At 47.8% G+C, this 88,956-nt stretch carries 88 protein-coding genes, 2 tRNA genes and 2 pseudogenes (1 of these 92 cut by a window edge); 58 read left to right on the top strand and 34 right to left on the bottom strand.

Features of this window, described 5'->3' with window-relative positions:
- Window positions 1-11 precede the first annotated feature (11 nt).
- From AOG36_RS06240 to AOG36_RS06180, 13 genes and pseudogenes are all read left to right on the top strand, one after another.
- Window positions 12-1,070, top strand: coding sequence for an NAD(P)-dependent alcohol dehydrogenase (locus tag AOG36_RS06240; protein WP_053825687.1), 1,059 nt, complete (start codon window positions 12-14; stop codon window positions 1,068-1,070).
- A 311-nt stretch (window positions 1,071-1,381) separates the two neighbouring features.
- Window positions 1,382-1,870: a hypothetical protein gene (locus AOG36_RS06235; protein ID WP_015106967.1), complete on the top strand. Its 489-nt coding sequence runs from the start codon at window positions 1,382-1,384 to the stop codon at window positions 1,868-1,870.
- A 191-nt stretch (window positions 1,871-2,061) separates the two neighbouring features.
- Window positions 2,062-2,571 carry an NAD(P)H-dependent oxidoreductase gene (locus tag AOG36_RS06230; protein ID WP_015106969.1) on the top strand — a complete coding sequence of 170 codons (510 nt, stop codon included), beginning with the start codon at window positions 2,062-2,064 and terminating at the stop codon, window positions 2,569-2,571.
- Window positions 2,568-3,224, top strand: coding sequence for a sugar O-acetyltransferase (locus AOG36_RS06225; protein ID WP_015106970.1), 657 nt, complete (start codon window positions 2,568-2,570; stop codon window positions 3,222-3,224). The genes AOG36_RS06230 and AOG36_RS06225 overlap by 4 nt, the downstream gene beginning before the upstream one ends.
- Entirely contained in the window at window positions 3,208-4,350 is a 1,143-nt protein-coding gene (locus tag AOG36_RS06220) for a cupin domain-containing carboxymuconolactone decarboxylase family protein (RefSeq protein WP_015106971.1), read from the top strand. Before AOG36_RS06225 ends, AOG36_RS06220 begins: the two co-directional genes overlap by 17 nt.
- 209 nt (window positions 4,351-4,559) lie before the next feature.
- Window positions 4,560-5,447, top strand: a complete 888-nt coding sequence (locus AOG36_RS06215) for a DNA-methyltransferase (protein ID WP_015106972.1) — start codon at window positions 4,560-4,562, stop codon at window positions 5,445-5,447.
- Entirely contained in the window at window positions 5,444-6,055 is a 612-nt protein-coding gene (locus AOG36_RS06210) for a BglII/BstYI family type II restriction endonuclease (protein ID WP_015106973.1), read from the top strand. The genes AOG36_RS06215 and AOG36_RS06210 overlap by 4 nt, the downstream gene beginning before the upstream one ends.
- Window positions 6,056-6,193: 138 nt before the next feature.
- Entirely contained in the window at window positions 6,194-7,138 is a 945-nt protein-coding gene (dcm, locus tag AOG36_RS06205; RefSeq protein WP_015106974.1) for a DNA (cytosine-5-)-methyltransferase, read from the top strand.
- Entirely contained in the window at window positions 7,135-8,268 is a 1,134-nt protein-coding gene (locus AOG36_RS06200) for a phospholipase D-like domain-containing protein (RefSeq protein WP_015106975.1), read from the top strand. Before dcm ends, AOG36_RS06200 begins: the two co-directional genes overlap by 4 nt.
- 23 nt (window positions 8,269-8,291) lie before the next feature.
- Window positions 8,292-8,714, top strand: a complete 423-nt coding sequence (locus AOG36_RS06195) for a MerR family transcriptional regulator (protein ID WP_053825684.1) — start codon at window positions 8,292-8,294, stop codon at window positions 8,712-8,714.
- A gap of 114 nt (window positions 8,715-8,828) precedes the next feature.
- Window positions 8,829-9,813: pseudogene (locus AOG36_RS06190) on the top strand (aldo/keto reductase).
- A gap of 66 nt (window positions 9,814-9,879) precedes the next feature.
- A complete protein-coding gene (locus AOG36_RS06185) occupies window positions 9,880-10,521 on the top strand; it encodes a hypothetical protein (protein ID WP_015106978.1) in 642 nt (213 codons plus the stop codon).
- Between the two features lie 13 nt (window positions 10,522-10,534).
- Window positions 10,535-11,443, top strand: coding sequence for a PDC sensor domain-containing protein (locus AOG36_RS06180; protein WP_015106979.1), 909 nt, complete (start codon window positions 10,535-10,537; stop codon window positions 11,441-11,443).
- 167 nt (window positions 11,444-11,610) lie between these two features.
- Here the strand turns inward: AOG36_RS06180 and AOG36_RS06175 are convergent, their stop codons facing one another.
- The 5 genes from AOG36_RS06175 to AOG36_RS06155 all read right to left on the bottom strand — a co-directional run bounded on the left by AOG36_RS06175 (window position 11,611) and on the right by AOG36_RS06155 (window position 15,573).
- Window positions 11,611-12,363, bottom strand: a complete 753-nt coding sequence (locus AOG36_RS06175; protein WP_202903438.1) for a glycosyltransferase family 2 protein — start codon at window positions 12,361-12,363, stop codon at window positions 11,611-11,613.
- Window positions 12,356-12,979: a PIN domain-containing protein gene (locus AOG36_RS06170; protein WP_053825683.1), complete on the bottom strand. Its 624-nt coding sequence runs from the start codon at window positions 12,977-12,979 to the stop codon at window positions 12,356-12,358. The genes AOG36_RS06175 and AOG36_RS06170 overlap by 8 nt, the downstream gene beginning before the upstream one ends.
- A 3-nt stretch (window positions 12,980-12,982) precedes the next feature.
- Window positions 12,983-13,162, bottom strand: a complete 180-nt coding sequence (locus tag AOG36_RS06165; protein WP_015106982.1) for a hypothetical protein — start codon at window positions 13,160-13,162, stop codon at window positions 12,983-12,985.
- Window positions 13,163-13,273: 111 nt separating this feature from the next.
- Complete coding sequence (locus AOG36_RS06160; protein WP_015106983.1) at window positions 13,274-14,296, bottom strand: glycosyltransferase family 4 protein; 1,023 nt, start codon at window positions 14,294-14,296, stop codon at window positions 13,274-13,276.
- Complete coding sequence (locus AOG36_RS06155) at window positions 14,290-15,573, bottom strand: glycosyltransferase (protein ID WP_015106984.1); 1,284 nt, start codon at window positions 15,571-15,573, stop codon at window positions 14,290-14,292. Before AOG36_RS06155 ends, AOG36_RS06160 begins: the two co-directional genes overlap by 7 nt.
- Window positions 15,574-15,720: 147 nt before the next feature.
- Between AOG36_RS06155 and AOG36_RS09090 the strand changes: the two genes are divergently transcribed.
- Together AOG36_RS09090 and AOG36_RS09085 are read left to right on the top strand one after the other, a co-directional pair.
- Window positions 15,721-16,083: a glycosyltransferase gene (locus AOG36_RS09090; protein WP_053825682.1), complete on the top strand. Its 363-nt coding sequence runs from the start codon at window positions 15,721-15,723 to the stop codon at window positions 16,081-16,083.
- An 82-nt stretch (window positions 16,084-16,165) separates the two neighbouring features.
- The gene (locus tag AOG36_RS09085; RefSeq protein ID WP_231630251.1) at window positions 16,166-16,501 is read left to right on the top strand and encodes a glycosyltransferase family protein; all 336 of its coding nucleotides are present in this window, start codon (window positions 16,166-16,168) and stop codon (window positions 16,499-16,501) included.
- Between the two features lie 226 nt (window positions 16,502-16,727).
- On the opposite strand, the gene AOG36_RS06140 is transcribed toward AOG36_RS09085, so the two are convergent.
- The 3 genes from AOG36_RS06140 to AOG36_RS06130 all read right to left on the bottom strand — a co-directional run bounded on the left by AOG36_RS06140 (window position 16,728) and on the right by AOG36_RS06130 (window position 18,464).
- Window positions 16,728-16,985: a hypothetical protein gene (locus tag AOG36_RS06140; protein WP_053825680.1), complete on the bottom strand. Its 258-nt coding sequence runs from the start codon at window positions 16,983-16,985 to the stop codon at window positions 16,728-16,730.
- 201 nt (window positions 16,986-17,186) lie between these two features.
- Window positions 17,187-17,678, bottom strand: a complete 492-nt coding sequence (locus tag AOG36_RS06135) for a KdsC family phosphatase (protein WP_129593204.1) — start codon at window positions 17,676-17,678, stop codon at window positions 17,187-17,189.
- 390 nt (window positions 17,679-18,068) lie between these two features.
- Window positions 18,069-18,464, bottom strand: a complete 396-nt coding sequence (locus AOG36_RS06130) for a tetratricopeptide repeat protein (RefSeq protein ID WP_015106988.1) — start codon at window positions 18,462-18,464, stop codon at window positions 18,069-18,071.
- A gap of 263 nt (window positions 18,465-18,727) precedes the next feature.
- On the opposite strand from AOG36_RS06130, the gene gad reads away from it, so the two are divergent.
- Window positions 18,728-20,176, top strand: coding sequence for a glutamate decarboxylase (gene gad / locus AOG36_RS06125; protein ID WP_015106990.1), 1,449 nt, complete (start codon window positions 18,728-18,730; stop codon window positions 20,174-20,176).
- Between the two features lie 101 nt (window positions 20,177-20,277).
- Here the strand turns inward: gad and AOG36_RS06120 are convergent, their stop codons facing one another.
- The 7 genes from AOG36_RS06120 to AOG36_RS06090 form a co-directional block, all read right to left on the bottom strand.
- The gene (locus tag AOG36_RS06120) at window positions 20,278-20,826 is read right to left on the bottom strand and encodes a YtfJ family protein (RefSeq protein WP_015106991.1); all 549 of its coding nucleotides are present in this window, start codon (window positions 20,824-20,826) and stop codon (window positions 20,278-20,280) included.
- A 937-nt stretch (window positions 20,827-21,763) separates the two neighbouring features.
- On the bottom strand, window positions 21,764-22,540 hold the full coding sequence (gene dapB, locus AOG36_RS06115; protein WP_015106993.1) for a 4-hydroxy-tetrahydrodipicolinate reductase: 777 nt from the start codon (window positions 22,538-22,540) through the stop codon (window positions 21,764-21,766).
- Window positions 22,537-23,475 carry a thioredoxin-disulfide reductase gene (gene trxB / locus AOG36_RS06110; protein ID WP_053825735.1) on the bottom strand — a complete coding sequence of 313 codons (939 nt, stop codon included), beginning with the start codon at window positions 23,473-23,475 and terminating at the stop codon, window positions 22,537-22,539. The genes dapB and trxB overlap by 4 nt, the downstream gene beginning before the upstream one ends.
- Window positions 23,476-23,482: 7 nt before the next feature.
- The gene (gene trxA, locus AOG36_RS06105; RefSeq protein WP_053825679.1) at window positions 23,483-23,800 is read right to left on the bottom strand and encodes a thioredoxin; all 318 of its coding nucleotides are present in this window, start codon (window positions 23,798-23,800) and stop codon (window positions 23,483-23,485) included.
- 65 nt (window positions 23,801-23,865) lie between these two features.
- On the bottom strand, window positions 23,866-24,201 hold the full coding sequence (locus AOG36_RS06100; protein WP_053825678.1) for a YraN family protein: 336 nt from the start codon (window positions 24,199-24,201) through the stop codon (window positions 23,866-23,868).
- On the bottom strand, window positions 24,198-25,340 hold the full coding sequence (locus tag AOG36_RS06095) for a homoserine dehydrogenase (RefSeq protein ID WP_015106996.1): 1,143 nt from the start codon (window positions 25,338-25,340) through the stop codon (window positions 24,198-24,200). Before AOG36_RS06095 ends, AOG36_RS06100 begins: the two co-directional genes overlap by 4 nt.
- Before the next feature lie 6 nt (window positions 25,341-25,346).
- Window positions 25,347-26,585 (bottom strand): cation:proton antiporter domain-containing protein, encoded by a 1,239-nt coding sequence (locus AOG36_RS06090; protein ID WP_053825676.1) that lies wholly within the window; start codon window positions 26,583-26,585, stop codon window positions 25,347-25,349.
- Between the two features lie 96 nt (window positions 26,586-26,681).
- On the opposite strand from AOG36_RS06090, the gene AOG36_RS06085 reads away from it, so the two are divergent.
- From AOG36_RS06085 to AOG36_RS06055, 7 genes are all read left to right on the top strand, one after another.
- The gene (locus AOG36_RS06085) at window positions 26,682-26,993 is read left to right on the top strand and encodes a hypothetical protein (RefSeq protein WP_015106999.1); all 312 of its coding nucleotides are present in this window, start codon (window positions 26,682-26,684) and stop codon (window positions 26,991-26,993) included.
- A complete protein-coding gene (locus tag AOG36_RS06080; protein ID WP_015107000.1) occupies window positions 26,984-27,280 on the top strand; it encodes a CiaD-like domain-containing protein in 297 nt (98 codons plus the stop codon). The genes AOG36_RS06085 and AOG36_RS06080 overlap by 10 nt, the downstream gene beginning before the upstream one ends.
- A 61-nt stretch (window positions 27,281-27,341) precedes the next feature.
- The gene (arsR, locus tag AOG36_RS06075) at window positions 27,342-28,025 is read left to right on the top strand and encodes an acid response regulator transcription factor ArsR (protein ID WP_053825675.1); all 684 of its coding nucleotides are present in this window, start codon (window positions 27,342-27,344) and stop codon (window positions 28,023-28,025) included.
- Window positions 28,026-29,294, top strand: a complete 1,269-nt coding sequence (locus AOG36_RS06070; protein WP_015107002.1) for an ArsS family sensor histidine kinase — start codon at window positions 28,026-28,028, stop codon at window positions 29,292-29,294.
- Window positions 29,294-30,493, top strand: a complete 1,200-nt coding sequence (locus AOG36_RS06065; protein ID WP_053825674.1) for an amidophosphoribosyltransferase — start codon at window positions 29,294-29,296, stop codon at window positions 30,491-30,493. The genes AOG36_RS06070 and AOG36_RS06065 overlap by 1 nt, the downstream gene beginning before the upstream one ends.
- Window positions 30,486-31,454, top strand: a complete 969-nt coding sequence (gene hemB, locus AOG36_RS06060) for a porphobilinogen synthase (RefSeq protein WP_015107004.1) — start codon at window positions 30,486-30,488, stop codon at window positions 31,452-31,454. Before AOG36_RS06065 ends, hemB begins: the two co-directional genes overlap by 8 nt.
- A complete protein-coding gene (locus AOG36_RS06055; protein WP_015107005.1) occupies window positions 31,454-32,176 on the top strand; it encodes a YebC/PmpR family DNA-binding transcriptional regulator in 723 nt (240 codons plus the stop codon). Before hemB ends, AOG36_RS06055 begins: the two co-directional genes overlap by 1 nt.
- Here the strand turns inward: AOG36_RS06055 and ruvX are convergent.
- Genes ruvX through ilvC form a run of 5 tightly spaced genes read right to left on the bottom strand, consistent with a single transcriptional unit; the run spans window position 32,158 to window position 35,409 of the window.
- The gene (ruvX, locus tag AOG36_RS06050; protein WP_015107006.1) at window positions 32,158-32,550 is read right to left on the bottom strand and encodes a Holliday junction resolvase RuvX; all 393 of its coding nucleotides are present in this window, start codon (window positions 32,548-32,550) and stop codon (window positions 32,158-32,160) included. The genes AOG36_RS06055 and ruvX overlap by 19 nt on opposite strands.
- Window positions 32,547-33,362 (bottom strand): DNA-processing protein DprA, encoded by an 816-nt coding sequence (dprA, locus tag AOG36_RS06045; RefSeq protein ID WP_015107007.1) that lies wholly within the window; start codon window positions 33,360-33,362, stop codon window positions 32,547-32,549. Before dprA ends, ruvX begins: the two co-directional genes overlap by 4 nt.
- Window positions 33,363-33,611: a cell division topological specificity factor MinE gene (gene minE, locus AOG36_RS06040; RefSeq protein ID WP_015107008.1), complete on the bottom strand. Its 249-nt coding sequence runs from the start codon at window positions 33,609-33,611 to the stop codon at window positions 33,363-33,365. It lies immediately after the preceding gene.
- Window positions 33,608-34,408, bottom strand: coding sequence for a septum site-determining protein MinD (gene minD, locus AOG36_RS06035; protein ID WP_015107009.1), 801 nt, complete (start codon window positions 34,406-34,408; stop codon window positions 33,608-33,610). Before minD ends, minE begins: the two co-directional genes overlap by 4 nt.
- Before the next feature lie 8 nt (window positions 34,409-34,416).
- Complete coding sequence (gene ilvC / locus AOG36_RS06030; protein WP_053825673.1) at window positions 34,417-35,409, bottom strand: ketol-acid reductoisomerase; 993 nt, start codon at window positions 35,407-35,409, stop codon at window positions 34,417-34,419.
- A gap of 73 nt (window positions 35,410-35,482) precedes the next feature.
- Between ilvC and AOG36_RS06025 the strand changes: the two genes are divergently transcribed.
- The 6 genes and pseudogenes from AOG36_RS06025 to AOG36_RS06000 all read left to right on the top strand — a co-directional run bounded on the left by AOG36_RS06025 (window position 35,483) and on the right by AOG36_RS06000 (window position 47,970).
- Entirely contained in the window at window positions 35,483-38,098 is a 2,616-nt protein-coding gene (locus AOG36_RS06025; RefSeq protein WP_053825672.1) for a phosphoenolpyruvate carboxylase, read from the top strand.
- Between the two features lie 9 nt (window positions 38,099-38,107).
- Window positions 38,108-40,225, top strand: coding sequence for a hypothetical protein (locus tag AOG36_RS06020; protein ID WP_015107012.1), 2,118 nt, complete (start codon window positions 38,108-38,110; stop codon window positions 40,223-40,225).
- A 189-nt stretch (window positions 40,226-40,414) separates the two neighbouring features.
- Complete coding sequence (locus AOG36_RS09420; protein ID WP_015107013.1) at window positions 40,415-42,919, top strand: TonB-dependent receptor family protein; 2,505 nt, start codon at window positions 40,415-40,417, stop codon at window positions 42,917-42,919.
- Between the two features lie 311 nt (window positions 42,920-43,230).
- Window positions 43,231-45,960 (top strand): YeeR family protein, encoded by a 2,730-nt coding sequence (locus AOG36_RS06010; protein ID WP_156294636.1) that lies wholly within the window; start codon window positions 43,231-43,233, stop codon window positions 45,958-45,960.
- A gap of 102 nt (window positions 45,961-46,062) precedes the next feature.
- Window positions 46,063-46,851, top strand: a complete 789-nt coding sequence (flgG, locus tag AOG36_RS06005; RefSeq protein WP_015107017.1) for a flagellar basal-body rod protein FlgG — start codon at window positions 46,063-46,065, stop codon at window positions 46,849-46,851.
- Window positions 46,852-46,938: 87 nt separating this feature from the next.
- Window positions 46,939-47,970 (top strand): annotated as a pseudogene (locus AOG36_RS06000) (lipid A deacylase LpxR family protein).
- Between the two features lie 65 nt (window positions 47,971-48,035).
- Here AOG36_RS06000 and dxs read toward each other — a convergent pair.
- The 5 genes from dxs to AOG36_RS05975 are packed head-to-tail and all read right to left on the bottom strand — an operon-like array spanning window position 48,036 to window position 54,078.
- Window positions 48,036-49,856, bottom strand: coding sequence for a 1-deoxy-D-xylulose-5-phosphate synthase (gene dxs / locus AOG36_RS05995; protein WP_015107019.1), 1,821 nt, complete (start codon window positions 49,854-49,856; stop codon window positions 48,036-48,038).
- A 9-nt stretch (window positions 49,857-49,865) separates the two neighbouring features.
- Complete coding sequence (gene fliH, locus AOG36_RS05990) at window positions 49,866-50,666, bottom strand: flagellar assembly protein FliH (RefSeq protein ID WP_082344320.1); 801 nt, start codon at window positions 50,664-50,666, stop codon at window positions 49,866-49,868.
- Window positions 50,653-51,684, bottom strand: coding sequence for a flagellar motor switch protein FliG (gene fliG / locus AOG36_RS05985; RefSeq protein WP_104690785.1), 1,032 nt, complete (start codon window positions 51,682-51,684; stop codon window positions 50,653-50,655). The genes fliH and fliG overlap by 14 nt, the downstream gene beginning before the upstream one ends.
- Window positions 51,681-53,381, bottom strand: coding sequence for a flagellar basal-body MS-ring/collar protein FliF (gene fliF / locus AOG36_RS05980; RefSeq protein ID WP_015107022.1), 1,701 nt, complete (start codon window positions 53,379-53,381; stop codon window positions 51,681-51,683). The genes fliG and fliF overlap by 4 nt, the downstream gene beginning before the upstream one ends.
- 28 nt (window positions 53,382-53,409) lie before the next feature.
- Window positions 53,410-54,078: a phosphatase PAP2 family protein gene (locus AOG36_RS05975; protein WP_053825670.1), complete on the bottom strand. Its 669-nt coding sequence runs from the start codon at window positions 54,076-54,078 to the stop codon at window positions 53,410-53,412.
- Window positions 54,079-54,250: 172 nt separating this feature from the next.
- Between AOG36_RS05975 and napA the strand changes: the two genes are divergently transcribed.
- The 4 genes from napA to AOG36_RS05955 are packed head-to-tail and all read left to right on the top strand — an operon-like array spanning window position 54,251 to window position 60,248.
- Entirely contained in the window at window positions 54,251-57,073 is a 2,823-nt protein-coding gene (napA, locus tag AOG36_RS05970; RefSeq protein WP_015107024.1) for a periplasmic nitrate reductase subunit alpha, read from the top strand.
- On the top strand, window positions 57,074-57,823 hold the full coding sequence (gene napG, locus AOG36_RS05965; RefSeq protein ID WP_015107025.1) for a ferredoxin-type protein NapG: 750 nt from the start codon (window positions 57,074-57,076) through the stop codon (window positions 57,821-57,823). It abuts the gene before it with no gap.
- A complete protein-coding gene (gene napH / locus AOG36_RS05960) occupies window positions 57,823-58,617 on the top strand; it encodes a quinol dehydrogenase ferredoxin subunit NapH (protein WP_015107026.1) in 795 nt (264 codons plus the stop codon). Before napG ends, napH begins: the two co-directional genes overlap by 1 nt.
- Window positions 58,618-58,646: 29 nt before the next feature.
- On the top strand, window positions 58,647-60,248 hold the full coding sequence (locus AOG36_RS05955) for a CitMHS family transporter (protein ID WP_231850643.1): 1,602 nt from the start codon (window positions 58,647-58,649) through the stop codon (window positions 60,246-60,248).
- Between the two features lies 1 nt (window position 60,249).
- On the opposite strand, the gene AOG36_RS05950 is transcribed toward AOG36_RS05955, so the two are convergent.
- The 6 genes from AOG36_RS05950 to AOG36_RS05925 all read right to left on the bottom strand — a co-directional run bounded on the left by AOG36_RS05950 (window position 60,250) and on the right by AOG36_RS05925 (window position 65,423).
- On the bottom strand, window positions 60,250-60,813 hold the full coding sequence (locus tag AOG36_RS05950) for a hypothetical protein (protein WP_015107029.1): 564 nt from the start codon (window positions 60,811-60,813) through the stop codon (window positions 60,250-60,252).
- 75 nt (window positions 60,814-60,888) lie between these two features.
- Window positions 60,889-61,380, bottom strand: a complete 492-nt coding sequence (locus tag AOG36_RS05945; RefSeq protein ID WP_015107030.1) for a flavodoxin — start codon at window positions 61,378-61,380, stop codon at window positions 60,889-60,891.
- Window positions 61,381-61,451: 71 nt separating this feature from the next.
- Entirely contained in the window at window positions 61,452-61,988 is a 537-nt protein-coding gene (locus AOG36_RS05940) for a DUF2393 family protein (protein WP_015107031.1), read from the bottom strand.
- The gene (locus tag AOG36_RS05935; protein ID WP_015107032.1) at window positions 61,985-63,085 is read right to left on the bottom strand and encodes a prohibitin family protein; all 1,101 of its coding nucleotides are present in this window, start codon (window positions 63,083-63,085) and stop codon (window positions 61,985-61,987) included. The genes AOG36_RS05940 and AOG36_RS05935 overlap by 4 nt, the downstream gene beginning before the upstream one ends.
- 9 nt (window positions 63,086-63,094) lie before the next feature.
- The gene (locus tag AOG36_RS05930) at window positions 63,095-64,000 is read right to left on the bottom strand and encodes a branched-chain amino acid transaminase (RefSeq protein WP_015107033.1); all 906 of its coding nucleotides are present in this window, start codon (window positions 63,998-64,000) and stop codon (window positions 63,095-63,097) included.
- 25 nt (window positions 64,001-64,025) lie between these two features.
- Entirely contained in the window at window positions 64,026-65,423 is a 1,398-nt protein-coding gene (locus AOG36_RS05925) for a DEAD/DEAH box helicase (protein ID WP_015107034.1), read from the bottom strand.
- 84 nt (window positions 65,424-65,507) lie between these two features.
- Between AOG36_RS05925 and AOG36_RS05920 the strand changes: the two genes are divergently transcribed.
- The 12 genes from AOG36_RS05920 (at window position 65,508) to AOG36_RS05865 (ending at window position 75,412) form a co-directional block, all read left to right on the top strand.
- The gene (locus tag AOG36_RS05920) at window positions 65,508-66,239 is read left to right on the top strand and encodes a cytochrome c biogenesis protein CcdA (RefSeq protein WP_015107035.1); all 732 of its coding nucleotides are present in this window, start codon (window positions 65,508-65,510) and stop codon (window positions 66,237-66,239) included.
- Window positions 66,240-66,249: 10 nt separating this feature from the next.
- Window positions 66,250-67,497 (top strand): amidohydrolase family protein, encoded by a 1,248-nt coding sequence (locus AOG36_RS05915; protein WP_015107036.1) that lies wholly within the window; start codon window positions 66,250-66,252, stop codon window positions 67,495-67,497.
- Window positions 67,487-68,731: an aminofutalosine deaminase family hydrolase gene (gene mqnF, locus AOG36_RS05910; RefSeq protein ID WP_015107037.1), complete on the top strand. Its 1,245-nt coding sequence runs from the start codon at window positions 67,487-67,489 to the stop codon at window positions 68,729-68,731. The genes AOG36_RS05915 and mqnF overlap by 11 nt, the downstream gene beginning before the upstream one ends.
- A 34-nt stretch (window positions 68,732-68,765) precedes the next feature.
- Window positions 68,766-69,008 (top strand): HP0268 family nuclease, encoded by a 243-nt coding sequence (locus tag AOG36_RS05905; protein ID WP_015107038.1) that lies wholly within the window; start codon window positions 68,766-68,768, stop codon window positions 69,006-69,008.
- Window positions 69,009-69,016: 8 nt separating this feature from the next.
- Window positions 69,017-70,303, top strand: a complete 1,287-nt coding sequence (gene miaB, locus AOG36_RS05900) for a tRNA (N6-isopentenyl adenosine(37)-C2)-methylthiotransferase MiaB (protein WP_015107039.1) — start codon at window positions 69,017-69,019, stop codon at window positions 70,301-70,303.
- Window positions 70,304-70,306: 3 nt separating this feature from the next.
- The gene (locus AOG36_RS05895; protein ID WP_370696097.1) at window positions 70,307-70,930 is read left to right on the top strand and encodes a lysophospholipid acyltransferase family protein; all 624 of its coding nucleotides are present in this window, start codon (window positions 70,307-70,309) and stop codon (window positions 70,928-70,930) included.
- Window positions 70,930-71,943: a DUF8341 domain-containing protein gene (locus AOG36_RS05890; RefSeq protein ID WP_015107041.1), complete on the top strand. Its 1,014-nt coding sequence runs from the start codon at window positions 70,930-70,932 to the stop codon at window positions 71,941-71,943. Before AOG36_RS05895 ends, AOG36_RS05890 begins: the two co-directional genes overlap by 1 nt.
- The gene (locus AOG36_RS05885; protein WP_015107042.1) at window positions 71,927-72,454 is read left to right on the top strand and encodes a PilN family protein; all 528 of its coding nucleotides are present in this window, start codon (window positions 71,927-71,929) and stop codon (window positions 72,452-72,454) included. The genes AOG36_RS05890 and AOG36_RS05885 overlap by 17 nt, the downstream gene beginning before the upstream one ends.
- The gene (locus tag AOG36_RS05880; RefSeq protein ID WP_015107043.1) at window positions 72,451-73,029 is read left to right on the top strand and encodes a hypothetical protein; all 579 of its coding nucleotides are present in this window, start codon (window positions 72,451-72,453) and stop codon (window positions 73,027-73,029) included. Before AOG36_RS05885 ends, AOG36_RS05880 begins: the two co-directional genes overlap by 4 nt.
- Window positions 73,029-73,400: a YkgJ family cysteine cluster protein gene (locus AOG36_RS05875; protein ID WP_015107044.1), complete on the top strand. Its 372-nt coding sequence runs from the start codon at window positions 73,029-73,031 to the stop codon at window positions 73,398-73,400. The genes AOG36_RS05880 and AOG36_RS05875 overlap by 1 nt, the downstream gene beginning before the upstream one ends.
- Window positions 73,401-73,523: 123 nt before the next feature.
- Entirely contained in the window at window positions 73,524-74,753 is a 1,230-nt protein-coding gene (locus AOG36_RS05870; RefSeq protein WP_370696099.1) for a tetratricopeptide repeat protein, read from the top strand.
- Window positions 74,744-75,412, top strand: coding sequence for a beta/alpha barrel domain-containing protein (locus AOG36_RS05865; protein ID WP_015107046.1), 669 nt, complete (start codon window positions 74,744-74,746; stop codon window positions 75,410-75,412). The genes AOG36_RS05870 and AOG36_RS05865 overlap by 10 nt, the downstream gene beginning before the upstream one ends.
- Here AOG36_RS05865 and AOG36_RS05860 read toward each other — a convergent pair.
- Window positions 75,409-77,052, bottom strand: a complete 1,644-nt coding sequence (locus tag AOG36_RS05860; protein ID WP_053825669.1) for an alpha-keto acid decarboxylase family protein — start codon at window positions 77,050-77,052, stop codon at window positions 75,409-75,411. The genes AOG36_RS05865 and AOG36_RS05860 overlap by 4 nt on opposite strands.
- 155 nt (window positions 77,053-77,207) lie before the next feature.
- Here AOG36_RS05860 and AOG36_RS05855 point away from each other — a divergent pair, with 155 nt between their 5' ends.
- Entirely contained in the window at window positions 77,208-78,770 is a 1,563-nt protein-coding gene (locus AOG36_RS05855; protein WP_015107048.1) for a flagellin A, read from the top strand.
- A 10-nt stretch (window positions 78,771-78,780) separates the two neighbouring features.
- Here AOG36_RS05855 and hemW read toward each other — a convergent pair whose 3' ends face one another.
- Window positions 78,781-79,845, bottom strand: coding sequence for a radical SAM family heme chaperone HemW (hemW, locus tag AOG36_RS05850; protein ID WP_015107049.1), 1,065 nt, complete (start codon window positions 79,843-79,845; stop codon window positions 78,781-78,783).
- A gap of 61 nt (window positions 79,846-79,906) precedes the next feature.
- Here hemW and AOG36_RS05845 point away from each other — a divergent pair, with 61 nt between their 5' ends.
- The 10 genes from AOG36_RS05845 (at window position 79,907) to AOG36_RS05800 (ending at window position 87,254) form a co-directional block, all read left to right on the top strand.
- Window positions 79,907-80,209, top strand: a complete 303-nt coding sequence (locus AOG36_RS05845) for a c-type cytochrome (protein ID WP_015107050.1) — start codon at window positions 79,907-79,909, stop codon at window positions 80,207-80,209.
- 100 nt (window positions 80,210-80,309) lie between these two features.
- The gene (locus AOG36_RS05840) at window positions 80,310-80,780 is read left to right on the top strand and encodes an RNA pyrophosphohydrolase (RefSeq protein WP_015107051.1); all 471 of its coding nucleotides are present in this window, start codon (window positions 80,310-80,312) and stop codon (window positions 80,778-80,780) included.
- The gene (locus AOG36_RS05835; RefSeq protein ID WP_015107052.1) at window positions 80,781-81,983 is read left to right on the top strand and encodes an aspartate kinase; all 1,203 of its coding nucleotides are present in this window, start codon (window positions 80,781-80,783) and stop codon (window positions 81,981-81,983) included. It begins immediately after the preceding gene.
- Window positions 81,983-82,501, top strand: a complete 519-nt coding sequence (locus tag AOG36_RS05830; RefSeq protein WP_053830376.1) for a HobA family DNA replication regulator — start codon at window positions 81,983-81,985, stop codon at window positions 82,499-82,501. Before AOG36_RS05835 ends, AOG36_RS05830 begins: the two co-directional genes overlap by 1 nt.
- Entirely contained in the window at window positions 82,494-83,120 is a 627-nt protein-coding gene (locus AOG36_RS05825) for a DNA polymerase III subunit delta' (protein ID WP_015107054.1), read from the top strand. The genes AOG36_RS05830 and AOG36_RS05825 overlap by 8 nt, the downstream gene beginning before the upstream one ends.
- Window positions 83,120-84,259: a dihydropteroate synthase gene (gene folP / locus AOG36_RS05820; protein ID WP_015107055.1), complete on the top strand. Its 1,140-nt coding sequence runs from the start codon at window positions 83,120-83,122 to the stop codon at window positions 84,257-84,259. Before AOG36_RS05825 ends, folP begins: the two co-directional genes overlap by 1 nt.
- A 114-nt stretch (window positions 84,260-84,373) precedes the next feature.
- A complete protein-coding gene (locus tag AOG36_RS05815; RefSeq protein WP_015107056.1) occupies window positions 84,374-85,615 on the top strand; it encodes an aromatic amino acid transport family protein in 1,242 nt (413 codons plus the stop codon).
- Between the two features lie 22 nt (window positions 85,616-85,637).
- Window positions 85,638-87,023 (top strand): L-serine ammonia-lyase, encoded by a 1,386-nt coding sequence (locus AOG36_RS05810; RefSeq protein ID WP_173380416.1) that lies wholly within the window; start codon window positions 85,638-85,640, stop codon window positions 87,021-87,023.
- 63 nt (window positions 87,024-87,086) lie between these two features.
- Window positions 87,087-87,161, top strand: a tRNA-Gln gene (locus AOG36_RS05805).
- A gap of 16 nt (window positions 87,162-87,177) precedes the next feature.
- Window positions 87,178-87,254 (top strand) — tRNA-Met (locus AOG36_RS05800).
- Here the strand turns inward: AOG36_RS05800 and AOG36_RS05795 are convergent.
- Window positions 87,255-87,563: a thioredoxin family protein gene (locus tag AOG36_RS05795; RefSeq protein WP_053825728.1), complete on the bottom strand. Its 309-nt coding sequence runs from the start codon at window positions 87,561-87,563 to the stop codon at window positions 87,255-87,257.
- Window positions 87,564-87,682: 119 nt separating this feature from the next.
- Between AOG36_RS05795 and kdsB the strand changes: the two genes are divergently transcribed.
- Both kdsB and AOG36_RS05785 read left to right on the top strand, forming a co-directional pair.
- The gene (gene kdsB, locus AOG36_RS05790; protein ID WP_015107059.1) at window positions 87,683-88,381 is read left to right on the top strand and encodes a 3-deoxy-manno-octulosonate cytidylyltransferase; all 699 of its coding nucleotides are present in this window, start codon (window positions 87,683-87,685) and stop codon (window positions 88,379-88,381) included.
- On the top strand, window positions 88,375-88,956 hold the 5' portion of the coding sequence (locus AOG36_RS05785) for a CpaF/VirB11 family protein (RefSeq protein WP_015107060.1). 345 nt of this gene lie beyond the right edge of the window; 582 of the gene's 927 nt are visible here — the first part of the coding sequence; the start codon lies at window positions 88,375-88,377; its stop codon lies off the right edge, out of view. The genes kdsB and AOG36_RS05785 overlap by 7 nt, the downstream gene beginning before the upstream one ends.

Raw genomic sequence — 88,956 nt, 5'->3', positions numbered from 1 at the left:
AAAGGATTCTCATGTCTGCACGCATTGAAGCTAAGGGTTTTGCGATCCATTCTAAAGATGGAAAGTTTGCTGAGCATCACTTCACCCGCCATGCTTTGGGAGAGAAAGATGTGTTGATTGATATTCATTATTGTGGGATTTGCCACAGCGACATCCACTCCGCTTATAGTGAGTGGCATGACGGCATTTACCCCATGATCCCCGGGCATGAAATTGCGGGGGTCGTTCAAGAAGTAGGCGCACAAGTGCATAAATTTAAAGTGGGCGATCATGTGGGCGTGGGTTGTTTTGTCAATTCTTGCAAAGAGTGTATCCCCTGCCACGATCACCAAGAACAATTCTGTAAAAAAGCGGTGTTCACCTACGATTGTAAAGACCACTTCCACAACGATGAACCCCACATGGGGGGGTATTCTAATTGCATTGTGGTGGATGAAGACTATGTGATCCGTGTTCCCCACGATGCCCCCTTAGAAAAAGTCGCTCCCCTGCTTTGTGCCGGGATCACCACCTACTCGCCTTTGAAATTTTCCAACATCAAAAAGGGCTCAAAGGTGGGCATTGCCGGCTTTGGTGGGCTGGGGCATATGGGTTTAAAATACGCCTTGGCGATGGGCGCAGAAGTGAGTGTGATCGGGCGCAGCAATGCCAAAAAAGAAATGGCGTTAAACATGGGCGCAAAACACTACTACAGCGATGTGAAGGATGCTAAGGGGGCAAATTTAGATCTCATCATCTCCACCATCCCCACGCATTACAGCATAAAGGACTACCTAGATGTGCTTGCTTATGGGGGAGAACTCTCCATCGTGGGCTTGCCCCCAAGGGACAACCCCCCTGCAATCAGCGCCTCTAGTTTGGTGTGGCATGCGAACAAAAAAATCTATGGCTCACTCATTGGGGGGATTAAAGAAACCCAAGAGATGCTAGACTTTTCCGTCTTGCACAACATCTACCCCGAAATTGAGATTGTTATGGGTAAAGATATTGACAGAGTGTATTACGATCTCACCCACTCCAATGCGCAATTTCGCCATGTCATTGACATGAAAAAGTCGTTTGCCTCTTGAGATGGGTTGGCGCGGGTTACAAGATAAATTTGGGTGATCAAGGTGTTGTGGTTTAGGCTTGGATGTAGTTTAATCATCCCCCTTGATAAACACTAGATGTTAGGTTTTATCATCTAAAGTATCCAAAGATTTTAAGGAGTTCCTGTGTTTTTGCGATCTTTAATCCTAGCCTCAGCCCTCACTTTAGGCGCACAAGCCTAGACCTTTGTAGGTGCCAGCCACGCCCCAAGCCACATACAGGGGGATAATTTTTATGTGAGCTCCAAGGCGCATGTCCAAGAGGTGCGCTTTAAAACTAATACGGCTTAGAAGTGGCTGCAAAATTATTCACCCCCAAGGCGATGTACAAGGGTAAAAGATACCCCTCCCTGATTCACCCCATGGGAGTGCTTAAAGAGCAGACAAGCCAGCTTTATGCCACGAAGTTAGCCACAAGGAGCTTTGTGGCTCTAAGCTTTAAAATCAACCCATGTATTAAAGCCATCACCACGGTGAGCATGTATGACATGGGCGATGCCATAAGGCATGGGGTGCGTCATTCTGTCAGCAAGGCAGAGCGAGAGGCGTTTTTAAAAGAGGTGGCTATTGAGCACTACAAACAGTTTAGCACGCATAAAATCACCCGCTATGCAGTCGGCGCACCCACCAAGATTGATACCCATTCAAGCCCCATTGCTAAAGAGTTTTACGGCTTTTACCGCACCAAGAGGGGTGCATACACCACACAGGGCCAAGACCCTAAGCCCACCAGCCACCAGTTCTCTAGCGATGTCAAGTGCATCAACTTCTACCCCTTTTAAGGATACAGCATTTCGCCCCGCCCCATTTGATGCCTCTAGGCGTAAGGCGCACTCTAGGGGGTTTAGCCAAAGGTCTACGCCAAGGCCACAGTCTAAAGAGCTTAGGGTGCTTGGCTGTGGATTTACGAGCGCGCCCACTCATCCCCAAGATCACGCAATTTTTCAAAAAAATCTTAAAGTCAAGGATTAACATGTCTGTTTTAGTTGTTTTAGCCCACCCGAACTTAGCACACTCAAGAGTGAATAAAGCTTTAAGGGAAGCCTTAAGCTCTACAGGCGTGGAGGTGAGCGATCTATACGCCCTCTACCCCGATTTTAAAATCAATGTGGCAAGTGAACAGGATAAATTAGTCAAGGCTAAGCACATTGTTTTGCAATTTCCCATGTTTTGGTACTCCTGCCCTGCCCTGCTTAAGCAATACTTTGACGATGTACTGACCTATGGTTTTGCCTATGGTTCTAAGGGCAAAGCACTAGAGGGCAAGGGTTTGGGTCTAGCCATTAGTTTGGGCGCGCGTGAGGGGGATTTTCAAGGCAAATTTAGTTTAGAAAGTGTCTTAACCCCCTTTAGAGCCATCAGCCACTTCATCGGCACCAAGTATGCAGCACCATTTTTAACCTACGACACCGGCAACTTGAGCGACACCGCCCTACAAGCCCAAGCTAGAGGCTATCAAGAGTGGGTTAAGGGGCTGGCGTGAGAGATATTTTTGAGCGGGATTTAAGAGGGGAGATGGTGAGTATGGATGATCCCGAATTTCCTAAGCTTTATGGCGTGATCACCAACGCCCAAAAACTCATACACAAGCTCAACACACAAGAATTAAGCCCTGAAGAGATACGCGCCTTGATGGGAGAGCTGACGGGCAAACCCTTTGATGCCACAAACACGATTTTACCGCCCTTTTATGTGGATTTTGGGCGCAATATCAACTTTGGTAAGCACTTTTTTATGAACTCTGCTTGTAGTTTTATGGATCGGGGAGGGATTGACATCGGCGATCATGTTTTCATCGCTCCCAAGGTGTGTTTAACCACGATTAACCACGACTCCAATCCCTACAACAGACGCACGACTTTTTGTAAGCCCATTGTGATTCAAGATCGGGTGTGGATCGGCATCAACGCCACGATTTGCCCCGGGGTTACCATCGGGGAAAATTCCATCGTGGGGGCGGGGGCGGTTGTTACCAAAGATGTCCCACCTAATGTCATTGTAGGGGGCAATCCAGCTAGAGTGCTTAAGCGCATAGAGGTGCAGCATGCGCAAGGCTTTGGCTTATTTATTTTTCTCTCTTGCCCTACTCGGGGCACACACGCAGCACAAAGGACAGAGCATGCAAGAAGTGCATAGACAAGCGGAGTTTCAAGAATTTCAAGGCACAAGCGACAAATTCAGCGGAAATGTGCGTATCCAAATCTTGTTTGGACCTAATCAATGGCGCAATTTTGGCGGGGGGATCGTGCATTTTAGTCCCAAAGCTAGAAGTGCATGGCACACCCACCCTGCAGGGCAAACCTTGTTAGTTACAGAGGGCACAATTTACACGGGCACAGCCGATGGAAAAGTGAGCGTGGCGCACAAAGGCGATGTGATCTCTTGTCCGCCGGGAGTCAAGCACTGGCATGGAGCGGGGACACATACAAGCGGGGCGCATTTAGCCCTAACGGGGGATAAAAACGGAGAAAATGTCAAGTGGCTAGAAAAAGTCAGCGACACAGAGTACAACAAGGCAACAAACTCCCTAAAGCCTGCCAAGAGTGCCTTTAATCCCTTTGCAAATAGCCCTTTGAAGAGCGACTCGCACATGTATCACACCTTCAACCATTTTGCCATGCAAGAGGCTTTTAAGACTTCGGGCTTGGGCGTGCCCGAATACAGCCAAATTTTATTAGCATCCTTAGTGGCTCTAGGCTCTGTGCCCGCTTATGCGGACATGCTAGAGAGTGCGCTAGAGCATCAAGTCAGCCCAGTGGCCGTTCAAGAAATTTTATACCAAGCGATTCCCTATGTGGGCTTTGCACGGGTGCAAGACTTCTTAGAAACCACAAACCATGTTTTCCAAACTAGAGGGATTCACCTAGATTCACAAAAAGGGCTTTTACATACACAGAGGGCGCAAAGGGGTTTGGCGATCCAAAAAGAGATTTTCGGGCAAGTGATAGACCACATGAACGCTAACGCTCCTAAAGATGAGGCGCATATTTATCAATTTTTATCTGCGAACTGCTTTGGCGACTACTACACACGCAAAGGGCTAGATTTACACTTTAGAGAGTTGCTGACCTTTGTCTATTTGCTCTCTTTAGGCGGAGCTGATAGCCAGCTAAAAGCCCATGTACAGGGCAATATCAACATGGGAAATAACCGCCACAAGCTCATTAGTGTCGTTACAGCCCTAATCCCTGTTATTGGTTACCCTAAAGCTCTAAACGCCCTAAAAGCCATAGATACGGCTATCCCAGAACATAAAGAATAAGCCCCAAAAGACAAGCACCCTTAAGTTACCATGCCAAAAAGACAACACATGGATATGGAGTACCCATTATGCTATTGTTTCATTAATATTAATATTGGAGTGTTTTGTTCTACCCTAGAACCACCACAATAAAGCTAACTTATTAAGCTTAATGATGGTGTCTATGTGTATTATTGTCTAATGGCACCACACCGGCTATAAGGATAAAAGTGATTCTCAACGGCTCTATCTTGGATATTTTGGCACAAGTAGAAGACTCTAGCTTTGATCTCATCATCACTTCACCACCTTACAATGTGGGTAAGGACTATGAAAAGACTAAGAGTTTAAACGCCTATTTAAGAGAGTTTGAACCCGTATTAAAAGAGCTAAAAAGGGTGCTTAAAGAGAGCGGGAGTGTGGCGTGGCAAGTGGGTAATTTTGTCAAAGATAAAGAAATCTATCCCTTAGACATTTATTTTTATCCCTTATTTAAAGATTTGGGCTTTAAATTGAGAAACCGCATCATTTGGAAATTTGGGCATGGCTTGCACTCTAAACTGAGGTTTAGTGGCCGCTATGAAAGCATTTTGTGGTTTAGCAAGAGCGATACCTACACTTTTAATTTAGACAGCGTGCGTGTCCCCGCCAAATACCCCGGAAAACGCCACTTTAAGGGAGCTAAAAAAGGACAACTCTCAGGCAACCCAAGGGGCAAGAATCCGGCAGATGTGTGGGAGATTGTGGCTAAAGATTGGGAGTGCCAAATTTGGGACATTGTCAATGTCAAGAGTAACCATGTAGAAAAAACCGCCCACCCTTGCCAATTCCCCATAGAATTGGTCGATCGCCTCGTTTTAGCTTTAAGCAATCCAGGGGAGCGGGTTTTAGATCCCTTTGGAGGTGTGGGCACAACTTTAATCAGTGCGCTTAAAAATAGTAGAAAAGCCCTCTGTGTAGAAAAAGAAGAGCTGTATTGCCAAATCGCTAGAGAGAGGGTGTTGGATTTTTTTAAGGGAACGCTTAAATGGCGTGAAATGGGTCAAGAAATTTACACCCCCAAGAACGACAGCGTGGCACGCATACCAGAGGAGTGGCGTGGATTGGGGGTGTATTGAAAATTGCCTATTTGCACTCCCATTTAAATGGCTGGGAGTTTTTACAAGTCCATCACCCTAATTTGTGGCAAGAGATACAGAGCGTTATCCTTAATATCAATGCTTATGTGTGCCAAACAAAAATCTCACAAGAAAAAGGCAGACAAGGCAATTGCTTATTTTCTCCCGTAGAAATCAACAAGGCTTTTAAGGTTTCTTTAAATGCTTTGGGTTGGCTAGAAAATAGGCAAACCTATTACCTCACGCCCCACCAATCTCTAGCCTTTGAAACCATGTATCTAAACCCTGAAATGCAAAAGCAAGCCATAGAGGCACAGGGGCAAACGGCTTATTTATCTTACAACCAAACCGACTTTTTAAAATCCCGCATTGCCATAGAAGTGCAGTTTGGCAAATACGCTTTTGTCGCTTACGATCTCTTTGTCAAGCACATGGCTTTTTATGTCGCTAATGCTATTGATGTAGGTGTTGAGATCATCCCCACTAAAGCGATGTGCGCGCAAATGTCAAGCGGGATCGCCTATTATGAAAGTGAGGTCTATAACCTGTATCGACAAGGACGCAACACCCCAGCCGTGCCCTTGGTGTTAATAGGGATTGAGCCTTAATTTTCTAAAAACATAATCTATTTAAAAAAGGCAGCACATGGATCAAGAGTGGCACATTGTGTGGGTCTAGGGGATTAAAGCCCTTTAGCCCCCCATTGTGCTAAAATGCCTGTTTGATTTAACATATTTGGGGTTTTCTTGCTTACCTTTATCGATCTTTTTGCGGGCGTGGGGGGCTTTCACGCCGCTTTTTTGAAATGGGCTTCTTGTGTCTTTGCCAGTGAAAACAACCCAGCTGCACAGGCGACCTATAAACTCAATTTCCCCAAAACCCCCCTATTTGGCGACATCACCACCCAAGAGATCCAAGCACAAATCCCCCTAAATTTTGACATTCTATGTGGGGGCTTTCCATGCCAAGCTTTTAGCATTGCCGGGCACCAAAAGGGCTTTGCCGACACTAGGGGGACTCTCTTTTTTGAGATCGCCAAGATCGCCCACAGACACCACCCTAAAGTGCTTTTTCTAGAAAATGTGAAAAATCTAAAGACCCACGACAAGGGGCAAACCTTTAGCATTATCCTTAAAACCTTGCAAGATTTGGGCTATGCCCCCTACACCGCTATTTTAAACTCCGCCACACACGCCAATGTTGCTCAAAATCGCGAGCGGCTTTTTATTGTGGCGTTTGACATAAAGCAAGTGCCAAACCATGCCAAATTTAGCTTCCCCACCCCCATCAAGCTCACTAAAAATATCCACGCCTGCCTAGAAAGTGGGCAACAAGATCCTATCTTTTACTACACAGAAAAAAGCCCTTATTATGCGTGGCTGGCTAAAGAAGTGCTCAAAAGCGACACGCTTTATCAGATCCGCCGTGTATATGTGCGGGAGAATAAATCCAATCTCTGCCCCACACTCACAGCAAACATGGGTACGGGCGGGCATAATGTGCCTATCATTAAAGACGCTTTTGGTATCCGCAAATTAACCCCTAGAGAGTGCTTTAACTTTCAAGGCTACCCCAAGAGTTTTAAGCTCCCCAATTTGGCTAGCTCCAAACTCTACATGCAAGCGGGCAATTCGATCACCTTGCCCTTAGTGCAGAAAATCGCTAAAGAGATTGTAAGGGTTTTGGAGTGAGTTTCTTTGAACAAGACCAAGAGCAAGGTTTAAACTACGCCCAATGTTTAAGTGTCGTTGCCGGGTTATCTAAACTCTTTAGCGAAAGTGAAATTCCTTTTTTGCACTACCGCGTGGTAGAAAATCTCTTTTGCCAATGTTTTCACGCCCAAAATTTGAGCCGATCGGACACCGCTTATGACGCTAAAATAGGGGACTTGGGCGTGGGGCTTAAAACCTTTACTTGCCACACAAACGCTAAGATTGAAAAAATCGCCGAGTTTAATAAAAACGCCCCACATTTAAGAGAAACCAAAGACCCCAAAACCCTAGCCCACACCCTAGCTAAGTTGCGTAATGAACGCATAAAGCTAGCCCAAGATTTATACGGGATCAAACACGCCCTTTATCACATTGTCGCTAGGGACAATCATAAATTGCTCTTGTTTGAAACCGACTATCAAGAAATCAACCTTGAGCAAATCCACTGCATTAAAAACACCCCTAAAAGCCTACACTTTGAAGACGGGCAACACGAATACAGCTTTAACTACTCTAAAAGTGTGTTGCAACGAAAATTTTATGTCCCCAAAGATTGCCCCAGCGTCAAGGTGCAAATTTTAGACAACCCTTTAGATTTGCTTTTGCCAAATCTCCCACAAATAAGCACAACAAAACCTAAAATAGCAGGCATAGATTATGTGATTTTACCCCTATACAGCCCTAAAACCCACGCCGTGCCCGAGCATAGTGGCTTAAACCACTGGAATGCCAACGGGCGGGCTCGAAAGTGTGGCGAAGTTTATTTACCTGTGCCTGCACAAATCCACCGCCTAAGCCCCACATTTTTCCCCACCAAAGACACCCCCTTTATCCTAAAAACCCCATTGGGCGAAGCCTTGCAAGCTAAACTTTGCCAAGATGGGGCAAAAGCCTTAATGAGCAATCCTAACGATGCCCTAGCCCATTGGCTCTTAAGGGTGGTTTTACGCTTGCAAGAAGGCGAACTTGCCACTTATGCAAAAATGCAAAATTTGGGCTTTGATTGTGTGGCGATTGAAAAAATACAAGAAGGGGAGTATGCCATTGACATTAGGGCTGTGGGGAGCTATGAGCGGTTTTTACAAGATTGTAGGGCTAAACACCCCTAGACACCAACAAGAAAGGCACATGCATGGCATTTACCATTATCGAAGTTGAAAGACAAACGGGCATCCCTTCGCGTAAAATCCGCTTCTGGTGCGATAAGGGGCTATTCCCCTTTGTGCAAAGCGATTTAAACGGGGTGCGTTACTTCTCTAAAAGCGACATGGCTTGGGTGGAGTGGGTGCAGTGTTTGCGTGCATGTGGCATGCCCCTAGCCACGATTAAAAACTATATCACCCTAGCCCAACAAGGCATGAAAAGTGCCCCACAACGCAAGGCAATTTTAGAGCAACAACTGCAAGCCCTGCACGCCCAATTAAAAACTCTGCAAAAGGCCAAGCAGAAAATCGCATACAAAATCACGCTTTACACGCAGATGATCGCCGAACAAAAGGACTTTTTAAACCCCCAACACCCCGATTATACAGGCACATGTAACAAGAACCCTTGACAAACCATAGGGGTAAAATCTTTGTGTAAGGGGCACAATTTCATTGTACCTCCCTTGACAAACACCAAGTGTCAGGTTTTATAATTCTAGCACCTTTACAAACAAGGAGCAAAAATGCAATACAGAGCTTTAGGACAATTCAAAGTCAGCCCATTAGCTTTAGGATGCATGGGCATGAGTTTTGGTTATGGCGAAGTGCATGACAAAAAAGAAATGATTAAACTCATACACAAAGCCTTTGAGCTAGGCATTAACTTTTTTGACACCGCTTAAAGCCTATGGGGAATACAATGAAGAGCTTCTAGGCGAAGCCATTCAAAGCATTAGGAACAGAGTTGTCCTAGCCAGCAAATTTGGGATTTACAAAGAGCAAGCACAAGGGTGGGCTTTAAAAACCGACTCCAGCCCTAAACGCATACGATTAGCCCTAGAGGGGAGCTTAAAACGCCTAAAAGTGGAGTGCCTAGACCTTTACTACCAGCACCGCGTGGATACCAACACCCCCATAGAGCAAGTCGCAAGCACCATGCAAGAGCTCATTAAAGAGGGCAAGATCAAAGCATGGGGCATGAGCGAAGCGGGGCTAGAGAGCCTGCAAAAAGCCCACGCCATTTGCCCGCTCACAGCATTGCAAAGCGAATATTCTTTGTGGCATAGAGAGCCCGAAAAAGAGATTTTGGGCTTTTGTGAAGCAAATAACATTGCTTATGTCGCCTTTTCGCCTTTGGCTAAGGGGCTGTTTGGGGGCAAAATGGATAAAAACGCCACTTTTTCTAAAGAGGACTTTAGAAATATCGTGCCCAAATTTAGCCAGCAAAACCTAGCCCAAAATTACGCCTTAGTGGAGTTCTTGCAAACCACCGCCAAGAATAAAAACGCCACGCCCGCACAAATCGCCCTTTCGTGGATTTTACACATGCAACGCATTGTGATCCCGCTATTTGGCACGACCAAAGAAACGAGATTAATCGAAAATGTCGGGGCTCTAAGCGTGCAATGGCAGGCGGGCGAGCTAGAAGCCTTCAACGAACAGCTAGAAAAAATCCATATTGCCGGGGAGCGCTACCCCACACATCTCAATGAAAAGGTGGGCAAATAAGCCTGAAATGCCCCCACGATTAACCCGACTTAGGCTATAATAGCCTCATTTTTCAAAGGGGTTTTTATGTGGCGCTGGTTATTTTTAGCAGGGTTCTTTTTGGGCTGTAATAGCGTGTTCTCGCCCTTTAGCCTAAATTTGAGCTACCCACTCACCCCAAGTAAGCCCAACCCCGCCCTAAAGCCCCTATTCTTAAACCCCCCAGATGTGGTGTTTAACGCCGAGTTTGTGCCTAGATACGACCAAGCGCAATTTAAAAAAGCCCTACAAAAGGCCACCGCGGGGATTTTACAGCATTTGGGCTATTCTTTGAGTCCACAGGGCTACAACACTCAGTTAAAAGCCCAAATCAGCATCCATTTCGAAAACACCCCCAAGGACCTAAAAGCCATCGCCAAAATGCTCAAAGCAAGCCACAACAACTCGCTAGACCCATCTAGAGTATTGCAAATGCTAGAGGCTAGGGCGGATCTTAGTTTGCGTCTATGTGCTAAAGACAGCCCCAAGTGTCTAAGCCATGTCAGCGTGCAGATACAACAACCGATTTTGCGCGCCAACCCGCTAGATAGCGACCCCAATGAGCGCAGCGGGCCCAATGCCAATTACAACCACGCCCTGAATTTAGCCCTAAATAAAATCTTTAAAAAGAGCATGCAGGCGTTGCAAAACGATTTAAGGGGGGGGCAAACCTTTATCCTAAACCCATAGCCCAGGAGATGCCATGCTATCCAAAGATGTAACCGAATACGCCAAAGTCAAGAGTGAACTTTACGCCTATGTGTCCTATCTGCTGACCCAAAACATTAAAAACTACCTTAAAGAACCGACTCTAAAATATATACAGCTGGCAATGGAGCGCATCAAACAAGAGGTCCGCATTAAAGAGGACATTTTTATTTTAGATGTCAATGGTAACTTGATCGATGGAGAGGGCAATGTCAAAAACTCTTTTGCGCAAAACTCTTTGGAGCGGGGCTACTTTTATGAGGCCATCGCTGAGCGCCGCTGCATCTTAACCAACCCCTACCCCACCCGCAGCAATCGGGGGCTTGTGGTTACAGCCGCCTACCCCATTTACAACGACCAAGAAGAGTTGTTTTATGTGGTGTGTATGCACATCCCTTTAAGGGTTGCTGTGGCTTTAAGCTCGTCTTCCAAACATTATAGTGCCTTTGCCGATGGTAGCGTGATCATGTACTTTAGCATTTCTATTACGCTCGCTCTGGTGTCCTTGCTCTTGTTCGTTAAAAGTCTATCTAGTCTATACCGCGCCTTAACCCACTTTGGCAGCTTTGATGTCAAAGAGGTGTTCCACCCCATTGTGCTTTTGACTTTGGCTCTAGCCACCGTGGATTTAGTCAAAGCGATTTTTGAAGAGGAAGTGCTGGGCAAGAACAGCGGGGATAGCCACCATGCCATCCACCGCACGATGATCCGCTTTTTAGGCTCGATCATCATCGCCTTAGCCATTGAGGCGTTGATGTTGGTGTTTAAATTCAGCATCAGCGCGCCCAACAAGATCATTTACGCTGTGTATTTAGCCGGTGCGGTCTCAGCCCTGCTTGTCAGCCTAGCCATTTATGTCAAATTCGCCTACGGGGCGGCTAACGAGTCCAATGGTAGGGATTAGACCACTTAAGTGGCACACGCCTTTAAAGGCCCAGCAGACCAACCCTCTAAATTTTGCCCCCAGTCAGCTAAGGTTTGCAGAGCTTGGTCTTAAAGGGGTTGTTAAGCTAGACTAGATAGCCCCCACAAAACAAGCATGGAGCGCACTTTAAGCCTTAAACTTTTCCCCTAGCCCTTAAATCTAGCGCACAGCAGCCCTAGGATTTTATATGGATACCTAAGAAGCATGGTGGCCATATTGGCTTTTATGCCATTCTCCCTACACGCCCTTAGATTTTCTTGATTGGCTAGCCATAAACTCTTTAGCCCCCTAGTGCTCACCCCCCCCACGCCCATTTTCACCCACACATGCGGCACATACACCGCCTTTAAGCCCGCCACAACCAAAGTCCTTAGCAGAAACTCATAATCGGCGGCGATTTTATAATCGATTTTATAGCCCCCAAAACGATCATACACTGCCTTACGCACAAATAAAGTTGGGTGTGCCGGGACCTTGCCGTAAAAAAACCCCCTCTTGCTAAAATGCCCGCTCACATAGCAGCGCACCACCCTACCTCCCTTGACATACACCAGGTCAGCATAGACCATGTCCGCCTGTGGGTGGTTTTTAAATGCCTCGAGCACTTGGCTTAAGACTCCCGTATGCGCATAACAATCATCGCTATTAAGGATGCCGATAATCTCGCCTTTAGCGCGCGCAATGCCCTTATTCATTGCATCATAAAGCCCCAAATCTGGTGAGCTAAAGACTTGCAAATGGGGGTAGGCTTTTAAAACCTCTAGTGTGTTGTCTATGCTGCCCCCATCTAAAATCAAATGCTCCATTGGGGGCGCGCTTTGGGCGGCCACACTCTCCACACATGTTTTAATCGTCTGCCCCCCATTTAATACGGGGGTGATGAGAGAAAGATTAATAATGCCCCCCCTTAAGCCCCTCAAAGGGGTTGTTTATGGGGGTGTAGGGCTTGTGGGCTTTGGGCTTGGACTGGGGAATGCTCTCAATCACCTGGGCCACGCTAAGCATCCGCACGCCGTCGCACGCCCCCTTAAGCTCATCGGGGAAGGGGGGGAACTTCTCCATGCGCCCGATAAAGACCTTAAAGACATGCTGGCCTCTAGCAAACTCCAAAGCAGGCACAAAGCCGCTATCGCGGCTAAAGAGCAAGATATGCCCGTGTTGATTGGTTTGGTAGAAATTATCCACCAAATGCGCCATGTCCAGCCCCAAGAGCAAATCCACCTGTTTTTGGCGCACGAACATTTGCTTACGCATGCTCTGTATTTTAACCTTATCCGCCTCTGCAATGCAGGGCACATATTCAAAAAGAATCTTCGCCTTACCCACCCGCACTTCTTTTGGCATGTCTGTAAAGAGCGTCAAATTACGGTTGAACTCTTGGACATTGTTAGAGCGGCGGATTTTGCCCTCATAGTCTTTAGGATAGTCGTACTTGTAGGCCTCAATCTGCGCCTTTAAGTCGTCTCTAGCCCGAGCGGTTGCCTTCACAAAGGGCTCGGATACATAGATATACATGCGCTAAAGCACTTCATCGGGCTGGATAAAGGCTTTAAAAAACGCCATGAGCTGGTGCATGTTGTTGTAATTAAAATAAGGGGGCTTAAAATCGGGGCAGAATTTTTGCAAAAATTCAAAATCCCCCCGTAAACACTCCCAATCCACAAACACAATCAATTTTATTTTTTCTGTAAAAGGCATAGTCTCTCCTAAAAAATGAAAATACTAGATATATCACTTTCCATCGCTCTAACTTGTATGCGGGATTAATGCGCCATGGCTCCTTGTATAGAGATATAAATTAAAAAACCATCACAAATACGCCCCTACTTGCTTAGAATCTTTGGCCTCTAAATCCCACGCAAGAGCCCCTCTCAAAAGCGTAGGGTAATGCTCTTTAAAGCCCTCTAAAAGCCCTCTAAAAGCCTCTTTATTTGTAGGATCGAACACAAAGCCATTGACTCCATTTTGCACCAAAACCTGCGCCCCGCACGCTTGACTTACCAAGACGGGCAAGCCCACCGCTAAGCCTTCCTCCACCACCAAGCCCCAAGTCTCGGCAATGCTAGGCAACACCAGTGCGTCATGCGCGCACAGCAGGCCGGCCATTTGGCTATTTTCCACCGCCCCTAAAAACGCCACATTGGCACTTGCCATGCCTTTTAATTTGGCCTCTAACTCCCCTATGCCCACAAGACTCAAGTCTAAATGGGGCAACTCTTTAAAGACGCTTAGCAAAAACTCTAAATTTTTCACCGCGCTCAAGCGGGCAATACAGATAAACTTTTTAGCGTAGGGGCGAGGCTCTCTTTTAAGCTTAGGCGGATTGATGATCCCCACCCCATGCGTGGTTTTCACCACACCTTTAAAGTGTAGGGCTTCTAAGAGTTTGGCGTGCCACTCTCCGCATACAAAGGCAAGCCCCACCCGCTTTAAAAACAGCCTCTTTAAGCTAGCCTTAAACCCCTTAATTTGGCTCTCTTTTAGGCTGGATTCCACGACTAGGGCGTTTTTAAATTTAGGGCTAAAAGCCCACGCGGCCCAAAACTCCACACAATCCCACCCCCCAAGCAACAAGCGTTTATAGGGGTGTTGTTTTAAGATTTGACAAAGTTTGAGTACATTAGAAAAAGTGGGGCGCGCCTGCAAAGCCCCTTTAAAAAGTACTTTATAGCCAAACTTGGCACTTTCTAGGGCGTTAAAATCCTTGGCGCGCACCTCTTTAGTGTCCGTGGCTAAGAACACTACAAAGATTTTTAAGGATTGGGCGAGCTCGTTGTAAAGATTGACCTTGTAAAATACGGGCAGGGGGGTTAGGATGAGATAATCTAGCACACCCCCCCCTTCAAGCTCTCATACAGCGCGATCATCTGCCTAGCCACCACCCCCTCGCTAAAATGCTCCAGCACAAACGCCCGCGCCCTCGTGCTTAAATCTGCGCCATTTTCTAGCACCCACTCTAAGCCCGCGCCCAAATCCTTGGTTTCAAAGGGCTTAGCCAAGTAGCCATTCTCTTGGTGTTGGATCAAATCCACCAAGCCTCCCACTTTAAACGCCATCACAGGGATACCACACGCCAAACCCTCCATCGCCATGTTGCTTAAATTCTCTTGACGGCTAGGTACCACAAGCGCGTCTATAGAGTTATAGAAAGCCACGAGACTAGCCGTGTCGTGCAATGCGCCCAAATGGTGGGTTTTAAAGGGCAAATAAGCCGGCTTTGTTGACCCTACCACCACCAATTCTAACTCCAAAGAGCAAGAAAGCAGAGCCTGCAAAAGCAAATCGTAACCCTTAATAGGATTGTTGACATCCATTGCCCCAAAACCCACAAGCTTTTTAGAAGTGTTTAAACCCAATAATTGCCGACAAAATGCCTTGTCTAGGGGCTTGTAGCTACTTGTGTCTATGGGGTTGGGGATGTTGTAATGGGGCTTGTCTTTTAAGAGCACGCTTTGGCTGGCAAGGTTAGAGAGCCACGCGCTCACCCCAACGATGTTTAAATTAGGGGTTTTGGCATACGCCCGTTGTTTCATCTTAAAACCCCAAGTGGCCAAATCGCGCTCAAAGGGGCTGTTTAAAATACAAGAGCGGTTATAGGCGTGCTCGCTCTCATCGCAGTAGTAGTGATCCCCGCCTGTAAAAGCCCACATGTCGTGTAAACTCCACACCAGAGGGGCCTTGATTTTAGGCAAGTCCCTTAGTGCCAGTGCCCCCCGCCCAATCCAGTGCAAATGCACGATGTCCGGTTTTAACTCTTGAATGGCACTTAAAGGCAGGCTAAAGGGCAAGTAGCCCAAATTGAACACCCCCTTTTTGCGCTTAGGATAGAGCAAAATCGGGGCTTTGTCCAAATAGGGGCGCACAAACGCCCACGCTTTGGCAAGATTACTTTGTGGGCTTAAGATATGTGGCTCTAGCCCCCTATGTCGCCCATCTTGCACCCACACGAAACTCTCTACCCCTTCTTTCAGCAAAGCACTATGCAGACGCAAACACGCCCTCGCCGCCCCCCCTGTGAGTGTGGCGTTGATGTGTAAGACCTTCATGGGAACTCCCATGTGCTTTTGATCTGCCGACTTTTCATTTTTGACCTTTTGGATTTGCTTCATTGTAGCGGGTTTTTATTGGTTGTACTATTATGCTAAAATGGCAAGCTAATTTCATCGAAAGGTTTTAATGCATACCCCCCCCACTTAGACCCCACACCCCTTGCCACCTACACCCTATGCCCCAACGATGTACACGGCGGGTTAAGGGTGCAAGGGCACTTCAAACAGAAAAGCCAAGATAAACCCCTTGTGAGTGTGCTCATGGCAACCTTAAACAGCCAAGAGTTCCTAGAGCAAACCCTAACGAGCATTTTTGTCCAAGACTACCCGCATTTAGAAATCATTGTGATCGATGGCGGCTCAAACGATCAAACTTTAGAGACTTTAAAACGCCACAGCGATCGCATCGACTATTTTTTGAGTCAAAAAGATAGCGGCATTGCTGAAGCCTTCAATAAGGGGGTGCGCTTGGCTTTGGGCGATTACATCAACTTCCAAGGCGATGGGGATGGGTATTTGAACCACAAAGCTTTAAGCCAGGCTTTGGAGGGCGTTAAGGGGGATTGGTGAGCGCGCGCGTTGAGCGTGTGGCGCACACGGGCGAAGTGCTCTACACTTCACCCTATCTCAAAGACTTTAATAAAAAATTCTGTTGCACAAAATGATCCAGCACCAAGGCTTGCTCATCCATCGAAACTATTTTAAAACCTATGGTCTCTTTGATGAAAGCTTGGTTTATAGCATGGATTACGAACATTTGTTGCGCTCTTACCACAACTTCCCCTCTTTTTTAGCAAAAGATGTGGTGTTGGCTAGGTGGCGTGATGATGGGCTGGGATCGCATAAAGAATGTGAAATCTTTGCCGAGTGGGCACACATCAAGGAAAAGAACAAAGTTACCCCCTCTTTGGTGCTTAAGGCCATCGATTTGTGGATCAGATTTAAATTTAACCTGAAAAAACTTTTAGGCTGGCAGGGCAAGCACTAAGCCCAAAGCCGCGCGATTTGGTGTTCCCTCAAACGCCAAATCCCATGCAAAGGCATGTTTTAGGTGAGCATGATGTGGGGCAAGTAAGCTAGAGAATCTCGATGGGTGTTAAAGAGTGTGCCCCGCCTTATGGTGACCGCACTTCTTAAACCCAAGACTTAAATGACTTCAACTTCTTTTAAGCCTGCATCGCCCACGCGCCCAAAGGGATACAAAGTGCTTGGTCTTAAACCCCTAAAAGCTCCTTTAAAAGTGCGTTGCCTATTTGATCTCTTCTAAAACGGCGTTTTATGGGCGAGTCTAGCCAGTCTAGGATGGGTCTTGGTGTGGCTGGGGTTCTTTGAACGAAATGGGCGTTATGCACCTTAAAAACGGGAGCGGCATTGGTGTAAGTACAGACAAAGTCATCAACTAGGCTGAAGTGCACAGCGTTTTGTAGGAGCTTGTCTTGCTCTAAAAGATCGCAAATCTCATCCAAGTCCACAAAGTCGTACCCCTTTTGTTTAAGCCGAGTTCAAAAGCTGTCTAAAAATGCCACACTGGGGTCATGCCCACCTGAAACTTGGGGGATTTCGTGCAGCATCAAGATCGCCCCATCCCCCTTATAGTAATTTTTAGCTAGGGGGGTTGTTGGACATCATCATGGCCAAAGATTTGAGACTTTCTTTTAAAGCTTGGAGCATGGTTAACTCCTTAGCTCTCTAGGGTTGTTTAGCCATAAATCAATGAGCGCGCGCACACCACCCTCGCCCCCATTTTTAGGCGAGATGACAATGCCGGGCAAGGCTTTTAAATGGGGATGGGCATTAGCCACGCAGCCCTTAAAGCCCACGCACTCCAATACAGGGATATCATTGAGGTCATCGCCTACATAGGCGACATTTTCTAGGCTGATATTTTCTCTGGTACAAATTTCTTTCAACGCCTCTAGCTTGCCCTGTGGTCTACACCCCTGGTACAGATAATCCATTTTCAACCTCTTGGCGCGGTGCTCGACTATGGGTGTGACTTCGCCCGTTAAAATGCCTGTTTTGATCCCCTCCTCCCTTAAGAGTTCAAAGCCGATCCCATCGGCCACGCTAAACTTTTTAAATTGTTGCCCGCTTTCTAAATAATACATCCCTCCGTCCGTCAAAGTCCCATCACAATCGCATAAAAAGACCTTTAAAACCGCCATCTTTGTCCTTGTTTTATTTGGATAAAGGCCTATTTTAGCACGGCTTGGGGCAAATCCCCTCAAAGTCCACGCCCCTTGAATAGAAAGCATGCGATGCCCTTTATCTATGAATAAAGCAGAGGAGTAGATTTATAGATGATTAGAAGCGCAAAACAAGGGCGTGCCATGGACCTTCTGTGGGGTGGATTTTGCCTTCTCCTTGCGCGCAATCATTTTAAACAAAGAAACACCAAAACCTATCCATTGGTGGGTTTGGCAACCAAGGGCACACCCACCCTCACTTGAACAGCATGTTTTATAAAAAACGACAACACGCACGGGCATCTCAATATAATGACTCAGCGGGCAGACACACCAAATTAGATAGAGGTCAGAGCAGAAAGAGTTGCCCTATGATGCTTTCCTAAGGCGATAGCTATGGCTTCTTAACAATCTTTCTAATGCGATCTTGGCCACGAAATCCCCCATCTCTGCTCCCTTTTCAAAACATCTTTTGGCTCTGACGATGTCTTGTGGTCTTTCATACCCGTATTGGTAAATGAGTCCCAAGGCGTGGTAGGCTCTAATCTCTCCATGCTTGATGGCTTTTAAAAAATAGTCAAACGCTCTTGTTCTATCTTGGACCACCCCGTCACCCTTAAAATACAACAACCCTAAGCGGTAGTACTTACGACCACACATGCCGCTCTCAGCTTTGGAGTGGAACTCTTTTGCCTTCTGGTAGTTTTTATTCTTGAGAGCCGCCTTAACCATGTCAAAATACGAACTAAAACCACATAGGCACATGCCGATCTCCTGGTTCTTACAAACTGGGTTGCTATTTTATCATTTTTTTTGTATTTGTACGCCTATTCGGGCGGTTTATTCATCGTTGATTCTATCCTTGCAGAGGATGTGGGAGCTTGTGGCGCGCCCGCAATGCACCCTATAAATAGGAATTTTTAGGGTGCAACTCGGATAACCTCCAAAACACAAAGCCCCAAACAAACTACATAATCCACTCCCATTTACCCACTTGTGCTATACAAGCTTATTTCACGGAGGTTTGTATGCTACACAAGAAAAGCCACATCGACAGAGATGAAGAGAAATTTGTTTTCAAAGCGGACAGCTCATCCACGCCCATTTTTGGCAGCATAGAAAGCGATGTCTTGTTGCCCCGCGAGAAAATCGGGCAAAAGATGATGGACCCGCGCATCGCCTACCAGCTGGTCTCCGATGAGATGATGCACGATGGCAACCCCCGCTATAACCTTTGTACCTTTGTGCAAACCTACATGGAGGAGGAGGCTAAAAAAATCATGCTCGACTCCATGGCAACCAACGCCATTGACAAGGCCGAGTACCCTCAAACCACAGAGATTGAAAAACGATGTGTGAATATCATCGCTAACCTATGGAGTGCCAACACTGATGAGGACTACATGGGTACCTCCACCGTGGGCTCGTCTGAGGCGTGTATGCTGGGCGGGATGGCGATGAAATTCCGCTGGCGCAAGAGGGCACAAGCTTTAGGTATCGACATTACAGCCAAAAAGCCTAATCTTATCGTGAGCTCTGGTTACCAAGTGGTGTGGGAGAAGTTTTGCGTGTATTGGGACATTGAGCTGCGCGAAGTGCCCCTAAGCGATTTTAACAACCTCACCCTAGACCCTAAAAAAGCAATTGCTCTTTGTGATGAGTACACGATTGGCATTGTGCCTATCATGGGCATCACCTACACAGGCGGTTTTGACGACATCGTGGCCTTAGACCAACTCTTAAGCGAGTACAACCAGCGCGCCAAATTGAGCGTGCCCATCCATGTGGATGCGGCCTCTGGGGGGCTGTATCTACCCTTCATGCAACCCGATCTAGCGTGGGATTTCCGTTTAAAAAATGTTGTGTCTATCTCTACTTCGGGGCATAAATACGGGCTCATTTATCCGGGAATTGGCTGGGTGCTGTGGCGGGATAAAGAGTATTTGCCCGAAGAATTGGTATTTAAAGTGGCGTATTTGGGCGACTTTGAGCCCACTTTTCAAATCAACTTTTCCCGCTCGGGTTCACAAATTTGGGCACAGTATTACTGCTTTGTACGCTGGGGCTTTGAGGGGTATAAAGCAGTGCATGCCAAAACCCGCGATGTGGGGCTGTTCTTGGCAAGGGGGATCAAGTCTTTAGGGCTATTTGACATCATCAACGAGGGGCAAAATATCCCCATTGTGTGCTGGAGTTTGAGCAAAAAGACGGTGCAAGAAAAACAATGGGATTTATATGATTTAGCCGAGCACCTGCGCTTTAATGGCTGGCAAGTGCCCGCCTATCCTTTGCCGGCGAACTTTCAGGAGGTGTCGGTGATGCGTGTAGTCGTTAGGGCGGATCAGAGCATGGAACAAATGTCTTTGTTCTTAAAGGATCTAAAGCAGGCGATTAAAGAGCTAGACAACACACGCACCAAGCGCATCAAGCGCACAGCAGAAGATGGCAAGGTCGTACCTGTGGGGTATACGCATTAAAACTTTAAAAACGAGAGCCCACCACTTTGGGCCAACCCAAAATTGCGTGCCTGCGTGCCAAGGGGTGGCGGGATTTAAGGGCATGTGCCCTGCTAAAGCCCCTATTCTTGTTGCAACTTTTTCGCTAAATCCAGCACTTGTTGTATTTGGGCATCTGTGAGCTTGCCCTCGTGCACGAAGTGTACCTTGCCCGCCTTATCCAAAACTACAATCAAACTCTCTTGCTTTTTTAAATCCCACGCCTTTTGCACCACGCCGTCAATATCCATCACTACTTGGCTGTCTGGGTGCTCTTTTTTTGCCTTTTTGGTTTCCCCCTTAACAAAAAGCCCTGTACCCATGATAGCATCGTCTATGTTGATAATATTAGTGGTTTGGTATTTGTGTGCATCAAAGTGCGCTGCCACGATTTTATCCATGAGAGGTTGGTTTTCGGCCTTTACGCTTTTGCGCCCCGCTATGTGCTGCAAAATCCGCACCTTGCCCACTAGGCTTTTGCTGTCCCACTTCTTGTAGTCGATGGAGTTGCCATGCAAGATAAGCTCACCCTTGTCCTCCACCACCACCTCCTTTAATGGCTGGTTTAAAGCGATATTCGTGGCTTGCACCATGCCAACAACCAACAACAGACTTGAAAATATCTTTTTCATGTTACACCTTAGATTAGATCTGTGAATTATACTAGATTTATGTAAATCCTCACCCCATTTCTAATTCTTGAATAAGATAGATTCTTGAATAAGATAGAATGGTTAAACGGAAACTTGCGCAAACAATCTTTCGAATCTAGATTTTATGTGTGGTTGTTATCGTGAGAAGAAAATATAAAAACCACCATGGCTTTGACCGATGCTTTCTAGAAGAGGTTGCTGGTTTAGAATTTTCTACCCTATGCACATTACACGGTACTTCTTGAGTTTTTTAATAACGACCTCTTGTCCAAATACACATCTCGCTATTGTAGTTTCTAGTTTCTCTTTGGAAGCTGCGCTTGTTATCTGATTAATTTTTATTGAAGGGTTTAGGTATTTTATATTTTAACCCAATTCCCTAGCTATGAGCTTTTCACTCCAATGTGGAGCTGAGTTTACACACCTGCTTATAAACCATCCTACCAAACTTTATCCAATTCTATAAAGCTAGACTTCTTGCAGTATCCTTATTCCATTCGACTCTGAGTAAAGCTTGTACTTTTGTCTCTTGTATCTTCAAGCTAAGTTTACAACTTTTAACATGAGGTCTTTTGAGGAAGGGAGTGCTCATTTACTAGAAACTCTGTATATTAAAGGCAGCGTTTGTTTGGCTAAATTTGGGGCTTATGTGGCAAAAATAAACTATGGATTTTATAGAGTTATTTTGCTGCTTCTGATGTTTCCCCCAGCTTAAAAGTAGTCATTGCCTACGCACACTTGTTTGTACTTTTTTCTAAGCAAGAGGGTGTGTGTGGCGGTGCTTTAGATTTGGTGTTTAGTGGCCAGCACCACATAAAATCAGCGCACAAACGGACTAAAGCCCCCATGCACACAACCTACCTTAAAAAGTTATCGTGGGGGATATCTGTGGGCTAGGGAGTACAATGCACGCTCTTTAAGAGCGGTAAATGTCTTGGATGTTATAAAGCCCAGGTTTTTGGACGGAAAGCCACTTGGCCGCTTCGAGCGCGCCCTTGGCAAAAATATTGCGGTCTGTGGCGGTGTGGCTGAGCTCCAAATACTCCCCGTCTAAATAAAAGCCCACGGTGTGTCGCCCCACCACATCGCCTGCTCTTAGACTCGTAAAGCCGATTTCGCCCTCTTTGCGTGCCCCCTCTCTGTGTTCTTGGCACACCTCTTTGAAATCCACCCCACGAGCGTAGGCGCAAGTTTGCCCTAAAGTTAGGGCCGTCCCGCTGGGCGCGTCTTTTTTAAAGCGGTGGTGGATCTCGGTAATCTCAATGTCAGCGTGCTCTAAGTTTTTTGCCACCGCCCCAACCACTTCATTGAGTACCGCCACGCCTAAGGACATGTTGGATGCATATAAAACAGGGACTTTTTGGCTCAGCTCTGCCAAAACCTGCCACTGCTCTTGCAAGCCCGTTGTGCCGCACACAAGGGGCAGAGGGGTTTGAAGCAGTGCAGATAAGAGTGTGTCCAAAGCCTTGGGTGAGGAAAAGTCGATCACAAGCTGGCAGTGGGCGAGAAACTGCTCCACATCGTTGGTTACAAAGGTCTCTTGGGGCAGGATTTGGGCGAGTTGTAGGCTTAAATTTTGGCGTAAAAAGATACTGGATAGGGCTAGGTGAGGGTGCTTTTGTATCTCTTTGGCGAGTAAGCCTCCGACCTTGCCACTTGCTCCCGAGATGCCTACTTGCAACGCTTGTGTCAAGAATGTCCCTCCAAATAAGCAAGGGCCGAGAGCGCGGCGGTGGCCCCATCTCCGGCCGCACAGACCACCTGTTTGGCCGCCTGTGTGCGCACATCTCCAGCGGCAAAGAGCCCTTTTATGTTTGTCTTCATCGCCAAATCCACCACAACTGCCCCATAAGGGTCGCAAGCACAGAGCATGCTCTTGTCGTCTTGTTTTAACACATCGTTATTGATCTCATAGCCCACAAAGATGAAAATCCCGGGCACAGATAGCTCTTTTAGCACGCCTGTATGGGTGTTTTTAAACACAACGGTGTTAACCCCGCTTGAATCACCCTTGATTTCTTCAACCACGGCTGGGGTGAGAAACTCGATTTTGGGGTTGTTCTTGGCTTTTTCTAGGGTAATGGGGGCGGCACGGAAAGTGTCGCGGCGGTGGATGAGATAGACTTTAGCGCAGATTTTGGCCAAATAAAGGGCTTCCTCTAGGGCAGTGTCTCCCCCGCCCAAAACCGCCACCTCCTTATTCTTGTAAAAGAAGCCATCGCAGGTTGCGCAGGTGCTCACCCCATTGCCCCAAAATTCGTTTTCACCCTTCACACCCGCCCTTTTAGGCCGGCCGCCTGTGGCTAAAACCACGCTCCTTGCGTGAAAGACTTTATTCTCATCAGTAAGAATCGCAAAATGCGCCCCGCTGGGCTTGATTTGGGTTACTAAAGCCATTTCATGTTTTAAGCCAAAGCGAAAGCACTGCTCCTGCCAAGGTTGCATGAAGTCTAGCCCGCTCACAATCTCACGCACCCCGGGGTAGTTCTCGATCTCACTGCTGAAAGTGATCTGTCCTCCAGGCGCGCCCTTCTCAAACAACACCACCTCCTTAAGCCCCCCTCTTGTGGCGTAAAGTCCCGCGCTCAACCCCGCCGGACCCCCGCCAACGATCGCCAAGTCTAACAAAGATGCATTAGAGGAGTTTGTCAATGTTGTCTTTCAAGGATTGTTTGGAGAGTGCCCCCACGGTTTGGTTGAGTATTTTGCCGTCCTTCATGTAAAAGACGGTGGGGATGCTGCGGATGCCATGGCGGGCAGCCAATTCTTCTTGTTCGTCTGTATTCACTTTACACACCTTAGCCCGACCGGCGTATTCACTCGCCAACTCATCAATGACGGGTGAGAGCATTTTACAAGGCCCACACCAAGGTGCCCAAAAATCTACGACCACTGCTCCGCTCTGAGTTTCCACATCAAAATTTTCATTTGTTAATTCAATATAACTAGACATCTGTTCTCCTAAACTTTTAATTTAGGCTGGCATTATAACATGGATTGTAAATCCTGCCTTTAAACTCAAAGTCCTATGTTTTGAATCCACGCAATGTGGCAATTTGGTAACTCTCCTTGTAGAGTGAGCGCGTCTATGCAAAAGGGCAGATCGCTGGGGTTTTCTTGCAAATATACTCCAATGGTGGCTTGGATTTTCTGCAATTTATGCGGTGTGATGGCATAGATCGGCTCTCCTTTACGCCGGCTTTTCACCTCTATAAAGTGCAACACCCCCTCCTTGGTGGCGATAATGTCGATCTCGCCAAAGGGGCTATAAAAGTTGCGGCAAAGGATGGCGCACCCCTGCTTTTGTAAATACACGCAGGCCAAATCCTCGGCTAGCTGCCCCCTCGCGTTCACGCTAAAATGGGATAAATCTGCGCCTGTGAGCCTAGGCCCTCTTGCAAATGGGCTAAGTTTGTGGGCGGTGTGGTGTAAATGTACTCTTGCTCTGCACAAAAGTGCAAAGTGGCGGGGATGTTTTGGGGCATGGGCTGCTCTAGGCGGACATAGTGGGGGGTGGGGGGGGTTGGGGCGGTGGCGATTCTGAGTAATTTCGTTGGCTGTGGGGGGTGTTTTTGTCTGCAAAAGTCCACAATGTCGCTCACCACAGCACTGGCTGTGGCAAGGCCTCCTGCCCCTGCACCATAATAAAAGGTCTCTCCCACACTATCGCCCACAAAAACCGCCCCGTTCATCACGCCCTCAACTTGGGCGAGCATGTGTTTTTGTGGCAACAAAACAGGCCCCACGCTCAAAGCCAAACCCCTCTGTGTTTGGCGGGCTTGGGCTAAAAGTTTTAGGCGATAACCTAGGCGTTTGGCATAGATTAAATCAGCGTTGGTGATCCTATCAATGCCACGCACTTCTACATCCTCAGGCGCAATCTGCCCCCCAAAGGCTAGGGACGCTAAGATGAGCAGTTTATGCGCGCTGTCTTGTCCACTGGTGTCTAGGTGGGTATTTGCTTCGGCGTAGCCCAGCTCTTGGGCTTGTTTTAGGGCATTTTCAAAACTTTGGCCTAAATCCATTTGTTCTAAGATGAAATTACAAGTTCCATTCACCACACCTTGTATGCTAATGATTGCATTGGACACCAGCCCCTCCTTTAAGGCTTTGATTAAAGGGATGCCTCCGCCCACACTCGCCTCAAAGCCGATGGGGCTGTGGATGAGCTCTTGATGCTTGGCAAGCATCGCCTTGTTTGCGCTGACAAAGCCCTTGCCTTGCTCTAGGGCCTTTGTGGCAAGTTCGTAGGCCAGATCCACCTGCCCGCTCAGTTCTACGATGAGATCGATCTGTGGGTCGTCTAAAAGGGTGTTGATGTCCGTGCTTAAGGCAAAATCTATAGAGCGTTTTTTATTTAAATTCCGAACCACTCCCCTTTGCACCACGAGTTTGTACCCGCACCTTTGCGCCAAGAGGGTGGCGTGTTTGTTTAAAATCTCCACCACACTTAAGCCCACACAGCCCAAGCCTACAATCCCAATTCGAACCATTCTTGATCAAGCCTTATTTCTGCTAAATTTATCGATAAAAAAGTCTACAATCGCGTCTAAGTATTTTAAAATAAAGGGGGTGATGAGCATAGAGAAAATGATCATCAGCACCAAGAATTGTTGGATTTCATCCCCACTCACATGGATGATGTCTTGGTCGCGTAAGAAGGCCAAAATGCCCTCATGTTTTTGCAGGATCAGAAGTTTGTGCTTGCTTGCGCTTAAAAATACCACCAAGGCAAACTCCCCAATTTGCGCCAAGGATAGGGCAGCCTTTAAAGAGCTCTTGCTGTCTCTAAAGATTTTTAAAATCCCGAACAAAAACGCTGTTTTTAAGAACATGGCGACCACGAGTAAGAAAATCACCGCAAAGAGGTTTTCAAACAAGAACTCTAGATGGATTTGCATGCCCACCGTAACAAAAAAAAGTCCCAAAAAAATGTTTTTCAGCGGGGCAAACTCTTCTTGCACCCGGATGCGATAACGCGACTTAGAGATCGCCATGCCCGCCACAAACGCCCCAAGTGACATGGAAAAGCCAAAGAAGTGGCTTAGGCTCGCCGCCCCAAAGACGATCAAAAGAATCGTCCCCATGAAAATCTCAGGCAGACGGCTCTCGGCAGCTAGACTTAAAATCCTTGTGGCAGCCAATTTGCCTGGTAGGAGCAATAGGGTTAAAATGATGGCTGCCGACACGATGGTTTTGACCACTAGACCTAAAAAGTGGTTGCTCTCCCCGCCCATGAGCATGAGGATCAAGAGCATGGGGATGGCGGCAATGTCTTGGAAGATCAAAATCCCCACCACGATCTTGCCCACAGAGGTGTTTAATTGCTTGCTCTCTTCAAAGAACTTGAGCACAATTGCCGTGGAGGAGAGCGAAAAGCCCATCGCCACAACCAAAGAAAATCCCCAAGACGAACCCATCACAAAGTAACCAAAGAGCAGCAACAAAATAGAGGTCAAGACCACTTGCAACCCCCCAAAGAGCAGGACCTCTTGTTTCATGGTTTTGAGCTTGTCAAAGTTAAACTCCAGCCCGATCATGAACATTAAAAACACGATCCCAAAGTCGGCGATTTCTGAAAGTGATTCAAAATCTTGAATATGGAAAAGGGCGGCGATGACAAGCCCGGTGAGGATATACCCGATGATGACGGGCATTTCGATTTTTTTAAGCAACAAACCGCTCACTACACTAAGCCCCAACCCTGCGACAACTACATATAGCGCATGCACTTCCATTTTGCGCTCTTATCCACCCTTTCCAACTGAAGTTAAAAGCAATGATTAAAAGGACCTATTATATAATAAGTTGAATAAACAATTAAGGTTTTTAGAGTGGAACAAGCGATTGCGTTGGCGGGTGTGTATGAATTACAGGGGCGTGTTGTGGAGGCCTTGCAGATTTACAAGAGCATTTTAAAGAGCGACCCGCACCACAAGCAGGCCCTCCAGAGCCATAAACGCTTGAGTGCACTCGAGCTAAAAAATCCCGAGTCTGCGCCTGCCAAACCCAAATCGGGGGCACATTTGAGCCAATACGCTCCCCTGCAACATTTTCAAATCCAAAACATGCAAACTTTATTCAGCCAAGCCGCCACCCCAGCAGAACTTGCAACAATCGAACAATGGTTGCTCAAATGGAATTAAAAAACATCATCTCCCAAGCCCTAGATGAGATCGAACAAGTGGAGCAACAGCCCAAAGCCGTAGCTGTACATAAGACAGCGCAAACTCCGCCTGCTAAACAAAACCCCAAGGCCTTGCAGGAAGAGCAACAATTCTTAAAGGATTTGGAGCAAAAAACGCTCTTGCTCTTTGAGGGGTTAAAATCCCCCCAGACCAAGAATTTACCCATGAAGTTGGATTTGGTGGTGAATTATCTGCAATACCAGCTGTATATGGTGCAAGAACGCTTAAAATCGTTCAAAGATTGATGTTTTTTTCATTGATTTTATGTTAGCATTTGGTTTTTGTTAACTTTCTATTGAGGTGCTTATGATCAAGATACTCATGATAGAAGATGATGTGGAATTGGCCGAGATATTGAGCGAGTTCTTAAGTCAACACGGCATAGAAGTGGTCAATTGCGATGAACCCTACACTGGTATCAGTGCTGCCACCACCCAACAATACGACCTGCTCTTATTAGACTTGACCCTACCTAATTTAGATGGGCTAGAGGTGTGCAAGCGCATTTCTAAACAAAAAGACATCCCCATCATCATTTCTTCAGCAAGAAACGACCTGAACGACAAGGTGGAAGCCCTAGAGTGCGGGGCAGATGACTACATCCCCAAACCCTACGACCCTAAAGAGCTTTTAGCCCGCATCCAATCCTTATTGCGTCGCTACAATAAAAAACCCGCTCAAGAAGAGGGACTCTCAAGCAAGAGCAACCTTTTTAGAATTGACCATGACGCTAGAGAAGTTTATATGCAAAATAGGAAACTTGAGCTCACAAGGGCGGAGTATGAAATCCTCACGCTCTTGATCAGCAAGAAGGGTTATGTTTTCTCTAGGGAGTCGATCGCCATCGAATCTGCATCTATAAACCCAGAGAGCTCTAATAAAAGCATAGATGTCATTATCGGGCGTTTGCGCTCTAAAATCGAGCAAGACCCCAAGAAACCTAAGCACATCATCTCTGTACGGGGAGTTGGCTACAAACTAGAGTTTTAAATGCCTTTTTCAATCTTTAGCAAGATTGTTTTTTTGTTTGTCATCTCTCTGACAAGCTTTGCGGCGTTTTCCTACTACTTCATCCGCTCGCAAATCGACCACGAGAACTTCCAAACCCAAATCCGCCACCAGCAATTCATCACCACGATCAACCAAGTCCTAGCCGACAAAAGTAACCGCTACTCCGCTGAGGTGTATTTACACGAGCTGGGTTTCCAAGAAATCTCCCAGCAAGAGTTACACGAAATCCTCTCCAAGCAACAAGGTACGATCGAAAATGACGAAAACCCCCTAGCCCACATCATCAAAGTCGGCAATAAAATCTTCATCTCGCTCAAAAGTCAGGGCGACACAGTGCTGTATAAGGAAATCCAAAAGACTTCTTACCGCAACTACTATTTTGCCATCTCTGTAGGGGCATTTTTAATCACCATGATTTTTGTTTTCATGTTGCAGGGCTTTGTCCCCATCAACGAGTTGCGTAAAAAAGTGCATTTGTTTTCCAATGGTGAAATGGACATCGAGTGCAAATTAGAGCAACAAGACGAAATCGGGGATTTGGCCCTAGCCTTTGACAACGCCATCAAGAAAATCAAGGGCATGAACGAGTCGCGCATTTTATTTTTGCGCGCCATCATGCACGAGCTAAGAACCCCCATCGCTAAGGGCATGATTGTTGCCGAAATGGTGCAAAATGGTGTGCAAAAAGAACGCCTCATCACCACCTTCAAACGCCTTAATTCCCTCATCGAGCAATTTGCCCGCATCGAACAACTCTCTTCTAAGAACTACAAAATCACTAAAGAAATCTTCTTTATGGACCGCCTCTTAGAGCATGTCAAAAACATGCTGCTCTTAGAGCATGGGAGCACCTGTATTGTGGCAAACTTGCCCAACTACACCTTTGAAACCGATTTTGAACTCTTCAGCCTTGTGATCAAAAACATGCTCGACAACGCCCTGAAATACAGTCCAGATCGGCAGGTGCAGATTGAGGCGAGCGGCAAGAATTTACTGATTTCTAATCGGGGCGAACCGCTCAAAGAGGATTTAATGCACTACTTCAAACCCTACTTCCAGCACGAAAACCCCAGCGAGGCGCATGGCTTTGGGCTGGGTATGTACATCATCAAAAGCGCGCTTGACACCCTAGAGCTGAATTTAAGCTATGCCTACAAGGACGAGCGCATCGTTTTTACCATCCACGACTGCATTTTACAAGAGTTTAGACATCTCTTTTTCAAATCCAAAAAGGGAGTCAAAGCCTAATGTTTGGGCTCTTTGCTTGCGCCACCCCCGCTCTTGCCCACCAAGCTCTGCTCTCCTTGCAGCACCGTGCTCAAGAGGGCATAGCCCTAGCCACTGCTGCCACCCATCTAGAGTTTAAACAATCTAGGGGGCTGCTTAGCAGCATACCGCCCGATTTTTTCACCCCAGCCCCCCATACTTTGGGCCAAGTTTTAGGCAGTTACCACGACTTTTATGCAAATGAGAGCCTAGCCATCGCCTTTTGCGGCCATCTACACAACACAACAACCCCCGCTAAGTTTATCGCCACAGCTCTAGAGCAAGCCAAAGCCCCCAGCCTAGAAGTCAAACTTCAAGAGATCGCCCCTGCCCTTAAAGGGGCGTATGCCTTTCTCGTTTTAACCCCCCATGCCTTAGTGGCAATGCGCGACCCCTTTGGCTATCGCCCCCTTTTTGTGGGGGATTTAAACGGCGGGTTTGTCCTAGCCAGCGAAACCTGTGCCCTGCAGGCTTTGGGGGCGATAAACATCAAGGAAGTGCCCCCTGCCACGCTCTACACCCAACAAGGCGCAGTGCCCCTAGCCCCCTCTACGCCTAGTCCCTGTGTGTTTGAAGCCATCTACTTTAGCCGTCCTAGCAGCATCGTGTTTAACCAAAGCGTGTATGCCCTGCGCGCTAAGTTAGGTCAAGCTTTGGCTAAAGAACACCCCCTAAAGGCGCATATGGTGGTGCCCATCCCCAATAGTGGGACATTAGCCGCCCTAGCTTATGCCAAAGAACTGAACCTAGACTTTGCCCCGCTTTTGAGCCTTAATCCCTATGTGGGGCGCTCCTTCATAGAGAGTACCCAAGAGGGTAGGGAGCTTAAAGCCCGCCAAAAATTCAGTTTGGTAACTGAGGGCGTGCAGGGTAAGGACATCATTTTGATAGACGACTCGCTTGTGAGGGGGACGACAAGTAGGGTTGTGGTGCAAATGCTTAAAAAAGCAGGGACTAGGCATATTCATTTGCTCCTCACCGCCCCACCCATTCTTGCCCCCTGTTTGTGGGGCATTGACATCCCCCGAGAGGGCGAGTTGTTGAGTGTGCTAGGTGGAGAGGCAAAGGCTATCGGGGCTACTAGCGTGGGCTTTTTGTCCTTAAACGCCCTTCAAGCCACCATCAACGCCCCCTTTTGTTCTCATTGTTTCATCCCAAAAAATAAGGATAGCCATGTTTAAACGATTCCGTCGTTTGCGATCCACGGCCACTTTGCGTAACTTAATGCGCGAAACAAGGTTATACACTGCCGACTTCATTGCCCCGCTCTTTGTGCGCCAAGAGGGCAAGAGCGCGCCCATCGCGTCCATGCCAGGGGTGTTCCAAATGGAGTTAGAAGATTTGCTTAAAGAGTGCGCCCTGCTGCAAAGCCTAGGCATTCAAGCGGTGCTGCTCTTTGGGTTGCCCAGCCACAAGGACGCGACCGGCTCAAGCGCTTTAAAAGACGACCACATTGTCGCCACCGCCACTAAAGCGATTAAAAAAAACTTCCCTGATTTATGCGTCATCGCGGATTTGTGCTTTTGCGAATACACCGACCACGGGCATTGTGGCATCCTTGAAAACGGGGCATTAGACAACGATGCCACTCTAGAAATCCTAGCTAAACAAGCCCTCATCTTAGTCCAAAACGGGGTGGACATCATCGCGCCCAGTGCTATGTTGGATGGTATGGTGAGCACCTTACGCCAAGCCCTAGATCAAAACGGCTTTAGTCACATCCCTGTCATGAGCTACTCAACTAAATTTGCCAGCAGTTACTATGGGCCCTTTAGAGAGGCGGCCAACTCCGCGCCCAGCTTTGGAGACCGCAAGGCTTATCAAATGGACTTTGCTAACCGCCGCGAGGCGATTTTAGAGAGTTTAGAAGACGAAGTGCAGGGGGCGGATATTCTCATGGTAAAACCCGCCCTTGCGTATTTAGACATCATCAGGGACATCAAAGAGCGCACGCTGCTGCCCCTTGCCATCTACAATGTGAGCGGGGAGTATTCCATGTTCAAGCTCGCCCAAGCACACAATCTGATGGATTACGACAATTTGGTGCTCGAAACCTTGAGCGCGTTTAAGCGCGCGGGGGCGGATATGATCATCAGCTACCACGCTAAAGAGGTGGCCAAACTACTACAGAAAGGATTTTAATGGGACGGGCTTTTGAATACAGGCGCGCGGCCAAGGAAAAACGCTGGGACAAAATGAGCAAGGTGTTTCCTAAACTGGCTAAAGCCATCACCTTAGCAGCCAAAGAGGGCGGGGGGGACCCGGCCAGCAACGCCAAGTTACGCACGGCGATTTTAAACGCTAAAGCGCAGAACATGCCTAAAGACAATATAGATGCAGCGATTAAAAGGGCAAGCAACAAGGAGGGGCAACTCGTGGAGGTGAGCTATGAGGGCAAGGCCAACCACGGGGTGTTGCTTTTCATTGAGTGCATGACAGACAACCCCACCCGCACCATCGCCAATTTAAAAAGCTACTTCAACAAAACCCCGGGGGCTAGCATTGTCAATAACGGCTCTTTGGAGTTCATGTTTGCGCGCAAAAGCGTTTTAGAGGGGCGGCTGGAGGATTTAAAGCCTTTAAATCTATCTTTGGAGGATTTGGAACTTAGTTTAATCGATTATGGGCTAGAGAGTTTGGAGGTGGAGGGGGAGAGCTTTTTTGCCATAGGCGATTACCAGGACTTTAAACAGCTAAACGAGGGCTTTGAAACCCTAAAAATCCCCGTGCACAAGGCAGGTCTGCAGCGCGTCGCCAACACACCCATTGCCTTAAGCGAGCAGGCCTTAGCTGAAAGTGAAAAGCTCATCGATCGGATTGAAGAGGACGACGATGTGATCGCCCTTTACACCAACATTTCTTGATAGCGTTTTAAGATTTCACAGGCGGCTAGGCTGTCTAGCTTGCCATCTTTGCGGGCGTTTTGGCGTTTTTGCGCCTTGAGATGGTGGGTGTGCTCTAGGGCATCTAGGCTTGTGTTGCCCTCATTGACAAACACAAGGGGTGCAAAGTTTAAAAGCCCCACAAAGTGCAAAACGCGTTTGCGGGTGTCGGCGTAGTGCTCTGGGGGCAACCCCACCACAAGACAGCTAGGTTTTTTGCTCTCTAGCAGGGCTTGCAACTCTGTACTGGCTTGTTTGCGGCTGGTGCGTAAAATGGGTTCTAGGGGCAAGACAACGCCCTGCACACCCATGGCTAACCCAATGCGTTTTAGGCCTATATCGCAAGCCATGATCATACAAGCACCACCCGTCCGTTTTCTCTTTTCACTACGCCCAAGAGCTCTTGCTCCAGCACCAAATCTCCAAACACCGCATAGGCTTCCTCAAAGCTGGGGGACTTTTGGCAAAAGGCTAAAAATTCGTCATCAGCGGGCTTAGTGGGGGGAGGTGTGGGGGTACTTAAGCCAAACTGGCGCGCCAAATCCCCCACAAAGACGGCTATGTCGTAAATCGCGCGGGCTTGATTGTGCGCGAGCAGAGCGTTTGTGCCCGGGCTCTCAAAAAGCCTTTGGGGCAGGACAAAGAGGGGTTTTTTTAACTCAAGCGCAAGCTTTGCGCTAGCCATTGAACCGCTGTTCTCCTGTGCTTCGGGGATCACCACCAAGTCGCTTAAAGCCACGACTAAGCGGTTGCGTTCTAAAAAGGTGAAGCGGTAGGGCTGAAAATCCTTAGCGTATTCGCTTAAAATCAAGCCCTCTTTGGCAATTTGGCAGATCACCTCGGCGTTGCTGGGCGGGTAAATGCGCTCTAAAGAGCAGGGGGCACACATGATCGTAGCAGGTAGGGCGTTTTTTTGGGCGATGATATCCACGCCTAAAGCCCCACCACTTATCACCACCACCCCGGTTTTAGAAAGCTCCTTAGCAAGCGCGGAGGTCATTTGTTGCGTGTAGGTGCTGGGCCGTCTTGTTCCCACAATCGCCACCTTTAAGGGGGCTTGCAAATGCTTTAGTTCCCCCACATAGTGCAGGAGTTTAGGGGGGGTTTTAAGGGCTTTAAAGCTTAAGGGTAGAAAGTCTAGAGGGCTTGGTGTGAAAGGGCTTAACATTTAAGAAGTGGGGGTTTGTTTTTCCAACACGATTTCCACTTCTAGAGTGTCTATGTCGTGGTTGGAGTTTGCCCTAACATCGATTTTGCTTGTTTGGGTGTATTTTTGCACCACGGCTAAAATCTCTTTTTTCATCTCCTCTATGTAGGGCAGGCGGACACTGCGCTCGTAGGCAAGTACGAGCGTCAGGCGGTCTTTGGCAATGTGTGCGCTGCTCGTGCCTTTAAACCATTTGGTGAGTAAAGTCATGCAAACAAGCCCCTTAACGCCCCCATCAACCCCCGCTTGGCCTTAAACTCCGCAAAGGGGACATCCTCGCCTAAAATGCGTTTGGTGATCCTTTGAAATGCTAGGGCACTCGGGCTCTGGGTGTAAATGATGGGCTCTCCCGTGTTTGTGGCAGATATGATTTTAGAATCCTCGGGCACCAAGCCGATTAAGGGCAAGGCAAGGATTTTTAACACATCCTCATTAGAAAGCATTTCTTGTTTTTCCACCAATTCGGGCTTAATGCGGTTGATTAAAATGTGTTTAACCATCTCCTGCCCGTCCTTGACCTTTTGGCTCTTAGCGTCCATGATCCCGATCACCCGATCGCTATCGCGCACACTGCTGACCTCTGGCGTTACCACCACAATCGCCCGATCGGCAAAGAGCATGGCGTGCTCAAACCCGCTTTCAATCCCAGCGGGCGAATCGATCAAGACAAAGTCAAACTGCGCCCTTAAATCCGCGATCAAGGCTTGTACTTTGGACTTCTCCAGAATATTTTTATCCTTGCTCTGGGAAGCGGGCAGAAAGAATAAGTCTTTATTCTTTTTGTCTGTGATTAAAGCCTGAGGCAACTTACAGTTGCCTTCCATCACATCCACCACATCGTACACAATGCGGTTTTCTAAGCCCAAAATCATGTCCAAGTTGCGTAGGCCTATGTCAAAATCAATCGCCACGACTCTTTTGCCCTGCATGGCAAGCCCGATGGCTAAATTCGCCGTAGAGGTGCTTTTACCCACCCCACCCTTGCCTGAAGTGATCGTGATAACCACAAAAACCCCTATTTGAACAAATATTGACGCAAATGTGCCCCTACCTGCTCTAAGGGGTGCGCCCCTAGGGCTTTACGGCTCTCGTGGATTTGGGGATAGCCCTGCTCTTTCTCTTCTAAAAACTTCTTGGCAAACGAGCCGTCTTGGATTTTCTCCAGAACGCCTTGCATACGCTCCTTCACGCCTGCATCAATGACCTTGCCGCCACTCACCAGCCCGCCGAACTCTGCGGTGTTGGAAATGTGCTCTTGCATACTAACTAACCCCTTGGCATAAATCAAATCCGTGATCACCTTCAGCTCTTGCACGCACTCAAAATAGGCGACTTCTTTAGGATAACCCGTCTCCACGAGAGTACTAAAGGCACTCAGCAGTAAATGCTCCACCCCCCCGCACAGCACCGCCTGCTCGCCGAATAAATCGCAATGGGTTTCATCCCTAAAGGTGGTTTCTAAAATCCCCACCCGTCCACAGCCCAAAGCGCAGGCGTAACTTAAAGCGATTTCTTTGGCGTTGTTATGGCTATTGTCTTGCTGCACGCCCATTAAGGCAAACACCCCCCACCCCTCTTTGTAGTTTTCTCTTAGGGCGTAACCTGTGCTTTTGGGCGACACCAGCACCAAACCCACGCCCTCAGGGGCTTTAATCTGCCCAAAGCACACGCTGAAACCATGGGCGAAAATCAAAGTCTGTCCGGGCTGTATGTAGGGAGCGAGCTCTTGCCTGTAAATATCGCCGTGGATTTCATCGGGCAAGAGAAACACTAAAGTGGAGCACTCTTGCACGCATTTTTTCAAGTTGCAGACTTTAAAGCCGTCTTTTATGGCTGTGGCAATGCTTGGGCTACCCTCATACAAGCCCACTTGCACCGCCACCCCGCTATCTCTCAAGTTAAGTGCGTGTGCCCGCCCATGTGCCCCGTAGCCCAAAATGGCGACTTTTTGGTTTAAAAGTGTTTCTAAATCGCCATCTTGGTCGGTGTAAATGGGTAAATCACCCATAAATTACCCTTTTATTTATGATAAGTGCCTATTCTAAACGAAAACAACTTAAGTTTTGTTTTTAGGAGCGTGCATGGCACAAAACATCCAGGTGGAATTAGACTTTTTGCAAGATTTGCTCTTAGAAATTCTACAAGAGTTTAGCCCTAAAAGCACCCGCTATTTTAGCACTCTTAAAAACCTCTTTAAAGACTACGCCCCGCCCACGCAATTAGCCCAAGAGTTGCAAGCCACAATCCAATCCGAGCAAATTTTAGAGGTGATCAAAGCCTTTTCGCTCTACCACATCTTGGCTAATCTCGTGGAAGAGCGCTATAAAAACAAGCAAGCCTCCACCACGGGGCTAGCCAAAGCCCATAAAGACCTAAGCCAAGCAGGCTTTAGTCCTAAAGAGCTTACTGATAAATTGCAACACATCCGCTTTTACCCCGTTTTCACCGCCCACCCCACGCAATCCATGCGCCGTACCTTCTTAGAAGCCATCCAAGAAATGTTTAGCGATCTTGCCACGATTTTTGACCACCCCTGCGACCCAATCGCCATGAAAAAGGCCAAAGAGAGACTGGCCTACCGCTTGCGCCTGCTGTATAAAAGCCACCTGGTGCGCCAAGAAAAACTAGAAGTGCTCTTTGAGCTAGATAACCTGCTCTATATTTTAGAAAACTCGTTTCTGCCCAGCTGTTTAGATTTATGCCAGCAAATCCAAGCGGCGTTTAAAACCCCCCCTACCCCCGCCCCGCTTAAACTGGGCAGCTGGATTGGCGGGGATCGCGACGGTAACCCTATGGTTACCAATGCCCTCATGCGTGAAGTTGTGGCGATCCAACACCATTTTGTCATCGACCTCTATCTCAAAGAGCTGGATAAATTGCGCCGTGAGCTCTCCATCTCTGTGGATTTTTGCCCCATCTCTGCTACCCTGCAGACGGATTTAAAGGAATCTTATCACAAACTAGACCCCACCAGCGCAAGGCTACACCCCAAAGAACCTTTTCGTGCCAAGTTGCTTTTAATGCAAATCAAACTAAAAAACCGCCTCATCGCCCTAAATTCGCCCACACCCATCGGCTTTAGCTACCAACATGCCAGCGAACTTGTTGCCGATATTGATTTGCTTTTAGAAAACTTAGAACCAAGCTTGCAAGGCTCGATGCGCCGTTTTAAAAATTTAGTTTTGCTAACAGGCTTTCATTTACTCAGCCTTGATTTTAGAGAACATCGGGCAGTGTTTGTCAACGCCCTTAGCGAGGTTTTTTCCCTGCTCTCTCTTGCCACCGACTTTTACGCCTTGCCTGAAGAACAAAAGCTAGAAGTCCTAAACCACGCTCTAGAGCTAGAACCCATCTCCTTTTGGGCTCTGCTGCCACAGGTGAGCGCAGAGTGTAAACGGCTACTAGAAGGCTTTTTAACCATGCTTTGGGCGCAGTGCAAAATCACTAAAAACGCCTTTTCAAGTGTCATTATCTCCATGACAACACAGGCAAGCGACTTATTAGCGGTGCTCTGGCTGGTTAAACAAGTGGGGCTAGAAAAGGATTTATACATCACTCCCTTATTTGAAACCATTGAGGACTTAGATCACGCCCCCACGATTTTAAAAACCCTGCATGGCAACCCCCACTACAAAGCCTATTTGCAGGGCATGCAAAACACCCAAGAAATCATGGTGGGCTACTCAGATTCAAGCAAGGATGGGGGGATTTTTGCGAGCAATTATAATTTACACATGGCCATCTGCCAATTAGTCGCTCTAGGCCAAGAGCTTGGCATTGAGTTCATTTTGTTCCATGGGCGGGGAGGGAGTGTAAGCCGGGGTGGGGGGAGCTTGGAGGACGCTTTATTAAGTGCTCCGCTTTTTAGCGTACAAGACACCTTAAAACTCACCGAGCAGGGCGAAACCATCAGCTCAAGGTATCTTAACAACACGAGCGCGCTGAGTAATTTGTCTAACATTGTGGGGGCATTGTTGAAAAAGTCACTCTATGACAAACGGGGCCTGTCTAAAAATCCCATCAACCCCGATACTAAAGAGCTCTTACAAACACTCTCCAAAATCTCCTACACTGCCTACCGCCAACTCTACACCATGCACGGTTTTTTGGAGTACTTCAAGCAAGCCACCCCCATCGCCTTCATCCAAGAACTCAATCTAGGCTCACGCCCAGCCAAGCGTAAGGAAGGCACGAAATTAGAGGATTTACGGGCGATCCCATGGGTCTTTGCATGGACGCAAAATAGAAGCATTTTACCGGCGTGGTTTGGGGTGGGCAGTGCGCTTAAGGGTGTAGCTTTAGCTGATTTACAAGCCTGCTATCTTGAGGGTGGGTTTTTTAAGGTGGTGATCGACAATATCGCTCAGGTGCTTTTAAAGGTGGATTTAGGCATTGCTAAACAATACCACGCCTTTGCGAGCAGTGTGCCAAATGCCACAGAGATTTTGGCGCAGATTGAAAGCGAGTTTGTCACAAGCTTGGAGCGTATTTTGGCCATCCGCCAAGAAAATGCCCTATTGGAAAAAGACGGGATTGTAAGGCAGGGGATTTTGTTTAGAACCCCCTACATCAATGCGCTCAGCTGCTTACAAATTGAGCTCATCAAGGCCTTCAAACAAGACCCCAAAGACCAAGTGAAACTCGCCATCCAAAGTACGCTTATCGGCATCGCTCAAGGGTTACGCAATACAGGCTAGGGGGTGTGTATGTTTTGGTTTTTATGGTTTCTGTGTGCGCTGTGTCTACAAGCCCTCACCATCCAAACCCTAGAAGATTTGCCCTTAAAACAAAAGGGCGGGGACTTTAGCGGGGCTGTTGTTTATAAAAACACCGCTCAAAAGCAACTCATCATAGAGGGGACTTACCAACTTAAGGGCAATCAGATCACTTTGCAGGCCCTATGGCTTAAAAAGTTGCCTCTAAAAAAATCCAAAAAGAGTACGCAAACCAAAGCCAAATCCACCACCCCCCTAAAGGATCTAAAAGCCACCCAGGATTTAGGGGCGATTTTGCCCGATAAAATCCACAAACACACCCGCATTTATTTTAAAGATCCTAGCCCCGCCAAAATGGCGCAAATATTGGGGATAGAGTACCAAGACTATATCCGTTTTTCACCCCAAGAAAAGAGTGCTTTTTTAAACCCCATTGCCCCTCAAAGCATGTCTTTACAAGCAAGAGAAGAGAGAGAACAAACCCTCCAAGATAGAGAAAGCAAAACCAACCCAAGAAGCTATGCCACCACGCCCAAAACCTACAGCACCCGCACCCGCAGTACAAGTTCAAGGCGTACAAGAAGCACGAGAGCAAGAAGCCGTTCTAGAAGTGCTGCAAGCTCACTAAGGAGCACAAGAAGTACAAGCTCAAGGACTAGAGGTACAAGTACACGCAGTACACGCAGCACTGCTAACCCTAACGCTGCTAACCCCACCACCACAAGGGAGCGCAACATAAGAAGCTCTACAAGTTCCAGACGTACCGCAAGCTCCAGTACAAGGAGTAGAAGCCGCAGCACAAGGCGCACACACAGCACAAGGCGCACAGCCAGCACACAAGAGTATAGCCAAAACCAAAACTTTAACCAACCTTACAACCAAGCCCAAAGCACACAGCCCCAACATGATAACCCCTATGGTCCAAGCTATAATCCCCCAAGCCAACACTATCCTTCAAGTACAAGTGCACCCACTTACAATCCAAGCCCCACCTATAGTCCAAGTTACATGCCCCTGCCTCTAAACTATCCACAAACCAGCACCTCCCCCATGCCAAGCCCCACAAGCCAAACCCCAAGCACCTCCACCACGCCTAAAGCCTTGCAACCTACTCCAACCTCCCAAACCCCGACAAGCACTCTTATGGAAATTTCCAAAGAAACCACCAAACCCACAGAGAGTCAAGATAAACCCACAGAACCCACAGAAAAGAAGGCGGTACTAGAATCCACAGAAGGTAAGAAGGAGCAACCAACTAAGCCAAGCCAAGAACCCCCCACAGACAAAGAAGCTACCAAAGAAGCTACCAAAGAAGGTGCAATTGAGGGGAAAAATCTAGAATTAAAACCCCAAGCCAGGCTAGAAGTGCCGGCAAATTTAGGCATGGGTGGGGTGCAAGAGGAGGCTTGCGGAGTGTGGAGCTATGATGATGAAAAATTGCAGGCCAAACGGCCGAGCGTGATGCATGTGTTGGATAAAGCCAGCGGGCAACTTTTAAGACTAGGGCCTTGTGATTTTAACGCCGATAAGAGCAGTGGCAAGGGGGCGGGGATCACCCTGCCCTATACAGAGTTGCCCCCTAGGGTGGAGGTGCTAGGCCCCACCACAACCACGCATACCTTTATCTTGAGCAAGGCCAATTACAGCCAAAAGCTGTGCTACAGGGCAAAAACCCGCCAGTGCTTGCATCTTGAGCCAAACACCACCACAAAATGGACCAGCACCTACTCCACCACCACCACAAGAACCATTAGAACCTACCAACGCCCTCCCCAAGTGGGGCAAGACATCCCCACCGAATACAGCACCACCTCTGAGGAGGTGAAAGCCGAAAGAAAGAGCGACATACAGAAAAATGATCTGCATTTAAGCCCCAAGTTTTTAGAATTTGTGGAGGTGTATGAAAAAGAATATTTAGACAGCCAAGTGGTGCACTCTAAGGAATATTTAGAGTGGCGGGATCGATATGTCCGCCCCAAACAGGGCACTTGTCAAGAGTACCAAATAGAGGAATTGATTAAAGACAAAAGGGTACGCCCGAGCATCCACAACACCCGAATCCTTTGCGTCAAGAGCGGGGACTATTTACTAGAAGAAGAAGATAAATAAAAAGTTAATTGGGCTGAATTTTTTAGAAAATCTTAAGTTTATTAGAATACAATACACTGTATTTATTAAAAAATTTTAATTTTTATTACCAAAATACAAGCATCTATGCTAGTAAAGTTTTTTAGATTCTATCCACTCATCGGTTTTTAAAGTTTAGAGCAAGGAGTTTTCATTGCGTAAGAAATTGTTGTGGCCTTGACGGCAAGTTTGGCTTGGCAGGCATCTCTTGTGGCTAAGGATAAAACCTACACTTTGGGCAAGGTGTCTACCGCCGGACAAAGAGATAAAACCGACTACTCCGGACATGTCAATTTGGGCTATAGCGGAATCACCGCGCCTAAAAGCTGGCAAGATGAAGAGGTGAAAAAATACACGGGTAGCCGCACAGTGATCTCGCATAAAGCCCTCAGCCAACAGGCCAACCAAAGCATCGAAGAGGCGTTGCAAAATGTTCCGGGCTTGCAGGTGAGAAACACTACTGGCGTAGGGGCGATGCCCAGTATCCAAATCCGTGGCTTTGGGGCGGGGGGCTCAGGACACGGCGATGCCACCTTGATGCTGGTCAATGGCATCCCCGTTTATATGGCACCTTACTCGCACATTGAGCTGGACATCTTCCCCGTAACTTTCCAAGCAATCGATCGCATCGATGTGATTAAAGGTGGGGGGAGCGTGCAATACGGACCTAACACCTATGGCGGGATCGTCAATATCATCACCAAGCCCATCCCCAAACATTGGGAAAACCAAGTGGCGGAGAGAACCACCTTTTGGGCTAAGGCGCGCAATGCAGGATTTGCTGCGCCTCCTGGCAAAACCGGTAATCCCTCTTTCTTAAAATCTTTGGGCAATGACATCCTTTACAACACCTATGTGCGCAGTGGAGGGATGATCAACAAACATGTTGGCGTGCAGGCGCAGGCTAACTGGGTCGATGGGCAGGGCTTTAGGGACAACAGCCCGACCAATATCCAAAACTACTGGCTCGATGGAGTCTACGACATCAACGAAAAAAACGGCATCAAGGCCTACTACCAATACTATAAATTCAACATCGCCCAGCCCGGGAGCCTAAGCGCAGAGCAGTACCAAGAAAACCGCTTTGCCAACATGCGTCCTTTGAACTCCAAAGGCGGGCGATCCCAGCGCTTTGGCATCGTGTATGAAAACCGCTTTGGCGACTTAGAAAAAATCGGGGGGACTTTTAGCTTCACCTACTATGGGCAATTCATGACGCGCGACTTTCAAGTGAGCTCTAGCTACAACAGCGCGAACATGGTGACTTGCTTTAGTGCTGCAAGCTGTGCGGCGCAGGGGCTTAGTGGCTACAATTTGGCCGTGCCCTACTATGCCACGAACTACAATGGTTGGGCGGAGGTAGAAAACCCCGTGCGCTCCATCAACAACGCCTTTGAGCCTAAGGTGAATCTCGTGGTGAATAGTGGCAAGGTGAAACAAACTTTTATCATGGGCTTACGCTACATGACCACCACCTTTTTGCAACGGCAATACATGAACACCAACGAGTGTGCCACCAAAACGAGCGGCGAGGGGGCGGGCTTTTTGTGTGCGGGGGCTAATGATATGAGCGGCTGGAAACCCCACATCAAACATGGCCTATATAAGAACTGGAACGACTGGCGCAACGACTACACCGCCGTGTATTTGAGCGATCGCATTGAGACTTGGAATGGGCGCTTTTTTGTGGTGCCCGGACTGCGCTACGCTTTAGTGCAGTATAACAACGAAAATGCCTCTGACTGGTACTCCATCCCCAAAAAAGACCTAGAAAAAATCAAAAACATGAACAACTGGATGCCCTCGACTAACATAGGCTTTATCCCCATACAAGGTGATCACACGCTGCTCACCTACTTTAACTACCAACGCTCCTATGTCCCACCACAATTGGATGTTTTGAGCTATGGTGGGGCGGAATACTTCACCCAACATTTTGACACCGTAGAAGTTGGGGCGCGCTACACCTATAAGAGTAAGGTTAGCTTCAATGCCGACTTTTTCCGCATTTGGGCGCGGGATTTTGCGACCGGGCAATATTCTATCTACACCAGCGGACCTATGAAGGGCAATGTGCGCCCCGTCAATGGCTATTCTCAGGGTGTAGAGTTAGAGGCATACTATAGACCCATTCAGGGTTTACAGCTCCACGCCGCCTTTAACTACATTGACACAAGGGTTACCAGCCACGGACCCTTGACAGACTTAAACGGGGATGTGTTGAAGGGGACGAGCTATAACAAGCACTTCCCCTTTGTGAGCCCCTACCAATTCATCTTAGACGCGCGCTACACCTATAAAAAAACCACCTTTGGTTTGTCTAGCTACTTTTACAGTCGGGCTTACAGCGGGATCAGCAACAGCGCAGCGGGGGGCTACTATGGGACACAACACTATAGTGCAGGTGCTAACTTTGAGAGCGTGTTAAATAGCGGCTACCAATGTGCGGCGTGGTGTATGACCCAACACGAGGGGATGTTGCCCTGGTATTGGGTGTGGAATATCCAAGTGAGCCAAGTCTTTTGGGAGAGTGGACGGCATAAAATTGTGGGCAGTTTGCAAGTGAATAATATTTTCAACATGAAATACTATTTTACCGGCATCGGCTCTAGCCCCGCTGGCTTGCAGAGTGCCCCCGGTCGCTCGGTTACCGCGTATTTGAGTTATACATTTTAGAGATTGCCCTTAAACTTATCACATTTAGTAACACAATCTGCAGACAGGCAAAATTTTGCTCTGTTGGTTGCAGGAGGGTTTTAAGATTTTTGAGACAATGGCGGGGTATGTCGTACTAGGAGTCTCTATGATTTTGAACTATGCCTTGGATATTGGCAAGCTAGGGTTGCTCTGTTTAGGAGTGAGTGTCTTTTTTTACTACCTCTATGGGCTCTTTCTAACCCCTCCCCCCCCAATCTAAAGCCCTAGCCTTTTTTGGCAGGGCATTGCGTTTTGTCATTGAATTAGAGTTATTTGCTTTTAGCGCGTTAATGCTTCTTGAAGCATTGAGCAAAACCGTGCAACACGGCACTTTGAGCTGGACACAGATCCTGTTGATGTGTTTGGTGGCTTGGGCACTCTTTAGGTCTTTTAGCTTGCTCTTGCCCCGTGTGGCTGAGCGCATTAGGGGGAAAGTTTTTAAAGACAGCAGTAGCTACTCTAAGATCATCCAAAATGACGCAAGAGGGGTGGCTTGTTTTATTGTGGTGCAGCTCTTGTTGATCACCCTCTGTGCCCATTATTTATGGGAACAGGCACCTAAAGAGTGGGCACTTTTTAAGAAAATCATCCAGCTTCTTTTGGGCGTTCAAGGGGTGGTGCTCATTGCTATGTTTATGTGGGCAATTTTCTTATCCTTTTGGAACAAAGTACGCAAGATAGATGTCTTGTATTTAGCAGGGTGTTTAGGCGTGCTTGTTGCAGGCATTTATTTTGGATGGCCACATTTCTTGTACCACATCAGTTGGGGCGTGGTGTGGATTTATTTATGGCTCTTTTTATATTTGTTCTATGGCTTTGGGCGTGCCCTTAAATTTAAAGTAAAGCTCAAACCCTTTTTCCAAAACATCCAAGACTTAAAGGAGGCTAAAACCCTCTGCTTGAGAGTCCATGATCTCTACCTTGAACCCAAAAATGAAAAATATGCGGACTTGGCAGACATGCTTACTTCAGACCTCTTGGTCTATGCTTTTGCCCATGAAAAAATCATGGCCCTAGAGGTTCCTTATAAAGAGGGCAATGACACCATCTACATTTACCGCAACACTCTAGGACTGCTCGCACACGCCACAGAAATTGCCATCTCTTGGGAGAATAAATCCAGTGCTCAGGAAATCTTAACGCGCCTCAACAACACAAATTGTCTAGCAAAAGCCCTAGATGCGCTAGAACAAGACCCTTATCTGGCACAAATTGAGCAGGGATCAGGCTTAGATGCACTGCATCGCATTTTAGAATATTACAAACAAGCCCCCACGCAATTTATGGACGCGCTCATGGCGCAAGCACCTAACCTTAGCTTTGGGCAATATGTGCTCGAAGGGCAGTATTATTATATGCCCTTTAGTTCTTTAAAGGCTTATGACTTATGCGCTTCGTGCGGAAAATTAGTGCCTAAAAAAGACCCCTATCTGGGCGAATTTTTCTGTTCGCAAGAGTGCCGCTTGACAGAAAGTTTATGCGAGGGCATTAGTGAATCCTTAAGCCCCTACATGCCAGAAGAGCAAAGCCTAGAAGATTATTATGCGCGCCTAGAGAGCAAAACAGAGGAACACATAGCACAAGTGCATGCACAGCTAGAAATGTTGGCTTCAGTGACCAACACCATAAAAGTAGCACAAAACTGGGCAGAACTTTACAAACCCCTATCAAATCCCAAGACAGGGCATGGCTGGATGGCAGAAATCCTTAATAACCGTATCGATCTCAAGGCGGGCAAGGATGCGCAAATTGTGGGGGGCGGCAACGCCAAAGGGGGAGCCGATCGCCTTGTGGATGGGATAGAGATACAGAGCAAATACTATGAGAGCGCAAAGAAGAGCCTTGATGCCTATTTCCACAGTAAAGATAGTCAGGGTCATGAAATCGTGTATCTTAACAAAGAGAACCAACCCATGGCCTTAGAAATCCCTAAAGATCAATACGATGAGGCAATAAATCTCATTGATGAGGGAGATTTTGATGCAGAACTGGAAAAATTAGGCATCACAAGAGAGGAATTTAAAGAAAACTTGTTGCCCGGTGTTTCCATGCAGGAGGCTAAAGCCAACATGAGATTTTTCACTAAAGAGAGTTTAGAGTTTGATAGCGAACGCGCAGGGATTGGAGCTTGCACAACTTTAGGGGTGTCCTTTGTGTGCAGTACGGCTCTTTTACTTTTAAGGGGAGAAAATGTTAGAGACGCTCTTAAAAGTGCGTTGTTTGCTAGCATACTTAACGCTAGCAAATCCTTTACTATCTCTATCATGGCAATGCAAGCCCAAAGGATTGGAGCTTTAGATAAGTTCTTAAAAAGTGCCATCAACTTTGATTTTAAGGACAATTGCATAGGGCGTAGCTTGGCCCAAATGGGCGGCGCTAGTAAAGACATAAGTACGAATGCGGCCGCCAACACAGTTTTAAGATCTAGTGTTGTAACAACTGGCGTAACTATCATTTTTAACAGCGCAATAGAAGCAATCCAGCTTGCAAGGGGTAAGATTTCAGGCATGCAATGTTTTAAAAATATCGTGGTGGGGGGCGTGCAGGCGGTGGGTGCAACCGCGGGGGCGGTGGCTGGAGCTGCTCTTACTGGGTTTGCCACTGGAGCCACTTCAGGGAGCATCATCCCCGTATTTGGCACCATTGTGGGGGGCATTGCTGGAGGGATAGCTGGTTTAGCTTTGGGCGCAAAGCTCACCAGCACAATCCAAGAAGATAGGGCGCGCATCTATACTCTTTTCTTTGGGCACATCCGATATTTAGCCCTCCTCTTTAAAATGGACAAACAAGAACTGGAGGCTTTCAGTGCCATGATCGATGCCACGATTGCAGAACATGGAGAGGAAACTTTCTTTAAAAAAATCAGTCCCAGAGCCAACCTAACCCTGCCCCATATTAATGCCATTTTAAAACCTATGGCCGTTATTGTGGTGTCCGCGCGTCCCAAAATCCCCCCTGCAATCTTTCATAGTCTCTATGCCAAGCAGGCAGAGGCAGAATTGCTTGAGGATTTATCATAGGGTTTTGTTCCTGCGGTTAATGTCTTTAAAGTTGCTCACTTTAGGAGGTGTTAAAAAATTTTAGCTACAATGACCTTTTACTCTCTTAATGAAAGGCTAGCCATGTTGCGATCTCTTTACAGTGCCACCACGGGAATGCTAGGCCAACAAACCCACATCGACACCACCTCCAACAACATCGCCAATGTCAACACGGTGGGCTTTAAACGCCAAAGAGCCGATTTCAACGACCTTTTTTACCAAGCCTTGCAATATGCCGGCACTTCCACCTCGGACACCACCAAATCGCCCAATGGCATTGAAGTGGGCCTAGGTGTGCGCACTTCCAGCGTTACAAAAATGTTCTCTCAGGGAAGCCCTAAAGAAACGGAGAACAATTTAGATTTAGCCATCACAGGCAAGGGGTTTTTCCAAGTGCAAATGCCCGATGGCTCTACGGCTTACACCCGCGCGGGCAATTTTAAAATTGACGATCAGGGCAATATGGTAACGACTGAGGGCTATCCCATCATCCCCCAAATCACCTTCCCCCAAGACACCACACAAATCAGCATCGGCGTGGATGGCACGGTGAGCATCACACAGGGCAATGCCACAACTTCTAATGTGATCGGACAGATCACTTTAGCTAATTTCATCAACCCCGCGGGCTTGCACGCTTTGGGTGATAATCTTTTGGCCGTAACCTCCGCCAGTGGTCCAGCGATTGTGGGTAATCCTAACGCCGATGGTTACGGGCAGTTGCGCCAAGGCTTTTTAGAGCTGAGCAATGTGCGCTTGGTCGAAGAGATGACCGATCTCATCACCGCCCAACGCGCCTACGAAGCCAATTCTAAGACGATCCAGACCGCAGATAACATGTTGCAGACGGTCAATAGCTTGAAGCGCTAGAGTTTTAGAAAGGAAGGGGTGCTTTCTTGGTTTTGTTTTGTCCCTCTGCGCTAGAGCATAGGGATCGCTTGATTTTGTGTGATTTGCATGTTTTATGTCTTAGGAATTTTACTCATCTGTTGCCTTCCAATCGCAGCAAGCCCTTCGTATCCCTCTTTGCTAGATGTCCCCACACCTTTAACCCCCTATAAAAAACAATACATTAATTTACTCTCTGAAAACGATGCCTATGTCTATCCAGCCGATCGCTATTACAGCGCGGGAAATCGTCTCAGCTACACGAGCAAAGAGTATAATTTTTGGGGTGCGGCTTACGCGCACTCTTGGATGGCTTGGAGTCGTTATTTAACCTTGATGATCCACTCCCCTAAAATGACTCGCTTTAGTGTGAGCATGACTCAGACCATGTACACACCGCACTTAGATAGCCATACGAGCAAAGCGATTGTGATGGGCGATCACCTCTATGCGGGCTGGTTGAGAGCCAATTTTGCCCTCTTCCAACGCGCCCCACATGCTCTCGAGAAAATCTTCATTTCTCTAGGCACGGTCGGTCCCGATTCGATGGCAGGACAAACCCAAAATTGGTTGCATGGGCTATGGGGCGATAAAACCTTTCAAGGTTGGCATAACCAATTGCGCAATGAATTCATCTTCCAATTCAATTACCAGTGGTTGTATCAAGTCTATATCCTCAAAACGCGCTTTTTTAGCATGGATATTTTGCCCGGTGTGGATCTTGCCCTGGGCAATGCCATCACCCATGTACGCTTGGGTTCGCTCCTTAGATTTGGGTATAACTTAAGCGCAGATTTTGGACCCAATAAAATTGGCACTCTTTTTAGCGGAGGGTAGCCTTTTAGCAACCACTTTTCTTTTTACTTTTTTATAGGGGCCAGTGGCAGTTACCAACCTGTCGATATTTTTATCCAAGGTAATAGCCCGCAAACTAGAGGAATCACCCACCTACCCGATGCGCTCTACGCTGTTGAGGGTGGATTTGCTCTGCTTTATCGGGGATTTCGCCTCTCTTTTATTGCCACTAACTTAAGCAAGGGATTTGAGGAGCAACCCTTAAGCCACAACATCGGTACCGCTGAACTGGATATTGCCTTCTAAAGGCACTCATTGAATTGAGTTCATCTCTTCTCTTCAAAGAAGGGTGTTTGGGTAAACTTAATATATCACGCCATGCCCGGTATTCTCTTAGCCAAACTAGTAGGATCGATCTGTAAAGATTGTTCCACTAGGGCGGTGTTGCCATGCGCGGGGTATAAGTCAGCGATTTCAAAACTCTCGACACACACCCCACCCCCCACAAACTCCAACAAGGCACTAGCCACGCCCCCCATTTGGTACGAATCGCTGAAGACATAGATTTTAGAGTAGCGGGGCAGAATGTCTTTAAGCGCGCCATCTAAAGGTTTTAAAAAACACAAATCCAAGAGAGCCACCTTTAGACCCTGTGCTTCGACTAACTTTAAAGTTTCATACGCCCGCCCCACGCCATTGCCATAGCCCACAAATAAAATATCCCCCTCTGCTTTCAACAGCTCACATTTGCCGTAGACATACTCTTTAGGCGCAAAAACCCCTTCTTCTAATAAAAACGCTCCCCTAGGGTAGCGGAAAGCACAAGGTCCTTGGGTGTGCTCTTTGGCAAAGTGTATTGCTTTTTGGAGTGTGGCGTTGTCTCTAGGAGCGAGTAAGGTCATGTTAGGGATAGGGCGCAAATAGGCGATGTCTAGTAGCCCTTGGTGTGTTTCGCCATCCTCACCCACAATCCCCGCCCGATCGATGGCAAATTTCACGGGCAAGGACATGATGCCCACATCATGCACGATTTGATCAAACGCCCTTTGCAAGAAGGTGGAGTAAATGCTCACAAAGGGTTTAAAGCCCTCTTTGGCTAGGGCAGCCATAGAGGTTACGGCGTGCTGCTCGGCAATGCCCACATCCCAAAAGCGCTCGGGGTAGCTGTCTATGAGTTTGCCAAGCCCCGTGCCCCCGGGCATGGCCGCTGTAACGCCCACGATTTTATCATCAGCACTTGCGAGCTCAAAAAGAGTTTCTGAGTATATTTGCGTGGGGTTGGCAATCTTAGGCGTACTTTTAAAGCTTTGGCCGGTTTTCAAGTCAAAGGGCCCCACGCCATGCCACTTTTCATACTTGCCCTCCGCCATTTTATAGCCCTTGCCCTTGGTGGTTTGGGCGTGGATGAGTAGGGGGGTTTTGGTGTCTTTAGCTAGTTTCAACGCTTGCGTGATCGCCTCCAAATCATGCCCATCGATGGGGCCCATATAGCTAATGCCTAATTCTTCAAAGAAAATCCCCGGAGTGATGAGTTTTAAGGATTCTTCAAAGCGGTTGGCTAAATAATTCACCCCCTCTGGCATGGATTTTAACACGCTTTTGATTTTGTCTCTAAAGGACTGGTAAAGCGGGCGTGCCATCAGCTGCGATAAGGCGTTGCTGATCGCCCCTATGGGTTTGGCGATGCTCATTTCATTGTCGTTGAGCAGAATGACTAAAGGGTATTTGCGATCGCCTAGCTCATCTAAGGCTTCGTAGGCCAACCCCGCACTCAAACTCCCATCGCCGATCATCACAACGGGCACTTCTGTTTTACCTGCCAGTACATAAGCTTTAGCCACACCCACACCCACAGATAAAGCCGTGGAGCTGTGCCCAGCGATGAAGTAATCATAGGGCGACTCACCAGGGCGCACAAAGCCACTTAAGCCCTCAAACTGGCGCAGAGTGTCAAAGCTCTCAAAGCGCCCAGTCAAGAGTTTATGTGCGTAGGCTTGGTGGCTGGTGTCGAAGATGAAGGGGTGCTTGTCCTTGTCAAACACGCTATGCAACCCCACAATGAGTTCGATCGCCCCCAAAGAGGAGCTTAAATGCCCCCCGTGTGCGCTCACCACTTCTAAAATCCGCCCTCTAAGCTGGGCACACACCTGCTCTAAATGGGGCAAATCCCGCTCATAAACTTCTAAATCCATGCTCTGTTGTTATGCCTTTAGATTGTCTAGCACACTCTCTTTTAAATTCTTATAGCGCGCCATTAAGTTGCCATCGATGTTGCCATGTGAGCTGGTGATGAGCACCCCGCCCTTGGCAATTGCATCGCTGGGTTCTAGCTTGATCTTGGGGAGATCTTTGAGATTTTGGGAGAGATAGGGGTAGTCTAGGGTGTTGACTTTTAGGCAAATGTCGGTTGCATCCATGATGTTTTTTAACAGCTCTCTAGCTAGAGCCAATGCCACTTCTTGGCTCTTTTCTTCCACTTCTTTAACAATTACCTCTTTAGCGATCTCTACGGCGATGCTGCTGAGTTCCTTTTCTAGGGCTTCTAGGTGACTTTGGGATTGTTGCATCTTTTGGTCGATGGCGGTGAGCGATTGTAACAAGTGAGTCTTTTCCTCATCAATGCTTGCACTCAACTCCTCTTTGGCCTTTTGTTCGCCCTCTTGAAAACCTATTTTGTAATTGTCCTCTCTAGTCTGTTGCAAGAGATTCTGGTTTTCCTCTTGACTCTTTTCAAATTGCATTTGGAGTTTGGCAAGTTGCCCTGAGAGTTCATCGGTTTTTTTGAGTAAACACTCGATGAGGTCGTTTTCTAGCTGGATGGATCGTTCAAGGTGTTCGTTCTCTTGAGGGGGCTCTGGGTATTCCTTCGTCTGTGGTTTTTTTTCTTCTGGTTGTTCTGTTGCCATTTCGGCGAAAGATTTAAAGGTGTATCTTTTAATCGTGTGCTTGTCTAGCTCCTCTTTGGGGATTAAATTCTCATCGCTAGAGTTATTCAACGACATCTTCCTCTCCGCCCATTTGGATCACACCTTTTTCGGCAAGTGATTGGACAATCTCGATAATCTTGCGTTGCGCGGATTCCACATCCTTAATTTTTACGGCTCCTAAATACGCCATTTCCTCAATAAACTGGTCGCTCGCACGGCTACTCATGTTGCTCAAGAATTTAGTTTTTAGTTCCTCCGTAGAAGTTTTAAGTGCCAAGGTGAGGTCTTTTTTATCCGCCACTTTAAGGATTTCACGGATGGCAAAGTTGTCAAGGGTACTGATGTCTTCGAAGGTAAACATCATTTCTTTAATATCGTTGGCGAGTTTGGCATCAATGTTTTCAATGCGTGCTAGCGTGGTTTTGGCCGCTTTTTGGCCTAGGCGGTTAAAGATTTCTGCCACTGCCCTAGTGCCACCCACCTCAACCTTGTAGCTGGTGAGGGCCTCTAATTTGTTTTCTAGCACGGTGGACACGCGTTTAACCACTTGTGGCGAAATGTCACCCAGGCTTGCCATTCTAATGCTCACCTCGGCTTTCATATCATCGGGGAAAAAGCTCAAAGTCTCGGCAGCATTGGCTGACTCCATATGTGCTAAAATCAAAGCGATGGTTTGAGGGTGTTCGTTGATGATGAAGTCGGCGAGTTGCTGGGGCTTGATGCGCCCTAGATAAGAGAAGTTCTTCTGGGTTTGCAAAGAGCGGCTGAGTTTCTCTAAAATGATCTTGGCCTGTTCGGGCCCTAGGGCTTTGATCAACAATTCCCTAGCGTACTCCAACCCCCCGCTGTTGATGTATTGGTTGGATTGTAAAATCGCAAAAAACTCTTCGAGAACCGCTGCCCCGATAGCCTTGTCCGTACCGTTGAGCTGTACGATTTGCTTGCTGATCTCGGTGATCGAGTCCACATCTAGATGGCGTAAAATCCCGGCAGTCGCCTCCTCGCCCACTTGGATGAGCAAAATGGCGATCTTTTCGGACATGGTAAATTCATCGAGTTGGGTTTTCTGTCTAGGAGTCAGTTTAGCCATCAATTGCCTTTGGTGTTGGTGATCGCAACCTCATCCTTGATCAAGAGTTTGAATAAAGATGCGATTTCTTCGGGTTTCTCTTTAATAGAGTTGCGCACCCTCTCAAGCATAATATCATACTTAACATCCTCTTCGTTAAAGCTCGCGCTAAGCCCCAACTGATCCTCTACTTTTTTACGCATTTCTCCAAAACGGTCAATTTCTTCATCATCATCCTCGTCCATGGCAAAGAGGGACTGGACTTTTTCCTCCTCATCGGGATGGATCTCCAGCATGCGCTGGCTGAAGGGAGTGATGACTCTTTTATAAAAGACATAGAGCACCAAGCCCACAATGAGATATTTGAGTAAAGAGGAGAAGGGTCCTAGGACCTTCTCAGTGGTCGCTACGATCTTCTCGTAGGTGGACATGGGGACATATTTTTCGGACTTGCCATTGAACTCAAAATTGCTCACTGTTACAGCATCGCCTCTAGCTTGACTGTAGCCGATCGCTTGCTTGACTAAGGCATTGATTTTCTCCATTTCATCGGCACTTAAGGCGACATATTCGATGCTCTCTTTGCCGTTTTTATCTACTTTTTGGTACTTGCCATCCACCACCACCGCGGCATTAAGGCGGGTTAGAACCCCAAATTCGCCTTTGATCTCACTTACAGTCTTACCCACTTCGTAGTTGGTGGTGTTGGTGGACTTCTCGTATTTCTCTTTCTCTGAGCTATTCAAGCCCTGCACAGGCCCGATATTGCTGACCACCCCTGGCACACCACCCACCTGCTTTTTGGGCAAGCCCTCTTTTTTTTCCTCCATGGTCTGCTCGCTGCGCACGACATTGTTGGGGTCAAAGGTTTCTTTGGTGCTTTTCTTTTGGCTGAAGTCAAACTCCGCACTCACCTTCGCCACGACCTTGTCACGCCCGCCCACAATGGGGGCTAGGATGTTGGCAATTTTGCTTTCTAGGATATTTTCAAAGTTTTGTTTGTAGTGCAGTTGAGCTTGAGCAAGCTCTCTAGTCGTGTCTAGCTCGTCATTTTCACCCAAAGGCTCGCCGTTTTCATTGACCAGCTTGACATTTTCCACCGTGAGTTTAGGTACAGAGGCAGCAATTAGATTTTTGATGCCTAAAATTTGTTTAGGCAACAAGCGCATGTTGGACTTGATTTTAAGCATCACTGAAGCCGTGGGAGGAATCTCACGGCTCACAAACACGCTATCTTTGGGGATCGCGATGTGCACATCCGCCTTTTCAATGGGGGTTAGGCTTTCAATGGTGCGGCTTAATTCCCCCTCGATGGCACGGATGTATTTGATGTTTTGGTCAAAGTCGGTTGCCCCAAAGTCTTTCACATCAAAAATTTCGTAGCCCACCTTGCTGGTCTTTGGGATACCCTGAGAGGCTAGGGTGATGCGTTCTTCATAGACCTTTTCTTTGGGGATTAAAATAGTGTCATCTTTGGGGATTTTATAGGGGATATGCTTTTGTTGTAGATGCTGTAAAATCAGCGCATTGTCGCTAGCATCCATGCCCTCAAAGAGTACCCCATACCCGCTCAAATCCCCCCGATCTTTGGTGGGGTAAACCAACAAAAACACCAAAAAGGCAACAATCAACGCCACCGCTATGGCGATGGTGATCTTTTGTGCCCTATTGAGCCTTGAAAAAAGACGGATAATTTGTTGTAATAAGCCCTTAAAATCCACGAACTATCCTAAAAGCAATCAAAAGCCATCAACTGCGCCCGTTTTGTTTTAAAGAGCCAAGGTAGAACCCCATAGAGCAACACACAAAACCCAGCCCCAAGCAAAACCCTCCGAGTACATCCGTGGGGTAATGCACCCCCAAATACACTCGATCATACATCATTAAAAAAATCCACAAAAATAAGAGCACAAAGCCCCCCACTTTTGCCCCCAAACTTGCCCTAGAGCTACACAGCAAAAACGCGAACAAGCCGTAAAAGAGCGCAGCCGCTAGAGCGTGTCCGCTGGGAAAACTAAAGCCATGCGCCAAATACAGCTCTCCATTAGTGGCTGGGCGTGGGCGTGCCACGAGCTGCTTTAGCCCCTTAAGCGCCACCTCCCCCACAAACACGGTGCTAAAAAACCAAACCCCTAGAGCGGTGCGCTTTTGAAACACCCACCAAGCGGCGATGAGTAGAGCTATAGGCGTGGTGAGTTTAGATTGGGCAAACCAAGTGCTCACAAGCACAAATTTTAACCAAATCCCTTGAGTGGGGGCAGGAGTGCGGATCACACCAATGAAAAAGGCATCCAAACTTTGTATCCAGTCTTGTTTTTGGACGACCCCAAGAGTATCTAAGCCCAGCAGCATGAAGAAAATTATTCCCAAAATCCACAACAACTTAACCGTAGATTTTTGCCGGCCTCTTGCGCCCATTAACCCTCCATAGGGAGTTGCCATGTAGTATCTCCATACCCTAGTTATAAAGGGCAATGATAACTAAAAATTGATAAAAAATAGCCATAAGCCCCGGCCATTTACCCAACATTTGCCCTAAAAACGCATAAATTCCACTATAATGTCTCTACAAAAGTACAAAGGACAGTCCATGACAACAAATCCCTCAGAACATGTAACCCCCCAAAATGAGAGCCGCCGAGAGTTTTTAAAATCAGCCGCCTTAGCCTCTGCGATGGGCAGTGCTGGGCTACTTGCCCCCCCCGCCTTACAAGCTAAGGCTGAACGTGCCCAAGAAGGTTGGAAATGGGACAAAGCTGTGTGTCGTTTTTGTGGTACGGGCTGTGGGATCATGGTCGCCACGAAGGACGATAAAATTGTCGCCACAAAGGGCGATCCACTAGCCCCCGTCAATAAGGGGCTCAACTGCATTAAGGGCTACTTCAATGCCAAAATCATGTATGGGGCGGATCGCCTCGTAGAGCCCCTTTTAAGGGTCAATGAAAAAGGCGAATTTGACAAAAAAGGCAAGTTTAAACAAGTTTCTTGGAAACGCGCCTTTGATGAAATGGAAAAGCAGTTTAAAAAATATTATAAAGAAATGGGGCCCACGGGGGTGGGGGTCTTTGGCAGCGGGCAATGGACGATCCTAGAGGGCTATGCCGCCCTTAAATTGATGAAAGCCGGCTTTAGGGGCAACAACATCGATCCCAACGCCCGCCACTGCATGGCAAGCGCGGCTGCCGGATTCATGCAAACCTTTGGAATCGACGAGCCCAGTGGGTGCTATGACGACATCGAAGCCACGGACACCATCATCACTTGGGGGGCAAACATGGCAGAAATGCACCCCATTTTATGGTCTAGGGTGAGCGATCGCAAATTAAACAGCCCCGATAAAGTCAGGGTTGTCAATCTCACCACTTTTTCTAACCGCACCTCCAGCGTGGCGGATGTAGAGATCATCTTCACGCCAAACACGGATTTAGCCATTTGGAATTACATTGCCAGAGAGATCGTCTATAACCACCCCGAGGCGATCGACCAAAAATTCTTAGATGATCATATTGTGTTTGCCACCGGATACGCCGACATTGGCTATGGCATGCGCTCCGATCCCAACCACCACGGCTTTAAAGCGAGCGAAAAGGACACCGTCGCCAAACAAAACGCCATCACCCTAGATGAGGATGAAGCGATTGCGCTTAAACACTTAGGTGTGAAAGCAGGTGAAGTGTTCAAAATGGAGCACCAAAAACAAGCGGGCAAACACTGGCAAATCACCTTTGCCCAGTTTAAAGAAGCCCTAGAACCCTACACCCTAGACTATGTCGCCAAAGTGGCTAAGGGCGATCGCAACGAGTCGATGGAGAGCTTTAAGCATAAATTACAGCACTTGGCTAAACTCTACATTGAGAAAGACCGCAAAGTGGTGAGCTTTTGGACGATGGGCTTTAACCAACACACAAGGGGTTCTTGGGTGAATGAGCAGGCTTATATGGTGCATTTCTTATTAGGCAAGCAGGCTAAGCCGGGCTGTGGGGCGTTCTCACTCACCGGCCAGCCCAGCGCATGTGGCACGGCTAGAGAGGTGGGGACATTTAGCCACCGCTTGCCCGCAGATATGGTCGTGAACAACCCCGAGCATGTCAAAATCGCCGAAAAACTTTGGCACTTGCCTAAGGGCACGATCAACCCCAAGCCCGGCTACCCTTTCTTGACAATGATGCGCGCCTTAGAGGATGGCAAGGTGAAGTTTATTTGGGTGCAGGTGAATAACCCTTGGCAAAACACCGCGAATGCCAACCACTGGATCAAGGCGGCTAGAGAAATGGACAATTTCATCGTGGTGAGCGATTGTTATCCGGGGATCAGTGCAAAAGTGGCGGATTTGATCTTGCCCACGGCGATGATTTATGAAAAATGGGGGGCGTATGGCAATGCCGAGCGGCGCACACAACACTGGAAACAACAAGTTACACCCGTGGGCTCAGCCATGAGCGACACTTGGCAGATTTTAGAGTTTGCCAAACGCTTTAAACTCAAAGAAGTTTGGGGCGAGCATAAAATCGATGACAAGCTCACCTTGCCTAATGTCTTGGCTGAGGCGCGTAAAATGGGCTACAAGGACAACGACACGCTCTACCATGTGCTCTTTGACAACCGCTTCAGCCGTAAGTTTTTAGCCAGCGACCCTATCGGTAGGGGTGCACCTAACTCTGAGGTATTTGGGGACAGACGCCATGTCATTGGCAGCGATGGCAAGCCCTTTAGAGGTTATGGCTTCTTCATCCAAAAATATTTATGGGAGGAGTACCGCAAATTCGGCAAGGGGCACGGGCATGATTTGGCCTACTTTGATGACTACCACAGAGCACGGGGCTTAAGATGGCCGGTGGTCAATGGCAAAGAAACCCTCTGGCGTTTCAACACCAAGTACGACCCTTACGCTAAAAAAGCCGCCCCCAATGGGGATTTTGCCTTCTATGGTAAGGCGGGTAAAAAGCTGGTGAGCGGGGATTTAAGAGGCCCACAGGGCACAGAGGCCAAAAGCCTAGCCAACAAGGCTAAGATTTTCTTTAGACCCTTTATGAAAGCCCCTGAGCGCCCCAGCGAAGAATACCCCTTTTGGCTGGCTACGGGGCGGGTTTTAGAGCATTGGCACAGCGGTACGATGACCATGCGTGTGCCTGAGCTCTTTAGAGCCGTGCCCGAAGCGTTGTGCTACATGAACGAGGAGGATGGCAAAAAATTAGGTCTAAACCAAGGCGATGCGGTGTGGATCGAATCACGCCGAGGCAGTGTAAAAGCACGGGTGGATATGCGTGGACGCAATAAACCCCCTATGGGGCTTGTCTATGTGCCTTGGTTTGATGAAAATGTGTTCATCAACAAGGTTTGTTTGGACGCGACTTGCCCCATTTCTAAGCAAACCGACTATAAAAAATGCGCGGTGAAAATCACCAAGGCATAGATGCAAAGACGGGCGTTTTTACAAACAGCCCTTAAGGGGGCTTTGCTGTGTGGCAGTGGGGGGGCTTTTTTGGGGGCAATGCTGAAAGCCAAGAAGCAAGACCGCTACAGCTTAAGACCCCCGGGGGCTGAGGATGAAGAACGCTTTTTGAGTTTGTGTATCCGCTGTGGGCTGTGTGTGCGCGATTGTCCCTACCACACCCTAAAACTTGCCACTTTGCTAGACCACGCTAGAGTGGGTACGCCTTTTTTTGAGGCCCGCAAAGTCCCTTGCTACCTCTGCCCCGACATTCCATGTATCAAGGCTTGCCCCACAGATGCCCTTGATAAAAGGCATTTAGAGAAAAATCAAGGCGTGGGATCGCTTAAAATGGGTGTAGCGGTGGTCGATCCGGTCTCTTGCGTGGCGTTTTGGGGGATTCGTTGCGATGTGTGTTACCGCGTTTGCCCCCTAATCGATCGGGCGATCAAGCTAGAAAACAAACATAACGAGCGCACGGGCAAACACGCCTATATGTTGCCCATGGTCCAAAACGATGTGTGCGTGGGCTGTGGGCTGTGTGAGCGGGCATGCATCACCAAAGAGCCGGCGATTCGGGTTTTGCCCGTGGCGTTTGTGAGCGGTAAAGTGGGGAATCACTATGTCAAGGGGTGGGATGCCAAGGATCAAGAGCGGGTAAAAGACGCAAAACCCAACACCCTAAATCCCAAAACAGACAACCCCCTAGACTACCTGAATAATGGGCTTTGATGCGCTATTTAATCCTAAGACGACTCGTACAATGCGGAATTTTAGTCTTGTTTGCCGCCAATACATGGATACTCAAGGGCAATTTGAGCGCGTCTAGATTATTCAACACGATCCCTTTAAGCGATCCCTTTGCAGCCTTACAAGTGTTTTTAGCCAGTCTGCATGTTGAGATCACCGCGCTCTTGGGAGCTCTCTTGGTGCTGTGTGTTTATGGCTTGTTTTTGGGACGGGCGTTTTGTGCGTGGGTGTGCCCGGTGAATATGATCGTGGATTTTGCCGCGTGGGTGAGGCGTAAATTAGAGTTTAGGGGCGTGCATTTGGGCTTGCCTAAGAATTTACGCTATGTCCTTTTAATCCTAAGTTTGATCCTCTCCTTTGTGCTTGCCACACCCGCCTTTGAGAGTGTGTCTTTCATCGGGGTGGTGCAAAGGGGGATTATTTTGGGCACAGCTTCGTGGCTCATTGTGGCGTTGTTGCTCTTTTGCGTGGATGCGTTTTTGGGTGATAAAATCATTTGCTCCAAACTCTGCCCCTTGGGGGCATTTTACGCACTCACCAGCCGCTATGCGCTCTTAAAGGTCAAGCATGACGCGATGCGTTGCACCAAGTGCGAACTGTGTTGGGATATTTGCCCCGAACGGCAGGTGCTGTGGATGGTGGGGCTTAAAAGCGTGTCGGTCAATTCGGGGGAGTGCACCCGTTGCGGGCGGTGCATTGAGGTGTGCGAGGACGATGCGTTGGGGTTTAGCATTTTGGACTTGAAAGGAAGTTTTAAGAAAAAGGACCTAGACTAGAGCTTTTATCGCTTTGGAGGATAAAAGCCATGCTCACCGTTTTTGCCATTCTCATCATCGCTTCATTGATCGCCTTGCTTTTGACCGATAAACTCTCGCCAATGGTGGCTTTAACCCTCGTACCCTTAGGCGGATTGTTTGGCTTTTGGCTCACTTCTGCCCTAATCTTCCAGCCTGTAGTGCCTAAGAATTACGCTTATATGCTCAGCCACTCCAATGAAAAGCACTTTTTAAAGCACCTTGCTAAAGATAATGGTTTTGATCCACCAGATGGGCATTTGCGCCACGCCTTTAGAAAAGCGGGCAATGTGGCGCTGGGTTTCAAGCCCAAAATGAAGGACTACCCCCCACTCTCTAAAGCGCAAGTGGAAAAATTTTATCTAGCCGGCGCAGCAGCCCTTTATCCTAATGCCAAACACATTGAGGAGAATTTAGCTCCGCTCTTTGCCAAGCACAACGCCCTCTACACCTTTAAAGACCATATGCAAGAGTTGGTGCGCTACTTCAAACAGGGCATCGCTAAGGTAGCGCACATCGCGATCATGTTCATCTTTGCAATCTTGTTCTTTGGGGTTTTAAACGATGTGGGGGTGTTTAATCCGCTCATCAATGCGCTGATTAAACTCAGTCAAGGCAGTGTAGTGGCGGTGTGTGTGGGGACATGCCTCATTGCGATGATCGCCCACTTGGATGGCTCTGGGGCAAGCACCTTTTTAGTGGTGATCCCTCCGCTCTTGCCCATTTATAAACGCTTAAACATGAACCCTTATTTGCTCCTACTGCTCGTAGCCGCCAGTGCGGGCGTGGCAAACATGCTCCCTTGGGGTGGGCCGCTTGGGCGTATCGCCAGCGTGCTAGGCACAGATGTGAGTGCGCTCTACACCCCCTTGATCAAGGTGCAGCTGCTTGGCTTTGCATGTATTCTGCTCATGGCGGTGTTTCTAGGCTTTAAAGAAAAGCGGCGCATTGTGAAGGCGGGGCTAGAAGTGCAGGGGGGTTTAGGTGTGCAGACATTGGATCACCCTCGCTTTTTTTGGATCAATGTCGTAACCGCCCTGATTGCTTTGGGATCGGTGATGCTTAAAATCTTGCCTCCTGAGTTTTGCTTTCTCTTGGCCTTGTGTGCCGTGCTTTTAATCAATTACGCCAACCCCAAAGAACGCATGGCAAAGGTGAAGGAATACGCCCCTGAAGCCATCTCTATGGCGGTGATCTTGCTTGCCGCCGGGGTGTATATTGGGATCTTAAGCGGCTCTGGCATGCTTGTGGATTTAGCCCAACATTTAAGCCTGCTCTTACCCGACTTTGCGACTAAACACCTACACATCATCACAGGAGTTTTTGGCGTGCCTTTTGAGTTGCTCTTAGACACCAATGGCTATTACTTCACACTTTTTCCCATAGTCGCCCACATCACCGCTCCCTATGGTGTGAGTGGGGAAGCGACAGGCTATGCAATGCTCATCGGTTCGATTGTGGGGACTTTTGTCTCCCCCTTTGCGCCCGCCTTGTGGCTAGGTTTGGGGCTAGCTAAACTTTCTATGGGGCGGCACATCGCCTACAGCTTCTTTTGGCTTTGGGGGCTCTCCTTAGTGGTGCTCGCCCTTGCCAAACTCTTGGGGTTGTTTTAGACTACATGCTTTGGGGGACTTTCACATCTCCATAGTTCATCGCATCCTTAAAGACTTGGCGGACTGCTTGTTGCAGGGCTTTGATGGTGTTGGTGTGGATGGGTTTGATGGCGAGTAAATTCTTTTCAAGTAAGCCCCGATCGTAGCCATCCACGCGCACCAAAATAAAAACTTCTTGGTTATTGGGGTTGATGTATTCGCCCAGCTGGACTCCCTGATCTAGGCTGGCAGCGATGGCTTGGACAATCTGTTTAAAAATATTGTCATCAAAGGGGCGTTGATTGGCGTTTTGGGTTTGTTTGAACACATCTTTAATTTGCTTGCCGATGTGCTGGGCGACTCGAAAACGCGCCCGCTCCCTAGCGATTTTCTCTGAGCGGGCGATCTGCCCATCTATGATGTGCGAGCTATCGATGCCCTGCGTTACAAACGCACTGCGGTCCTCCACCATCCAAGCGGGCACATTGGCTAGAAAAACATCTTTCTTGTGTGTGCTGGTGCAAGCCGAGAAACCTAAAATCACCAAATAAAGCAAAGTCGGGGGTAAAAAGCGTGTTTGAAACACTTCAGTTCCTTTCAACAAGTTTAGGAACTGTAGTATACGCTTTTAGAGTGAATAAATCCCCCCCACTTGCAAGAATTACGAGAGTTGCCCTTTCACTTCACCGATCCAAGCATCGATGCGGCTGTCGGTGAGGTCGTCCTGGTTGTCTTCATCGAGCACGAGACCCACGAATTTACCACCCTCTACAGACCTAGAAGCCTCGAAATTGTAACCATCTGTAGAAGTGAAGCCCACAACCTTACCAGCTTTGGCTTTTTCATAGATGTGGAAAATGCCCTCAGCAAAGGTTTCAGAGTAGGTGTCTTGATCACCAAGACCCACTAGAGCGATGGTTTTGTTGGCAAAATCCGTATCGCTCAAAGTACCTAAAAACTCCTCCCAGTCACTTTGCAAATCCCCAGCTCCTGCAGTGGGTGCGACCAGAACTACAGAGCTACAACCATCAAAGTCTGATTTAGACGCTTTGGCCACATCATACACTTTCACCCCGCCTAGCTTTTCAGCGATTTTATTGCTGATGGTCTCAGAGTTCCCACTGTCTGTGCCGTAAAAAATACCAACTGCCATGTTCGTCCTTTTCATTTTTTAAAAATAAACCCGCCCATTATAACGAATTTTGGTAAAAATGCAAAAAGCAATCAATAGCAATCTGCAGAGAGTTTAAAGGGGGCTTGTTTGTAGGGGTAATTTTCAATGTCCATCACCAAATCCTTAGCTTGTTTGGGGGGGATTTGTACCTTAAAACTTTGGGTGTAGGTGTGTGCAAACACCCATTTGTGCAGATACTCTTGGAACTTATTGTATGATGGGTGCAGAATATCTAGGCGCAAAATACACTGATTGATGGCTAAATGTCCGACATTTTTGACATGGACCTTTGCCATAAAAGCATTGGTGTAGGTGAGAGAAAAGGCTTCGCGTATGTCGGTTTGGATTTTAAAAAGCTGCTCTTCAAGCAGATAGCGTACCGTAAAGGGTGTACCAAGGATACATAAGGTGGCTAAAATATAAAAAAAAGAGGACACAAGACCCCGGAACAAGAGCCCTGGGATATAAAAACACAAGAAAAACGCACAATGCATGCCAAAAACCACCAAGGCAAAGGGGCTGGCATTTGCCCAAAAGACCTTTAAATGGACAAGGACAGAGTATAAAATTGTGGTCGTGTCGATCATTTATTGTGCGTGGTGGCTGTTGCCTTTTGGTGGCTCTTGGTGTCTAGCCAAATGTTGGGCACGGTACCGCCGGGGACCAAAAAGATTTGGGCGTTTTTATTCACTTTCAGTGCCTCGTTAAACTGCCCCTGGGTTTCAATTTGGCGCAAACTCAAAAGCTTTTCGCTCAAACTCTGTGCGATGCTGGTGTTGGCCGCAGATTTGGCCTTGGCCTCGATCACGATCGCATCCGCCACGCCCTGAGCTTTAATACGATTGGCATCCGCCTCACCTTTAGCTAGAGCCGCTGCTTTTTGGGCCTCTTGTTTGGCCTTTTCCACCTCGTATTTCACCCGCTCGGATTCTTGGCGGGCGATCTGCACCTTCTCGATCTGCTCTTTGATCTTGGTAGGCAAGACAATTTCTCTTAGCTGGATAGAACTTAATTGCACAGGAGAATTGGGCAGTTTAGACACCTCCTTATTAATGTCTGTGTTGATGAGAGCAGCGATTTCGTTGCGCTTGATAGGCAAGTCCTCGGCTGGATAGCGTCCCACCACAGAGCGCACGACATCACGCACCACAGGGTTGATGATCTTTTGCTCCCAACTAAGACCATAGGTGGCGATCGTTTGGGGCGTGGTTTGGGCGTTGAGACGGTATTGCACAGTGAGCTCAATGGAGACCGTAAGCCCCCGTGAGTCCATCACATTGATCGCATCGTTTCTAAAAATCCCCTGATTTTTACCCACAATCCCCATGTCCTCGGTGCGTGAGAAATTGATCGTACGCACACGGGTGTCTATAACTAAAATATCTTGCACCAAAGGGATGAAGAAGTGTATCCCAGGCTGCAAGGGGATGGGGTCATAACGCCCCGCCGTAACCTTAATGCCGATCTCACCCGATTGGATCACCATGAAGGGCTTTGCCAAAAAGAGCAGGGCACACACAACAATCGCAATGATTAAAGTTGTGAATCGCTTGGATTGCAAGAAATTAGAGGGCAGAGTTGGGGGTTTGGGGCTCTTGGGGGTGTTGTTAGAATTATTGGGGGTATTGTTGTCAGAGTTAGGACTCTGCTTACGCTTTAGATGCTCGTTGAGATCAATGGGCATACACTTCCTTTAGACCCGAACGACATAATGCGCAAATTTTTCTAAATCACCGGCGGTTTCGCCTTTAACAAGCTTCATGTAGGTGTCAAATAGAGCTTTGGTGATGGGTTTTTTATCCATGCCGATAGGTCTAAAATCTAAAGACTTGATGGGTAAAATCTCCATACCCGTGCCCACAAAGAAGGCTTCTTGGGCGCTGTAAATTTCCTCACGCACCACATGGCGGTGCACCATGGGGATGTTTAAGTGCTCGGCGAGCTCAATGATGGTTTGGCGGGTGATTGAATCGAGCGAATAATCTAGGGGGGGGACAATGAGTTTGTCTTTTTTCACCATAAAAAAGCTTTCAGCCGAACCCTCCGCCACAAAGCCATTGACATCAAGCAGCAAGCCCTCATCGCAACCGCAATCTAAGGCTTCTTGCTTAGAGAGTTGGGAGTTTAGGTAGTTGGAGCTGGCTTTGGCTTTATTCATCGTGGATTGCACGCTGGGCTTTCTATAAGAGCTGGTTTTGACCTTAATGCCCTCGTGTTGGTTGTCTTTCCAAGTTACGGTGGCAATGGCGGTGTGGATGGGGGGGTTGCTCGCACAAATGCCAAGTGTGCCAAGCCCCATGAACACAAAGGGGCGGATGTAGGTGTTGGCATCGCACTTATTCGCCCGCAAGGTTTCTAGTGTGGCGTGGTTTAGCTCTTCTATGGAGTAGGGGGTTTTTAGCCCCACCGCCTTACACGAATCCAAAAGCCGTTGCATGTGATCGTGCAAACGGAACACAAACAAGCCGTCCTTGCCCTTATAGGCGCGGATGCCTTCAAACACCAAATTAGCGTAGTGCAGACTATAACTGAGAACATGGATGGTGGCTTTTTCAAAGGGGACAAGCTTGCCATCTTGCCAAATAAAAGGGTGGTTCATGATGTTTTCCTATTTTTCTATTTTCTTAATACTTGCGTCTGGAATCCTTAAAACGCCCATTTTTGCGAGGTCTTGAACTTCTTGGGGGTTTTTTAGACTCGCTTGGCTTTGACTCTGTAAAAATATGGTCTAAATCTACCTTATGGCTCTTAAATTGTAGACTTAGGAGCTTTAGCACCAACTGAGAGGGTTCAAACTGCTCGGTCAGTTGCTCGTATAAGCTCACGACCTCAGCGTCCACTTCCACCTTTGAAAGGGCTTTGACCAAGCGATCCTCATCCATGTGTGGGATTTCGTAAAGCTCTAAAGACGCGCCGATGTCCTTTTGCATGCGTTGCAATTCTTTATACTCTAAGGGGGTTACAAGTGTGATCGCCACGCCCTTTTTGCCCGCCCGCCCCGTGCGCCCGATGCGGTGGATATAGCTTTCGGTGTTTATGGGTAAGTGGTAGTTAAAGACATGGCTCACATCACTGATGTCTAGCCCCCGACTCGCCACATCGGTGGCGATCAAGACATCCGCTTGTTTGGATTTAAAGGCCTTAATGGAGGTCTGCCTCGCCCTTTGTTCCATGTCGCCGTGTAGGGGTGTGGTCTTATAGCCCTTGGCACTCAAAAATTGGTGCAATTCATCCACTTCTCTTTTCATCCGCATAAAAATGATGCTTTTGCTGGGGGTTTCTTTATCCAACAAGCGCATGATCGCTTCGTTGCGCTCATGTTCATTGATCACATAAAAGCGTTGCGCAATGTCGGCGTTGGTTACATGCGTGGGGGCAATGTGGACGGACACGGGGTTTTGCAAGATTTTATTCGCCAACTCTTTAATGGGCGGGGGCATGGTGGCAGAAAACAAGAGAATCTGCGCATTTTCGGGCAAATAGTCAAAAATCTCTTCAATGTCATCCAAAAAGCCCATGTCAAGCATTTCATCGCTTTCATCCAAGACCACGACTTTGGGTGCAAAGCGTTTTAAGCGTTTGTTTTTTAGGTGATCTAAGAGCCTGCCCGGGGTGGCGATCATCACCTGCGGGTTGCGCTCTAGTAGCTCGCATTGTTTGCGGATGCTCTGCCCCCCATAAACGCATATCGTGCGGGTGCGTGAGCTTTTGCCGAGTTTAAAAATCTCATCGCTCACTTGCATGGCCAGCTCTCTAGTGGGTGTGATGACTAGGGCTTCCACGCTCTTGTTGTTTTGCAAGTTTTGGATAATGGGCAAGGCGAAGGCGGCAGTTTTGCCCGTGCCGGTCTGGGCTTGGGCGATCACATCCTTGCCTGCGAGCACTAAAGGGATCGCCTTTTCTTGTATGGGGCTAGGCTGGGTGAAGCCCACTTCGGCGATAGATTTTAAAATCTTGGAGTTTAAGCCCAAATCTTTAAAAGACTTCGTGGGCTGGGTGTTTTCTTCAACGGGGGCTTGCATCGGTGGCTTAATGTCCTTAAATCTAAACGCTAGGTGTATTATAATTGCGTGGTATTATAGCAAAAAACCCTTAGGATAGTATAGATGCTCGAGGACAATCTTTTAACGCTTTTTAACCACACGCCCTTGATTGCTTCGTTTTTGGCGGGTATTTTGGCGTTTTTAAGCCCCTGCGTTTTGCCTTTAATCCCCGCCTACTTGTCCTACATCTCGCAAACTTCTTTAGAGGAACTAAAGGCGGGCAATGCCCCGCGCTTGGCGGTTTTGGCTAAGGCGGGCTTGTTTGTGCTGGGCTTTGGTTTGGTCTTTTGGCTCATCGGGGTGTCTATGGCAAGGATCATGCATGCTTATTTAAACGCCCCTTGGGTTAGGGTGGTGGCGGGCGTTGTGGTGGTGGTCTTTGGCCTACATTTCTTGGGGATTTTGCCCATCAAGTGGCTCTACAAAAGCAAAACCCTAGAGGTGCGCCTAGAGTTTCAAAACCCTTTTTTAAACAGCCTCATCCCCTTCATCTTGGGGGTGAGTTTTGCTTTAGGGTGGACTCCTTGCATCGGCCCGATTTTCACCAGCATTGTGCTTCTTAGTGGGGCAGAGCACGCCTATGGCATGGCACTTTTGGGCGTGTTTGTGCTAGGTTTTGGCCTGCCCTTTTTGGCGGTGGCGTTGTTGCTTAATCAAGTGTGGGGGGTGCTTAAAAAAATGCGGGCGCATAGCCGGGCGGTGGAGATTTTCTCGGGTCTGCTCTTGGTGGGCATGGGGGTGCTCATTTTAAGCGGGCAAATGGATCGCTTGGGAGAATTCTTACTGCAACTTTGAAGGAGGTCTTTTGTTACTAGAAAATGTCAAATTAATGGGCGGTGCGGGCGCAAATGTCCGCATTGTGGGCGAGCACATCACAGAAATTAGCCCATCTTTATCCGCCACAGAGGGCGAAAAGGTCTTAGATGGCAAGGGGCTCACACTGCTGCCTAGCCTTGTGGATTTGGGCGTGTTTTTACACAATTTGCAGGCCGCCACCTACACCACGCTCAAAGCCCAAGCCTTTAAAGGGGGGGTGGGCACGCTCATGGGGATTGATTTAGAGCCTCTTTACTCTTTGCATGAGCCAGAAATGCAGCCTTTGGACTTTAAGGAGGCGGAGGACATGCTAGAGAACACCACCGTCAAAGAGGCACAAAAGGCCAAAGATCCTATCTGTTTGCACCCTTTAAACGCCCAACAACGCCTGCAAAATTTATCCAAGATTGCAAGCAATTTAACCAGTCCTGCTTGCCTTTACATCTACAACCTAGAGGGGCAAAAGCTCTTGCCCGCCTTAGATTACGCCAAAATGCTTAACCTACCCCTTGTGTGTGGGGTTAGAGGCTATGAGGGGCGCCCCACTCTAGGCATCGCAGACAGCACACTTTTAGCCTACAAACTCGGGCTACCCAGTGTGAGCCCGCTCATCCAAATTAAAGAGGTGGGTAAGTACGCCAGCATGGCACTGCACACCCAAATAGACACCATGTTAGATAGCGTGGTGGAGATCGACGCTTTAAACATTGCCACAAGCTTAAAATCCCTAGGCGCGCCCCTATTCGTGCAAACCCCTCTACACCACCTCATCCTCACCGAGAGTGTGTATCAAACCTACGAGCCCCGCTTTAAAATCCTGCCCCCCCTGCAAAGCAAGGAAAAGCAAAAAGCCCTACATAAAGCCCTTAAAGAGGGGCACATTGATATGCTCACCAGCTTGCACTACACCCGCCCCCCCAAAGCCCAGGACATCTTTGAAGAAGCCCCCTTTGGCGTGCACTGCATTGAAGATAGCTTTAGCCTTGCCTACACTCATTTAGTCCAAACGGGTTTGGTGAGCCTAGAAAGACTGGTGGAACTTATGGCGAGCACGCCGGCTAAATTCTTACGCTTAAATTGCGGGATGGTGCAAGAGGGCAAAGAAGCCCGTTTAATGCTTGTGGACCTTGAGGGGGAGAATGTGGTGCAAAACCCGCATAGCCCCTATTATAAAGAGGGTTTAAAGGGGGTTGTGCGCTTGGTGTTGCAAGGAGAGGAGATCGTCTATGGGGCTTAAAATTTTGGGGGCAAGGTGTGCGCTTTTGTGTAACCCTAGCTTTGACATTGTGCCTCACGGGGGGGTGTTGTTTGAGGGAGAGCGCATTTTAGAAGTGGGCGATTATGCGAAACTTTGCGCCAAACACCCAAGTGCCAAAGCGCAGTTTCATAAAAACGCCCTTTTAATGCCCGCTTTAGCCAATCCGCACATCCACTTTGAATTTGCAGCACAAAAGCACAACTTTAGCTATGGGAGCTTTGAGGGGTGGCTTAGCTCGGTCATGTCCAACAGAAGCCAAGTGCTCAAAAAGGCCGCCACACCCATGCAAAGGGCGGTAAGCGAGCAGCTCATGCAGGGCGTGGGGAGTGTGGGGGCGATCAGCAGTTATGGTTTGGATCGCTCTGTTTTGAAGGATAGCCCCTTAAGGGTGGTGTTCTTTGACGAGCTCATCGGGGCAAACGCCGACATTGCCCCCGCTTTTGAGGCGTTTAGTAAACGCCACGCTTTAAGTCTCGAGTGCCAAAGCCCTAAATTCACCCCCGCCATTGCCATCCACGCCCCCTATTCCGTGCATAAAGATTTGGCTAAGAAAGTGCTAGACACCTACCAAAGCCCTGTCATCTCAGCGCATTTTTTAGAATCGCGGGCTGAGCTGGACTTTTTAGAGGGACGGGGGGGGTATTTCAAGGACTTTTACGCCAAACACGGGCTAAGTGCCCCGCACTATGAAAGCCCTTTAGAGTTTTTAGACTTGTTTAAGGGGCAAAATTTGCTTTTAGTGCACGCCCTGTTTGCCACAAGAGCGCATTTACAGCACGCTAAAGAGATCGCCTATCCCACGCTCATTTCTTGCCCCCGCTCGAATCGCTTGTTGAGCGGCACGCTTTTAGACTTCAAACAGATAAAAAAGGCGGGCATAAAGGCCGCCCTAGCCACAGATGGCGCAAGCTCCAATGCCAACACTTTATTTTTAGAGGAATTGCGCACCGCTCTTTTTGCCTTAAATGTTCCGCTTTTAGAGGCCTTGCCCCAAATTTTGCTCGGGGCGACTTTGCACGCCAGCCACGCTTTGGGGCTTCATGGAGGGAGTTTGCAGACGGGCTTCTTGGCGGATTTTGCCCTATTTGGCTTTCACGCTCAGCCCAATTTACAAGGGGTGTTGCACTGGCTCTTGCAGGCAAGGCAGGTGCAGAGTCTATACATTGGCGGGGAGTGGGTGTGTGGCTCTAAAAGGGGTTTTAAGGCAATGTAGGCTAGACTCTAGGGTTATTTGACGGGAGGTCTTAATGGAACTGCGTTTAGCGAAAATGGATCGCAAACAGAGCAAAACCCCTAGCTTGAGTTTGGAAGAGTTGCACCAAAAACATCTCAAAAACGAGCACATCTTCTACTTCGCCCCCACCAACCCCCACAAGGACATGCTAGCGGCGGTGGCGTTTTTAGAAAAAAAGAATTGTCGGGTGCATTTGTCGCAAGTGCAGGTGAGCTCGGATGAAAAGGACTTCATCTACCAAATGCATATCATTTAGGGCGGTTTGTGAAACTTTACATTGAAACGATGGGCTGTGCGATGAATACTCGCGACAGCGCGCATATGGTGGGCGAACTTGGCAAGGTGGGCTACACGCAAACAAACGAGCCTAGCGAGGCGGATTTGATTTTAATCAACACCTGTAGTGTGCGTGAGAAACCCGAGAGAAAATTATTCTCCGAGATCGGGCAGTTTGCCAAGATCAAAAAGCCGGGGGCCAAGATCGGTGTGTGCGGTTGCACGGCTAGCCACATGGGCGCACAAATCCTTAAAAAAGCCCCGAGCGTGAACTTTGTTTTGGGCGCGCGCAATGTGTCTAAAATCAGCCAAATCATCACGCAAGATCGAGCAGTTGCCATAGATCTAGACCACGATGACAGCACTTATGTGTTTGCCAGCCAAGCCCCAAGCAGCATTAAAGCCCTTTTAAACATTTCTATCGGGTGCGACAAGCATTGCACCTATTGTATTGTCCCCCACACAAGGGGCAAAGAAATCTCTATTCCCATGGATTTGCTCTTAAAAGAGGCGGATAAATTAGCGCAGGCGGGGGTTAAAGAGATTTTGCTCTTGGGGCAAAATGTCAATAACTACGGCGCGCACTTTAGTGCCGACCATCCAAAGGTGAATTTCGCCACTTTATTAGAGAAGTTGAGCCAAATTGAGGGTCTAAAGCGCATCCGCTTCACATCGCCCCACCCTTTGCATATGGATAACGCCTTTTTGGAGCATTTTGCCACAAACCCCAAGGTGTGTAAAAGCATCCACATCCCCCTGCAAAGTGGCTCAAACGCTATACTCAAGGCGATGAAAAGGGGGTATAGCCGGGAGTGGTATTTAGATCGCATTGCGCGCTTAAAAGCCCTGGTGCCTGAAGTGGGCATCAGCACGGACATCATCGTGGGCTTTCCTGGTGAAACGCCTAAAGACTTTGAGGACACCCTAGACATCTTAGAGCAGGTGCGCTTTGACACGCTCTATAGTTTTATTTACTCTCCCCGTCCGCTCACACCTTCTTATGCGTGGACGAATCAAGTCCCTAAAGAGGAATCGAGCGCACATTTAGAACAGCTACAAAGCCGCCATAAAGAGATTTTAGAGCAAAAGGCTAGGGCAGAGCTTGGCAATACTCACGAGGTTTTGATCGAGAAAATCATCGAGGGCGTGGCCCAGGGGCGTAGCGGCAATGGGCGGCTCCTTAGCTTTGAGGCTGACGGGGCTAGCGTAGGGGATTTTGTGGCAGTTAAGGTGGTGGCGCACCACAAGGGGAGTTTAAAGGGAAGGATCGCTTAGGGTGTGCTGTTGAAACGCTTACGGAATGGTTTTGTTTTGCACGCCTTACCTGTCTTGCTTTACTGGGTTTTACGCTTTTTATTTAAGACTTGTAAAAACCATTTCCACTTAGCCGAGGAGTTGCCCCAACAAACCTTCATCGCCAGCTGTTGGCATGGCGAGATGGCGATGTTGCCCTTTGCCTACTTGCGCATCAAGCCTAAAGCAAATTTATCGGTGATCGCCAGCCAACACTTTGACGGCGGACTGGCGGCTAAACTCTTTGAGTGTTTTGGCTTTCAAGCCATTAGAGGTTCTAGCAAAAAGGGCGGGGTGGGCGCGCTTTTTGAGGCGATTAAACGGCTAAAGGGCGGGGAAGATATTGGCATCACCCCCGATGGCCCCAAGGGGCCACGCCACAGTGTCGCCGATGGGGTGGTGGCGTTGGCACAAAAGACGGGGGCGGGGGTGGTGGTGTGCCGTGTGGTCTTTAGCAACGCATTTTCACTCAACACTTGGGATCGTTTCCAATTACCCAAGCCCTTTTCCACGATCCATTACTACATGCTCTCCCCCTTTTTTATCCCTAAAAACATGGACCTGCAAGAGGCAAAGGCACTTGTTAAACAGCGCATGGAGGCGGTGTAGTGGGGGTTTTTAGATTTTTGAAGGGCGTTTTCTACGATGGCCTGCGCTCTTTGTTTTTCTCTGATGTCTTCATTTGTTTTAATTTAGACCACGAAGTGCTCTTTGGGCGGATGGAGCGGCTTAGGTGGAGGAAAACCAAGGAGATCGTGAACAAAGCCTACCCCGTGCGCAATGCGATGATCCCTATCAAGGCGATCAAAGACACAAGGGATTTTGTTGCGACCTACCCTTTTTCTTATATGTGTGGGATGGCCAAGAGTGTGGACCAGGGGATGTGTAAAAAATCTGAACTCGAACAACACATCCCGCAAGGGATGCGTAAAAAAGATTTGATCCTTTTGGATGTGGACGACTATTATTTTTATATCCCCAAACAATCCTTAGAGCAGGACCGCAAGACATTTAGCCTCACCATGCAAAAGACCGATTACATCTTTTCGCCCTTTTTGTTGATGTACAGCTTCATCAAACCCATGCTAGAGGATGAGGTAGCGGTTTATATGCTCTTGGAGCACGCCCGCTTGTTTGTGATGGTGAGTAACCATAGGGACATCTGCTATAGCAAATTTTACCCCCTAGAAATAGTGAAGACGGACTTTGAGGTGCAAGTACAAGAAGACCAAGCCAGCTACGAGCATGAAGAACAAGTTTTGCAGTCCTTTTTAAAGTCCATTGAGTCGAATCTCATGCACATGGATTTTAATTTTGAATCGTCTCCTGCTGAAGAACAAACCACTCAAGACCCGAGGGCTTTGGTGGACAACATGTTCCACGCCACCGACATCGTCAAGCATCTACAAGAGTCGATCAGAGCAGCTTACGACAACCCAAGTAACCACATTGAAGATTTTATCCAAAAGGTGTGGGTCTTGCACACCTATGAGATTTCTTATCAGCTCATCGATGTTTTGAAAGATGAGCTCATGTTAGAGGTGGTCCACATCCCCGTGTCGTTGGTCGAACAAATGGGCGTTTTGGCAAAGAAAGAGCACTACCATGAAGCTCAGCTATAGCAACCCCTTCCCTAAACACACACTGAGTCTGCTTGCCAAGGTTTGGCTTATGTATATCTTCCTTGCTGTGGGGGCTGTCTATGGCGTGGCCTATTTCTTACAAGTTTATATTGCGATCACCAAAAACAGGGCAGAAATCTCTCAAGTACAAGGGCAGATCTACAGCTACGAAGCCAAACGCATTGAAAAACGCATCGAGCACACCAAGCAAATCTTAACCGACATGCGGAGCAAAGCGGTCTATACCTTGAATGTCAGAGATTCCATAAAGGGGGTGTTGGAGATGATCCCTGATTCAATCACCATAAAATCGATCACCATCGATTACTCCAGCCTCGTACTTCAGGGGATTGTACCCTCTAAGGAAAATTTTAAAAGCACCATCCAACAACGCTTAAACTCGATCTTTGAAAACAGCCATGTCGAGTTTACTCGTCTAAGCAATGGATGGTACAGCTTCATCTCTATCAACTCTTCGGTTCTACCCTTCATTGAAAAGGCGCACGATTGATAGAGCAAAACCAAAACCTAGAACAAGTCTACATGAGCCATTATGCCAAGGATTTGGCGTTTGAAAATCTTGTCAAAAATTTTAGTTTCTTTGTGGTTTTTGTCGTTGTGGCGGTGGTGAGTGTGAGTCTATGGCTTTACCCCGAAATAAACGACTACCGCTCTCAAGACACCAATGCCCGCCAACAAACCATGATCGTCGCCTACAAGCGCAAAGACTTTGTTAGTGCCATACAGACCTACCACACCATTAAGGAGAAAAATGGCCGTTTGTTGCAACATCCCGACTACAGCGCGATCACCCACGATCTAAATGTCCTTTTGAAAAAACACTTCACCCACATTAAAATCCAAGAACAAAGCCATCGCATCGACACCTTTGGGCGTTTTATCTACGGGGAATTAAAAGTGAGCGCGCACGCACGCAACTTAAAAGACTTTTACACCTTTTTCAATGGTTTAGCCGCTATCAGCGTACACATGCAAGTTGAGCTTCCCATCACCATCACCAAAAACCGGGACACCTTTGCCCTAGATTTTATAGTCCATGTTGATTACAAAGCCATGGATCACTGATGGAATTTAGTTTTGACCCCAAGGAGTGTGCAAGTTGTGGGGCGAAGTGCTGTTTGGGGCAAGAGGGCTATATTTTTCTAAAACCCGCAGAAATGGAGGCGATCAGCGCGTTTTTAAATCTACCCTTTGAAACCTTCACACGCAGATATATCAAGAAAGTAGGCTACAAATACAGCTTATTAGAAAAGCCCGCCAAAGACCCCAAAGAGGGCTATGCCTGCGTATTCTTAGATGAAGAAAGCAAGTGTTGCCAAATTTACCCCGTGCGCCCCAAGCAGTGCCAGACCTTCCCCTTTTGGGAGTGCTTTAAAAGTGAAGAAGGGTTCAAAGCATTGTGTGCCCTTTGCCCCGGGACCAAACCCCTTAACTAAAACATGTTTTTCATGTTATATACTACAAGATATGATGCAAATTTTACACACAAGCGAGGTTTTATGCCACAACAGAGAATAAGGACTTGGGGGCTTTTTGGCTTAGGACTCACCCTAAGCAGCATGCTTTTTGCCCAAAGCATCACCGAAGATCAGCAGATTTTGATCACTTCAGATGCATTCCATAGGGGCGACTTCGCCACCGCTAAAAAGGGCTATCTACAGCTCTATAAAGAAACAAACAATATCATTTACGCCAAAGAGGCGGCGATCTCTGCCGCGAGTCTAGGCGACATCAACACGGCTGTGGAACTGGCCATGCTCTATAAAAAAGTAACCAAAAACAACAAAGATCTCTCCATCAATAAAATCTTAGTGGATGGCTACATCAAAACGGGGCAAATCCAAAAGGCGATCACTTTGTTAGAAAAAATCCGCACAGAGGACAAATCTTTAATGCTCGATAGCGTACTAGGCTCACTCTACATCAGCGAAAAGAAGTACAACAAAGCCTTTGATATTTTAAGCAAACTCTATAACCAAGTGCACGACGAAGACACGCTAGAAAAGCTTGTTACGCTCTATTTCATCCAAAACAGCCAACAAGAGGCTGCTGACCTCATCGCCTCCCATCTAGAAAAATACGGCTGCTCACCCGAGTTGTGTCAAAAGAGCTTCAACACTTTGGTACAAATGAACCAATTGGCTAAGGCTAAAGAGGCCTTTGGTGCGCTTTATACAAAAGACCCTGTGGTGCAAAACGCCCAACTTTACATCGGGGTTTTGGCGATGCTCAAAGAGTTTGATAAAGCCGAGAAAATCGCCAAAAACTTCCCCTTTAACCGCCGCTTGCTTTTAGACCTTTACACCGCCCAAAAAAACTTTGCCCTCGCCTCCAAACAAGCCGGCTTGCTCTACAAAGAACACAGAGACCCTAAATTTTTAGCCCTAGAGGCGGTCTATGCCTACGAGCATCTGAATGCCCAAAAGAAGATCACCAAAACCGATATGCTCCCCATCGCCCATAAACTTGAGAGGGCGATTGCCCAACGCAGAGAACAAATCAGGTTGCACAAGGGTAAATTAGATGTCCAAGATGCGTTTTTCTACAATTTCTTGGGCTACTCACTCATTGAATATGATTTGAATGTCCGCAAGGGGATCGACTATGTCAAGGTGGCGCTGCAAATCGAGCCCAAATCCATTTTTTACATCGACTCATTGGCGTGGGGCTACTTCAAGTTGGGTAACTGTGCTTTGGCAAAGAAACTCTTTTTAGGCATTTCTAAAGAGGACATCGCCACCCAGCCCGAGCTCAAAGCCCACGCCCACGCCATCGCCGAGTGTCAATAGAAAACTTAAAATCTCTTTTAGCCCTAAAAGAGCAAATCCGCCCCTTTGACCTACTGGGGCGTTCTCTTGCCTACAACCCCTATTTGCCTAGATTAAGCCTAGGGCAACTGATGCGCCCTAAAAGCACATCTCTAGCCCACACCCTTGTAGCCCTAGATGTGTGTTTAGAGATAGAAGTGTTTTTAGAGAGTTTGCAACAAGCACAAGAGGGTCCAGCCTTAGCCTTGCTTTTGGATTTCACTCCCCTGTATGCTAAAGAGCCCTCCTTAGAAATGCTGGATTTATTGGGTTTTGTGCGCCGTTTGTGTTCCAAGCCCCTTATTTTAAAAGATTTGATTCTTGAGCGTTACCAAATCTTAGAGGCGTTGGTATATGGCGTGGACGCGTTGGTCTTGGACCCTACGCTACTACAAAAGGATTTAAAGGACATAGCCACCTACACCACACATTTAGGACTATTGCCCATCGTGCAGGTGGCAAGCCCTGCAGATTTAAAAAATGCTATTTTAGCCAGGACCAAAGCCATTTACATTGTGCAAGATTTCACGGAGCTCTTAAAGCTTGTGCCCCAGGGTTTGGTGATTTTAAAAGATCTAAGCACCCCCCCCATCACCCCCACCAACTCTTACGGGGTCGATGCCTTGGTTTTGCGCGCCTAGTATTTATTTTGCTCTGCAGAAATCTCGCCCAATTTCTTTAAGAGAGTGGGGGCATCGTCTCTAGCCATCTCCACTTCAATAAAAGCGAGTTTATCGGGGTGTTTGTAGGCTTGTTCTAAGGCTTTGCTTAGACTTTCAGCCGTGTTTGCTTTAAAAGTTAAGGGCTTTCGGTGTAAATGCACATCGAAGGCTTCGACAAGTTTTGTGTAATGCCACATGTTAATGTCGTTGTATTTGCGCTCAGGTCCGTGGATGCAACGCTCCACAGTGTAGCCATCGTTGTTGATAAGAATGATGATGGGCGTGATGTTTTCTCTTAGCATGGTGGAGAGCTCTTGACCGGTGAGCTGAAAAGAGCCATCGCCGATTAAGAGCACATTGCGCCGTTTGCGATCGGCTAGGGCGCTGCCCAAAAGTGCCCCAAAGGTGTAGCCGATCGAGCCCCAAAGCGGTTGTCCGATAAAACTTGTCCCCCTAGGCAAGCTCACATCCACAGCCCCAAAAAACGAAGTCCCTGTTTCGGCGATCAAAACATTATTAGGCTGTAAATGCTCTTCGATCACTTGGAAAAATTGCGCCTGAGTGAGCTTGCCTTCTAGGGGGAGTTTGGATTTGGGTTCTTTTGGGGGGATTTTGGATTTAAAATTCAGGCTTGAGAGTTTTTTAAGGACATCTTGCATGAGAATATCGCTATAAACTTCCTCACCTATTTTGCTGTAGAGCGGATGGATCTCAATTCTAGGGATGGGTTCTTCACAAATGTAGCGGAAACCGGCGGTTAAAAAGTCGGTGAGTTTCACGCCGACTAAGATCGTACAATCAGATTCTTTAATGGCGTTTGTCACCCGATCATCGCTCAAGATCCCGTTATAAACCCCGATGAAGTTAGGATGTTGCTCAGAAAAAACCCCCTTACCCATAGACAGCGAAGCGATGGGCAGATTCGTGGCTTCGATAAAGTCGTGCAACTCTTGATTGAGGTGGTGGCGATTCACTTCGTAGTCGGCTAAGGCGATGAAAGATTTATAAGTTTTGATGCACTTTTTTACGGCTTCAACGAAGGCGTTGAGGGTTTTTTTATCGCTTTTGGGTTTGTAGAGCATGGGACTTGACACCTCGATCTGGATACTTGGCACATCGGAGGGGATGCCGATATACACAGGTTTTTTATGCAAGGCACACTCGGCGAGCACCCGATCGATCTCGCTCTTAGCGTTTTGTTTGTTTAAAATCGTTTGCGCCACACTGACACCTTGATACATGGCATAAAACCTCATAAACTCCCCATCGCCTAGGGTGTGGTGCACAAAGCGTCTATTCTCTGAAACACTGCGCGAGGGCATGCCCACGATTTTCACCACAGGCACGCTCTCGGCATAAGAGCCCGCCACCCCATTAATGGCACTGAGTTCGCCCACACCAAAGGTCGTTAAAAGCGCGCTCATTGGCCTAATGCGCGCATACCCATCTGTGGCATAAGAAGCGTTGAGCTCATTACAATTGCCGATCCATTCTAAATTTGGGTCATCTTCAATGAGGTCCAAAAAGCCCAAATTATAGTCTCCCGGCACGCCAAAGACATGCGCCACACCATAGTCCTTTAATCTGTCTAGCAGATATTGGCCAATGCTGATTACCATAAAAGCTCCTTATTTTTTTAAAAATCACGGGCGATATTCTAACATGAAAAGGGAATAAAACTAAGTCATCTGCCTTTAATTTAACAAAAATGTGTTTTGGTCGATTGTAGGTGCGCCAAAGCAAGGAAGCTTTAGGAGATTAACAAGGAGTTAGTATGGCATTTCAAGTTAACACGAACATCAATGCGCTAAATGCCCATGCCGTAGGGCTGGTAACACAGCGCGATTTGAGGGAGTCGTTAGAGCGCTTGAGTTCAGGCTTACGCATCAACAAGGCGGCAGACGACGCTTCTGGGATGACAATCGCCGACTCACTGCGCTCTCAAGCCAAGAGTTTAGGGCAGGCAATCGCCAACACCAATGACGGGATAGGCATCATCCAAATCGCTGACAAAGCGATGGATGAACAAATTAAGATCCTAGACACCATCAAAACCAAGGCAGTCCAAGCTGCCCAAGATGGACAAAACACACAATCTAGGAAAGCTCTGCAAGCCGACATTGTGCGCTTGATCCAGAGTTTGGACAATATTGGCACCACAACTGCTTACAATGGGCAAACCCTCTTAGCAGGCTCTTTCTCCAATAAAGAGTTCCAAGTTGGGGCTTATTCCAACGAAACCATTAAGGCGAGCATCGGAGCAACCACCTCTGACAAAATCGGGCAAACCAAAATTGTTACAGGAGCCACTATTACCGCCTCCGGCGAAGTCTCTTTGACTTTCAAACAAGTGAATGGTACCCACGATGTCACCTTAGAGAGTGTGAAAATCTCCACTTCTGCGGGCACAGGTTTAGGTGCTTTGGTGGAAGTCATCAATAAAAACTCTAACGCCACAGGTGTGCGGGCGACTGCGAATGTGATCTCCACTTCAGACACCGCTATCCACTCAGGAAACCTACACAATTTGGTCCTCAATGGCATCCATATTGGGAATGTTATGGGCATCAAGAAAAACGACAGCGATGGGCGTTTATTAGCGGCTTTCAACGCTGTCACTGCCCAAACTGGCATCGAAGCTTACACTGATTCTCAGGGGCGCTTAAATCTGCGCAGTCTTGATGGCCGGGGCATTAGCATTAAAGCAGACAACGATGGCTCCAGCGACCGAAAAAATGGTACTGGAAGTGCGATGGCTTTAGACACCTTCAATGGTGGCCAAAAGATCACAGATGGGTCTGTTAACTATGGGCGTTTATCCTTGGTGCGCCAGGACGCTAGAGATATTTTGGTTGTGTCTGGGGCGAATGTAACCGATGCCAATGCAGGCTATAAAGCTATTGGCTTTACTAAAGGTCAGGTTGCTAGCACCACCGTGAACCTAAGAGATGTTTTAGGCGAGTTTAACCAAAATGTGCGCAGTGCTTCTGGGGCGAACTACAACAATACCCTATCGCTAGAACACCTCACTCTAGGCTCAGGGGTAACCACTCTTAAAGGTGCAATGGTGGTGATGGACATCGCCGAATCTGCCCAAAAAATGCTGGATAAAATCCGCTCTGACTTAGGTTCCGTGCAAAACCAAATGGTTAGCACTGTCAACAACATCAGCATCACCCAAGTGAATGTGAAGGCCGCTGAATCACAAATGCGTGATGTGGACTTCGCCGAAGAAAGCGCAAATTTCAGCAAGAATAATATCTTGGCACAGTCTGGTAGCTATGCAATGAGCCAAGCCAACACTGTGCAACAAAACATCCTCCGCCTTTTAACATAGGCCTTCTGGCTTAAATGAGCCATAAAGCGATTTCGTCCGCAAGGAAGAAGTCGCAAGCAACCAAGCGTTGGTTGGTGATTTTGCATTTCTTGCCCTCTACGAGCTTTTGGACTTCCTTAGGGTCTAGCCCTTCTAATTCTACCCCCAGCACGCAACGCAACCCTAAAAACAATCGTTCTAGCTCTAAATCCGCATCGCTTAAGAGTTCTACACGCCACTTTAAAGGGTTATTGATATAGGCGCGCACATCTTTTTGCTTATAAAATCTTGTATTTCCCACACGCCCCACAGCCCCCGCCCCACAGCCCAAATACTCTAAGCCTGCCCAGTAACCCAAATTGTGCTGTACTTGGTAGGGTCTAGCATAATTAGACACTTCATAGGGACTAAAGCCCAAATCTTTTAAGAGACTTCGCAAGATGGCATCAGCGTTTAAAAGCGCATGGGGGTCGATGCTATGGGCTAAACGCGTGTTGTCTTCAAGGGTCAGGCTGTAGGCAGAGAGGTGGTCTATGGGTAATGTGCTTGCTTGTTGGCACTCGACTTTAAGACGCTCTGGAGTGTCTAGAGGGGTGTTGTACATCAAATCAATGTTTAGATGTTCAAAGCCACAAGTGTGGGCGATCTCTAGGGCTTGAAAGATGTCTTGTTGGCCATGTTCTCTTTGTAAGAATTTTAACTTATCGGCAAAGAAGCTTTGCACGCCTAAAGAAAGGCGGTTAGCCCCTAGACTTTTTAAGGCTTGGCACCACTCTTGGGTGATGTGATCGGGGTTGGCTTCTAAAGTGATTTCTATATTGGGGGCGTAGGTGGTGTGGGCGGTAATGGTGTAGAAAATGCGCTCGTAGTGCTTCACTCCTAGCGTATTTGGTGTACCTCCGCCGATGAAAATCGAACTTAAAGCCGGCATGTTTTTAAGACTGTTTTTAAGGTCTATAACCAAAGCATCGACATAGGCATCTTTGAGAGAATCCAACCCACTAAAGGAATTGAAAGCACAATATCCGCATTTGCTTGTGCAAAAGGGGATGTGGATGTAGAGACTAGGGGCTCTTTGCAACATGGATTTAAGCATGGCTTAATCCTTTAAATAATATCATCTTAGCATACTTTTTGATAATTCAAAGGAGTCTTCTGTGAAAAAGGTTTTGTTCTTAGGTGTTGTATTGTGTCTTGGGCTTTTGGGGGCTGCTGAACCTGCTGAGTTGATTAAAAAATGTGCTGGTTGTCACGGGCCTACTATGAACCACAAAGCCTTTGGCAAAGGGCACATTGTGAATACACTCGACAGCGCAACCATTAAAGAAGACCTGATGGGTTATAAAGCAGGTACGCTCAATCGCTACGGTGCGGGCAAAATCATGCACATGCAAGTTAAGGCTTTGAGTGATACAGAGATCGAAGCCTTAGCCAAATATATCCCCACTCTTAAAAAGTAGAATCCACGCAAGGGGAGGGGGCTTTCTTTCAGTTTTGCCCATGTTATAATAGCCTTCAGTTTTGGGCGCGGTTGCGCCTTAAGTAAACAGAAGGACAACTATGGACACCAAAAAATCTTACCGACCCAATGTGGCCGCTGTTGTGCTTTCCTCTCATTACCCTAGGGATTGTGAGTTTTTTCTCGCACAACGCATAGATATCCAAGGGGCTTGGCAATTCCCCCAAGGCGGGATCGACCAAGGCGAAACTCCTTTAAAGGCCTTGTATCGCGAGCTTTTAGAAGAGATCGGCACCAACGCCATCGAGGTGATCGCCGAATACCCCAAATGGATCACCTACGACTTTCCCCCCACGATGCCCAAAAAACTCTACCCCTTTGATGGACAAAAGCAAAAGTATTTTTTAGTGCGGCTCAAGAACAATGCTTTAATCAACATCCAAACCCTTTCACCCGAGTTCAACTGCTATTGTTTTGTCAAAACCCACGACCTTTTCCACCGAGTCGTGCATTTCAAGCGCCAGGTTTACCGCCAAGTGATCGGCTATTTCCGCAAAGAGGGGTATTTATAGATGTTGGTGGTACAGAAATTTGGGGGAACAAGCATGGGGGGCTGTGCGCGCATTGAGGCTGTAGCTAAACGCGTGATTGAGAGCAAGAAACTCTACGAGGATCTAGTGGTCGTGGTTTCGGCGATGGGCGACACCACGGATGACTTTTTAAATCTTGCCCACTACTTTGGCGCACGCAGCAACCGGCGCGAGTTAGACCGCCTGCTTAGCAGCGGTGAACAAATTTCTAGTGCTCTGCTTGCCATTGCTTTGGAGTCTATGGGGCAAAAAGCGTGTTCTTTGAGCGGACGAGAGGCGGGGATTTTAACCGATTCACACTACACCAAAGCCCAAATTTTAGACATCGACACCGCTAAAGTTAAAGAACTCTTGGCGCAAAATTTCATTGTGATCGTGGCGGGTTTTCAAGGCATCAGTCAGGGTGGGGAGATCACTACTTTAGGGCGGGGAGGCAGCGACTTAAGCGCGGTGGCCCTAGCTGGGGCCTTACACGCCCAGCTTTGTGAAATTTATACCGATGTGGATGGCATTTACACCACAGACCCACGCATCGTGCCCACAGCCCGTAAAATCAATGAGATCAGCTATGAGGAGATGTTGGAGTTGGCTTCAATGGGGGCAAAGGTGCTCTTTAACCGCTCTGTCGAACTTGCCAAAAAATACAACATCCCACTAGTCACACGTAATTCCTTTAACAACACCGAGGGGACACGCATCACTTCAGAGGAGCAAATTGTGGAAAAACCCATTGTGAGTGGCATCGCCCTAGATACAGACCAAGCCCGCGTCAATATTGTCGATGCCCTAGATTATCCGGGCATTGCTGGAGAGGTATTTGGGCTCTTGGCGGGTGCGGGGATCAACATTGACCTAATTGTGCAAACTGTCGCCCGTAATGGCAAAACGGACATCAACTTCACCGTGCCCAAGGACGATTTAGACACCTGTTTGCAGGTGTTAAAAAATCTCACAAACATTGGATCAGTTGAGCATGACGACAAGGTTGCTAAGGTGTCTGTCGTGGGTGTGGGGATGCGCTCACACTCAGGGATTGCCAGCAGTGTTTTCAATGCCCTAGCTAAGGAGAACATCAATATCCTGATGATCGGCACGAGCGAGATTAAAATCTCTGTGGTGGTGGATATCAGCGTGGCCGAACTTGCGCTCAAAACCCTACATGCAGCATTTAAACTCGACCTTTAATGCGTTTTAAGGAGTGGCTTGTTGCGTTGCAAAAAGAGGGGTTTTTGTGTCTTGAGCCACCCCAAGACTGTGCCCCTTTACTGCGCGCTACAGAGCACATCTTGAAAGGGGGTTGTGTGCTCATCATCACAGACAGCCAAAGAGCATGGCTTAAAACCTATGTTCTAGCGCATTTAAACACACACCCCATGCACCCTCTGATCCCCATCTTTGATCCCCTGCAAGGTTTTGACATTTATTTGCAACAAAGACCGGACCTTTCAATCGTGCGCAGTACTTTGGATTTAGTGTACCAAAACTACATCTTTTGGTATGTGGGGGCAAGCAATACACAGATGGCACAGCTTGCCTTAAGTGTGGAGCAAAGTTTGTTATGGTTTTTAGATAACCAAAAAGAGGGGGCAATGAGCCTTGAATCCCTAAACCCCCTGCTTGATCACAAACTTTTAGATCTTTACCGTCTATTTGCCCGCATGGTGCTAGAGAGCTTGTTGGGGCAAGTGAGCTTTAATGACTAGCCGGATCATCTATGCCAACGCCCCCCACGATGAAGCCCAAGGCCACAAAGAGTCCTTAGAAACACATTTTAAAGCCCAAAACACCTCCTTTTTAGCTGAACTCTTTTGCGAGGACGAGCTGAAAATCGAACACACCCACGAGATCAAACGCCGCTGTGTGCTGAAATTTGCCGGTCAAAAGGCGTTTCTCATCGCCGCGCCCAGCTTAAACATTTTTGCCCAAAACGCCCTACTTAAAATCCTAGAAGAACCCCCAGAAAACACCTTTTTTATCCTCATCACCAAGCACCCAAGCGCATTGTTGTCCACCATCCGCTCTAGATTGCCACACACCAACAAGCGCACCAAGACCTCTCTACCACCCTTTGGACTAAACCTAAAGACTTATGATCTATGCACCCTTTACCAATACCTACAAAATGCCGACAAACAATTCAACCAAGAGGAAACAAAAATCCAAATCGCCGCACTCTTAGAAGCCACAAAACAAGCGGGCATCCACCTAAGCCCCGCCACGCTCGCACAGTTTGACAATGCCCTTTACGCCAACGCCCTATATCTACGTCCCAGCTACAATCTTTTGCCCCTACTCTTAAGTATTTTGCAAGAAAGAGGCTGATGTTTTTACAGAGGCTCAATCCTTCTAGCTTTTCTTGCGCCTTGCATGAGATGGGTGCACACCCCACAGGACAGGCGATCATGGCAAAAAAAGCCCAGCTTTTAAGTTTTAAAATCACCGACCTGCCTTTAAGTGCCACCCTGATTTTAAAACAAGAGGCACTGCGTATTGGTGCAGAGTTAGCCACGCCTAAAAACTGCATTTTGGCAAAGGAAGAAGTCTATGATTGTTTGTTGGTGGGCACTCTAGATCAACTCCAGCACCTCGCCCAAAAATGTGCTAAACAAGACTTTGGGCTTAAAACACTTGCCAAAGAGCTAGAAACCCACTTGAACTCCCCTAAAATCGCCCCCTCCCTCATGGCAATTGTCAATGTAACCCCTGATAGCTTCTATCCAGATAGCCGCCACAGCGCACAAAGTGCCCTAAGGCAAATCTACCGATGCCTAGAGCAAAAAATCGCCTACATAGACATCGGGGCAGCCAGCTCCAGACCGGGCAGTATTTACATAGATGCCAACACAGAGATCGCCCGTTTAAAAGAGCTGTGCATTGAGATCAAGAACCAACAGCTCTACAGACATGCTAAATTCAGCATAGACACCTACAACCACAAGAGTGCCGCCTTTGCCCTAGAACATGGCTTTTGTATGTTAAACGATGTCAATGGTTTTAGGGATGTAGAGATGTTCGCTGTGGCCAAAGCATACCGGGCACAAGTGGTGTTGATGCACTCTTTAGGAGTGCCTTTGCAAGCACACCAACAACTCACAAACGACCATCTGTGGGAGGGCATGGAGGCGTTTTTTCGCACCAAAATCGCCGCTTTACAAGAGCAAGGCATTAGCGACATCATCTTGGACATTGGCTTTGGCTTTTCTAAACAAATGCCCGAAAATTTAGCCTTGATCAAACATTTAGCGCATTTTTTGCACTTTGGCTACCCTTTGCTTGTGGGCTGCAGCCGCAAAAAAAGCGTGGGCGAGGTGTGTGCTAGAGAAGTGCAAGATCGCCTAGCCGGTACGCTTGCCCTGCATTTAAAAGCCCTAGAAAATGGGGCGAGCATTCTAAGGGTACATGACATCCCAGAGCATCTAGATATTTTGGCAATCCACAATGCTTTTTTACAAATCCCCTAAGTTAACATCCGCTCCGACAATCCCATTAAACCGCTTGATATGGCTTGAGACTAATAGCCATTGTCTTAATTCTGTTACAATGGGTCTTTTGATTTTAGACACACAAGGGTTTGCATGACGCAAGCGGATAAAAAGTTAAATCTCTTCGACATCCGTTGGATGTGGTCGCTCTTTGGTACGGCCATCGGGGCAGGGATTTTGTTTTTGCCTATCAAGGCGGGCGAGCATGGGTTTTGGCCCGTGGTGTTGATGGCGACGATGAGTTTTCCCATGACATGGCTTAGCCATAGGGCTTTAGCGCGCTTTGTCAATGCCATAGGCAACCAAGACATCACCCACGCCGCCACCCGCTTGGGTAAAAAGGTTGGATTTTTAATCACCCTAATGTATTTCTTTGCCCTTTACCCTATTTGTCTTGCCTATGGTGTGGGGATTACAAACACGGTTGAATCTTTCTTTGCTAACCAACTAGGTTTGCACTACTTTGAAAATAACCGCTTCTTTCTAGCCGAACACATGATCACGGGCATGATCTTTGTGATGCTGTTCAACACCAAGATTGTCACACGCGTGGCAAACGCCCTTGTCTACCCCTTAGCATTGATCTTGTTGGTGTTTTCTTTGTATTTAATCCCCTATTGGAAAACTGCCATGATCGCTGAAATCCCCAGTGTGAAAGGGTTCTTTGCGGCACTGTGGTTTACCCTGCCCGTGTTGGTGTTCTCGTTTAACCACAGCGCGATTATCTCCACTTTCGCCCAAGCTGTGGAGAAGCACTACGGGGAGCTCAAGCACTTTAAAACCAACCAAATTGAGCTGTTCAACACCTCCCTTTTGCTTTTCTTTGTGATGTTCTTTGTATTCTCGTGCATCCTTTGCCTAGACCCCACCGACTTTGCCAAAGCTAGAGCGCAAAACATCCCCATTTTGAGCTACTTTGCCAACACCCTGCACAACCCTTTCATCGGCTATGCCGGCCCTGTTGTGGCGTTCTTAGCGATCACCACTTCCTTTTTTGGGCATTACTATGGGGCAAAGGAGGGTTTGAAGGGCCTGATCGTGCAAACCTTCACTAAGGATAAACTCAACACCCACCACCATCGTCGCATCGATATGTGGACGACCATATTTTTTTGGATCAGCATCGTTGCGGTCGCCTACTACAATCCCAGTATTTTAAGTTTCATTGAGGATTTGGGCGGGCCTGCTTTGGCCACCATCACCTTCATCCTACCCATTGTGGCGATGTATACTCTGCCCTCCATGAAGGAATTTAGAAGCCCGCTTGCCGATAGTTTCATCTTTTTGGCCGGCGTACTCACCGTTTTAAACGCCATTATCAATATTGTTAAATGAGGTAACCATGACACAACAAGAAATTTACAGCCAATCCATCACTGCCATTTTTAAAATAGGCATAGGCCCTAGTTCTTCACATACCATAGGGCCCATGGACGCTTGCGTGCGTTTTTGCAAACTCTTGCAAGAAAAGCAAATCCTTGAGGAGGTGGCTAGAGTGCAAGTCATCTTGCATGGCTCGCTCGCCCTAACTGGTAAGGGACATTTAACGGATTTAGCCTGTGTGGTGGGCCTTAGCGGAGTGAGTGCCAAAGAGGTGAGCGTACCCCAAAGACAAGAGATTTTGCAAAAGGCGATCCAAGAGCACACCTTGCACCTAGCTAAAACAAAAAACATCTCTTTTAATCTTGAAGAGGACATTCTCTTTGAATCCGAAGCCTTGAGTTTGCATGAAAATGGCATGGAGGTGTGTGCCTTCAACAGCAAGCAAGATCTATTGCTCAAAGAGATTTATTACTCTACGGGGGGCGGGTTTATCTACACGGAAGAGGAGTTAAAGCACAAGCAAACCGCCCCAGAAAAACCAAAACACAACGCCTTTGATTTCTCTAGTGCTAAAGAGCTCATGGAATTGTGTGAAAAGCACCACACCAGCATCGCGGGCATTGTGGATTTGCACGAGAGCGCGCTGTTTGGGCAAAATTACGCCCGCACCTACTGCCTAGAAATTTATAAAGCCATGCTGGAGTGCTATAAAAGTGGCGTGTCCTCTCAAGAAAAACAATTGCCCGGCTACATCGGCATGGCACGCCTAGCTCCCAAAGTCCACGCCCGTTTAAGCCAACACCCCAGCCACGCCGATCCGCTGGCGATGGTCGATTACGCCACGCTTTATGCTAGGGCTGTTAGTGAAGAAAACGCCTGCGGGCATAAAGTGGTGACCGCCCCCACCAATGGGGCGTGTGGGGTGGTGCCAGCGGTGCTACTTTATTGCCACCACCACATCAAGCCTTTAGAAACCGAGCAAATTGTGGATTTCTTGCTCACTTGTGCGGCGGTGGGGTATTTATACAAAAAGAATGCCTCTTTGAGCGGGGCAGAGGCGGGTTGTCAGGCGGAAGTCGGTACGGCCTCTTCAATGGCGGCGGCGGGCTTTGCCTTTGTGCTGGGGGGCAATGTGCGCCAAGTCTTAAGCGCGGCTGAGATTGCTATGGAACACCATTTGGGTTTAACCTGCGATCCTGTGGGTGGGTTGGTGCAAATCCCCTGCATTGAGCGCAATGTGGTGGGAACGATCAAGGCGATCTCTTCGGCTAGACTCGCCCTAGAGGATGGCTACCAAGCCAAGGTGAGCCTAGATGATGTGATCTCTACCATGTACGAGGTTGGTAAGGCTCTTGATTCTAAATACCGCGAAACTTCACTAGGCGGGCTCGCCACGCATGTGCACATTCCCAAGTGCTAGTTAGAGACTAGGTAGGGGGGCTTGACTTTTTCAGAGAAACAAGCTAGAATGGCACTTTTTCGTTGGAGTATCGCCAAGTGGTAAGGCAGCAGGTTTTGGTCCTGCCATTCGGAGGTTCGAATCCTTCTACTCCAACCATACCCTTTAAGTATGACGCGGGATAGAGCAGTCCGGTAGCTCGTTGGGCTCATAACCCAAAGGTCGGTGGTTCAAATCCACCTCCCGCAACCATTAAACGAGCTTTTTAAACTCCGCTTCGATGACACTTTTTGTACCGGGTTCTACAAGTCTTTGCCCCACTTCTGCACCGTCTTTATAAAAAATCAAAGTCGGAATCCGTTTGATGCCTAGACTTTCTTTTAAATCCTCGCTCTTGTCAAAATCCACTTTAAAGATTTTCACTTGGCTGTAATCCTTGGCTAAAGCATCCATCATGGGCGCGATTTTGTGGCAATCGGGGCACCAGTGCGCGCCCACATTGACAACCACCGCCCCTTGGCTTGTTTTTTCTTGGTAATTTTGGCTGGTTAAGACCTCCATTTTTGCCCTTTCGTGTAAAATTAAGGTTTTAAGCATAGCTTGAAACAACTAAGTTTTAGGTTAAGAAAACCCCATACAAAAAGGCTATAATAAAGCATTTTTTATTTTAAGGAGGTTGTATGATTGTGATTCCTGCGAGGCTGGAATCTACCCGCTTTCCGCGCAAGCTCTTAGTGCCTATTCAGGGCGTGCCCATGGTGGTTGCCACCGCACGCAACGCCCAAAGGGTGGATGAAGTGGTGGTGGCTTGCGATGATGCCCTGCTTTTGAGGGCTTGCGAGGACTTCAATGTTAAAGCCATTTTAACGAACAAGGTGCACACAAGCGGGACAGACAGATGCGCCCAGGCCTGTACACTTTTAAACCTGCCCGAGCACACCCCCGTTTTGAATTTGCAAGGCGATGAGCCCTTTTTAGAGCCAGAGATCATCGCCACGCTCTTAAAAGAAGCCCAAAACACCCCATTTATGCACACCTGCATTAAAGAAATCAGTCCCAAAGAAGCCCAAGATCCCAATGTGGTTAAAGTGGTGCTGGGCACGAATAATCGCGCCCTGTATTTTTCACGCGCCCCCATCCCCTATGGCAGAGACGAACAACACCGCGCCTTTTTGGGCCATATTGGCATTTATGGCTTTAGGGTAAATACACTCTTGGAGTTTTGCGCCCTTGAAAAAAGCCCCCTAGAGGACATTGAAAAACTCGAGCAACTGCGCGCGCTCTACCACCACAAGGCGATCACCACCAGCCTAGTTAAAACCCAAAGTGTGGGTATAGACACTCTGCAAGACTTGCAAGAAGCCTTAAAAAGGTGTTAGAAGAGCTAAAAACCCACAAGGTTTTAAAGGCGCAGATTGCCCTTTTTGCCCCCTATTTGCAAAGTGGGGTTACCGAGCTTCTTAGCAACACCGAAAACGAGCTGTGGCTCTATGCGCTCAGTGGCACACACCAAAAAATCTATGACCCCACTTTCAGCAAAGAGTTTTTATTGCGCTTTTGCGAGCAATTAGCCAGTTATAGAGATTTGCCCTTTAATAGCCTTGCCCCCACCTTAAACTGCTCCATCCCCTTCACCCGCTACCGCGTGAGTGCCAACCATTTCAGCATCACCACGAACAACCAAATCAGCTTAAATATCCGCGTACCAAGCCTACTAAAATTCCCCCTCGAGGCGTTTTCTATCACCAACACCTGCACCTTTAGCCACAGCGACTTAAAAAGCATGGCACAAGAGGGGCATAACATACTAATCAGCGGGGCGACTGCCAGCGGCAAAACAAGCCTATTAAATGCCCTTTTGGAGTTTATCCCTAAGGAAGAGCGGGTGGTGAGCGTGGAGGATAGCCAAGAATTGGATTTAAGCGGGTTTGAAAACAGCGTGGGGCTCTTGGTG

The organism is Helicobacter heilmannii, assembly GCF_001283065.1.
GTDB classification, from domain to species: domain Bacteria; phylum Campylobacterota; class Campylobacteria; order Campylobacterales; family Helicobacteraceae; genus Helicobacter; species Helicobacter heilmannii.
Note: the sequence above shows the minus strand (reverse complement) of the source record. Positions and strands in the feature narration are given on the sequence as shown.

What these genes read in the sequence shown, in the direction of transcription:
- AOG36_RS06240 (WP_053825687.1), top strand. Translation starts at nt 12, where the DNA reads ATGTCTGCACGCATTGAAGCTAAGGGTTTTGCGATCCATTCTAAAGAT.
- AOG36_RS06230 (WP_015106969.1), top strand. Translation starts at nt 2,062, where the DNA reads ATGTCTGTTTTAGTTGTTTTAGCCCACCCGAACTTAGCACACTCAAGA.
- AOG36_RS06220 (WP_015106971.1), top strand. Translation starts at nt 3,208, where the DNA reads ATGCAAGAAGTGCATAGACAAGCGGAGTTTCAAGAATTTCAAGGCACA.
- AOG36_RS06195 (WP_053825684.1), top strand. Translation starts at nt 8,292, where the DNA reads ATGGCATTTACCATTATCGAAGTTGAAAGACAAACGGGCATCCCTTCG.
- AOG36_RS06185 (WP_015106978.1), top strand. Translation starts at nt 9,880, where the DNA reads ATGTGGCGCTGGTTATTTTTAGCAGGGTTCTTTTTGGGCTGTAATAGC.
- AOG36_RS06180 (WP_015106979.1), top strand. Translation starts at nt 10,535, where the DNA reads ATGCTATCCAAAGATGTAACCGAATACGCCAAAGTCAAGAGTGAACTT.
- AOG36_RS06170 (WP_053825683.1), bottom strand. Translation starts at nt 12,979, where the DNA reads ATGTATATCTATGTATCCGAGCCCTTTGTGAAGGCAACCGCTCGGGCT.
- AOG36_RS06165 (WP_015106982.1), bottom strand. Translation starts at nt 13,162, where the DNA reads ATGCCTTTTACAGAAAAAATAAAATTGATTGTGTTTGTGGATTGGGAG.
- AOG36_RS06155 (WP_015106984.1), bottom strand. Translation starts at nt 15,573, where the DNA reads ATGAAGCAAATCCAAAAGGTCAAAAATGAAAAGTCGGCAGATCAAAAG.
- AOG36_RS06135 (WP_129593204.1), bottom strand. Translation starts at nt 17,678, where the DNA reads ATGGCGGTTTTAAAGGTCTTTTTATGCGATTGTGATGGGACTTTGACG.
- AOG36_RS06130 (WP_015106988.1), bottom strand. Translation starts at nt 18,464, where the DNA reads ATGTGCCTATGTGGTTTTAGTTCGTATTTTGACATGGTTAAGGCGGCT.
- gad (WP_015106990.1), top strand. Translation starts at nt 18,728, where the DNA reads ATGCTACACAAGAAAAGCCACATCGACAGAGATGAAGAGAAATTTGTT.
- AOG36_RS06120 (WP_015106991.1), bottom strand. Translation starts at nt 20,826, where the DNA reads ATGAAAAAGATATTTTCAAGTCTGTTGTTGGTTGTTGGCATGGTGCAA.
- trxA (WP_053825679.1), bottom strand. Translation starts at nt 23,800, where the DNA reads ATGTCTAGTTATATTGAATTAACAAATGAAAATTTTGATGTGGAAACT.
- AOG36_RS06095 (WP_015106996.1), bottom strand. Translation starts at nt 25,340, where the DNA reads ATGGTTCGAATTGGGATTGTAGGCTTGGGCTGTGTGGGCTTAAGTGTG.
- AOG36_RS06090 (WP_053825676.1), bottom strand. Translation starts at nt 26,585, where the DNA reads ATGGAAGTGCATGCGCTATATGTAGTTGTCGCAGGGTTGGGGCTTAGT.
- AOG36_RS06080 (WP_015107000.1), top strand. Translation starts at nt 26,984, where the DNA reads ATGGAATTAAAAAACATCATCTCCCAAGCCCTAGATGAGATCGAACAA.
- arsR (WP_053825675.1), top strand. Translation starts at nt 27,342, where the DNA reads ATGATCAAGATACTCATGATAGAAGATGATGTGGAATTGGCCGAGATA.
- AOG36_RS06070 (WP_015107002.1), top strand. Translation starts at nt 28,026, where the DNA reads ATGCCTTTTTCAATCTTTAGCAAGATTGTTTTTTTGTTTGTCATCTCT.
- AOG36_RS06065 (WP_053825674.1), top strand. Translation starts at nt 29,294, where the DNA reads ATGTTTGGGCTCTTTGCTTGCGCCACCCCCGCTCTTGCCCACCAAGCT.
- hemB (WP_015107004.1), top strand. Translation starts at nt 30,486, where the DNA reads ATGTTTAAACGATTCCGTCGTTTGCGATCCACGGCCACTTTGCGTAAC.
- AOG36_RS06055 (WP_015107005.1), top strand. Translation starts at nt 31,454, where the DNA reads ATGGGACGGGCTTTTGAATACAGGCGCGCGGCCAAGGAAAAACGCTGG.
- ruvX (WP_015107006.1), bottom strand. Translation starts at nt 32,550, where the DNA reads ATGATCATGGCTTGCGATATAGGCCTAAAACGCATTGGGTTAGCCATG.
- dprA (WP_015107007.1), bottom strand. Translation starts at nt 33,362, where the DNA reads ATGTTAAGCCCTTTCACACCAAGCCCTCTAGACTTTCTACCCTTAAGC.
- minE (WP_015107008.1), bottom strand. Translation starts at nt 33,611, where the DNA reads ATGACTTTACTCACCAAATGGTTTAAAGGCACGAGCAGCGCACACATT.
- ilvC (WP_053825673.1), bottom strand. Translation starts at nt 35,409, where the DNA reads ATGGGTGATTTACCCATTTACACCGACCAAGATGGCGATTTAGAAACA.
- AOG36_RS06025 (WP_053825672.1), top strand. Translation starts at nt 35,483, where the DNA reads ATGGCACAAAACATCCAGGTGGAATTAGACTTTTTGCAAGATTTGCTC.
- AOG36_RS06020 (WP_015107012.1), top strand. Translation starts at nt 38,108, where the DNA reads ATGTTTTGGTTTTTATGGTTTCTGTGTGCGCTGTGTCTACAAGCCCTC.
- AOG36_RS06010 (WP_156294636.1), top strand. Translation starts at nt 43,231, where the DNA reads ATGCTTCTTGAAGCATTGAGCAAAACCGTGCAACACGGCACTTTGAGC.
- flgG (WP_015107017.1), top strand. Translation starts at nt 46,063, where the DNA reads ATGTTGCGATCTCTTTACAGTGCCACCACGGGAATGCTAGGCCAACAA.
- dxs (WP_015107019.1), bottom strand. Translation starts at nt 49,856, where the DNA reads ATGGATTTAGAAGTTTATGAGCGGGATTTGCCCCATTTAGAGCAGGTG.
- fliH (WP_082344320.1), bottom strand. Translation starts at nt 50,666, where the DNA reads ATGTCGTTGAATAACTCTAGCGATGAGAATTTAATCCCCAAAGAGGAG.
- AOG36_RS05975 (WP_053825670.1), bottom strand. Translation starts at nt 54,078, where the DNA reads ATGGGCGCAAGAGGCCGGCAAAAATCTACGGTTAAGTTGTTGTGGATT.
- napA (WP_015107024.1), top strand. Translation starts at nt 54,251, where the DNA reads ATGACAACAAATCCCTCAGAACATGTAACCCCCCAAAATGAGAGCCGC.
- napG (WP_015107025.1), top strand. Translation starts at nt 57,074, where the DNA reads ATGCAAAGACGGGCGTTTTTACAAACAGCCCTTAAGGGGGCTTTGCTG.
- napH (WP_015107026.1), top strand. Translation starts at nt 57,823, where the DNA reads ATGCGCTATTTAATCCTAAGACGACTCGTACAATGCGGAATTTTAGTC.
- AOG36_RS05955 (WP_231850643.1), top strand. Translation starts at nt 58,647, where the DNA reads ATGCTCACCGTTTTTGCCATTCTCATCATCGCTTCATTGATCGCCTTG.
- AOG36_RS05945 (WP_015107030.1), bottom strand. Translation starts at nt 61,380, where the DNA reads ATGGCAGTTGGTATTTTTTACGGCACAGACAGTGGGAACTCTGAGACC.
- AOG36_RS05940 (WP_015107031.1), bottom strand. Translation starts at nt 61,988, where the DNA reads ATGATCGACACGACCACAATTTTATACTCTGTCCTTGTCCATTTAAAG.
- AOG36_RS05935 (WP_015107032.1), bottom strand. Translation starts at nt 63,085, where the DNA reads ATGCCCATTGATCTCAACGAGCATCTAAAGCGTAAGCAGAGTCCTAAC.
- AOG36_RS05930 (WP_015107033.1), bottom strand. Translation starts at nt 64,000, where the DNA reads ATGAACCACCCTTTTATTTGGCAAGATGGCAAGCTTGTCCCCTTTGAA.
- AOG36_RS05925 (WP_015107034.1), bottom strand. Translation starts at nt 65,423, where the DNA reads ATGCAAGCCCCCGTTGAAGAAAACACCCAGCCCACGAAGTCTTTTAAA.
- AOG36_RS05920 (WP_015107035.1), top strand. Translation starts at nt 65,508, where the DNA reads ATGCTCGAGGACAATCTTTTAACGCTTTTTAACCACACGCCCTTGATT.
- mqnF (WP_015107037.1), top strand. Translation starts at nt 67,487, where the DNA reads ATGGGGCTTAAAATTTTGGGGGCAAGGTGTGCGCTTTTGTGTAACCCT.
- AOG36_RS05905 (WP_015107038.1), top strand. Translation starts at nt 68,766, where the DNA reads ATGGAACTGCGTTTAGCGAAAATGGATCGCAAACAGAGCAAAACCCCT.
- AOG36_RS05885 (WP_015107042.1), top strand. Translation starts at nt 71,927, where the DNA reads ATGAAGCTCAGCTATAGCAACCCCTTCCCTAAACACACACTGAGTCTG.
- AOG36_RS05875 (WP_015107044.1), top strand. Translation starts at nt 73,029, where the DNA reads ATGGAATTTAGTTTTGACCCCAAGGAGTGTGCAAGTTGTGGGGCGAAG.
- AOG36_RS05870 (WP_370696099.1), top strand. Translation starts at nt 73,524, where the DNA reads ATGCTTTTTGCCCAAAGCATCACCGAAGATCAGCAGATTTTGATCACT.
- AOG36_RS05860 (WP_053825669.1), bottom strand. Translation starts at nt 77,052, where the DNA reads ATGGTAATCAGCATTGGCCAATATCTGCTAGACAGATTAAAGGACTAT.
- AOG36_RS05855 (WP_015107048.1), top strand. Translation starts at nt 77,208, where the DNA reads ATGGCATTTCAAGTTAACACGAACATCAATGCGCTAAATGCCCATGCC.
- hemW (WP_015107049.1), bottom strand. Translation starts at nt 79,845, where the DNA reads ATGCTTAAATCCATGTTGCAAAGAGCCCCTAGTCTCTACATCCACATC.
- AOG36_RS05840 (WP_015107051.1), top strand. Translation starts at nt 80,310, where the DNA reads ATGGACACCAAAAAATCTTACCGACCCAATGTGGCCGCTGTTGTGCTT.
- AOG36_RS05835 (WP_015107052.1), top strand. Translation starts at nt 80,781, where the DNA reads ATGTTGGTGGTACAGAAATTTGGGGGAACAAGCATGGGGGGCTGTGCG.
- AOG36_RS05830 (WP_053830376.1), top strand. Translation starts at nt 81,983, where the DNA reads ATGCGTTTTAAGGAGTGGCTTGTTGCGTTGCAAAAAGAGGGGTTTTTG.
- AOG36_RS05825 (WP_015107054.1), top strand. Translation starts at nt 82,494, where the DNA reads ATGACTAGCCGGATCATCTATGCCAACGCCCCCCACGATGAAGCCCAA.
- folP (WP_015107055.1), top strand. Translation starts at nt 83,120, where the DNA reads ATGTTTTTACAGAGGCTCAATCCTTCTAGCTTTTCTTGCGCCTTGCAT.
- AOG36_RS05815 (WP_015107056.1), top strand. Translation starts at nt 84,374, where the DNA reads ATGACGCAAGCGGATAAAAAGTTAAATCTCTTCGACATCCGTTGGATG.
- AOG36_RS05795 (WP_053825728.1), bottom strand. Translation starts at nt 87,563, where the DNA reads ATGGAGGTCTTAACCAGCCAAAATTACCAAGAAAAAACAAGCCAAGGG.
- kdsB (WP_015107059.1), top strand. Translation starts at nt 87,683, where the DNA reads ATGATTGTGATTCCTGCGAGGCTGGAATCTACCCGCTTTCCGCGCAAG.